We start from the raw sequence: 109,258 nt of genomic DNA, 5'->3' as shown, positions 1-109,258 counted from the left end.
CAGGTGGACGAGGGCCGCGCCCTCGCGCGCCTCACCGACCTCGGCTGGGGCGGGCGCCTCCGCACGGTCTTCGCCTCCGGCGCGGAGGACGCCCCCGTCGACGACGCTCTCGTCGCGGCCTGCGTGCGCGTGCTCGCGGAGTGGGGCTGGGCGGAGCGGCCCCGGGCCGTCGTGCACGTGCCCTCCGCCGGACGGCCGCAGCTCGTCGGGAGCCTCGCCCAGCGCATCGCCGAGGTCGGGCGGCTGCCGTTCCTCGGCGCGCTCGACCTCGTCGACCCCGGTGCCCCCGGCGCGGCCCGCGGCAACAGCGTCTACCGGCTCGGGCGCGTGCACCCCCGGTTCCAGGTGCCCGCGCACCTGGCCGACGACCTCGCGGCCGATCCCCGGCCCGTGCTCCTCGTGGACGACCTGGTCGACACGCGGTGGACGCTCACGGTCGCCGGGCGCCTGCTCCGGAAGGCGGGTGCCACGCGCGTGCTGCCCTTCGCCCTGGCGCAGCAGGGGTAGCCGGGCGGCACGGGCGCCGCGGCCGCGGCCCGGCGTCAGGAGCGGTCGCCGACGCCCTCGGGCGTCACGAAGACCGTGCCGCCGCCGTGCAGCCGTTCGCGCATCACCTCGAGGGCCTGCGGGTTCTCGTCCACCAGCACGAAGCGGCGGCCGAGCTCGCGGGCGGCGGCGCCCGTGGTGCCGGATCCGGCGAAGAAGTCGAGCACCCAGTCGCCCGGCCGGCTCGAGGCCTGCACGATGCGGCGCAGCACGCCGAGCGGCTTCTGGGTCGCGTACCCGGTCTTCTCGCGGCCGGTCGGCGACACGATCGTGTGCCACCAGACGTCCGTGGGCAGCTTGCCGCGCTCGCGCTTCTCCGGGGTCACGAGCCCGGGTGCCATGTAGGGCTCGCGGTCGACCTCCGCCGAGTCGAAGCGGTAGCGGAGCGGGTCCTTCACGTAGACGAGGATCGTGTCGTGCTTCGCGGGCCAGCGGCGCCGCGACTTCGCCCCGTAGTCGTAGGCCCACACGATCTCGTTGAGGAACGAGCGCCGCCCGAACAGGGCGTCGAGCACGACCTTCGCGTAGTGCACCTCCCGGTAGTCGAGGTGCAGGTACAGCGTGCCGGTGGGATCCAGCAGCCGCCAGGCCTCGATGAGCCGGGGCTCGAGGAACTCCCAGTAGTCGGCGAACGAGTCGTCGAAGCCGTAGAGGAGCCCCTTCACGGAGTCGTAGCTGCGGCCCTGGAACCCGACGCGGGCTCCGGGCGGCCGGGCGGGCTCGGGCGTCGCGGTGCTCGCGGGCGCGAGGGCGGGGGCGGTGTCCTCCGCGGCCCCGGCGACGGCCGCGGCGTCGGCGGGGTCCGCGGCGGCCGCGTCGGGATCCGCCTCCGGGCTGCGCGTCACCGTGAGGTTCTGGCGCTCCTGGGTGCGGCCCGTGTTGAAGGGCGGGTCGAGGTAGATGAGCTGGAAGGCGCCGTCGGGGAGGGCGCGGACGGCCTCGAGGTTCTCGCCGTGGATCACGAGGTCGGGGCCGTCGGGGGTCCACGCGGGCTGGGGCACGCCCCCGAGGTTAACGGACCGTCCGGCGGGTGCCGCGCCCGCCCCGGACGGCGCCGCCGCGCGCATGCGGCCCCCCTTTCGGGGCGCTTCGACCGCATCCGCGCCCGGGCGGCGGTCCCCTCCACTAGGAACGACTCATGAGCGATGAGCGCGACCCCGAGCGGGACGCCGGACCCCACCCCCACGATCCGCAGGCCGACGGGATCGCGCCGGACCCCGTGGACGCACCGGCGGGGTCGACGAGCCCCTACGGCCCCGCCGACGCAGGCGCGGCCGGATCCGCACCCGGGGCCGTGGACGCGACGCCGCCCTCCGCGCCGCCTGCGCCACCCGTGTCACCTGCATCCGGTCCGCCGCCGGGCTCGGGGGCCTCGGGCTCGACCGCCGGGGATCCGCCGCCGCCGCGTCCGCCCGCCGGGTACAGCGCGACCGGCCCGTCCGGCGAGGACGCCTCCGGCGCCGCGGGCCACGCCGCGCCCGGTGCCGGATACCCGCCGCCCGGCGCCGCCTACCCGGCCCCGCCCAGCGGCCCGCAGCCGGGCGCATCCGACCCCGCGGGCTCAGCCCCGCCCGTCGGCGCCCCGCCCTACGGCGCCGCCCCGCCCTACGTCACCGGCGCGCCGCCGCGCCCCCGCGGCGGCAAGGGCCTCGCCATCGCGGCGCTCGTCGTCGGCATCGCGGCGTTCCTCGGCGCCTTCATCCCGTTCCTCAACTACGTCGTGTTCGTGCCGGCCGTCGTCGCGGTCGTGCTGGGGATCGTGTCGCTCGTGCGCCGGATGGACGGCAAGCCGCTCGCGGTGGGCGGCATCGTGCTCGGCGGCGTGGGCTTCGTCCTCAGCATCGTCCTGGCGATCGTCTACACGTTCGCGTTCGTGTCGTCGGTGACCGAGGCGGTGGAGTCCTCGGGCGCCGACGGCGGCTACGCGAGCCCCGAGCCGATCCCCGGCGAGGACGAGGACGCCGGCACCGGCGAGGACGCCGCGCTGCCGGGCACCAGCCCCGACGACCCGCTGCCCATCGGCACCCCCGTCACGGGCGAGGGCCTCGACGGACCGGAGTGGCAGGTCATGCTCGGCACCCCGGTCCTCGACGCGACGGCGGCGGTGCTCGCGGCGGATCCGACCAACGAGGCCCCCGCGGAGGGCATGCAGTACGCGGTCGTGCCGGTCACGGCCACCTACCTCGGCGCCACCGTGGGCGACCCGCTGTCGGAGCTGGCGGTGGGCTTCCTCGCCGCCGACGGATCGCAGTACTCGGCCGCCGACAGCTTCGTGCTCGCCCCGGCGCCGGCGTTCACCGACAACGAGGAGCTGCTGGATCCGCTCGGCACGGCGACCGGCAACGTCGTCGTCGAGATCCCCATCGACGGCGCCGCGGACGGCCTGTGGGCGACCGCGCCGGGCACGCTGTCCGACGCCTACTACTTCCGGGTCGGCTAGGGCGCGGGCGCATGGCGCGGACGGATCCGGAGGCGTCGCGACGCGACGTGGAGGCCCGGCTGACCGCGCTCGCGCACCCGCTCGCGGAGGCGGTCGCCGAGCTCCGGTCGGCGGTGGCGGCGGCGCGACCCGACGCCGTGGAGTCGTGGAAGTGGAACGCCCCCAGCTGGGCGCTCGACGACCACTTCGCCACGCTCGCGCTCCGCAGGCCCGACGAGGTGCTGCTGATCCTGCACGCGGGCGGCCGGCCGAGGTCGGACCTGGGCGCCATCCGGGTCGCGGATCCCGCGGGGCTCCTGCGCGCCGCCGCGCCCGACCGGTCGATCGCGGCCTTCCCCAGCGCGGACGCGGTGCGCGCCGCCCGTCCCGCCCTCGAGGCCGTCGTGCGGGAGTGGGCGGCGCAGGTCGCGCCGCCGGCGGGCTGACCGCGGGTCCCTCGCCGCGGGCCCGATCGCCCAGCGGCCGCCGCGGGTCGGCCCCGCCCCGCCGTCCCGCCGTCCTGCCGTGCCGGACCGTAGGCTGCGACCGTGACACCCGACCCGCACGACGCGCCCGCATCCGCCCCCGCCCCCGCCCTCCCGGCGATCCCCGCCGCCGCCGACCTCGACGCCCGCGACCCGCTCGCGCGCTTCCGCGACCTCTTCGTGGCGTCCGACAACGTGGTCGCGTACCTCGACGGCAACTCGCTCGGCCGCCCGACCCGCGCGTCCGTCGACCGGGTCGCCGGCTTCGTCCGCGACCAGTGGGGCGGCCGCCTCATCCGCGGCTGGGACGAGGACTGGCTGGCGATGCCCACGCGCATCGGCGACGACCTCGGCCGCGTGGCGCTCGGCGCGGCGGCCGGCCAGACGTTCATCGGCGACTCGACCACGGTGATCCTCTACAAGCTCGTGCGCGCCGCCGTCCGCGCGCGCCCCGGGCGCGACGAGCTCGTCATCGACACCGACAACTTCCCCACCGACCGCTTCGTGCTCGAGGGCGTCGCGGAGGAGTGCGGCATGACGATCCGCTGGATCGACGTGGCGCCCGACTCCGGGGTCACCCCGGCGCTCGTGGCCGAGGCGGTGGGGGAGCGGACCGCGCTCGTGGTGCTCAGCCAGGTCGCCTACCGCTCCGGGTTCCTCGCGGACGTGCCGGGGATCACGCGCGTCGTGCACGACGCGGGAGCCCTCGTGCTCTGGGACACCTGCCACTCGGTGGGCGTGATCCCGACGGAGCTCGACGCGTGGGGCGTCGACCTCGCCGTGGGCTGCAGCTACAAGTACCTCGACGGCGGCCCCGGCGCCCCCGCCCACGGCTACGTGCGGCGTGAGCTGCAGGCGGAGCTGCGGCAGCCGATCCAGGGCTGGATGGGCGCGCAGGACGTCTTCGCGATGGGACCGGAGTACGTGCCCGCGGACGGGATCCGCCGCTTCCTCAGCGGCACCCCGCCGATCGTCGGCATGCTCGCGATGCAGGACATGATCGCCCTCATCGAGGAGGCGGGCATCGACGCGATCCGCGCCAAGTCGCTCGCGCTCACCCGGTTCGCCCTCGACCTCGTCGACCGCGACCTGGTGCCGCTCGGCGTCCGCGTCGCGAGCCCGCGGGCGGACGACCGCCGCGGCAGCCACGTGAGCGTCGACCACGAGCGCTTCCGCGACATCGTGGGCGCGCTCTGGGAGGAGGGCGTGATCCCCGACTTCCGCGCCCCGTCGGGCCTCCGCCTCGGTCTGAGCCCGCTGACCACCTCGTTCCGCGAGGTGGAGGCGGGCGTCGAGGCGATCCGGCGGCACCTGGCGGCCTGACGCGCCGGCCGGTGCCGGGGCCCGGGCCCCTACGGCAGGATCGCGTCCACGTACCCGCCGTCCACCCGCAGCGCCCCGCCGGTCGTCGCCGACGCCTGCCGCGACGCGAGGTAGACGCACATGTGGGCGATCTCCTCGGGCTCGATGAGCCGCTGGATGAGCGACTGCGGCCGGTGCCGCCGCATGAACTCGCGCTGGGCCTCCTCCCACGGGAGGTCGTCGCCCACGAGCTCCCGCGCGAACTCCTCGACGCCGCCGGTGTGCGTGGGACCGGCCATGACGCAGTTGACCGTGACGCCGGTCCCGGCCGCCGCCTTGGCGAAGCCGCGCGAGACGCCGAGGAGCGCGGTCTTGGAGACGCCGTAGTGGATCATCTCCGCCGGCGTCACGACGGCCGAGTCGCTCGCGATGTACTGCACGCGCCCCCAGCCGCGCGCCATCATGCCCGGCAGGTACGCGCGCGTGAGGCGCACGGCCGCGAGCACGTTGACCTCGAGGTAGCGGCGCCACTCGTCGTCGGTGATGGAGAGCGGGTCGGCGGAGCCGAAGATCCCGAGGTTGTTGACGAGCACGTCGACGTCCGGGAACAGCTCCACGGCGCGGGCGGCCCCGTCCTCGGTCGCGACGTCGGCGGCGAGCGACTCCACGCGCGCGTCCGGGTGCGCGGCGCGCAGGCGGTCGCGGGCGGCGTCGGTGCCCTCCGCGTCGCGGCCGTTGACGACCACGCGGGCACCCGCGTCGGCGAGGCCCTCCGCGATGGCGTACCCGATGCCCTGGGTGCTGCCCGTGACGAAGGCGGTGGATCCGGTGAGGTCGATGCGCATGCGGTGCCTTCCTGGCGGGTGGACGGGTGGACGGACGCGGACGGGAGACCCGGGCGGATCGCGCGCGGCGCCCGCTCAGTCCGCCCAGGCGCGCCGCGTGCTGCGGACGGGCTTCCCCGTGGCCGCGGCCTCGTGCATGAGGAGCGCGAGGTGGTGGTCCTGCGACGCCTCCGCGAGCGAGTTCGTGGAGGGCCCGCCGGCGGCGTGCGCGTGCATGTCGACGAGGCACTGCGCGATCGCGATCTCGTCGTCCGCTAGCCGTCCGGGCGCGAAGGGGTTCCGGTAGACCCACTCGCTGCCGAGCAGCAGGCCGCGGAGGTGGAGCCCCTCGAGGTTCCCGCCCTGGCCCGTCTCGACGCGCGTGATGTCGGCCCAGGTCGGCGTCGTGGCGTCGAGGAGCCAGCTCACGTGCTCGTCGACGATCTCGCCGCGCTCGCCGCGGACGAGGAGCCGGTTGCGGCGGATCCAGGAGAAGTACTGCCGGTCGCCGAAGTCGTGGACGCCGAGGCGGTCGCCGAAGTCGAAGCGCGCCGTGGTCTGCTCGGCCGTCACGATCTCCTCGCGCACGGGGTCGCCGTCGCGGTCGGGCCCGGCGACGATCGGGGACGAGAACCGGGAGGCCGTGATGGTCGCGTCCTCGAAGCCGATGCCGAGCGCCCGCCGCATCACGCGGACGCCGTGGTAGTCGTGGCACTGCGCGACGGTCGCCTGGCTCACCCGGCCGAGGCGCCCGGACGCGGCGATGGCGAGCTGCGCGGCGAGGAGCGGGGAGAGCGGGTACTGCTCGGCCACCTCGATCCGGGCGCCCTGCCGCACGAGCGCGTCGAGCCGCTCGAGGTCCTCCACCGTCTCGCCGGGCGGGGTCTCGGTGAGCACGGCGACCCCGCGGTCGACGAGGTCCGCGATCGCGTCCGGCGCGGCCGAGCGCGGAACCGACACGACGACGAACGACGGCTCCTCGGCGGCGAGCATCTCGGCGACCGTCCGGAAGGTGCGGATGCCCCACTCCGCCTCCAGCGCACGGCCGGTGTCGGCGCTCCGCGTCACGAGCCCCGTGACGGCGAAGCGCGCGGGGAGGGCGCGGGCGATGCGCAGGAAGAAGGCGCTGCGCCAGCCGCTCCCCACGATTCCGAAGCGGATCTGCGGGGCGGGCGGCGCGGGACGGGGCATGGCCGCCAGCGTACGCGCGGCCCCCGGCGTGTCCGCGGGCGACGCCACCCTGGAGTTCTCGCAGACGACTGGGGAATACTCGCGAGGGCCGGGAGGCTGTCCCGGATGCGAACGCTCCCGCGTGAGGCGCCTCACGGCTCCGTCGCAGGAGTAGTGCGGGCCCGGAGAGGGGACACGAGCATGGGGATCCAGACGAGCCTCGACCAGGTCGCGCAGGCCGCGCGCATCCTCGACGTGATGCAGGAGGCCGACGAGCTCACCGTCGCCGCCAGCCGCGACGGCGGCGGACGCGCGGTGCGCCTCCTCGCCCGCGCCGCCGAGGACCCCGCCGACCAGCTCACCGCGGTCGCCGCCATCCACGCGCTCGCGCAGGTCTTCGACGAGACCGCCGACCTCGCGCTCGTGGCGCTCCTCGACCACGACACCCGGTGGATCCGCGAGCACGCGGCCTGGGCGTTCGGCACCCGCCTCCCGCGCTTCGACGCGGTCGCGGGCCTCGTCGCCATGGTCGTCGAGGGCGGCTTCCCGGGCATGCTCGCCCAGCGCACGCTGCAGCAGTGGGCGGGCTCCAGCCCCGAGCACGTGTCCCTCGCACTCGAGAGCGCGCTGCTCGGGATCCGCGGCGACGGCGCCCGGTCCCGCCTCGTGGAGACGGTCGGCCTCGTCGCCGGCCGCATCGCCCAGCGCGTGCTGCTCCGCGTGGTGCAGGACGGCGCGGAGGGCACGCTCACCCGGTGCGCCGCGGTCGCCGCGCTCGGCGACCGGCCGGCGAGCGTCACCGTGCTCGCCATCGTCTCCGACCTCGCCCGCGGCGACGACGACGTGGCCGCGGTCGCCCGCCTCGCGGTGCTCGACATCGCGCGCCAGCACGACGAGCCGGTCGAGGCGCCCGCCCGCCCCGGCCTCACGGTCGTCCAGCTCTTCCTGCACGCCGACATCGACGCGGGCCTCACCCACGTCGGCGCGGGCGACAACGGCGGCATCGCGACGCTGCTGGTCCGCTTGGGCGACGCGCTGGTGGATCCGTCCGGAGCCGACGCCGCGGCCGCGGACGCCGACCCGCTCGACCCCCGTGCTGCGGACCGCGCCGTCGACCGCGTCATCACGCTGTCCCGCGGCACCCCCGACCAGACCCTCGCCTCCCTCGCCCGCGTCAACGCCGGCGCGGGCGGGCACGTCTTCGCGCACGTCCCGATGCTCGGCGGCCCGCGCTCGCTCCCCGAGGCGTGGCCGCACCGCGTCGAGGCCGAGCGGGGCATCCGCCGGGTGCTGCGCGCGGCCGGCCACGTGGACGCCGTGCACCTCCGCATGGCCGACGTCGGCACGCTCGCGGCGTCGACCGTCGCGCGCGAGCTGGGCATCCCCGTCGTCTTCACGGTCGCGCCGGATCCGCACGGCGTGGTCGACGCGCTCGACCGCTCGGGTGCCCTCACCCGCGACGGCTTCGGCGGCGTCGACGAGCGCGAGCACTACTGGTTCCGCGTGCGGCTCGTGCAGCGCCTGGCCGCGGACGCCGCGCACACCGTCCTCTTCCCGCGTCCGGAGCTGAGGCGCGACATGCGCCGCCTCGTCGGCATCGACGTGGACGCCCACCCGGAACGCCACAGCGTCGTCGCCGAGGGCATCGACGTGTCCGCCATCGAGCGCTCCCGCGACGACGCGATGCTCGGCGCCGACGCGGACGGCGCCCCGGCGCGCGCCTTCGTCGAGCTCGACGAGCTGCTCACGGCGCTCCCCGCCGAGCGGCGCGGCCTGCCGCTCGTCATCTCGGTCGGCCGCCTCGCGCGGGTCAAGGGCATGGCCTCGCTCGCGCAGGCGTGGGCGGCGGATCCCGCGCTCCGCTCCCGCGCGAACCTGCTCGTCGTCGGCGGCGACCTCGACGCGCCGAGCCCGGAGGAGCGCGACCAGGTGGCGCGCATCGCCGAGGCCGTCCCCGGCGCCGACCCGGGTGCCGCGGGCGCCGACCCGCGCGGGATCGCCGCCTCGCTCGCGCCGCACGGCCTCCTGCTCGCCGGCCACCGCGGCAACGACACCGTCACGCGCTGGCTCGCGGCGGTCCGCTACGGGCGCCCCGGCCTCGCGGCCGTCGGCGGGGCGTACGCGTGCGCGAGCATCAAGGAGGAGTTCGGCGTCGCGCTCCTGGAGGCGATGTCGATGGGCCTGCCCGTGGTGGCGCCCGCGTCCGGGGGACCGGCGACGTACGTGGAGGACGGCGTGACCGGGCTCCTCGTCGACACGGCGGACCCCGCGGCCCTCGCCCGCGGCGTCGTCCGCGCCCTCGACATCGCAGCCGGTCCCGGCGCGGCCGCGGCCGCCGACCGCGCGCGCGACATGGTCGCCCGCACCTTCACCATCCAGGCCATGGCGGGCACCCTGTCCCGCGTCTACCGCGACGTCGCCGCAGCCGACGACCGAACCCTCTGGGAGCTCAGCGCCTCATGACCCTGCTCGTCATCAGCCCGGACTACGCGTCCCACCTGTTCCCGCTCCTCACGCTCGCGTCGGCCTGGCAGCGGGCGGGTGAGCGCGTGGTCGTGGCGACCGGATCCGCCACCGCCGGCATCGTGGAGGCCTCCGGCTTCGAGCGCATCGACCTGCGCCTCGGCCGCGGCTCCAACCCCGGCACCATCAAGGCGGAGGACCAGCCGACGGGCGAGGACGACGCCCTCCGCGGCTTCTTCGCCGCCACGCGCCGCGGCATGGTGGAGACGCTGCGCTTCCAGGCCGAGGCGCGCAGCGACGACCTGCTGTGGGAGCCCGTGGAGACCGCCCGCGCCGTCCAGCGGATCCTCGACGAGGTGCGCCCCGACCAGGTGATCGTCGACCACCTCGCGTTCAGCGCCCGCCTCGCGCTCCTCGCCTCGGGCACCCGGCACGCGGACGTCGTGCTCGGCCACCCGAGCGCACTGCCCGTGGGCGACGAGGTCTACGGCTTCCCGCCCGCGTGGCCGGCCGCGTTCGAGCCGGAGGAGGAGGACCTCGACGAGCTGCACGCCCTGTGCGTGCGCGTCCGCGACCGCTTCACCGCGCAGTGGAACGACGCCCTCGCGGTCCTCGCCCCGGCCATGCGCCCGAGCCGCGACGCGTTCGCCGAGGCCGGCGACGTGCTCCTCCTGAACTACCCGGAGGAGCTGCACGACCCCGACCGCTCCGAGCTGCTGCCCCCGCACGCCTTCATCGGCTCGGCGGTCCGCCGCGAGGCCCCCGAGGCGGAGGTGCAGGACTGGATCGACGCCGGCGGCGACCCCGTCGTCTACGTGTCGCTCGGCAGCTTCCTCTCGGTGCGCGGCGACGTGCTGGCCCGCGTCGCCGAGGCGCTGCGCGACCTCGACGTGCGCGTGGCGCTCGCGACCGGGTCGACCGACCCGGCGGAGCTCGGCGACCTCCCGTCCGGCTGGCTCGTGCGCCCGTTCCTCCCGCAGGTGACGCTCCTCGGCCACGCCGACCTCGCGGTCACGCACGGCGGCAACAACTCCGTCACCGAGGCGGCGACCGCGGGCGTCCCGATGCTCGTGCTGCCGCTGTCGACCGACCAGTTCGCGGGCGCCGCCGCCCTCGAGGACGCGGGGCTCGGCCTCGCCCTCGCCCCGAACGTCGCCACCGTCACCGAGCTGCGGCAGGCGGCCAAGCGGCTGCTGGCCCCGTCCGGGATGCAGCGCGCCGCGCTCGACGCCGTCGCGTCGTCGCTCACGCGCTCGCCCGGCCCGCAGCGCGCGTACCAGGCGCTGGCAGGGGGGATCCGCCCGGAGCAGGCTGCGCGCTGACGCCCGGGCCGGGATCTCGTAGACTCGGGTGGATCGCGTCGGCCGCCGAGGCCCCGCGGTCGCCCCCAGTCTCGACCAACGGATCCAGGTGCCCTCGTGAACATCGTCGCTTTCATCATCGCGTTCGCCCTCTTCCTGGGCGGCATGGCGCTGTTCGCGTTCGCGTTCTACATCGAGGGCTTCGAGCTGCTGAGCTTCTTCGCCGGCATCCTGCTCGTCTCGGCGTCCATCGCCATCCCGGCGCACATCCTCAAGCGCACCGACGCCTGATCCCGCGCTCCCATCCGCCGGCCGCGCCCCGAAACACCCGCGACACACGCCCCGGTTAGGCTCCGGCCATGGGTGATCTGTTCGAGGGATACGGCACGCTCGCGGCCGCACGTCGGGCGTCGGGCGGCGCGATGCCGTTCGACGAGATGTTCCGGGATCCGCCGGTGGCGGGGGAGCCCGCCGTCGCGCGGGCCGCGTACCGCGAGATCCACGCCGCGCTCTCCCGCATGACCAAGGAGGAGCTGAAGGACCGCACCGACGCGCTCGCCACCAGCTACCTCGCGCAGGGCGTCACCTTCGACTTCGCGGGCGAGGAGCGGCCGTTCCCGCTCGACGCCGTGCCCCGCGTCATCGAGCAGGCCGAGTGGAGCCGGCTCGAGAAGGGCGTCGCGCAGCGCGTCCGGGCGCTCGAGGCGTTCCTCGCCGACGTCTACGGGCCGCAGCGCGCCATCCGGGACGGCGTCATCCCGGCGCGCCTCATCAGCTCGTCGAGCCACTTCCACCGGCAGGCCGCCGGCATCGATCCCGCGAACGGCGTCCGCATCCAGGTCTCCGGCATCGACCTCGTGCGCGACGAGGCCGGCGAGATGCGCGTCCTCGAGGACAACGTGCGCGTCCCCTCGGGCGTCAGCTACGTCATCTCGAACCGCCGCGTCATGGCGCAGACCCTCCCGGAGCTGTTCGTCTCCATGCGGGTCCGGCCGGTCGGCGACTACCCGAACAAGCTCCTGCAGGCCCTCCGCGCGAGCGCGCCGGACGGCGTCGAGGACCCGAACGTCGTCGTCCTCACGCCCGGCGTCTACAACAGCGCGTACTTCGAGCACACGCTGCTCGCGCGCCTCATGGGCGTCGAGCTCGTCGAGGGCCGCGACCTGTTCTGCTCCGGCGGGCGCGTCTGGATGCGCACCACCGGCGGCCCCATGCGCGTCGACGTCATCTACCGCCGCGTCGACGACGAGTTCCTGGATCCGCTGCAGTTCCGCGCCGACTCCATGCTCGGCTCGCCGGGCCTCATGCTGGCCGCGCGCCTCGGCAACGTCACCATCGCCAACGCGGTCGGCAACGGCGTCGCCGACGACAAGCTCGTGTACACGTACCTGCCCGACCTCATCCGCTACTACCTGTCCGAGGACGCGATCATCCCGAACGTCGACACCTGGCGCCTCGAGGAGCCCGACTCGCTCGAGGAGGTGCTCGACCGGCTGCCCGAGCTCGTGGTGAAGCCCGTCGACGGATCCGGCGGCAAGGGCCTCGTCGTCGGGCCGGCGGCGTCCGCGGGGGAGCTCGCGGAGCTCCGCGCGCGGCTGCTGAAGGACCCGCGCGGCTGGATCGCGCAGCCGGTGGTGCAGCTCAGCACCATCCCCACCCTCGTGGAGGACGGCATGCGCCCGCGCCACGCCGACCTCCGCCCCTTCGCGGTCAACGACGGCCGCGACATCTGGGTGCTGCCCGGCGGCCTCACGCGCGTCGCGCTCCCGGAGGGCCAGCTGGTGGTCAACAGCAGCCAGGGCGGCGGGTCGAAGGACACCTGGGTCGTCGGCGACGGCGGCTTCCCCGCGGCGACGCGCGAGCGCAGCGTGCAGACCCTCGTGGCCGACCAGGCCGCGGTCACCACGTCGATCCCGATCATCGTGTCCGGGGAGAAGGCGCCCGACCAGTCGCCGCACGACCGGCCACGGAACCGCGACCAGCACGAGCAGCAGCAGCAGACCGCCGTCGCGCCCACCGCCGATCCCGCCCCCACCCGACCGGCCGCGACCCGCGCCGTCGCGCCCGCCACCACCGCCGAGGGGGACCGCTGATGCCCATGCTGTCGCGCATCGCCGAGTCGCTGTTCTGGATCGGCCGCTACATCGAGCGGTCGGACGGCACGGCCCGCATCCTCGACGTCCACCTCCAGCTCCTCCTCGAGGACCCGTGGATCGACGAGGACACCGCCTGCCGCTCCCTGCTCAGCGTCATGGGCAGCGACGTCCCGTCCGACGACGTGCTCGGCCGGGACGACGTGCTCGCCCTCCTCGCGGTCGACCGCACCCAGCCGGCGTCCATCGCGTACTCGCTCGGCGCCGCGCGCGAGAACGCGCGGCGCGCCCGCGAGATCGTGTCGAGCGAGCTGTGGGAGTGCCTCAACACCACGCGCGCCCGGATGCCGCGGAAGATCGCGAACGACCGCGTGCACGAGTTCTTCGGCTGGGCCCGGGAGCGCTCGGCCCTCGCGGTCGGCCTCGTCGAGTCCGGCACGAGCCGCGACGAGGCCTGGCAGTTCTTCACGCTCGGGCGCTCCATCGAGCGCGCGGACATGACCGCGCGCCTGCTCGCCACGCGTGCGCTCACCGAGGCGAGCGGCCCCTCGTGGACCACGATCCTCCGCTCCTGCGGCGCGTACGAGGCGTACCTGCGCACGTACCGCGGCGTGCCGAGCGCCCGCAACGCCGCCGAGTTCCTGCTGCTCGACCGGCTCTTCCCCCGGTCCATCACGCACTCGATCCGCCGCGCCGAGCAGTGCCTCCACGACATCGAGCCGCGCACCGACCGGCTCGGGGTCTCGGACCAGGCGCAGCGGCTGCTCGGGCAGATCCGCAGCGACCTGGAGTACCGGCCGATCGGGGAGATCCTCGACGACCTGCCGCGCTTCATGGACGCCGTGCAGGAGGCGACGAGCGCCACCTCCGAGGCCGTCCGCCAGCGCTACTTCCCCACCAACGCGGCACCCAGCTGGGTCGGAGAGAACTCGTGAACCGCCTGCGCATCACCCACCGGACCGGCTTCCACTACGAGGGCGAGGTGACCGCGTCGTACAACGAGGCGCGGATGCTGCCCGTCTCGAGCGAGAACCAGTTCGTCCTCTTCTCGAACCTCGACATCCAGCCGAAGCCCGGGCACCACACCTACGTCGACTACTTCGGCACCCGCGTCTCCTCGTTCGAGATCCTGAGCCCCCACCGCTCGCTGGAGCTCACGGCCACGAGCCTCGTCGAGGTGCGCCCGCGGACGCACGAGCCGCACCAGCTCGGCTGGGACGACCTCGCGGTGGAGGTGGAGCGCGCCACCGAGCACGTGGAGCAGGTCGCGCAGACCCTCCGCACGGAGCCGCACGAGGAGGTCCGGGCGCTCGCCGAGGAGATCGCGGGCGGGGCGGGCACGCCCTGCGAGGCGGCGGCCGCCATCGCCCGGGCGATCGGGGAAGGGGTCGAGTACATGGCGGGCGTCACTAGCGTCCAGTCCACCGCCCGCGAGGCGTGGGAGCAGGGCCGCGGCGTCTGCCAGGACATCACCCACATCGTCATCGGGGCGCTGCGGCACGTCGGCATCCCGGCGCGCTACGTCAGCGGCTACCTGCACCCGAGGCCGAACGCGGCCGTCGGCGAGACCGTGACGGGCGAGTCGCACGCGTGGGTCGAGTGGTACTGCGGCGAGTGGCGCGGCTGGGATCCCACGAACCTCATCGACATCGGCGACCGGCACGTGCTCGTCGGCCGGGGCCGCGACTACCGCGACGTGGCGCCGCTGCGCGGCATCTACGCGGGGCCGTTCCGGTCGAAGCTGTTCGTGCGGGTGGAGATCACGCGGGAGTCCTGATCCGCGGTGGGGCGGCCCGGCGCACCTAGTCTGGATCCATGCCCGACGAGGAGCGCTCCACCGGAGGAGCCGACCACCGCACCATCGTGGACGCCGAGGGCGTGACCCTCCACTACTACGTGTGGGAGGCGGAGCGCCCGCGGGCCGTGGTGCACATCGCGCACGGCGTAGGCGAGCACGCGCTCCGCTACGCCCGCCTCGCGCAGGACCTCAACGCCATGGGCTACACGGTCGCCGCGGACGACCACCGCGGGCACGGCGCCACCGGCCTCGGGCACCTCGGCATCGGCGTGCTGGGGCCCCGGCGGCACCTGGCGGCCCTGGACGGGATCCAGCTGGTGAGCGAGCGGCTCCGCCGGGACCTGCCCGACCTGCCGCTCGTGCTCCTCGGCCACAGCTGGGGAGCGCTCCTCGCGCAGCGCATCGTCGCGCGGGCGTCGCACCTCTACGCGGGGCTCGTGCTGAGCGGCGCGTCGCTCGCGATGCCGGGCGTCATCAACACGGGCGACCTCAACAAGCGGTGGCGGCACCCGGCGGCCACGGGCTTCGAGTGGCTCTCCCGGGATCCGGAGGCGCAGCGCGCGTTCGGCGCCGACGACCGCAACTTCGACGTCAACGCGCTGAAGCCGTACCGGATGCGGGACTCCGTGCAGATCATGGGCCGCCCGCCCCGGAGGCTGGCGACCGACCTGCCCGTGCTCATCCAGGGCGGCGAGGAGGACTCGCTCGGCGGCCGCCGCGGCATGCAGCTGCTCGCCCGCGACTACAGCAGGCGCTCCGGCCTCAGCGACGTCCTGCTCATCGTCTACCCGGGTGCGCGGCACGAGATCTACAACGAGACGAACCGCGACGAGGTGGTCGCCGACCTCCGCAGCTGGCTGGACTCGCGCGTGGCGGCGGCGGGGGGCGGCGCGGCCGAGGACGGCGACGGCGAAGGCGACGGCGACGGCGCGGACGATGCCGCGGTCGAGCGCGGCGACGCGGACGGCGGGACGCCGGCGTGACCTCCGCGGATCCGGCCGTCCCGCGTCCCGCCCTGCCCGAGGGGATCGCGCTCCGCCCGGCGGGCGGCGACGACCTGCCGTTCCTCGAGGACATGCTCCTGGCGTCGATGGACTGGCGCGACGACGGCTCCATGACCCGGGAGCGGATGCTGCGCACGCCGGAGCTCGCGCACTACGTGACCGGCTGGCCGCGCGCGGGGGACGTGGGCGTCGTCGCGGTGTCCGACGGGGATCCGGTGGGCGCGGCCTGGGCGCGGCTCTTCGCGGACGACGACCGCGGCTACGGCTTCGTCGCCCCCGACGTCCCCGAGCTCGGCATGGCGCTCCTCCCGTCGGCGCGCGGCCGGGGAGCGGGTCGCGCCCTCCTCGTGGCGCTCGTCGAGGCGGTCCGCGCGTCGGGGGCGCCGGCCCTGAGCCTCAGCGTGGAGGACGGCAACGACCGCGCCCGGGCCCTCTACGCGTCGCTCGGCTTCCTGCCCGTGGGACGCGAGGGCGGATCGGACGTGCTGCTGCTCCGCTGGTGACCCGCGGCGCTCCGGCGGCGCGCGCGGCGCCGACGGAGCGCCGTCGGCCCTCCTCCGGCGTCAGCCGCAGTGGCTGTTCCACACGTCCGGGACCATGGCGTACCAGTCCCGGTTCCCGCAGGGGAGGCCCGCGCTCCACACGCCCACGAGGGTGCCGATCAGGGCGTAGAAGAGGCCGCAGGCGAGCGTGCCCACCCCCGGGATCGCGCAGAAGAACGCGGCGCCGATGCCCCCGGCCGCGCCCATGATGATCCGCATCGCCGCGGGGGTCAGCCGGATGGTCTGCAGGTGCGGGGTGATCGCCTTGCCGACCTTGTGCCAGAAGTGCTTCCAGCCGTCCGACACCGCGACGGAGTCGACCGAGGCGGTCAGCCCGCCTCCCGGCGCGGCGGTCACGTCGAGCTGGGCGGCCGGGGCGCGGAGGCCGTCCGAGCTCCGGAGGGCCCGCACCTCCGCGGTCGCCTCCCGGGTGAGGGCGTCGCGGTCCGGTCGCGTCGCCCCCTCGTGCGGGCCGCTGGCCCACGCCGCCTCCGCGGTGTCGACGAGCTGGCGGACGCTCACCCTGCCGGTGGTGATGTCGTCGACGAGGGTGCCCGCCTGCAGGGAGGCGGCGACGGACTGGACCGAGGTCCGCGTGGCCGCCTGCGCCGGGACCGGCCCGGTGACCACCGCACCGAGGATCGCGAGCGCGGTCGTCACCCCGAGCGCGACGGCGCGACGGCCGTGACCGGCCCCGGGGCGAGGAGGGCGATGGCGCCGTCGAGTCGAGCGGGCCGAGGGCGAGGCGCTGCGAGGCATGTGGTGCTCCATTCGTCGGTGTTGCGGGAGGGGTGGCGGCGCGGAGCGCGGGAGCGCCGGGGCATCCGAGGAGCGGCGGCAGCGCGCGGTGCCGAAGCTAGGCGGCTGTCAGACGATCGTCTGGCAGTTCTCCACAGGCAGGTGCCGCATCGGCCGGCACGACGCCGGTCGCGGGGGTCGGCTGTTACGGTCCGTGCGGCCCATCCGGTACGGAAGAAGGGGACGCTGTGGATCAGCGACGCGTGGAGATGCTCCGTCTCCGGCAGGAGATCGTGACGGCGGCGGGCGCGCTCTTCGCCCGGTTCGGGTACGAGGCCACCACCTTCTCCCGCATCGCACGGGCCATCGACCGGCCCAAGTCCGCCATCGGCTACCACCTCTTCCCGTCGAAGGCCTCGCTGGCCGAGGCCGTCCTCGGGGAGGACGACCTCCGGTGGCAGAAGGCCGACGACGCCCTCGCGCGCGCCGGCATCTCGATGGGCGTCGAGCGCCTGCTCGCGCTGCTCGTGCTCCGGGCCCGCGAGATCGACGCGCACCCCGAGCGCGCGGGGGCCCTGCGCCTGCTGATCGAGCTGCCGTCGCTCGACGTCGATCCCCGCGGCCTGCCGCGCCGCCTCCTCGGCGCCGGCCGCGTCCGCTTCGCGCGCACGTGCATCGAGGCCGGGCTCACGGCGGACCTGCCGGGGCGGCGGGCCGAGATCGCGGCCTTCTCGGACCTGTTCCTGGACTCCACGCGCGGCCTCGTCCTCTGCCACCTGGCGCTGAGGGAGGACGAGCGCGTCGAGCCGCGGCTCTGCACCCTGTGGACGCATCTGCTCGAGGGCGCGGGCGTCCCCCAGGCGGCGGCCGTCGTGCGCCGGGTGTCGGCCTCCCCGAGGATCGCGGTGATCGCGGCGCAGGTGGAGGACGCGATGGCCGAGGAGGAGGCGGGCGTCCGCTGATCCGGGTGCCGCCGCGTCGCGGCACCCGCCGTTCACCTGATGGACGACTTCCCGTCGACGCGCGCTGCTACCGTCCGGGACGCTCCGATGCCCGGAGCGGACGGGAGCGCGACATGGACCGGCGTCAGGCGGCCGTGGCGCGCGCCCGCCGGGAGATCGTCGAGGCGGCCGGCGCCCAGTTCGCCGCGTACGGCTACGAGGCGACGTCGTTCTCGCGGGTGGCCGAGGCCATGGGCCGGCCCAAGTCCGCCGTCGGCTACCACCTGTTCGCGTCGAAGGAGAGCCTCGCGCACGCGGTGGTCGACGAGCAGGAGCGCCGCTGGCTCCGCATCGCCGCCGCGCTCGAGGGGCCGGGCGCCCTCCCGGAGCTCGTCGTCTTCCTGCTGACCGCGGCCCGCGAGGTGGAGGTCCGTCCCGTCGCCGCCGGCGCCGTCCGGCTCCGCCAGGAGATGCCGCGCCTCGGCCTCGGGGTCGCGCCGCGCTTCGACGTGGTGGCGTTCGTGCACCGGCTGCTGCGGACCGAGCTCGTGATGCAGGGCGTCCCCGAGCCCGAGCCGGATCTCGACGCCGCCGTCGACGTGCTGCTGGGCGCCACCCTCGGGGTGCTCTCCCTCCGGTCGACGCGCGCGCCGCGAGTGGATGCCGCCGACCGCCTGCGGATGCTCTGGATCCCGCTCCTCGCGCACCTCGGGCTCGAGGGCGTCGAGGCGGTCGTGCGGGACGCCCGCCCCCTCGACCCGGACTCCGTGGAGGCCGTCGCCGCCGCGGCGACCCCGACCGGGTGGGACCCCGTCCTCGCCTGATCGGCGACGCGCGGGCGACCCGCCTCAGGCCGGCCAGACCGGGCGGAACTGGATGCTGATGCGCGGCCCGACGGCCTTCGTGGTCTTGAGGATCGCGTGCTCGTGCGTGCGCTGCGCGCTGCCGCCCATGACCACGAGGTCGCCGTGCCCGAGCGGGAACCGCCGCACCTCCCCGCCGCCCTTCGGCCGCAGCGACAGCGTGCGCGCCGCCCCGACCGAGACGATGGCGACCATGGTGTCGCGGTCGATGGCGCGCCCGACGCGGTCGCCGTGCCAGGCGACGCTGTCGTCGCCCGTGCGGTAGAAGCACAGCCCGGCCGTCTCCAGCACCTGTCCGGGCGGCCGTCCGTAGTGGTCGTTGAGCGCGTCGCGCGCCTGCTCGAGGACGGGCGCCGGCAGCGCGGCCCGGGGCCCGAACCACGACAGCAGGCGCGGCACCTCCACGGTGCGGCCGTGCATGGTCCGCGTGTCGGCCGTCCACTCGACGTCCTCCACGAGGCGCTCGAACAGCGCGTCGGAGTCGCTGACCCAGCCGGGGCGGATGTCGAGCCAGGCACCCTGCCCGAGGTCGAGCCGCTCGACCTCCGCGCCGAGCGCGCCGAGGCCGGGTGCCGCCCGGAGGTCGTCGAAGAGGGAGGCCTGGAACGCGATGCTCATGGCGCGAGCATAGCCCGGATGTTCGAACGCATGTTCGAACGCGGGAGGGGCGGGGAGGTCCGGGGCGCCGCCCGGGCGCGTCGTGCGCAGGACGGCCGCCGCCGCGTCACCCGACCTCGAGCACCGTCTTCAGCCAGCCCTCCTCGCGCACGTCGAAGTGCTCGTAGGCGTCGATCGCGGTCGTCATCCCCTCGTCCTGCGTGATGAAGCGCGTCGGGTCGAACACGCCGGACGCGACGAGGTCGATGAGCGGCGGCGTGACGCGGCGGTGGTCGCAGTTGCCCATGCGGATGGTGAGGTTCCTGTTCATCGCGGCGCCGATCGGGTACGACGTGAGCTGGGGCGGGTAGACGCCGATGATGCCGATGCGCCCCGACTTCCGCACCATCCGCACGGCCCACTGCGCGGCCTGGCTCGGGGCGTCGCCGGGGACCCAGAGGCCGTCGTGCGGGGAGGCGCCGGGCGCGACCTGCGCGACCTCGGCGGCGAACGCGTCCGCCTCCTGCTCGGCCTCCTCGGCGGCGGGACCCGCGTGCGGGCGCTGCGCGTCGACGCCGACCGCGTCGATCACCGCGTCCACGCCGATCCCGAGGGTCGCCTCCATCACCGCGGCCACCGGGTCCTCGCGCTCGAAGTGGATCACCTCGGCGTTCTGCTCGAGCGCCATCGCGAGGCGCGTCTCCACGTGGTCGACGGCGAAGACGCGCCCGGCGCCCATGCGGAAGGCGGATGCGACGGCGAACTGCCCGACGACGCCCGCGCCGAGGACCGCCACGGTGTCGCCCGGCCGGATGCCCGCGAGCTCGGCGCCGAACCAGGCGGTGGGGAAGATGTCGCTGAGGAGGATCGCCTGGTCGTCGCTGACCGCGTCGGGGAGCGGGATCAGCGTGTGGGCGGCCCACGGGATCCGCGCGTACTCGGCCTGCAGGCCGTCGATGGGGCCCGTCGTCTCGGGCCCGCCGAAGAACGACGTGCCGGCCTGCGGTCCGTTCGGGTTGGCGACGTCGCACTGGGCCGTGCTGCCCGCGCGGCACTGCGCGCACACGCCGCACGACATGGTCGAGCACACCAGCACCCGGTCGCCGGGGGAGAAGCCGCGCACCTGGGCGCCGACCTCGGTGACGGTGCCGATGGCCTCGTGGCCGAGGATGGTGCCCTCGCGCATGCCGGCCATCGTGCCGCGCACGAAGTGGAGGTCGGTGCCGCAGATGGCGCTGCGGGTGATGCGGATGACCGCGTCGGTCGGCTCCTGGATCCGCGGATCCGGCACCTCGTCCAGGCGGATGTCGCCCTCGCCGTGCCACACGACTGCCTTCATGCTGCCTCGCCTCTCCTCGTCCGATGCGGGACGGGCGGGCCGGATGCGCCGCCGTCCGTGCGTCCGACGCTAGGCCGGCCGGTCCGCGGCGTCCGGATCCGGGCGCCCCCTTGACGCGAGGCGGGAGGGGCGGCTACCGGCTCACGCCGTCGCGTGCGCGATCGCGCGGGAGGCGCGGCGCCCGACGGCGATGAGGGCCAGCGCCATGCCGCAGATGAACGCGGCGATGACGACCACCCAGACCGCGACGGTCGCGTATCCGCCCGCGTCGGTGGCGGGATCCAGGAACGGGTACGGGTAGTAGGTGGCCGCCCCCGTGACCTCGTTCCCCGTGACGGGACCCCGTGCCAGCGTGACCGCGACCCACACCAGCGGGAAGACGACGACCCGCCCGACCGCGCCGTACCCGAGCGCGCGGCGGTCCGGCGCCAGGAGCCAGTCGAGCAGCACGAGCGCGGGCACGACGACGTGCAGCACCTCGTTCGACCAGGGCAGCTTCCCGCCGGGAATCGTCGGCAGGCCCCGCAGGAGGAGGTTGTAGACCACGCCCGTGGTCACCATGTAGGTGGTCGCGGCGAGCCGGAGCGTCGTCCAGCCGCGGCCGGGGAGGGGGCCGCGGCGGAGCAGCCGCACGGCGCCGATCCCCATCACGACCGCCGCCAGCAGGTTCGACTCGATGGTGAAGTACATGAGGAAGTCGACCGTCTTCCCCCAGATCCCCGCCACCCCGATGCTGCGCCAGTACGCGGAGCTGACGGCGTACTGGCTGATGACGGCGACGAGCACGGCCGCGGTCGTGAGGAGGCGGACGACCGCCCACGTGATGCGCATGGCCCACGGTCCCACACGCCCGTGTCCGCGGGGATCCGGCGGCGGTGCGACGCGCCGGGCGGGCCGTAGGCTGGTCGGATGCATGGTGAGTACAAGGTCCCCGGCGGCAAGCTCGTCGTGGTCGACCTGGACGTGACCGACGGCCGCATCTCGGGGTTCCGCCTCGCGGGCGACTTCTTCCTCGAGCCCGACGACGCGCTCGAGGCGATCGACCGGGCGGTGAACGGCCTCCCCGAGGACAGCGACGCGAACGCGATCGCCGCCGCCATCCGCCGCGCGCTCCCGCCGCAGGCCGTGCTCCTCGGCTTCTCGCCCGAGGCCGTCGCCGTCGCGATCCGCCGCTCCCTGGCCCGCGCCACGAACTGGGGCGACTACGAGTGGGAGGTCATCCACGACCGCGCCTACCGCCCCGTCGAGCAGATGGCCCTCGACCAGGTGCTCGCCGAGGAGGTCGGCGCCGGGCGTCGGAACCCCACGCTGCGCATCTGGGAGTGGGACCAGCCGGCCGTCGTCATCGGCAGCTTCCAGTCGCTGCGCAACGAGGTCGACGCGGAGCAGGCCGCCGCCCACGGCTTCGACGTCGTCCGCCGGGTGTCCGGCGGCGGTGCCATGTACATGGAGGCGGGCGCCGTCATCACGTACTCCATCTACGCGCCCGTCGACCTCGTGCAGGGCATGACGTTCGCCGACTCGTACGCCTACCTCGACGAGTGGGTCATCACCGCCCTCCGCTCGCTCGGCATCGACGCCTCGTACCAGCCGCTCAACGACATCACGAGCCCCACCGGCAAGATCGGCGGCGCCGCGCAGAAGCGCCTGGGCGCCGGCGCCGTGCTGCACCACGTCACCATGAGCTACGACATGGACGGGGAGAAGATGGTGCAGGTGCTGCGCATCGGCCGCGAGAAGATCAGCGACAAGGGCATCACCAGCGCGGCCAAGCGCGTGGACCCGCTCCGCAGCCAGACCGGCATGAGCCGCGCGGAGATCATCGACCGGATGAAGGCCACCTTCACGGGCCTCTACGGCGGCAAGCCCGGCGAGGTCACGCCGGAGGAGTGGGCGAAGACGCGCCAGCTCGTCGCCGACAAGTTCTCCACGCCGGAGTGGCTGACGCGCGTCCCCTGAGCACCCGCGTCATGCGACGGATGCGCGTCGGGGACGCCCTGTCCGCTGGGCGAAGGGCGCCTGTCCGCTCGGCGTCGGGGCGGGCGGGCTCCGCGGCACGGCGGCTAGTGTCCTGTCCGTCGTCGTTCCCGACCCCGCGGGGGCCGAGCGGCGACGAGCGGCACGACCGAACCTCCTCCGGGTGGCTGCGATCGCGACCGCGGGCGGCTCCGTGACGTACGTCGATCGCGGAGCGGTCTCGCGGGGCGCGCATGCGCCCCGCGCGCGACCCGCCTCCGGGGTGCGTGCGACGCCGGTCGGCGGTCAGCCGCGCTCGAGCAGCTCCCGGTAGTCCGGGTGCTCGTCGATCCACTCGGCCACGAACGGGCACGCCGCCACGACCGTGCGCGATCCCTTCCGCACGTCGTCGAGCGCGGCCCGCACGAGCTCGCCGCCGAGGCCGCCGCGCCGCTTCGCGGGGTCGACCTCGGTGTGGGTGAAGACGATGCGGTCGCCCTGGATCAGGTAGTCCGCGAAGCCCGCGCGCTCGCCGTCGAGCCACAGCGTGTAGCGCGAGCCGTCGGGGTCGTGGGTCACGTCGACGCTCATGCCGCCACACTAGGCGCGCTCCCGCGCGGAGTCGATCCGCCAGGACGCCGGGTTACCCTGGACGAGCCCGCCACCCGGGCGCACCCCTACCCCCGGAGCATCACGTGACCGCCGACATCCGCCGCCGCAGCATCCTCGCCGCCGCGCTCGCGGTCCCCGTGACCGCCGTCCTCGCCGCCTGCACGCGCCAGGACCCCGCCCCCCGTGCGACCCGCGACGCGGGCGACGGCGGCCGGCCCGCCGCGTCCGACGCCGCGCCCGCCGTCACCTCCGTGGAGCCCGCGGAGCTCTCCGTCTCGGGCGGGCAGACCGTCACCCTCGCCGGCGCCGGGCTCTCCGCGGCCACCGCCGTCATGTTCTCCGGCACGCCGGGCACCGACCTGCAGGTGGCCGGCGACGGGTCCGTCACGGTCGTCGCGCCCCGCTCGGCCGACTACGAGGACGGGACCGCCGACATCCAGGTCATGGCGGGCGACGCGGCGCTCACCGCCTCGACGGCCGCGTACACGGCGCAGACGCCGGTCGACGCGCAGCTGCAGTACGCGCTCGCGCACTGGGACTCGTACAACCTCGAGGAGTACGGCGACTTCAACCCGTCCGGCGGCGACTGCGTCAACTTCGTCAGCCAGACGCTCATCCAGCGCGGGTGGGAGATGACGACGGAGTGGCACAACCGCGGCGGCGGGTCCGACTGGACCTACGCGTGGATCCACGTGCCCACGTTCGACCGGTGGCTCGCGGCCAACGCCGCCGCGCTCGGCGTGACGCGCCTCGAGCTCGCCGACCGCGACCGCCTGAAGGTGGGCGACATCGTCATCTTCGACTGGAACCGCAACGACTCCGGCGACCACACGCAGATCGTCTCGGCCATCGAGCCGGGCGACGGCGGGAACGTCGTGAAGATGGTCGGCCACAACCTCGACAACGACTACCGCGACCTCGACGAGACCATCACGGTCGAGCACCCCGGCGCCGAGGTGCACTTCTGGAGCGTCTCCTAGCCCGCGTCCCGCGGCCCGCGGAGGACCCGCGGCAGGCGGTCGACGAGGAGCACGGCCAGCACGCCGAGCGCGTAGGCCGCGAGGTCGAGCGGGTCGAAGCCCGTCCCGAGCAGCAGGCGCGAGACCGGCACGTGCGCGGCCCAGGTCTCCGGCCACCCGGTGATCTGCAGGAGCTCGATCCCCGTGCACCACACGAGCACGGCGGCGCCGTGCACGACCGTGTCGACGCGCGGCATCACGGCGATGAGCGCCAGGTGCAGGGCGGCCGCGTAGTGCACGTCGGGCCAGAGCCCGCGTCCGTCGGAGCGGGTGACGACCATGCCCGCGATGACGACCGCGAGGAGCGCCGCCAGCGCGACGACGCGCCGGCGGGCGTGCCCGTCGGGCAGCCGGACGCCGCGGGCGGCCGCCGTGGCCGCCTCGGCCGGGCGGTGGGCGGTCGGGACCGACGGCTCGTCCCAGACGAACGCGTCCACATCCCCGGAATGGCGCATGCCCCCACCGTAGGGACCTCCGGTGGGAGCGCGCTCAGCCGGGGCCGGGGCTGGCTTCCCCGGGCACGGGATCAGGCGCCGAGCGCGGCGTCCACGATGCGCTTGGCCTCCGCCTGCACCTCGTGCAGGTGGTCGAGCCCCACGAACGACTCGGCGTAGATCTTGTACACGTCCTCGGTGCCGCTCGGGCGGGCCGCGAACCACGCGTTGGCCGTGACGACCTTGACGCCGCCGACCGCGGCCCCGTTGCCGGGCGCGCTGCTGAGCTTCGCCGTGATGGGGTCGCCCGCGAGCTCGGTGGCCGTGATGGCGTCGCCGTCCAGCTTGCCGAGCGTGGCCTTCTGCGCCTTGGTCGCGGCGGCGTCCACGCGCTCGTACACGGGGTCGCCGAAGCGCTCCGTGAGCTCCCGGTAGAGGACGCTCGGGGTCCTGCCGGTGACCGCGAGGATCTCCGCGGCCAGCAGCGCGAGCAGGATGCCGTCCTTGTCCGTGGTCCAGACGGTGCCGTCCTTCCGCAGGAAGCTGGCACCGGCCGACTCCTCGCCGCCGAAGCCGACGGATCCGTCGATGAGGCCGGGCACGAACCACTTGAACCCGACCGGCACCTCCCAGAGGCGGCGGCCGAGCGACTCGGCGACGCGGTCGATGACGCTGGAGGAGACGAGCGTCTTGCCGACGCCCGCGTCCTGCCGCCATTCCGGGCGGTGCGCGTAGAGGTAGTCGATCGCGACGGCGAGGTAGTGGTTGGGGTTCATGAGCCCCGCGTCGGGCGTGACGATGCCGTGGCGGTCCGCGTCCGCGTCGTTGCCGGTGAGGATGTCGAAGTCGTCCTTGCGCGCGAGCACGCTCGCCATGGCGGACGCGGACGACGGGTCCATGCGGATCCTCCCGTCCCAGTCGAGGGTCATGAACGCCCACGCCGGGTCGACCTCCGGGTTCACGACCTCCAGGTCGAGGCCGTAGCGCTCGCCGATGGCCGCCCAGTACTCGACGGACGCGCCGCCGAGCGGGTCGGCGCCGATGCGCACGCCCGCCGCCCGGATGGCGTCCATGTCGATGATCGAGCCGAGGTCGTCGACGTAGTGGCCCAGGAAGTCGTAGCCCTCGACCGCCGCGCGCGCCTCCGCGAGGGGCACGCGGCGCACGTCCGCGAGGCCGCCCGCGATGATCTCGTTGGCGCGCGCCGCGATCCAGCCGGTCGCGTCGGAGTCGGCCGGTCCGCCGTGCGGCGGGTTGTACTTGAAGCCGCCGTCGGCCGGCGGGTTGTGGCTGGGGGTCACGACGATGCCGTCGGCCACGTCGTCGTCGCCGTGCCCCGCGTCGCGGTTCCAGCGGAGGATCGCGTGGGACAGCGCCGGCGTGGGGCACCAGGAGTCGCGGGAGTCGGCGAGCACGCGCACGCCGTTGGCGACGAGCACCTCGAGGGCGGTGTCCTCGGCGGGCTTCGAGAGCCCGTGCGTGTCGCGGCCGATGAACAGCGGCCCGGTGATGCCCTGCTCGGCCCGGTACTCGGCGATGGCCTGCGTGATGGCGAGGATGTGGTCCTCGTTGAACGCCGTGTTGAGCGAGCTGCCGCGGTGGCCGCTCGTCCCGAACGCCACCTTCTGCTCGGGATCCGCCACGTCGGGGTGGAGGTCGTGGTACGCCCGGATCAGCTCGTCGATGTCGATGAGGTCGGACGGGAGGGCGGCGGTGCCTGCGCGGTCATGCATGCCCCCATCCTGGCACCGGGGCCCGCCGAATCCCATCTAGGGTGCAGGCATGCCCGCGACCTCCCGACCCGACGAGACGTACAGCTACCTCGGCCCGTCCGGCACCTTCACGGAGGCCGCCCTCAAGCAGGTGGAGGCCGCCCGCGGCCGCACCTGGCGCGCGGTCAACAACGCCTCCGAGGCGCTCGCCGACGTGGTCGCCGGCACGTCGGTCGCCGCGATGATCGCCATCGAGAACTCGGTCGAGGGCGGTGTCACGGCCACGCAGGACGCGCTCGCCAACATCCCGGGCCTCCGGATCCTCAGCGAGCACCTGGTGCCCGTCTCCTTCGACCTCGTGGTGCGCCCGGGCACGGTCCTCGCCGACGTGCGGACGGTCGCCGCGCACCCGGTCGCCTACGGCCAGTGCCGCCGCTTCCTCGAGCGCGAGCTGCCCACGCACGGGCACCTGCCCGCGTCGTCGAACGTGCAGGCCGCCATGTCGCTCCTGGAGGACGGCACTGCCGACGCCGCCATCGCGCCGCCGCAGATCGTGGAGAGCCAGCCGCTCGAGGCCCTGGCGCGCGCCATCGGCGACAACCCGAACGCCGTGACGCGGTTCGTGCTGGTCGGCCGGGCCACGTCGCTGCCCGCGCGCACGGGCGCCGACAAGACGAGCCTCATCGTCGAGCTGCCCGACGACCGCGCCGGATCCCTGCTCGACCTCCTGGAGCAGTTCGCCACCCGCGGGGTGAACCTCGCGCTCATCCAGTCGCGGCCCATCGGCGACGAGCTCGGCCGCTACCGGTTCGTCATCGACGCCGAGGGCCACGTGCACGACGAGCGCGTCGCCGACGCCCTCCTCGGGATCCGCCGGTTCAGCCCCCGGGTCACGTTCCTCGGCTCCTACCCCCGGGCGGACGGGGCGCCGAGCACCTACCGCGCCGAGTACGAGGACGACGTCTTCCTCGAGGCGCGCGACTGGCTGCGGGCCATCCTCGCGGCGGAGCCCGGCGCCGGCGCCTGACGCGACGCCGGACCGGCCGCGGCCGCCTCAGGCCCGGTCGCGGTCCAGATCCTTCGAGCGCGCGCCCGTCGCGCGGCTGATCAGGTAGAGCACGACGCCGACGGCCAGGAGGATCGCGCCGAACAGCCACACCTGCCCGCTCTGCTGCGTGAGCAGCAGGACGCACGACAGCGTGCCGAGCACGGGGACGGCCGTCCACACGCGGAAGTGCTCGTGCTCGACCCGGTCGCGCCGCAGCACCAGCACGGCCACGTTGGTGCTGATGAAGACGAACAGCAGCAGGAGCACGACGGTCTCGGCGAGGGTCCCGACGTCGCCCACCGAGGTCAGCGCGATCGCGACGACCGTGGTCGCGGCGATGGCGACCCACGGGGTGCGCCGCTTCGGCAGCACCTTCCCGAGGACGCCGGGAAGGAGGCCCTGCTCGGCCATGCCGTAGGTGACGCGGCTCGCCATGATCATGGTGAGGAGCGCGCCGTTCGCCACCGCGACGAGGGCGATCAGGCTGAAGACCCACGGCGGGATGCCGACGCCGGTCGCCTCGACCACCGCGAGCAGCGGCCCGGTGGAGTCCTGCAGGTCCTCGGGCGCGAGGGCGGCCGAGCTCGCGAGCGCGACGAGCACGTAGACGACGCCGGCGGTCGCGAGCGAGCCGAAGAGCGCCTTCGGGTACACGCGGCTGGGGTCGCGCACCTCCTCGGCGACGTTGGCGCTCGTCTCGAACCCGACGAACGAGTAGTAGGCGACGATCGCGGCCGACAGCGTCGCGAGCGCGGCGTTCGAGCCCTCCGGGAACCCGGTCACGCGCGACACGTCGCCGCCCCCGCCGCCGAGCATGACCGCCACGACGACGATCACGATCACCAGGCCGCTCAGCTCGACCACCGTCATGATCACGTTGCCGCGCATGCTCTCGGTGATGCCGCGGGCGTTGAGCGCCGCCACGAGCAGCAGGAAGAGGATCGCCGCGGGGATCTGCGGCACGTCCATCACGGGGGCGAGGAGGCTCGACAGGTACTCGCCGGCGAACGCCAGCGACAGGCCGGCGGCGCTCACGACGCCCGCCGCGAGCATGGAGAACCCGACGAGGAACGACACGATCGGCTGCCGGTACGCGCGCTCCGCGAAGATCGCGGCGCCGCCCGCCCTCGGGTACTTCGTCACGAGCTCGGCGTAGGAGCCCGCGGTGAGCAGCGCCAGGAGCAGGGCCACCACGAGCGGCACCCACAGGGCGCCGCCCACGTCCTCCGCGAGCGTGCCCATGAGCGCGTAGATGCCCGCGCCGAGGACGTCGCCCAGGATGAACAGGAACAGCAGCGGCCCGGTGATCGCCTTCTTGAGCTTCGAGCCGTCGGCGGATGCGCCGCCCCCGTCCGTGTCCGTCGTCGTCGCCATGCCGGTCCTCCCTGCGCGTCGCCGGACCCGCGTCCGGCGGCCGCGCGGTCGCGCGACCCATCGAGCCTGGCCCGATCCGGCGTCCGCGTCCCGGTGCGGCGGTCGCCGCCCGGATGCGCCCGGGCCGCTTGGCTAGAGTGACGGGGTGATCGATCCGCAGATTCTCCGCGACCAGCCCGACCTCGTCATCGCCTCGCAGGAGCTCCGCGGCTCCTCCGTGGAGGTGGTCGACCAGGCGGTCGCCGCCGACTCCGAGCGGCGCCTGGCGATCACGGAGTACGAGGGCCTGCGGGCCGAGCAGAACGCGCACGGGAAGCTCGTCGCGAAGGCGGACAAGGCCGACAAGCCGCGCCTCATCGCCGAGGTGCAGGAGCTGAAGGCGCGCGTCACGGCCGCCCAGGAGCGCGCGCAGCGGGCCGAGGCGGCGTTCGACGAGGCGATGCGGCGCATCCCGAACATCGTCATCGACGGCGTGCCCGCGGGCGGCGAGGACGACTGGGCGCTCGTCCGCGAGGTCGGCGAGAAGCCGTCCTTCGACTTCGCGGCCCGCGACCACCTGGAGATCGGGGAGATCCTCGACGCCATCGACATGGGCCGCGGCGCCAAGGTCTCCGGCGCGCGCTTCCACTACCTCAAGGGGATCGGCGCCCGGCTCGAGATCGCCCTGATGAACTTCGGGCTCGCCCGCGCGCTCGAGGCGGGCCTCGTGCCGCTCATCACGCCCACGCTCGTGAAGCCCGAGATCATGGCCGGGACCGGCTTCCTCGGCGCGCACGCCGACGAGGTCTACCACCTCGACGACGACGACCTCTACCTCACGGGCACCAGCGAGGTGGCGCTCGCCGGGTACCACGCCGACGAGATCCTCGATCTGGCCGCGGGGCCCGTGCGCTACGCCGGCTGGTCGACCTGCTACCGCAAGGAGGCGGGCTCCTACGGCAAGGACACCCGCGGCATCATCCGCGTCCACCAGTTCCAGAAGCTCGAGATGTTCAGCTACGTCGACCCGGCCGACGCCGAGGCGGAGCACGACCGCCTGCTCGCCATGCAGGAGCGCATGATGCAGGACCTCGGGCTCTCCTACCGCGTCATCGACACGGCGGCGGGCGACCTGGGCTCGAGCGCCGCCCGCAAGTACGACGTCGAGGCGTGGATCCCGACCCAGGGCGCATACCGCGAGCTCACCTCCACCTCGAACTGCACCACGTTCCAGGCCCGCCGGCTCGGCACCCGCTTCCGCGGCGAGGACGGCCGCACGAGCCCCGTCGCCACGCTCAACGGCACGCTCGCCACCACGCGCTGGATCGTCGCGATCCTCGAGACCCACCAGCTGGCCGACGGGTCGGTCCGGGTGCCCGAGGCGCTCCGTCCGTACCTCGGCGGCCTCGAGACCCTGGAGCCCGCCACGGCGGAGGCGGCCCGATGACCCCGCGCGTGTCCGACGCCGACCGCCTGCTCATCGCCCTCGACATCGACGGCACGCTGCTCGGGGAGGACGGCTCGCTCGACGGGTCCGTCGTCCGCGAGGTGCGCCGCGTGGAGGAGGCCGGCCACCTCGTCATGCCCTCCACCGGCCGCTCCGTCGCCGACACCCTGCCCATCGTGGAGCGCCTGGGGATCCACCCCCGCTACATGGTGTGCTCGAACGGCGCCATCGTGCTGGAGCGCGACGCGGAGGCGCCCACCGGGTACTCCCGCCGCATCGTCGAGACGTTCGACCCGTCGGACGTGCTGCAGCGCATCCGCCCGCACCTCGCGAGCGGCCGGTACGCCGTCGAGGACGAGGAGGGCGTGTACCTGTACTCCGGCGGCGACTTCCCGGACGGCGCGCTGGAGGCCAACGGCCGCCACGTGGAGTTCGAGGAGCTGCTGCACGTGCCCGCGACCCGCGTCGTGGTCATCTCGCCCGGCCATGACATGGAGGACTTCCAGGTCGTCGTGGAGCGCATGGGCCTGCACCGGGTCAGCTACTCCATCGGCTGGACGGCGTGGCTCGACATCGCGCCCGACGGCGTCAACAAGGCCACCGCCATGGAGCGCGTCCGCGAGCTGCACGGCATCGCCCGCTCGCACGTCGTCGCCATGGGCGACGGGCGCAACGACATCGAGATGCTCGAGTGGGCGGGGGAGCACGGACGGGGCATCGCCATGGGCCAGGCGCCCGCCGAGGTCATCGCCGCGTCCACCGAGGTCACGGGGCCCATCACGGAGAACGGGGCGGCCGCGGTCCTCGCCCGGCTCTGAGCGGCGTCGCGGCCTCGCGGCGTGCTGCGCAGGTCGCCGCCGGATTCCCCGGCGCGGGCCGCGCGCTCCCAGCTCCTCCCTGGGGACGGCCCAGCCGCCTCGGATGGCCCCCGTGCGAGAGTGGCACGTCCCGCGCGGTCACCCGGCCGCACCACCGCGGGCCGAGCCGGCCACCGGTAGGCTCCTGATCGATCGCACGTCGCCCGCCCCGCGGGAGCGCGCGCATCGGGAGGGCTGTCCGAGCGGCCGATGGAGCCAGTCTTGAAAACTGGTGGGCAGAGATGTCTCGTGGGTTCGAATCCCACGCCCTCCGCCCGGAGAGGACCCGCATGAGCGACGGCTCCCTGCGCCCCCGCCGGAGGGCGACGCCCCCGGTCATCGCCCGGCACGGCCGCCTCCGCAGGCCGAGCGGCGCGCGGGTGCTCCTCCGGGGCGTCGCCATGGGGGTCGCGGTCCTCCTCGTCAGCGGCATGTCGGTGGCGGCCGTCGCGCTCTGGGACCTCGACCGGGCGGCGCAGGTCGGCACCGTCGACATCAGCGACGGCACCGAGCGGACCACGGTCGGCATCGGCGCGCTCGACGGCGGCTTCAACGTGCTGCTCGCCGGATCCGACACGCGCCAGGGCCAGGGCGACGGGTACGGGCGGACGGACGGCGCGCTCAACGACGTGAACATGGTGCTGCACGTCTCGGCCGACCACTCGCAGGCCACCGTCGTCAGCCTGCCCCGCGACATGGTCGTCCCCATCCCGTCGTGCGTCCGCGCGGACGGGTCCGGCATGGCGCCCGCGATGTCCGCCCAGCCGCTCAACACGGCCCTCTCGGACGGCGGCCTGCCGTGCGTCGCCAAGACGGTGGCGCAGTTCACGGGCCTCGACATCCCGTACGCCGCGCTCATCGAGTTCGACGGGGTCATCGAGATGTCGAACGCGGTCGGCGGCGTGCCCGTCTGCCTCGCGAGCCCCCTGAAGGACAAGCGCACCGACCTCGACCTGCCGGCGGGCGAGAGCACGCTGCAGGGCAAGGAGGCGCTGCAGTTCCTCCGCACGCGCCACGCGGTCGGCGACGGCAGCGACCTGGCCCGCATCAGCAACCAGCAGGTGTTCCTCTCGTCGCTGGTGCGCACCATGAAGCAGTCGAGCACGCTGTCGGACCCCACGCGCGTCTACGGCCTCGCGAAGGCGGCGGTCGACAACATGCAGCGCTCCACCTCGCTCGACTACCAGACCATGGCGTCGATGGCGCTGGCGCTCAAGGACATCCCGCTCGACCAGGTCCGCTTCCTGCAGTACCCGGGATCGACCGCGGGCACCGGCGTCTACGCCGGCAAGGTGCAGCCGCTGACGGCCGACGGGGACCAGCTGATGCAGCTCCTCCGGACGGATGCCCCCTTCGAGGTCGAGGCCGGCAACACCGGCCTCGGCGCGGTCGAGGAGCAGCCCGCGGCATCGACCCCGGCGCCGTCCACGACCGCGCCCGCCGCGGGCGGGACGTCCGATCCGGCGGCCTCGGCGCCGACGGTGCTGCCGGAGGCCATCACGGGCACCGACGCCGGCACGGTCACGTGCTCCAAGGCGTTCGGCTGACCCTCCGCATCGGTGCGGTGCGGTGCGCGGCGGGCGGGGCGCGGGAGGGGCGACGGGACCCCGCTGCACACCCTATGCAGCGAGGGCCCGTCTATCTCGTTCAGCTTTCGACCCGAATCCTCCGCCGGACGAGAATCTCGTTCTCGCCCACGGTGGGCTCGCGACGTCGTCGCGTGCGTGGGGGTGAGCGGCACCGGTTCGGGGGATCCGGGCCGCGGCCACGTGGGCGAGCGGGACATCTCTGGGCTGACACAGCGACACGCGCGGGGTAAGCCGGTCGGGTCCGGCACACGCGTCGAGACAGACACTACGTGTCCGTCGAATGGGGGACAACCGCGCCGCACCCCCCGTTCGGGCTCGTCGCTCCGGCGCAGGTGATGCCGAGGAGGTCGCCGCGTCCGGTACAGTGGACGGGTACGTCTGGAGACGTCGCATAGTTCGGCCTAGTGCACCACCCTGCTAAGGTGGAGTACCCGTATGGGTACCGTGGGTTCAAATCCCACCGTCTCCGCCATCCTCTCCGGTCTCCCGCCGGGTGTCGCGTCGAGACCCGCCCCGCCGGCTGCGGCTGCGCATCTCCGGCCCGCCTCGGCCCCCGGTCCGGGCTCCCCGTCCGGCTCCGTCCCGGTGCCGACCGGATCGGCCCGCCCGCGGCGCGACCCGCGATCGCGCGACCGCGGGTCGTCCGACGGCGCCCGCGGCGGCCTAGCATCACCACCATGAGCGACACGTTTCCCGCTGCGACGCGGCAGCCGGACCCCGAGCACGGCGCCGGCACCACCCTCGGCCTCATCGCCCGCGAGGCCAACGTCTCGATCGGCACCGTGAGCAAGGTCCTGAACGGGCGCAAGGGCATCTCGCCCGCCACCCGCGCGCGCGTCGAGGAGCTCATGGAGCGGCACGGGTACAGTCGCCGCGGCGCCGAGCGTCCCCACGGCGCGCTGATCGAGATCGTGCTCGAGGTCGTCGACACGGGCTTCTCGGTCGACCTCCTGCGCGGGGTCTCGGCGGTCGCCCGGGAGCACGGGCTCAGCGTCATCGTGACCGAGCAGGGGCGCGACACCGCGCTCGACAGCGACTGGATGGCGGGCGTCATGCAGCGCCGGCCCATGGGCCTCGTGCTCGTGTTCTCCGACCTCGCGCCCGCGCAGAAGCGGCAGCTGCGCAGCCGCGGCATCCCGTTCGTGGTGGTGGATCCCGCCGGGTCGCCCGCCGCGGACGTGCCGGCGGTGGGGTCCACGAACTGGGAGGGCGGCCACGCGGCGGGGGAGCACCTCCTCGGCCTCGGGCACACGCGCATCGGCGCGATCAGCGGGCCGCCGCACCGCCTCTACTCCCGCGCGCGCATGTCGGGCTTCCGCTGCGCCCTGGAGGCCGCGGGGCCGCACGTCACGCTCGACGAGCGCGAGGGCGACTTCGGCCGCTCGGCCGGCTACCGCGCCGGCGGCGCGATGCTCGACGCCTCCGAGCGGCCCACCGCGATCTTCGCCGGCAACGACGAGCAGGCCCTGGGCCTGTACGAGGCGGCGCGGGAGCGCGGGATCCGCATCCCGGCCGACCTCTCGGTGCTCGGCTACGACGACCTCCCGTTCGCCCGCATCGTGTCCCCGGCGCTCAGCACCGTGCGCCAGCCGGTGCGCGAGATGGCCGAGGCCGCCGCGCGCATGGTGCTGCGGATCCGCGAGGGCCGGGACGACGAGCCGACGCGCCTCGACCTCGCGACGGCGCTCGTCGAGCGCGGCAGCACGGCGGCCCCGGCGGACGTGGTGTCGGCGCACGAGTGAAAGGTTTCGGATCGTCCGCGCCCTGCTTGCCCCCGCCGTCCGCCGGTGCGTAGCGTTCGAGGGGCGCACGGCAGCCGACCGGTGGCGCTCGACGAAGGAGTCGCAGTGATGCAGATGCCCCGCACGTCCGTCAGTCCGCCCAGCGGCCAGCCCGAGCGGACGGTCCTCGCGTGACCGCGGCGCGGAAGGCGCTCATCGTCCGCGGCGGCTGGGACGGTCACATGCCCGTGGAGACGACCGGGCTGTTCATCCCGTTCCTCGAGGAGAACGGCTTCGACGTGCGCGTCGAGGAGGGATCGGCCGTCTACGCCGACGCCGACGCGATGGCCGAGACCGACCTCATCGTGCAGGCCAACACCATGACCACCATCGAGCCGGAGGAGATGGCGGGCCTCCGCGCCGCCGTCATCGCCGGCACCGGCATGGCCGGCTGGCACGGCGGCATCGCGGACTCCTACCGGAACACCGCCGACTACCTGCACATGATCGGCGGCCAGTTCGCCCACCACGCGGGCAAGGACCCGGCCGAGCGCACCGGCGAGCAGTCCGACAACTACATCCCGTACACGGTGGAGATGACGGAGCTCGGGCGCACGCACGAGATCACGCAGGGGATCGCCGACTTCGACCTCGTCACCGAGCAGTACTGGGTGCTGAGCGACGAGTACAACGACGTGCTGGCCACCACCACGCAGACCGTCCGGCCGTGGGATCCGTGGCACCGGCCCGTGACGGCGCCCGCCATCTGGACCCGCCAGTGGGGCGAGGGCCGCATCTTCGTCTCCGCCCCCGGCCACCGCATCGAGGTCGTCGAGGACCCGAACGTCCGCACCATCATCGAGAGGGGCCTCCTGTGGGCAGCACGCTGAAGCACGACGACGACGCCATGACCCTCGGGATCGTCGGCGTCGGGAAGATCAGCGAGCAGTACTTCGCGGCGTTCGAGTCCCTGCCGGGCGTCCGGCTCGTCGCGGTCGCCGACCTCGACCTCGACCGCGCCCGCACGGTCGCCGAGGCGCAGGGCGTGGACGCGCTGAGCGTCGACGACCTCATCGCCGACCCGCGCATCGACACGGTGCTGAACCTCACGATCCCCGCGGCGCACGCCGAGGTCGACCTGCGCGTGCTCGAGGCGGGCAAGCACGTGTACGGCGAGAAGCCGCTCGCGCTGAGCCCCGCCGAGGCCGAGCCGATCCTGCGCCTCGCGGAGGAGCGGGGCCTGCGGGTCGGATCCGCGCCGGACACCGTCCTGGGCACCGGGATCCAGACGGCGCGCGCCGTGCTCGACGCGGGCACGATCGGGCGGCCCGTCGCGGCGAACGCCTTCTGGGGCGCGCCCGGCCACGAGCTCTGGCACCCCGCACCGGCGTTCTACTACCAGCCGGGTGCCGGCCCGCTCTTCGACATGGGCCCGTACTACCTGACCGCGCTCGTGACGCTGCTCGGCCCCGTCACGCGGGTGCAGGGCGCGTCGCTCCGGTCCGACCGCGTGCGCTCCGCCGCCTCCGACCCGGAGTCCCGCGAGATCCCGGTGACGGTCGACACGCACGTGAGCGCCGTGCTCACGCACGCCTCGGGCGCTGTGTCCACCGTGACGATGAGCTTCGACGTATGGGCGACGCGCATCCCGAACATCGAGGTGTACGGCACCGCGGGCACCCTCTCGGTACCCGATCCCAACCACTTCTCGGGGACGGTGCAGGTCGCGACCTCCGCGGATCGGGAGTGGGCCGACGTGGAGCCGAGCGCCGGCTTCGTGGACGCCGGCCGCGGATGCGGCCTGGCGGAGATGGCCGACGCGATCCGCCGCGGGGCCCCGCACCGGGCGTCGGGCGAGCTCGCCTTCCACGTGCTGGAGGTCATGGACGCGATCCTCGACCCGTCGGCGACGGGGGAGATCCGGAGCACCGTGGAGCGTCCGGAGGCCGTGCCGCTGGGACAGCCGGGGCGCTCCGGCGACTGACCGGGACGGCGCGCGGACGGGTGGTGGGCAGCCTTCCACAATCCCGTCCGCCCGCCGTCCGCGGCACGCGCCGCGGACTACCCTGACGCCGTGACCCGCCACTTCTCGCAGTTCCTCTTCGCGCCGTACGGCGACGGGGAGGGCCTGCGCGCCGTGGACGCGCGTCCGGCAGACGAGCGGCTGCTCGGCTCCGGAACGCCGCTCGGCTCCGGAACGCCGCTCGGCACCGGGTGGCGCGACGAGGAGGGGGCGGGCAGCGCGGCTGCCGTCGCAGACGGAGCGGACGAGGCCGACGGCGCCGACTGGCCGGCGCTCACCGCCGTCGAATGGCCGCTCACGCACCGCCCCTTCGACGACGACGGGCCGGTGCTCGCGGAGGGGCGCTTCGCCGCCGCCGCCGCCGACGAGGACCCGGACGGGGAGGCGCAGGAGGAGGCCGCGGCGCACGCGGCCCGGGCGGCGCTGCTGGCCGAGGTCTACGGCTGGCCCCACCGCGCGGTCTGAGCGCGACCGGCGCAGCGCCTAGTCGCCCGCCAGCACCGCCCACGCGTGCGCCGGGATTCGTCCCGCGCCATCGAGGCCGCCCGCCTCGACGCGGTCGGCGGATCCGGTGACCTCGACGGCCTCGTCGCCGAGGTTCAACACGAGGCGGAGCGCGTCCGCCGCGCCGGGGGCGACGCCGCCCGCCGCACCGGAGCCCGAGGGGCGCAGCGTGATCGTGAGGGCGGTGTTGGTGAGCCCGGAGGTCGCGATCCCCGCGTCCACCAGCCAGGGGTGCCGGCGGCGGAGGCCGACCAGCTCCTGGTGCAGGCTCCGGATCCGCGCGGCGTCCGGGTCGCCGGGCAGCTCCTCGGGGGTGGCCGGGTAGGCGGGGCGCACGGCGTCGTCGCCGCCCGCGCGGTCCTCCTTCACGCCCGTGAGGCCGCGCTCGTCGCCCGCGTAGATCGACGGGATGCCGGGCAGCAGGAGCAGCAGGGCCACGGCGTGGCCGAGGTGCCGCGGATCCAGCGCGGAGGCGATGCGCGTCACGTCGTGGTTGCCGACGAAGGTCTGCGGCGTGAAGGACGGCAGCAGCTCGGCGTGGCGCGTGAGCGTCCAGTCGAGCTCGAAGAGGTTCCGCTCGGCGATCGAGTTCCGGATCGACTTCCACAGCTCGTAGGCCGTGATGGAGTCGACGCTCGACTCCGCCCGGTAGTCGGCGTAGTCGCCGTGGATCATCTCGCCCACGAACCACGCGTCGGGGTGCCGTTCGCGGACGCGCGGGAGCACGGCCGCCCAGAACGCGGCGGGCACGGCGTACGCCGCGTCGAGCCGCCAGCCGGAGATCCCGCGGTCGAGCCAGTGCGCCATCACGTCGGCGACGTGCGCGCGCACGGCCTCGGAGTCGTGGTCGAGCGTGACGAGCGCCCCGTGGCCCTCGAAGCCGACGGGCTCCCCGGCCTCGTCCCAGCGGAACCAGGACGCCGCCTCGGATCCGGGACCGTCGGCCATCGCCTGCACGAACCGCGGGTGGCTGCGGCCCACGTGGTTGAACACGCCGTCGAGCAGGACGCGCACGCCGCGCGCGGACGCGTCGGCGAGGAGGGCCTCGAGGTCGGCGTCGTCGCCGAGCCGCGGGTCGACCGCGAGGTGGTCGCGGGTGTCGTAGCCGTGCGTCTCCGAGTCGAAGACCGGGCCGAGCAGCAGGCCGTTGGCGCCGAGGTCGACGAGGTACGGCAGCCACGCGCGGATCCGGTCGAGGCGGTGCGCGGGCCCGGCCGCGCCGGCCGCGGGGGAGCCGCCGTCGGGGCCGGCGAGGTCGTCGCGGGTCTGCGGGGCGCCGGTGAAGCCGAGCGGGTAGACGTGCCACCAGACGACGTGGTCGGTCCAGGATGCCAAGGGTCGCTCCTCGCGGTTCGGGTCGATCCAGCCTAATCAGCGGGTCGCGGGGCGCTCGCCGGACGGGCTCCCCGGGACATCGCGCAGCCGCCGGCGGGCGACGCGCGGCGCGGATTCGCGAGGCGGCCCGCGAGCATGTAGTCTGTCTCCCGGCCTGATCGCCGCTCGCGGAGATCATCGCCGTACGACTGCGCCCGTAGCTCAACGGATAGAGCATCTGACTACGGATCAGAAGGTTGGGGGTTCGAATCCCTCCGGGCGCACAGCACCTCCGGGTGCGCATCTCTGGTTGAGACAGAATGGAACGGCCCGCCTCGTGCGGGCCGTTCTCGTCTCCCGAGGCTGTCCTGGTCCTCCGGCCGTCCTCGTCGGACGGCTCCCCGGCGTCCGCCCGGCCCGCCGCTCCCGGCCCGCCGCTCCCGGCCCGCCGCTCCCGGCCCGCCGCTCCCGGCCCGCCGCTCCCGGCCCGCCTCAGCGGACGGCCGCGAGCGGCTCCACGACCCCGTGCTCGTACGCCCAGATCGTCGCGTGCAGGCGGTCCCGCACGCCGAGCTTGTCGAGCGTCCGGCTCACGTGCGTCTTCACCGTCGTCGGCGCGAGGAACAGGCGCCCGGCGATCTCGGCGTTCGAGAGCCCGCGCGCCACGAGCACGAGGATCTCGCGCTCCCGCGCCGTCAGCCGGGCCAGCTCCGTGCCCGCGCCGTCAGCGCCGCGCCCGCGCCCGTTGTCGACCAGCGCGCTCACGGCGCCGGCTCCGGGGTGGGCGCGGGGTCGGGTGCGGGCTCCTCCGCCGGCGCGTCCTCCGGCGCCGTCGTCGCGTCGCCGCTCGGCGCGGGGCCCGGCGTCGCGGTTCCGACCGACCCCAGGGGCAGCGCCTTGGCGAACGGCGGGCGCACGACCCCCGAGCCGGAGGGCACGCTCCCGTCGGCGACGGCGATCATGTCCCGCTCGAGGGGGAACACGTTCCAGGCGCCGTCGGCGGGCGACACGTGCTCGCCCGTCGTCGGGTCGACGACCCGGCCGTCCTCCTCGATGCCGCTGACCGTCGTCACGGGCTCCCCGTCCTGGTCGAACAGCTGCACGCGGTCGAGGAGCTCCCCGTCGGCGTCGTAGGCGAACAGGTTCGCGATCGCCTTGCCGTCGAGGAGGAGCCCCGGCTCCTCGTAGGGCGCGTAGGCGCTCTCGTCGACGTATCCGTCGCTCCCCGAGTCGGTGAGCGCGACGGGGACGAGGACCAGGAGCGAGAGGGCGGTGCCCACGCTGACGACCGTCCGCGAGGTGCGCAGGAACCGGTTCCCCGCCCAGCGGCCCCGGCCCCACTGCACGCTGACCAGCGTGAGGGCGGCGATCAGCAGCCAGCCCAGCGGACCGCCCGGGAGCAGGGTGAAGGGGTGCGACGAGCCGAAGACGACGGCGAGCACGACGAGGGCGCACTGGTAGCCGGCCCAGGCCCGCAGCAGCCACCACACCGTGCGGAAGACGATCAGGAGGTCGAGGACCGCGGAGAGCTCGCGGTTCGCGCGGACGGTGCGCAGCATCTCGCGCCCGGTCTCGTCGATCCGCTGCCGGAGCAGCGACAGGGGCGAGGCGACAGCGGCAGCGGCCGCCGTGCGCTCGGGGAGCCCCGCGGAGGAGCGCAGCTCGTCGGCGTAGCGCGCGGGGTCGCCGAGCTCGAGGGCGCCGTCGTGGTCGGCGGCCTCCTCCTGCAGGTCGGCCTCGAGGCCGCCCGTGAGGTCGTCGACGTCCTCCGGGTCGAGGTCGGCCAGCCGGGCGCGCACGGCGGCGGCGAAGGCCCGGATGCGGGTGTCGAGGGCGGGATCTGCGGTGTTCACGGCTTCTCTCCGATCGTGCGGACGTGGACGGATGCGGGCACGGCGCCGGCGCCGGCAGCCCGCCCCGCGGGTCGGGCGGACGGCGAGGCCGGGTCGCCGAGCAGTCCGCTCATCGCCGTGGCGAAGGCCGCCCAGGTGGCGCGCTGCCCCGCGAGCAGCTCGCGGCCCTCGGGGTTGATCGCGTAGTACTTCCGGTGCGGGCCGCCCTCCGACGGCACCACGTAGCTCGACAGCGCGCCGGCCGCGTAGAGGCGGCGCAGCGTGCCGTACACCGAGGCGTCGCCCACGTCGCCGAGGCCGGCGTCGCGGAGGCGGCGGACGATGTCGTAGCCGTACCCGTCGTCGTGCTGCACGACGGCGAGCACCGCGGTGTCGAGCGCTCCCTTGAGGAGCTGCGTGGTGTCCATCAGCCGTTCTCTCTCATGCGTCGCACGGTATCACGCACTGCGCGGTACTTCGGAGTGCCATGCATGCGGCGTGTCCGAGCAGGCAGGGCCGCTGGGTTCCGCGCCCGGGTCGTCGGGCTCCCGGACAGCGTGCCGCCACGGCCGCCGGTGCTACCGTCGAGCATGCCCCTCGTCCTGGAGGCCCTCGGCCGCGTCCTCGCCCTCGTGGGCGACGTCGTGCTGGGCGGCGCGGGCGTGGCGCCGGCGGTGCTCCTCGCGGCCCTCGTGGGTGCGGCCTCCGCCGCCTCCGTGGCCGCCACGGTCGCGCTCGTGCGCATCGCCGCCGCCCGCGGGCTCCTCGGCCGCGGTGCGCCGCCGAGGCGACCCGACGAGGACGTCGACCTCCCGGTCCTCGTGTCCTCCAGCGACCCGGACGCCGACGGCCACGAGCGCTCCCGGGCCCCGGGGCGCGCGACGCGGGTCGTCGTGCCCGCGCCGCACCCGGCCGCCTGACCGCGGCCCCCACGGGTCCCGCCGCCCTCACGGCACGGGACCGGGCGCGCGCCGGCATGCGACGACCAGACGGACCCCCTCCGCTCTCGTCGCAAGGAACACCGTGGACCCCACATCGATCGCCCCCGTCCGAGCCGTCCTCGACGGCCTGTCCCAGCTCGTCGTCGGCCTCGCCGACCTGATCCACCCGCTCGCCGGCGCCTCGGCGACCGGCGTCGCCGTCGTCCTGCTGACCCTCGGCGTGCGCGCCCTGCTCGTGCCGGTCGGCGTCGCGCAGGTGCGCGCCGAGATCCAGCGCCGCCGCCTGGCGCCCGCGCTCGCCGACCTCCGCCGCCGGCACGCCGGGCATCCCGAGCGGCTGTCGCGCGCGACGCAGGAGCTCTACGCCCGCGAGGGCGCGTCCCCGCTCGCCGGATGCCTGCCGACGCTCGCGCAGGCACCCGTGCTCGCCGCCGTCTACGCCCTGTTCGCGCACGGCCGGATCGGCGGGGAGGCGAACGCCCTGCTCGCGGCGCCGTTCGGCGGCGTGCCCCTCGGGACGAGCGCGCTGGCGTCCGCGGGGCTGGGGCTCGCGCCCGTGCTCGTCTGCGCCGCCGTGCTCGCCGTGCTGGCGGTGGTCGTGGAGGTGCGCCGACGCGCCGACCTCCGCTTCCAGGGCCCGCCCGCGCCCGCCGACCCGGCCGTGCCCGGGATGGCGGGGATGCTCCGCGTGCTGCCGTTCGTCACCGTGGCGTTCGCCGCCGTCGCCCCGCTCGCGGCCGCCCTGTACCTCCTCGCGAGCGCCGCGTGGACGCTGGGGGAGCGCGCCGTGCTCCGCTGCGTGCTCGGGCGGGCGCCCGCCCGGGGCGCGGGGACGTGATCGGCGGGGCCGGTGCGCCGCGCCGGCTCTGGGAGGATCGGGGCACACCGAACCGGGAGCCGCCATGACCTCCACCTCCGCGGGCGCCGTCGCCCTGCCGCCCACCCGCGTCACCTACCCGGCGGGAGCCGTCGCCTCCGAGGGCACGGTCCTCCGCGCCGACGCCCGCGACGACGGGACCCTCGCGGTCGTCCTCGACGCGACCGCCTGCCACCCGGTCGACGCGGCCTGGCCCGACCAGCCCGCGGACCGCGCCGTCCTCCGGGTGCGGGGAGCCGCCATCGAGGTGCTCGACTGCCTCGTGGGGGCGGCCGGGACGGATCCGGCGGAGGGCGGGGCCGCGCTGCACGTGGGCGCGGACGTGCCCGTCAAGAAGGGCGCCGACGGCTGGTCGTTCGTCGCCGTCCACGTCGTCGCGGGCGACGCCGACGTGCGCGCGGGCGACGCGGCCGAGGTCGCCGTGGATCCCGAGCACCGCCAGGCGCTCTCGGCCGGCCACACGGGCTGCCACCTCGCCTCCCTCGCCCTCGACCGCGCGCTGGCCGCCGCGTGGACCAAGGAGGTCCCGCGGGACGCCCTCGGCGCCCCGGGCTTCGACGCGCTCGCCATCGGGACCTCGCGCATCGGCCCGTGGTCGTCGGTCGACGTCTACCGGCTCGGCAAGTCGCTCCGGAAGAAGGGCTTCGTGCCCGCCGCGCTCCTCGAGAGCCTCGACGAGGTGCGCGCCGAGGTCGACGCCACGCTCGCCGGGTGGGTGGCCTCGGGAGCGGCCGCGCGGATCGAGCGCGAGGGCGACCTGCTCACCTCGCGCCGCTCCTGGGTCTGCGAGCTGCCCGACGGCACGGCGCGGATCCCGTGCGGCGGGACGCACCTCGCCGGCCTCCACGAGCTCGCGTCCGTGACGGTCGACCTGGAGGTCGAGGAGGCCGACGGCGCCGTGGTGGTGCGGATGCGCACCACCTGCGTCCCCGCCTGACGCGCCCGGACCGGGGGAGCCCGGTATCCCCGCACCTCGTGCGTCGGGTACCGTGGTCAGGCGCCGTCCGGCCGACCGGCATCCTCGGTCCGGCGACGGCGCGGCGATGGAAAGTGGTATCGAACGTGGCAGCAACCCCCGCGACGAAGTGCTCGGTCTGCGGCAAGGCGAACCCCGTCGGCATGGCCACGGGCAACATCCTCGACCACGGTCGGAACCACGAGCGCTGCCCGGGCTCCGGGAAGCCGCCGGCCGTGTCGACGAAGCCCGCCTCGGCCGCCGCGAAGTCGGGCACCGCCCCGTCGCGGAAGCCCGCGAGCGAGGCCGCGAAGCGCGAGCCGTCCCGCAAGACGACCCCGGCGAAGGCCGCCGGCCCCACCCGCGGCGTCACCGTCCGCCGGGTCGAGGTCGACACCGAGCGCCTGCGCCTGCGCGAGGAGAAGCTCGAGCGCATCCGCGTGCAGCGCGAGGAGGCGGCCCGCCGCCGCCTCGGCGACTACATCGTGCCGCTCGACGCCGACGGCCAGGAGGCCCCCGAGGCCGACATCACGCTGGAGACGATGGACGACGAGGCCCAGGCCACGGTCGAGCCCGGCGCGTCCACCGAGGCCGACGTCGCACCGGCGTCCGAGGGTGCCGATGCCGGCGCCGAGAGCGGCCGCGCCGACTCCTAGCGCGTAGCGTGGCGCTCATGACAGAGCAGTCCACGGAGCAGCCCACCACCCACCTCGGACGCACGGGCGTGGAGGTCTCGCGCCTCTGCCTCGGCACCATGATGTTCGGCGCATGGGGCGAGACCGACCACGAGAAGTCCATCCGCGTGATCCACCGCGCCATCGACGCCGGGATCACCTTCATCGACACGGCCGACATCTACGCCTACGGCGAGTCGGAGGAGATCGTCGGCAGGGCGATCGCGCAGTCCGGCCGCCGGGACGACATCGTCCTCGCCACCAAGTTCTTCAACGGCATGAAGCCGGAGGCGAACCACCGCGGCGGGTCGCGCCGCTGGATCATGCGGGCCGTCGAGGACTCGCTGCGCCGCCTCGGCACCGACTACATCGACCTGTACCAGATGCACCGGCCGGACGAGCACACCGACATCGAGGAGACCCTCGGCGCCCTCACCGACCTGGTCTCCCAGGGCAAGGTGCGCTACATCGGGTCGTCCACGTTCCAGCCCAGCCAGGTGGCCGAGGCCCAGTGGGCCGCCCGCGAGCGGGGCACGGCGCGCTTCGTCACGGAGCAGCCGCCCTACTCGCTCCTCACGCGCGGAATCGAGGCGGACCTCCTTCCCACCACCCAGCGGCACGGCATGGGCACGCTCGTCTGGAGCCCGCTCGCCGGCGGATGGCTCTCCGGCAAGTACCGCAAGGGCCAGGAGATGCCCAAGACGCACCGCAACGACCGCGACCCGTCCCGCTACGACCCGTCCGACCCGAAGCTCGAGGCCGCCGACCAGCTGGGCGCCCTCGCCGACGAGCTCGGCGTGCCGCTCGTGCACCTGGCGCTGGCGTTCGTGCTGCGCCACCCGGCGGTCACCAGCGCGATCATCGGCCCGCGCACCATGGAGCAGCTCGAGTCCCAGCTCGACGCCGCGTCCCTGGAGCTCGACGCCGCGACTCTCGACCGCATCGACGAGATCGTGCCGCCCGGCCAGAACGTGAACCCGGCCGACACGGGGTTCTCCAACTACTGGCTGGATCCCGCCAAGCGCCGCCGCTGAGCTGCCGCCGGGCTGCCGCCGGGCCGCGGCGGAGCGACGGGAGCCGACGAGCCGGTCCGGCGAGCGTCGGCTCCCGGCGCGCGGCGAGGCAGGGCCCCTAGGGTCGTGGCATGAGCCGCCGCACCCGCGAGCCCGTCTACGGGACCGCCGTGATCCTGGGCCGCGCGCTCTTCGGGTCCCTCCGCCTCCGCCTGGTCGCCGACGGACGGGAGCGGATCCCCGAGACCGGGGGCGCCGTCATCGCGATGACGCACTTCGGGTACCTCGAGTTCGCCCTCGTCGAGTGGGCGACGTGGCTGCACGGCCGCCGCCGCATCCGCTTCATGGCGAAGAAGGGCGCGTTCGACCAGCCCGGCGTCGGCTGGGTCCTGCGCCGCATGCGCCACATCAGCGTCGACATGACGGCGGGTGCCGCGGCCTACGCCGATGCCGTCGCGGCGCTCCGCGCCGGGGAGCTCGTGGGCGTGTTCCCCGAGGCGGGAGTGAGCGCGTCGTTCCGCGTGCGCGAGCTGAAGACGGGGGCGGCCCGGCTGGCCGCCGAGGCCGGCGTCCCCATCGTCCCCGTCGCCGTATGGGGCGGGCACCGGCTGCTGACGAAGAACCGCCGCATCCGCGTGCGCGACCGCATCGGCGTCCCCGTGCACCTCCGCGTGGGCGAGCGGATCCCGGTGGCGCCGGACGCGGATCCGCGCGTCGTCACCGACGTCCTGCGCGGGGAGCTCCAGGGGCTGGTCGACCGCCTGCAGGCCGACTACCCGGTCGACGGGCGCGGCGCGTGGTGGCAGCCGCGCCACCTCGGCGGCACGGCGCCGACGCCCGAGGAGGCCGCGGCCGCGGACGCCGAACGCGACGAGCGCCGCCGTCGACGCGCCGAGGAGCGCTGAGGCCGACCGGTCGCGGAGCGCCGCTCGACGCGGCGGATCCGGACGGACCGACGGAGGAATGAGACCGGCCCGGACCTTCGAGGCCCGGGCCGGACTGCGCACGTGAACGTCTGTTACCCGCAGACGAACCGGCTGGTGCGGTACAGCTCACCCGAAGAGCCGTACCGGATGCCTCCACGGTAGCCCGGCATCCTGGCGTTCCTCCGGCTTACGCGGGAATGTACCCCGTATTGGGGGGATCGGCCTCTGTCCGTCGTTTGGGGGACCCAGTACAGTGCTGGGCCCGGCGGAGGACGCGGCTCAGGCCGGCTCGGAGAGCGGCGAGCGCTCGAGGCCCGGCGCGGGCGGCGCCGTGGGATCGGCGTCCACGCGGGCGATCCGGTTCCGCGCGTCGACGTGCACCACGTGCGGCTCGAGGGCGCGGGCCTCCTCGGTCGTCATCTGCCCGTACGCGATGAGGATCACCACGTCCCCCACACCCACGAGGTGCGCGGCGGCGCCGTTGATCCCGAGCACGCCGCTGCCGCGGTCGCCCGCGATCGTGTAGGTGTCGAGCCGGGCCCCGTTGGTGACGTCGACGATGCTCACGCGCTCGCCCACGAGGATGTCGGCGGCGTCGAGCAGGTCGCGGTCGACCGTCACCGAGCCCACATAGTGCAGGTCGGCGTGCGTCACCGTGGCGCGGTGGATCTTCGCGGTCATCATGGTGCGCAGCATGCGTCCTCCTCTGCCGGGCGGCGTCCGTGCGCGCGTCGGCGGAGCACGGTGATCGCGGGGCGATCACGAGGGCAACGCGCGGCGGCGGGCGGATGTTCCGGCGGGCGCCGGATCCGAGGTCGCGCGTGGCCCCCGGCGAGTGTACGAGACCCGCGCGGGCAGCGCGGACGCGGCCGGGCGCGCTGCAGCCGCCGCGCGGGCACTGTGCGGCCGCCGTCCGGGCTATGCGCGCCGCCCGCCGCGGGCCACGCTGGGGGAGGGGACCCGACCCGCACCGATCACCACGGAGGCACCAGTGGCAGGACGAGACACAGCCGGCACCATCGAGGACCGGCCCGACCAGGACGACGCGCGCAAGCCCGATTCCCCGACGGACATCGAGAAGCCGTCGTGGAAGTACGTCCTCCGCAAGACCATGCGCGAGTTCGGCTCCGACCAGTGCACCGACATCGCCGCGTCGCTGACCTACTACGCGGTCCTGTCGCTGTTCCCGGCGCTCATCGCGATCATCTCGCTGCTCGGCGTGTTCGGACAGGGGCAGAGCACCGTGGACGCGGTGACCGAGGTGGTCCAGCCGATCGCACCCCAGGCGGTGGAGCTCCTCGGCCCCGTCATCGAGGGCTTCGTGGACTCGCCGGCAGCCGGCTTCGCGCTCGTCTCGGGCATCGTGCTGGCCGTCTGGTCGGCGTCCGGCTACGTCGGGGCCTTCAGCCGGGCGATGAACCGGGTCTACGAGATCCCGGAGGGCCGCCCGTTCTGGAAGCTCAAGCCCACGCAGCTCGCCGTCACGGTCATCGGCATCGTGCTCCTGCTCGTCTGCGGGCTCATCATCGCGATCTCCGGTCCCGTCACCGACGCCATCGGGGAGGCGCTCGGGCTCGGGCAGACCGTGCAGGTCGTGTGGTCCATCGCCAAGTGGCCGGTGCTCGCGTTCGCGATCGTCCTGCTGATCGCGATCCTCTACTACGCCACCCCGAACGCGAAGCAGCCGAGGTTCCGCTGGATGAGCATGGGCGCGGCCATCGCGCTCGTCGTGCTGGTCGTGGCCTCCCTCGGCTTCGCGTTCTACGTCACGAACTTCTCCAGCTATGCGAAGAACTACGGCGCGCTCGCCGGCGTCGTGGTCTTCCTGCTCTGGCTCTGGATCGCGAACCTCGCGCTGCTGTTCGGCGCCGAGTTCGACGCGGAGCTCGAGCGGGGCCGTCAGCTGCAGGCCGGCATCGCGGCCGAGGAGACGATCCAGCTGCCGCCGCGCGACACCGCCGTGAGCGACAAGAAGGCCGCCCTGGAGCGCGAGGACGTGAAGCGCGGCCGCGGGATCCGCGAGCGCCACGACCGCGACGAGCGGCTCCGTCGCGAGGACCGGGCGGACGACCGCTCCTGATCCGCCGCCGACGCGTCACGCCGGGGCCGGTGCGCGATCCGCGCGCCGGCCCCTCGCGCGTCAGCGGTCCTTGACCTCGTCGTACGCCGCGAGCGCGCGACGGCGGGACTCCTTGAGGTCGACGATGGGCGACGGATAGGCCGCGAGACCGCCGTCGGCCGTGGAGTCCGCGTCGTCCTCGGCGCTCGCCACCAGGTCGCCCTGGGCCTTCCACGGCTCGTGCACCACGTCCCGGGGCGCGTGCGCGAGCTCCGGCACGTACGAGCGGATGTACTCGCCGGCCGGGTCGAACTTCTGCCCCTGCAGCACCGGGTTGAACACGCGGAAGTACGGCGCCGCGTCGGCTCCGGACCCCGCGACCCACTGCCAGCTGGCGGCGTTGTTGGCGGCGTCCGCGTCGACGAGCGTGTCCCAGAACCACTGCTCCCCGAGGCGCCAGTCGATCAGCAGGTTCTTGATGAGGAACGACGCGACGACCATGCGCACGCGGTTGTGCAGGTGGCCGTCCTTCCAGAGCGCGCGCATGCCGGCGTCCACGAGCGGCACGCCCGTCCGCCCGCGCTGCCAGGCGCCCAGCGTCTCGTCGGTCGGCTCCTCCCACGGGAAGCCGTCGAACCGCGGGCTGAAGTTCCGGGTGGCGAGGTCGGGCTGGTGGTACAGCAGGTGGTAGCTGAACTCCCGCCATCCGAGCTCCGACAGGAACTTCGTGGCGTTGACCTCGTCGCCCCCGACCTTCCTGCCGCGCGTGCGCTGGACCCGGTGCCAGACCTGGAACGGGCTCACCTCGCCCCAGCGCAGGTACGCCGACAGCCGCGAGGTGGTCATCGCCGCGGGCTCGTCGCGCTGGGCGGCGTAGTCCTCGAGCTCGTGGTGCACGAAGTCCTCGAGGCGCTGCAGGCCCGCGGCCTCACCCGGGTCGCAGGACTCGCGGAGCCCGCCCGCCCAGTCCGGCCTCGTCGGCAGCAGACCCCAGTCGTCGAGGTCGTCCGTCCGAGGGCGCTTCCGCGGCGCGTCGAGCCCCGTGGGCGCGGGGAGGGGCTTCCGCGGCTCCTCGCGCTCCTGCGCGGTCTTCCAGAACGGCGAGTACACGCGGAACGGCTCGCCCTGCTTGTTGGTCACGGTCCACGGCTCCACCAGGAGCGACCCCTGGAAGCTGCGGACGTCCAGGCCCTGGTCCCTCAGGTCCTTCTTGATGCCGGTGTCGACCGCGATCTCCGCCCCGCCGTAGCGCCGGTTCCAGAGCACGGCGCCGGCCCCGGTCTCCTCGACGAGCTCGGCGAGCACGCGCGCGGCCGGTCCGCGACGCAGCACGAGCGGCGAGCCGAGGTCCCGGAGCGACTCCCCGAGGCGCGACAGGCTCATGTGCAGCCACCAGCGGGCGGCGCCGCCGAGCGGGCGGATCCCGTCGCTCTCCTCGTCGAGCACGTACAGCACCACGACCGGCTCGCCCCGCTCGACCGCCGCGTGCAGCGCCGGGTTGTCGGCCACGCGCAGGTCGTCGCGCAGCCACACGATGCTCGGCCCGTGCGCCGCCGCGGCGCCCTCCCGGTCCGTCGATCCGTGGTCGGGGGCGTCGTCGTCGCTCATGCGTCGAGCCTAGGACGGTGTCCGTCCGGCGGCGGGTGTGCGGTGCTCGCGCGGACGCAGCCGGGCGGCCCGTAACATCGGTCGTGGCAGTGCGCGTCCGTCCGGGTCCGACCGCCGACCGCACCCGACGTCGAGAGGCCCATGGACCACCCGAGCGCCCCCCTGCCCCCGTCCGCGCACCGCGGAGCGGCCGGCCCCGACGCCGTCGCGGCGGTCGTCGTCGCGCGCGACTCCGGCGCCACCATCGCGCGCACCCTCGCGTCGCTCCTCGCCCAGACCCGACCGCCGGAGCGCGTGGTCGTCGTGGTGGCCGGCAGCCACGACGACGCCTTCGCGGTCGCGCGCACGTTCAACGGCGTGCACGAGCATCCCGCCGACGGCGCGGGCCCCGCGGCGACGACCGTCACCGTGATCGACCGCGGCCCCCGCGAGAGCCCCCTCCGATCGGCCTACGACCTCGCCTTCCGCCTGGTGGGCGACCCGGGGCGCGTGCTGCTCGTGTCGCCGGACGCCGAGCTGGAGCCGCGCGTGCTCGAGCTCCTCGCCGATGCCCTCGACCGCGATCCCGACGCCGTCGGCGTCTCCGCCCGGCTCGACCCCCGCCCGAGCGGATCCCGCGGGCCGCTGGCGGCCGCCCTCCGCCTCCTGCACCGCCACTGGGCGGTGGGCGCGGTGGAGACCGGCATCGACCTCGGCCTCACCGGGCCGGTCCCGCTGGCGCCCGCCACGCTGCTCCGCATCCCCGCACCCGAGCCGGCGTCGCCCTCGGCCGCCGCCCCGTCCGATGCGATCCTCACGGCCCTCCTGTCCGGCGAGGACCGGTCCGCGCTCGTGCCCGGGGCGCGGGCGCGCGTCGACACCGCCGTCCGCTGGGGCGCGATGCGCGAGCGCCGCGACCGGTGGAACCGGCACGTCGGCCGGCTCACGCACGCTGGGTCGCCCGCCGCAGCGGCCGACCGGCGCCGCGCCCGTCTCGCCGCGCTGCGCATCGGCGTCGGGCCCGTCCTCCGCTTCGTGTCCTACGCCCTCATCGCGCTCTACCTCGGCGCCGCCGGCATCCGGGGGGAGCTGCATCCGGCCTGGTGGTGGGCCGTCCCCGTGCTGGTGCGGCTGCCGCTGCAGATCCGCACCCTGCGCCGCATCCGCGAGCGCACGCTCGCCGACGTGCTCTTCGGGGCGACGCACCTGCCCCTGGAGGCGGGCGAGGCCGCCTACGGCGTCTCGCGCATCCGCGACGGCCTGCACCGCGTGGTCCCGCGCGGCCGTCGTGGCCCGGCTGCGGCCGACGCCGTGCCGCCGCTCTCCGCCGTCGACGCCACAGCCGTCGCGGTGCTGGCCGTGGTGGTCACGGGCGTGCTCGCGCTGGCCGCGGTCGGCGGCCCCGCGGCCGCGGGCCTCACGGCCGCCGTCGGCTGGGCGGCGTGCGTGGTCACGGCCGCCGACCTGGTCCTGGCGCTGCTGCGCCTCCTGGTGGCCCGCGGCGGGCCGTTCGCGCGGCCGCCGTCGGCCGACCGGGCGGTCTAGGCCTCGGCGACGCTCCCGCGCAGCTTCTCGGTCAGCTCGCGCAGCGTGTCCAGCTCCTCGGGGGTGAGCGCGCCGCCCACGGTCGAGGCGATGGACTCCATGTGCACGCGGGCGACCTTGCGGAACGCGGCGTCGCCGGCCTCGGTGAGGCGCACGATCGTGGCGCGGCCGTCGCTCTCGTCGCCGCACTTGACGACTAGCCCGCGGGCGACGAGCCGGTCGATGAGGCGGCTGACGCTCGGCTGGGTGAGGAGCACGTGCTGGTTGAGGTCGCGCAGGCGGAGGCGGCCCTCGGGCTGCCGGGAGATGTTGAACAGCACGTCGTACTCGTTGAAGGAGAGCTCCCGGCTGGGGAACTCGGCGGTGAGGCGGCGCATGACGCTGACCTGCGCGCGGAACAGCGACTCCCAGGCCCGCACGGCGTCCGCGGTCTCGCCCACCAGGCCTCCTCGTCCGGTGCGCACCGCGATGGCGATCGGGCGCACGCTCTCGTCCCGAAGTCTAGGGCGGCGTCGCGGGGAGGATCCGGCGCCGAGGGGGCCGGACATGACTGAGGGCCGACCCCAGAGGCATGGGGCCGGCCCTCTCCCTTGCACCAGGAGTGTCCTGCAATCACATTCCGTCTCCACCGCCACAGCAAACGGTGGGGACGAGAAGACTGTATAACGATCCCGTAACGCCCCGCTACCCGCAATCGCCCCGATGTGCTGGGAGTACGCCGACAGCTCCGAATAGACGGGCTGTGCGGACCGCGCGGCTCTAGAAGAGGTCGGGCGACTGGGTGCTGGCGTGGTGCACGGACACGTCCGCATGGCGGTCGAAGCGGTAGCCGGCACCGCGCACGGTGCGCACGATCTCCTCGTAGCGGCCGAGCTTGGAGCGGAGGCGGCGGACGTGGACGTCGATGGTGCGCTCGTTCGGGACGTCGTCCTCGTCCGCGGCGGACCACAGCGATCCGATGAGCTCGGAGCGCTCGATGGTGCGTCCCTCGCGGAGCACCAGGTACTGCAGCAGCTCGAACTCCTTGTACGTGAGCGGGGCCGTCTCGCCGTCGAGCACCACGCGCTTGCGGGACAGGTCGACGGTCACGCCGCCGTCCACGTGGTCCTCGTCCTCGGGCTGCTCGCGGTGCTGGGCGACGGCGGCGGGGTCCTGGAGCGCGAGGCGCACCACGTCGATGTCGCGGCCGCCCGCGCCCTCGGGGGCCAGGGCGACCGCCGCGTGGGTCTCGACGCCGGGCGCGAGCTCGGCCGCGAGGCGCTTCAGCGCGGCGACGACGGTGCCGAGGTCGGTGCCCGCGGCGGCCGCCTTCAGCTCGTCGAGGCCGACGTAGATGGCGAAGCCGCGGGCCTCGGTGCCCTCGGGCACGGCGCGGAGCCGTGCGGGCCGCGCAGGCGCGGTGGCCGGCGTCGGGGCGGCAGCCGGCGTCACGGCCGGCGTCGGGAGCGCCGTGGGGTGGCTCCGGCGGACGGCCGGGGCGAGGGGAGCCGCCGGGCGGAGCACCGGAGCGGCGGGAGCGGATCGGAGGGCGGTGCGGGCGGAGTCGATGGTCGCGAGGGACATGGCGGGAGTCCTTGTGATGATGCGGGTGCGGCGCAGCAGGAGTGCGCGGGACCTCAGGGGAGTGCGAGACGCCTCAGGGGGCGGATGCGCCGGTGACGGCGAGGAGGGTCGGCGACGGATGCGTCGCGGGACCGCTCGGGCGAAGGCAGCGGGTCAGGCCGACATTCGACAGGACATCGCGACACGGCCGGGCATCATCATGCCGGCGACTCCCGAGGCCTCGGAGGAGGTCAGGACGTGCGCGTTCAGAGTCATGGGGAGAGCTTGCACGGATGTGCGCGTCCGTGTCAACAGGGAGCGCGGGAATCGTGCGGGACGCGCAGGATCTGTGCGCCGCCGGACAGCGTGCGCGGAGGCGCGGGCCGGGTCAGTGCGCGGCGGTGCCGTAGAGGCGGTCGCCCGCGTCGCCGAGCCCCGGGATGATGTAGCCGACCTCGTCGAGCCGCTCGTCGAGCGCGCCGAGCACGATCGTGACCTCGCGGCCGGCGGTGGCCTCCTCGACGGCCTTCAGGCCCTCGGGCGCCGCGATGAGGCAGATGCACGTGACGTCGACCGCGCCGCGCTCGAAGAGGTACTCGATGGCGGCGATGAGCGACCCGCCCGTGGCGAGCATCGGGTCGACCACGAAGCACTGGCGGTTCGAGAGGTCGGTCGGGAGGCGCTCGGCGTAGATGTCGGGCTGCAGGGTCTCCTCGTTGCGCACCATGCCGAGGAACCCGACCTCCGCGCTCGGCATGAGGCGCATCAGGCCGTCGAGCATGCCGAGACCGGCGCGGAGGATGGGGACGACGAGCGGCTTCGGGTCGCTCAGCGTGAGGCCCTGCGCGGGCGCCACCGGGGTCTGCACGGTGATGGTCTCCACGCGGACGTCGCGCGTCGCCTCGTAGGCCAGCAGCGTGACGAGCTCGTCGGCGAGGCTGCGGAACACGGGGGAGGGGGTGGTGCGGTCCCGCAGCGCCGTCAGCTTGTGCGTGATGAGCGGGTGGTCGGCTACGTGGACTCGCATAGGCTCCATCTAATCAGCAAGGGGGACGGCGATTGGACCTCCACGTGCCGGGCGACTACGACCGCTGGATGGCCGTGGCGCTCGACGAGGCCCGGGCCTGCGAGGCCACCGGGGACGTGCCCGTCGGGGCCGTCGTCGTCGACGCGTCGGGCGTCGTGATCGGCCGCGGCCGCAACCTCCGGGAGGCCCGCCAGGACCCCACCGCGCACGCCGAGGTCGAGGCGCTGCGGGAGGCCGCGGCGACCACCGGCGACCGGCACCTGGTGGGCACCACCCTCGTGGTCACGCTCGAGCCGTGCGTGATGTGCGCCGGCGCGATCCTCGCGGCGCGCGTTCCCCGCGTCGTCTTCGGCGCCTGGGACGAGAAGGCCGGCGCCGGCGGCTCGCTCTACGACGTGCTGCGCGACCGGCGCCTGCCGCACCGCGCGGAGGTGTTCGCGGGCGTCCGGGCCGAGGAGTGCGCGCAGCTGCTCGACGCGTTCTTCGCCGACCGGCGCGCGGACCCCGGCGCCTGAGGAGGGACCCCGGGACGGCGCCCGGCGTCCCGCCCGCCGGATCAGCTCGTGGCGACCCGCACGTCGGGCTCGAGGTAGATGACGCGTGCGACCGGCACGGCCTCGCGCACCCGGCGCTCGATCGCGTCGATGCCCGCCGCGACGTCGCCGAGCGAGCTCGTGGCCGGCATCGCGATCTTCGCCGCGACCAGGAGCTCGTCCGGGCCGAGGTACAGGGTCTTCATGTGGATGATCGACTCGGCCTCGTGGCCGGCCGTGATGGCGGCGCGGATGGCCGCGAGGTCCGGCTTCGAGGCGCCCTCGCCCACGAGCAGGCTGCTCATCTCCACGCCGAGCACCACCGCGACCGCGACGAGGAGGACGCCGATGAGCAGGGTGCCGATCCCGTCGTAGATGCCGTCGCCCGTGACGATGGAGGCGACGACGCCGAGGAGCGCGAACACCAGCCCGGAGAGCGCCGCGGTGTCCTCCAGCAGCAGCACGGGCAGCTCCGGGCTCTTCGCCCGGCGCACGAACTGCACCCACGTCTGCTTCCCGCGCAGCGGGTTCGATTCCTTGATGGCCGTGCGGAGCGAGAAGGACTCGAGGGCGATGGCGATCAGGAGCACCACGATCGGGAGCCACGGCACGTCGAGCGGCTCGGGGTGCTCGATCTTGTGGATGCCCTCGTAGAGCGAGTACACGCCGCCGACGGAGAACAGGATGATCGACACGATGAACGCGTAGACGTAGCGCACGCGCCCGTAGCCGAAGGGATGCTCCTCGTCGGCGAGCCGCTGGGCGCGCTTCCCGCCGATGAGCAGCAGGATCTGGTTGCCCGAGTCCGCGAGCGAGTGCACGCCCTCCGCGAGCATCGACGAGGAGCCGGAGAAGAACGCGGCGATGAACTTCGTGATCGCGATGCCGACGTTGGCGGCCAGGGCGGCGAAGATGGCCTTGCTGCCGTGCGATTCGCTCAAGGCGGGACCTCCTCGACCGGCGGGGACGGCTCGGGCCGCCCGGGCGCGCATGCCCCGGTCGCCTCAGCCTAGCCACGCGGGCGGCCCGTCCGACGGGTCGGCCCGGGAGGCCCGGTCCCTAGGATCGGGGCATGCCCGCCGACGCCGCCCGCCCCGCCGCCCCCGCCGATCCCGCGAGCACGACGGAGCCCGTCCGGCTCCCGACGCTCGCGATGCTCGGCACCGGATCCATGAACGGCGCCATCCTCGGCGGCCTCCTCTCGCCGCGGGTCCGGGTCGACGGCGACGTGCGAGTGACGACCCGCTCCGCGGCCAGCGCGTCGGCCCTCGCCCGCCGCGACGGGGTCTCCGCCGCGAGCGTCGAGGAGGACCCCGACGCGAACCGCCGCGCGGTCCGCGGGGCCCGCGTCGTCATCGTCGGCGTGAAGCCGCACATGGTCCCGGACCTGCTGCGCGAGATCGCCGACGACCTCGATCCGGGCGCCCTCGTGGTGAGCGTCGCGGCCGGCGTGACCATCGCGACGTTCGAGGCGCTGCTGCCGGCCCACGTCGCGGTGGTGCGGTCGATGCCGAACACTCCGTCGCTCGTGGGCCGCGGCGTCGCCGGGCTCGCGGCGGGCACGCGCTCGACTCCCGAGGACCTGGCGCTCGCGCGCGCGGTGTTCGCGACCGTCGGCGACGTGGTCGAGGTGCCCGAGGAGCGGATCGACGCGCTCAGCACGATCTCGGGATCGGGGCCCGCCTACGTCTTCCTCCTCGTCGAGGAGCTGACGCGCACCGCCGAGGCCAAGGGCTTCAGCCCGGAGGAGGCGCGGGTGCTCGTGCAGGGCACGTTCCGCGGAGCGGTCGAGCTGCTCGCCGCGTCCGACGACGACCCCGCCGAGCTGCGGCGCCGGGTCACGAGCCCGAAGGGCACCACCGAGCGGGCCGTCGAGGTGCTGCAGGCGGCCGACCTGTCGGGGCTCTTCGACCGCGCGACGGACGCCGCCCTCGCCCGGGCGCGGGAGCTCGCGGCGGGCTGACGCGCGCGCGGCACGCATGCGGCGCCGCGCCCTGCACGGGGCGCCCGCCCCGCCCGTGCCTAGGAGAGCGAGGCGAACCGCTCGATGTCGGCCGACGTGCCGGACACGATGATGAGGTCGTGGTTCGAGACGACGGTCTCCGCGGTCGCGTAGGTGAAGGGCTTGCCGGGCGTCTTCACGCCGACCACGGTGATGCGGTAGCGGCGGCGCACGGACGACTCGGCGAGCGCGAGCCCGCGGATCGGCTTCGGCGGGTACATCTTGGCGAGCACGAAGTCGTCGTCGAACTCGATGAAGTCGAGCATCCGCCCCGACACGAGGTGCGCCACCCGCTCGCCCGCCTCCGCCTCCGGGTAGATCACGTGGTTCGCGCCGATGCGCTCGAGGATCTTGCCGTGCGACTGGCTGATGGCCTTGGCCCAGATCTGGGGGATCTTGAGGTCCACCAGGTTCGCGGTGATGAGGACGCTCGCCTCGATGGAGGAGCCGACCGCGACCACCGCGATGGAGAAGTCCTTGGCGCCGAGCTGCTGCAGCGCCTCGATGTTGCGCGCGTCGGCCTGCACCGCGTGGGTGACCCGGTCGGACCACTTCTGCACGAGGCCCTCGCTCGCGTCGATCGCCAGCACCTCGCGGTCGAGCCGGGCCAGCTGGCCGGCGGTCGCGGCGCCGAACCGGCCGAGGCCGATCACGAGCACGGGGGCGTTGTGGGGGATGCGTTCGCCCATGGGGGCCTTCCTGGTGCGGCGGTGCGGTGGGTGGGTCAGGTGCGGGGGACGCGGGTCGTCGGGTCAGCCGACGATCGGGCGCTCCTCGGAGCGCTGGAACAGCTGGCGCCTCGTGCTCGCGGCCAGGGCGGCCGCGAGCGTCACGGTGCCGACGCGTCCCAGGAACATGGTGGCCGCGAGCACGTACTTCGCGGGATCGGTGGCCTCGGCCGTGAAGCCCGTGCTGAGGCCCGAGGTGGCGAAGGCGGAGATCGCGTCGAAGAGCACGTAGTCGAGGCGCTCGCCGGAGATCTGCAGGAGCACGATGCTGCTGAGCGCCACCGTCGTGGCGCCCCACAGCACGATGCTCACCGCGAGGCGGAGGACGTCGCTCGGGATGCGGCGCTCGAAGACCTCCATCGACTCGCTGCCGCGGGCCTCGGCGAACGCGGCGAGGAACAGGATCGCCAGGGTCGTGACCTTGATGCCGCCGGCGGTGGACGCGGATCCGCCGCCGATGAACATGAGCATGTCCGTGACCAGCAGGCTCGCGTTGCCGAACTCGGCCATGTCGAGCGTCGAGAACCCGCCCGAGCGCGTCATGACGGAGAGGAACAGCGCCTGGAACCCGTGCTGCACCGGGTCCATCAGCGCGAAGGTCCGCTTGTTGTCCCACTCGAGGATCACGTAGGCGAGCGTGCCGAGGACGATGAGGATCAGCGACGTCCAGAGCGTCAGCTTCACGTGCACCGAGAACCGACGGGGCTTCCGCCACCCGCGGTAGACGGCGTAGATGACGGGGAAGCCGATGCTGCCGAGGAAGACGCCGACCATGAGGAGGCTGAGGAACCAGTAGTCCTGGTGGTACAGCTCGAACCCGGCCTCGCTGAAGACGAACCCCGTGTTCGTGAACGCCATGAGCGAGTAGTAGAAGGCGTCGAGCGCCGCCTGGCCGACCGGGATGCCCTCCAGCAGGATCCGGGGGAAGAGGAGCGCCGCGATGGACAGCTCGATGACGAGGGCGCTGATCGCGACAGTGAGCAGCAGCGTGCCGATCTCGCCGAGCTTCACGGCCTGGCCCTCCGCGACGGGGCCGTGGTGGATGCGCAGGGGGTTGCTGTCGCTCGCGGCCATGAGCCGGGCCTTGAGGCCGAGGCGGCGGGACACGATGAGCCCCATGATCGACGCCAGCGTGAGCACGCCGATGCCGCCGATCTGTACGCCGAGGGCGATGAACGCGTGGCCGAGCGGGGTCCAGTACGTGGCCATGTCGACCGTCGCGAGGCCCGTGACGCAGATGGCGGAGACGGCCGTGAAGAGGGCGTCGGCGAACGGCGCCGCGTCCCCCGACGTCGTCATGCCCGGGAGCATGAGGATCGTGGTGAGCGTGAGCACCAGCGCGGCGAAGATGAGGATCGCGAAGCGCGCGGGCGTGGAGTGCGCGAAGTAGTCGAGGAAGTCGCGGATGCGTCCCAGCAGGGGTCGCCCGTGATCCGGCCTGACGCGCATGGTCCCCTTGTCCGTTCGACGGCCCTGGGGCCCGGTTCGCCATGGTACTGCGAGCGCGGGACGGAATAGCCTTCGGGCATGGCTGACATCTTCGACGTCGTGTCGGATCCCACCCGCCGCGACCTCCTCCGCGTGCTGCTCGACCGTCGCGCGGTGCCCGAGGCGCCCACGGGCGAGATCAGCGTGTCGGAGCTCGTGCAGACGCTCGGGCTCACCCAGCCGACCGTCTCCAAGCACCTTCGCGTGCTCCGCGACATCGGCCTCGTGTCGGTGCGGGAGGAGGGGCAGCACCGCTACTACCGGCTGCAGCCGGCGCCGCTCGAGGTGCTCGACGCCTGGATCGCGCCCTTCGTCGACGACGGCCGCGACGACCGGGCGCTCGACGACGACGCCGCCGATCCCGACACGGGCCTCCTCCGCGGGGGCCTCTCGCGGGACCCCGACGAGGACGGGGACCACGACCCGGCCGGCTATCCGTTCGCCGCGTCCCTCGGACGGATCTGGGCCGACACCCGGTACCAGGCGGCGGCCGCCGTGCACGACGCGACGCGGGTCGCGGGCACCGCGGGTCAGGCGGGTCTCGGCCGTCTGCGGGGCCGGAAGCCGGGGAGCGCGCGGGACGCGTGATGCAGGATGTGACACGATGGACACGCGTCCATCCGGACCCCTAGACTCGCGCACCAGCGCCCGCATCGCGGGTGCTCCACGGCCCGTGAGCCGGTCACGCAGAACGAGGAGTCGATCCGCCCATGTCGCGTGACCTGTCCGACGTCCGATTCCTCACGGTGGCCGAGGTCGCGGAGATGATGCGCGTCTCCAAGATGACCGTCTACCGCCTCGTGCACTCGGGTGACCTGCCCGCCATCCGCTTCGGCCGCTCGTTCCGCGTGCCGGAGTCCGCCGTCCTGGCCGCGATCGACCCGTCGAACGCGCTGCCCGGCCAGCCCGGCGAGGCCTCGCGTCACACCGGCATGTCGGATGTCGGCTAGACTCCTCTGAGGCTATTTTCCGCGGGTCACCAGAGCCCGCGCGTTCCGTCCGGCAACAGATGAGGTGCCCCTATGGGTTCAGTGATCAAGAAGCGTCGCAAGCGCATGGCGAAGAAGAAGCACCGCAAGCTGCTTCGCAAGACGCGCCACCAGCGTCGCAACAAGAAGTAGAGCGGACGCGTCCATGAGGGCGCAGCACGCGAGGAGAGGACGCCGACCCGGAGACGGGGCGGTGTCCTCTTCCTGCGTGCGGCGGCATGCGGGCGTCGGTGCCGGTCGTGGTGCTGCGCCGGTGGCGGAGCGCGGCGGTCACGGGGCGGCGGGGCCTGCGGCCTGCGCGGCCTCGCGGCGCACGCGTCGACGGGCGTCGCGGATGCTCGCGCGCCGCAGCCGGAGGGACGGCCAGCCGGATCCGCGAGCGTGGGCCGCGAGTGCCTGGTCGGGGTTCACGACCACGGGGTGCCCGACGAGCGTGAGCAGCGGGATGTCGTGCCGCGAGTCGGAGTAGGCCCAGCAGTCGTCCGGCGCCGCGCCGGTGCGCGCGAGCAGGGACCGCGCGGCGTCGGCCTTGTGCGCGCCGTGCAGGAACTCGCCGTCGAGGCGGCCCGTGTAGGCGCCGTCACGCACCTCGAGCGCGCTGCCGAGCGCGCCCGTGAACCCGAGGCGCCGCGCGATCACATCGGCGAGGAACGCGGGCGATGCCGTCACGAGCCAGACCTGGTGGCCCTTCGCGAGGTGCTCCTGCGCGAGGCCCAGCGTCTCCGGCCAGACCGTGCGCGCGGTGTGCTGCTCGTAGATGGCGTCGGCGAGGCGGGCCATGTCCGCGACCGTCACGCCCGTGACGACCTCGAGGCCGCGGGCGCGCGCGGAGGCGAGATGCCGGTCGTTCTCCCCGCGCGCCTTGAAGCGCGCGTGCTTCCACCCCGCGCCGACGATGTCGCGCGCCGTGAGGAGTCCCGCCGCCCGGAGCCCGCGCACGAGGTGGAACACGCTCGCGCCGTGGATGAGGGTGTTGTCCACGTCGAAGAGCGCGAGGACCGGGGTGCCCGCCTGCTCGACCATGATCGCCTCAGCGTAGGCGACGCTCCTGCGCCGGCCGTCCGGGCGGCGGCGCGGGGGCGCTCGCCTACGCTGGACGGATGAGCGCCACCGTCCTCACCCTCGTCGGCAAGCCCGGCTGCCACCTCTGCGACGACGCCCGGGAGGTCGTGACGCAGGTGCTCGGCGGGCTCGACGCCGCGCGGGCCGCCGAGGTGACGCTCGAGGAGCGCAGCATCCTCGACGACCGGGCGCTGGCCGACCGGTACGCGGAGGAGATCCCCGTGCTCCTCATCGACGGACGGGTGCACAACTACTGGCGCATCGACGCCGACCGGCTGCACGCCGCGCTCGACGCCCGCTGACCCGACGCGGGCGGCTTCCCGCGGGGACGGCCGCCGCCGGCGCGGATAGGGTCGGGGCATGACCCTGCGCCACGTCGTCTCCTGGAAGCTCGCCGACCGCGATCCCGCCGCCCTCGATCGCGACGCCGCCCGCGTAGCCGAGGCACTCGGCACCCTGCCCGGCCTCGTGCCCGGCATCCGCTCGTTCCAGGTGGGGCGCGACGTGGTCGGATCCGCGCGCAGCCACGACCTCGTGCTCATCGCCGACTTCGACGACCGCGCCGCGCTCGACGCCTACGACGTGCACCCGGAGCACCAGCGCGTCGCGGCCTTCGTGCGGAGCCTCGTGGCCTCCGCGGCGTCGGTCGACTTCGAGGTCTGATCCCGGCGGACGGCCGATCCGCGCCCGCCGCGCGTCCCATCGGACGCGTGCGGCAGGATGGCCGGATGGGGGATTCGGTCGAGGTCGAGCGGGTGTCCGTGGTCGTCGACGGGATCCCGCTGCTGCGGCCCACCGACCTCGTGGCCCGCGACGGCGAGGCGGTCGCCGTGACCGGCCCGAACGGAGCCGGGAAGACCACGCTGCTCCGGGTGATCGCGGGCCTCAGCCGGCCTACGTCGGGATCCGCGCGGGTGCGGGGCCGGGCCGTCGACGAGCGCGACCGGGGGTTCCGCCGGGCGGTGTCCGGCTCGATCGGCCATCCGCCCGTCGCGCGGGACCTCACCCTCCAGGAGCACCTCGCCGTCATCGCGGCGACGTGGGGACGGGACGCGGGCGCTGCCCGCGAGCACGCCGCGGAGCACCTCGAGCGCTGGCGGCTCGCGTCGCTCGCGCGCCGCTTCCCGCACGAGCTGTCCTCGGGCCAGTCGCAGCTCGCGGCGCTCGCGATGGCGACCGTGCGGCCCTACGACGTCCTCCTCCTCGACGAGCCGGAGCAGCGGCTCGACCCCGACCGGCTGCAGCTCGTGATCGGGATCCTCCGCGAGGAGCTCGCCGCCGGCCGCACGATGGTGCTCGCGACGCACAGCGCCGTGCTCCGCACGGCGGTCGCCGGCCGGTCCGTCGCGCTCGTCGGCGACGGCGCGTGACGGCGGGGCGGACGCTCCGCACGATCCGCGCGATCCGGCTCGAGCGCGGGGGCACGTCGCCGATGGACCTCGCCTACGCGGTCTACTCGGGCGTGCTCGCGGTGCTGATCCTCGGGATCCCGGTGCTCCGCGCCATCGTGCTGGAGCTCGCGGAGCCGGCCGCCGCGGCGGCCCTCCGGGAGCACGGCCCGGCGGCGGCCACCGTGGCGTCGGGACTCGCGGCGACCGCGCTCGCGCTCGCCGGCGGCGCCCGGGGTCCTGCGCTGCTCCCGCCCTTCCTCACGGCCGCGCTGGCAGGGAGCGCGCTCCCGCGCGCCGCGGTGCTCCGGCGGCCGTCCGCGCGCGCGGCGCTCGGGTGCGCCGCCCTCGGCGGGATGACGGCCCTCCTCCCCGGGCTCGCCCTGCTCGTCGCCGGCGACGCGGATCCCCGGCCCGTCGCCGCGTGGACGGCGGGCGGTGCCCTCGTCGGCGTGATCGCCGCGGGCTGCTGGCTCGCAGGGCAGCGGCTGCGTCCGGGCGGGCGCGCCGTCCTCGGCGCGGCGTTCCTCGGATCCACCGCGGCGGCGCTGCTCGTGCCGGCACCCGCCGTGCCGTGGGCCGCGTTCGCGGCGCTGTTCCCCGGCGCCGACGCAGGTCCCGAGGCGCCTCTGCCGTCCTCCGCGGCGGCCGGGCTCGCGGCGCTGGCCGTGCTCGCGGTCGTGGTCGTGGCGGCGGCCCCGGCGGTGCTCGACGGCCTCCGCGGCCCCGAGCTGCTGGCACAGGCGCAGCGCTGGCAGGCCACCACCACCCTGGCCACCACGGGGGACCTCGCCATGGCCGCCGGCGGGTTCCGCCCCGTGCCGCGCATCGGGCGCGGGTGGGGTGCGGTCGGCGGCGGGTCCGGGGCGGCGCTCATCGCGGGGCGCGACCTCGTGGGGTCCCTCCGCACGCCCGTCCGCGCGGCGTGGGCGTGCCTCGGGGTCGCGGCCTCGGGTGCCCTCGTGGCCGCGGCGCTCGACGGCGCGGGAGCCGGGTCCTGGGTCCCCGCGGTCGGCGCGGCGCTGGTCGGGTTCCTCGCGCTGGGGGCGTGGTCCGACGGGTTCCGGCACGTCGTCGACGTCGCGTCCGCACCGCCGCTCTACGGCATCCCGACCGGGCGGCTGCTCCTGCTCCACGCGGCGCTGCCCGGCGTCGCCGGGGCCTCGTGCGCGCTCGTCGGGGCGGGGATCGCCGTGGCGGGCGGCGCGGGACCCGTGGCGCTCGTCGTCGCGCCGGTCGCCGCCCTGCTCCTCGTCGTCGTCCGCGCGTCCGACGCGGCGAAGGGGCCGTTGCCGCTCCAGGTCATGGCGCCGGTGCCGACCCCGGTGGGGGACGCGTCGTCGCTGGTCGTCGCCGCGTGGCAGGCGGACGCGCTCCTCGTCGCGGGCGGATCCGTGCTCGCCGTCGTCACGGCCGTCGGCGCGGCCGGGCCCGCGGGTGCGGCCGTCGCGCTGCCGCTGGGAGCCGCCGTCGCGCTCCGCACCCGCCGACGGATCGCGGCGGGGCGGGCCTAGCGGCGCACCAGGACGGGCGACGCGTCAGGACCGGCGGCGCGTCAGGACCGGCCGCGGGCCGTCGCGGTCGGCGTGCCCGTGGCGGTCGGCGTGCCCGCCCGGGGGGCCGTGCCGCGACCCCGCAGCACGGCGGCGGCGAGGAAGGCGGCGGCCAGGACGATCTCGAGGATCCAGTAGGTGGCGCCCGTCGTGCCCTGGAGGAGCAGGAGGCCGTAGGCACCCTCGGCGGCCAGGACGAGGCTCAGCACGGCCGTGCCGACCACGACCCAGCTGCGACCCGCGTGCCGCACGAGCGCGGCCGCGAGCCCGAGCACGGGGCCGGCGACGAGGCCGATCGGGATCCACATGGACGAGAGCGGGTCCGCGAGGAAGTACCCGCGCCAGAGGCTCACGACGCCGTACGCCTCGACCATGCTGACGAAGGAGACGGCGCCGAGCAGCGCGCCGAGCGGTGGGCGGGCACCGGAGGCCCACACCGCGAGGAAGGCGAGCATGCTCCAGCCGCCCGCGGAGTTCGCGAACGGCCGGACGGGGTCGGGCAGGAAGCCCTGGGCGGGGCTCGTGAGGCCACCGACGAGGAGGCTCGTCACGAGGACGATCGCGACGGCGCGGAGCGCGGTGCGCCCCGTCTCGCGGGTCGGAGGGCCGGGCGTCGGCGCCGGGCCTGCGCCGGCGTCCCGGAGCGTGGTGCGGGGATCGGGTCGGGTCATGGCCCCACCCTCCCAGCGGGTGCTCGGCCGGTCGTCGGCCGCGGGGAGGATCCGCGTCCCCACCGGGATGCAGGCGGGTCAGTCGTGCGGCAGCGCCCGCTCCAGGATCCGCACGGCCTCGTCCGCGGGGACGGTCCAGGAGACGGTGGCGGTGATCCGCGCCGCGCCGTCGTCGGAGATGCTCGTGCCGGCGAAGTCGACCTGCACGTCCCGCACCTCCCGGCTGATGACGGTCGCGGACTCGGTGGCGGCGAGGATCGCCTCGTCGTCGTAGGGGAGGTTCGTGAGGGCCATGGGCGTCCTTCGGGAGGGGAGGGGGAGGGCGTCGTGCGGGGGGGGGCGGTGGGTCAGTCGGGGTGGACGGCGGGATGCGGCGCCGTCCCGGCCGCCGGCTCCGGCAGCAGGTGGAGGCCGGATCCGGTGTTGGCGCAGTCCATGAGGACGTCCACCCAGGCGGGGTTGATGGACGGGGAGCGGCTGCCCGAGAAGCGGAAGTGCAGCGGGAGCTCGGGGGCCACCCACACGGTGCTGCGCCCGTCGCCCTCGGACGCCGGGTACTTCCACGAGAACGCGAAGCTCTCCCGGCGGCGGAGCTTCGCCAGCATGACGATCTGCAGGTGCGCGAGGGCGCGGTCGTCGATGGTGGTGCGCGTGGTGCTGTCGAAGATCAGCTGACCCATCGGGGCGGTCCTTCCGTGTCCCGTCCAGAGCCCGTCGGGTCGCGGGATCGTCCGATCCCGCGGCGTCCACGGCTGCTCGGCGACCCGCGGGCGAGGGCGACGAGCTCTGGAGCCGACATTACGGCACCCGGGGAAGACCGGCTTCGCGGGAACGGCGGACGGCCCGACCCCCGCGCGGGGATCGGGCCGTCCGGTGGAGCGGGGCCTACGGGGCGAGCCGGTTCGGACCGCGGAAGAGGTACGTCACCTCGCGCAGGTTCGACTGGTGCAGCAGGAGCATCAGCACGCGGTTGAGGCCCATGCCGAAGCCGCCGTGCGGGGGCACGCCGTAGCGGAAGAAGTCGAGGTACGAGCCGAGCTCCTCGGGGTCGAGGCCCTTCTCGCGGGCCTGCGCCTCGAGCACCTCGACGCGGTGCTCGCGCTGCGCGCCGGTGGTGATCTCGACGCCGTTCCAGATGAGGTCGTAGCTGTTCGTGATCGTCGGGTCCTCGGCGTTCCGCATGTGGTAGAACGGCCGGATCGACGACGGGTAGTCCGTGAGGAACACGAACTCGTGGCCGAGCTCCTCCATCACGTGCGCCGCGATCTGGCGCTCGCCCTCGGGGTCGAGGTCGTCGTCCGCGCGGTCGATCACGTGGCCGCGCTTCGCGACGATGTCCTTCGCCTCGAGCAGCGGGATCCGCGGGAACGGCACGGTGGGCACCGTCACCTCCACGTCGAACAGCTCGCGGATCTCGTCGCCGTGCTTCTCCTTCACCGCGGTGAGCGCGGCGACGATGAGCTGCTCCTGCAGCCGGGCGACGTCCTCGTGGCTCTCGATCCAGCTGATCTCGGCGTCCACCGAGGTGAACTCCGTAGCGTGGCGCGAGGTGAAGGAGGGGTCGGCGCGGAAGGCCGGGCCGACCTCGAACATCTTGCCGAAGCCGGCGGACTGCGCCATCTGCTTGAAGAACTGCGGGCTCTGCGCGAGGTACGCGACGCCGTCGAAGTAGTCGACCTTGAACAGCTCGGCGTTCGACTCGGAGGGCGTGGCCATGAGCTTGGGAGAGAAGACCTCGATGAAGTCGTGCTCCACCCAGTAGGTGCGCAGCGCGTGCACGAGCGTGGTCTGCACGCGGAAGATCAGCGAGTTGCGCGGCGCGCGCAGGTCGATGAAGCGCCAGTCGAGGCGCTTGTCGATGGACGAGTCGGCCGCGATGGGCGTCTCGGGGATGGCCGCGCCGGCGACCTCGATGCCGGCCAGGCCGATCTCCAGGCCGCCGAGCTTCACGCGCTCGTCGTGCTTGAGCGAGCCCGTCGCGGTGAGGAACGTGCCCGCGGCGAGGCCGGAGATGGTGTCGGCGGTCGCGTCCTCGTCGCCCTGGCGCTTGTACGTGAGCTGCACCGCGCCGGACTCGTCGCGGAGGATCACGAACTGGATCTTCTTCTGGTCCCGGACGGTCTCGACCCATCCGGAGACGGCCACGTCCCCGTCGTCGAGGGCGGCCAGGTTCTTGATCAGGGTACGGGAGGTCACGGTCGTCGAGTCTATCCGCGCCGCCGTCCGGCAGGTCGCCCCGCGGGCCGCCTAGCCTGGAGGGGACGGCGCCGCGGCGCGCGGCCGCCGCACCCGGTGCAGGGGAGACGCCATGCAGATCGACCTCAACAGCGACCTCGCCGAGTCCTTCGGCCGCTGGACCCTCGGCGACGACGACGCGATGCTCGACGTGGTCTCGAGCGCCAACGTCGCGTGCGGGTTCCACGCCGGGGATCCGCTCGTCATGCTGCACGCGCTCGAGCGCGCCGCGCGGAACGGGGTGGCGGTCGGCGCGCACGTCGCGTACCGGGACCTCGCGGGCTTCGGCCGGCGCGACCTCGACGTGTCGCCCGCCGAGCTCACGGGCGACGTGCTCTACCAGCTGGCCGCCGTCTGCGGCATGGCGCGCACGGTCGGCGCGCGCGTCTCCTACGTCAAGCCGCACGGCGCCCTCTACAACCGGATCGCGCACGACCCCGTGCAGGCGCAGGCCGTGGTCGACGCCGTGGTCGCGCTGGATCCCGGCCTCCCCGTGCTCGGCCTCCCCGGCTCCGAGATCCTCCGGCTGGCCGGGGCGGCCGGCCTCCCGACGCGGGTCGAGGCCTTCACCGACCGGGCGTACAGGCCGGAGGGAGCGCTCGTGTCCCGGCGGCAGGGGGGATCGGTCATCCACGACCCCGCGGAGGTCGCGGCGCGCTCGGTGCGGATGGCGACCGAGGGCACGGTCGTGGCGATCGACGGGTCCGTGGTGCGGCTCGACCCGGACTCCCTCTGCCTGCACAGCGACACCCCGGGGGCCGTGGTCCTGGCGCGCGCCGTGCGGGACGCGCTCGAGGCCGCGGGCGTCGAGGTGCGCCCGGTGCCGGACGCCGTCGGCGGAGCGGCCGACGCGGCGTCCGCCCCCGATGCGGCCGAGGGTCCCGGAGCCCGCGCGCTCCCCGCCCGCCACCGGCGCGCCCTGTGACCCTCCGGCTCCTCCCGTGCGGCGACGCCGCCGTCATGCTCGACCTCGACTCGCTCGACGAGGTCCTCCGCCTCCAGCCCGTGCTCGACGCCACGCGGCCCGCGGGCGTCGTCGACATCGTGCCGGGCGCGCGCAGCATCCTCGTCACGGTGGATCCCGACGTGCTGCCGGTCGCCGCGGCGCGCTCCTGGGCGCTCGCCGCCCGGCCCGCCGACGCGGCGGGCGCGCGCGGCGGCGATCCGGTGGAGATCGACGTGGTCTACGACGGCGAGGACCTGGCCGACGTCGCCGCCCTCCTCGGCGTCGACGCGTGCGAGGTCGTCGCGCGGCACACCTCCGGCATCTGGACGGTCGCCTTCGGCGGCTTCGCGCCCGGCTTCGGCTACCTCGCGGGCGTGCCGGGGCTCGAGGTCCCGCGCCGGTCGTCGCCCCGGCCGCGCGTCCCCGCGGGGGCCGTGGCGCTCGCGGGCGAGTTCAGCGGCATCTACCCCCGGGTGTCGCCGGGCGGCTGGCAGCTGATCGGCACCACGCGGGCGGTCCTGTGGGATCCGGAGCGGGAGCCGGCGGCGCTCCTCGTGCCCGGATCCGCCGTGCGCTTCCGGGAGGTGGCGGGATGAGCGGCCCGGAGGCCCCGCGCCGCGGACGGCGCGCCACGGAGGCGACGGCTCCCGCCCTCGTCGTCGAGCGCACCGGCCCGCTCATGCTCGTGCAGGACGCGGGCCGTCCCGGCCACGGCGGCATCGGCGTCTCCCCGTCGGGAGCCCTCGACCCGCGGGCCCTCGCCGACGCGAACCTCCTCGTCGGCAACGACGCCGGCGCGGCGGGCCTCGAGATCGTGGTCGGCGGTGCCGCACTGCGTGCGACCGCGGCGGTGTGGGTCGCCGTCACGGGCGCCGTCGGGCCGCTGGTCCGCACGGTCGGCCGCCGCTCGCGGCCCGCTCCGTACGCCGCCGCGGTGCTCCTCGACGCGGGCGACGCGCTCGAGATCGGCCCTGCTGTCGCGGGCATCCGTTGGTACCTGGCGGTGCGCGGGGGGATCGACGCCGCACCCGTCCTCGGATCGCGCGCCACCGACCTGCTGTCCCGGGTCGGCCCGGCGGCGGTCGCGGCGGGCGACGTGCTCCCCGTCGGGCCGCCGCCCGCGCGGCCCGTCCCGCCGATCGACTCGCTCGCCGTGACCGCGCCCGCGGACGGAGAGGTCGTCCTCCGCGTGTCGGCCGGTCCCCGCCTCGACTGGTTCGTCGACGGGTCCTGGGCCGCGCTCCTCGACCGGCCGTGGGAGGTGACCGCCGAGGCCGACCGCGTCGGCGTCCGCCTGGCGGGCGAGCCGCTCGTCCGGCGGATCCCCGGCGAGCTGCCCAGCGAGGGCGTCGTCACCGGAGCGCTCCAGGTGCCGCCCTCGGGGCAGCCGATCCTGTTCCTCGCCGACCACCCGATGACGGGCGGCTACCCGGTGATCGGCGTGGTCGCCCGCGACGACGTCCGCTTGGCCGCGCAGCTGCGCCCCGGCCAGCGCGTCCGTCTCGTCTGAGGCGGACGCGCCGACCGGGGCGCAGGGGGGGGCGGTCAGTACCCGCCGGTGCCGTACATCTGGAGGCCGGCGGTGACGGCCTCCAGGGCCCTCACGATGGAGACGAACGCCACGATGGCGATGAGCCCGATCCAGAGCCAGATCGGGGCGAGCGCGTTGCCGGGGGAGCCCGGGATGCGGCGGCGGACGACGATCGACCGGCCGATCAGGTAGACGCCGCCGGCCACGGGGATGAACGCCCACGCCCAGTGGAACGGCCGCACGATCCCGCGGCGCGTGAGGTCGCGGTGGTCGAAGTAGGCGAGCGCGACGGAGGCCGCCCACATCAGGAACTGCACCAGGCTGCTGAGCGCCGAGGCGACGGCGGCGTCGGGCCGCGGGCCGCGGGCGCCCATCTCGAGCGCCGCGCGGTAGTCGACGTTGAGCGCCAGGAGGATCGAGATCACCGGCAGCGCCGCGAGGACCCACACGGCCCAGGTGAAGGGGGAGGTGCCCGCGGGCGCCTGCGGCGGCGGGGTCGGGGCGGCGTACGCCGGCGGCGCGTAGCCGGCCTGCGAGTACGGCTGCTGGGAGTACGGCTGCTGACCGGACGGCTGGTGGGAGTACGGCTGCTGGGAGTAGGGCTGCTGACCGGACGGCTGGTGGGAGTACGGCTGCTGCGAGTACGGCTGCTGCGCAGCCGGCGGGCTGACGGGCGGCGCGACGGGCGGCACGGAAGCGGCGGCGGGAGCGGCCTGCTCCCTGGAGGTCCCCGCGCTGTCGTGCTGCTCCGGCGTGCGGCCGGCGTCCGGTGAGGACGACGCAGCGCTCGCCGCCGGCGCGTCCGTCAGGTGGTCCGTCCACCGCGTGCCGTCCCACCAGCGCAGGCGGTCGGATCCGGCGGGGTCCGCGTACCAGCCCGCGGGCGTGGAGGGTGTTCCGGTCGAGTCAGTCACGAGTGCTCCTTGCGAGGTGCGGCATGCAGGTGGGGCGTCGGACGCGCGCGGGCACGGACGCTGGAGGTCACACTACCCACGTCGGCCGGGACCCGGGCCGACGCTCGCGGCCCCGTGCCGGAAGCCGCGAGCGGCCGGGCCCGGCCCTCGGTCACGACGCCGCGAGCCGCCGCGCGAGATACGGCGCGGTCCGGCTCCCGGCCGCGCCCGCGACCTCCCGCGGGGTGCCCTGGGCGACGATCCGGCCGCCCTGGTCGCCGCCGGACGGGCCGAGGTCGATCACCCGGTCCGCGTCCGCGACCACGTCCATCTCGTGCTCGACGACGACGACCGTGTTGCCGGCGTCGACGAGGCCCTGCAGCTGGCGCAGCAGCAGCACGACGTCCGCCGGGTGCAGTCCCGTCGTCGGCTCGTCGAGCAGGTAGAGCGTGTGGCCGCGCGGCGCCCGCTGCAGCTCGGTGGCGAGCTTGATCCGCTGGGCCTCGCCGCCCGAGAGCTCCGTCGCGGGCTGGCCGAGCCGCAGGTAGCCGAGGCCCACGTCGCGGAGCGTCGCCAGGGCGCGCTCGGCGAGCGGCACGTCCACGAGGAAGCCGTGGGCCTCGTCGACCGTCATCGCCAGCACGTCGGCGATGGACCGGCCGCGGTACTCGACCTCGAGCGTCCCCGGCTCGTACCTGGCGCCGTGGCAGGTGGGGCACGGCCCGTACGACCCGGGCAGGAAGAGGAGCTCGACCGTCACCGAGCCCTCGCCCTGGCACGTCTCGCAGCGCCCGCCCGCCACGTTGAAGGAGAAGCGGCCGGCGCCGTAGCCCCGGGCGCGCGCCGCGTCGGTGGACGCGTACGTGCGCCGCACCGCGTCGAAGAGGCCCGTGTAGGTGGCGAGCGTCGAGCGCGGGGTGCGGCCGATGGGTCGCTGGTCGACGGAGACGAGCCGGTCGACCGCCTCCGCCCCCTCGACGCGGGCGATCCGCGCGGGTCCCGCCGCGTCGTCGTCGCCCGCGTCGTCCGCCTGCTCGACGACCACGCGGTCGGGCGCGAGCGAGGCCCGCAGGAGGTCGGGGAGGACGCGGCTCACGAGCGTCGACTTGCCGGACCCGGAGACGCCCGTCACGGCGACCATCACGCCGAGCGGGATCTCGACGTCGAGGTCGACGAGGTTGTGGAGCGTCACGCCCGTCGCGCGGATGCTGCCGGTGGGCGTCCTGGGGGTCCGTTCGGCGCGCGGCGGCGCGAGGTCGGGGAACAGGTGGGGGCGGGTGGCGGAGGCCACCACCTCGCGGAGGCCGGCGACCGGTCCGCTGTAGACCACGGATCCGCCCGCCTGGCCGGCTCCCGGGCCGACGTCCACGATCCAGTCGGCGCGCCGCACGACGTCCATGTCGTGCTCCACCACGAAGACCGAGTTGCCGGAGTCGCGCAGCTGCTCGAGCACCTCGAGCAGCGGCTCGGCGTCGGCCGGGTGCAGGCCCGCCGACGGCTCGTCGAGCACGTAGACGACGCCGAACAGGCCCGACCTCAGCTGCGTCGCGAGCCGGAGCCGCTGCATCTCGCCGGGCGACAGCGTGGTGGTGACGCGGCCGAGGCTCAGGTAGCCGAGGCCGAGGTCCACCAGCACGGCGAGGCGCGCGACGAGGTCGGTCGTGATGGTGACGGCCACGTCGCCCATTCCCGCGGTGGGCGCGATGGCGGCGGCGAGGTCCGCGAGGGTCAGCGCGTTGAGCTCCGCGATGCTCCGGCCGGCGAAGGTCACGGCGATCGCCTCGGGCGTGAGCCCGCTGCCGCCGCACCGCTCGCACGTGCCCGAGACCATGTGCGCGAGCGCCGCCTCGCGCAGGCGCGGGCTCGCGGAGTCGGCGAGCGTGTGCAGCACGTAGGAGCGGGCGCTCCAGAAGCGCCCGTTGTAGGGCTTCGCCACGCGGTCGCGCTGCGGCGTGATCTGCACCACCGGCTGCTCCGGGGTGAAGAGGATCCAGTCGCGGGCGTCCCGCGGCAGGTCCCGCCACGGGACGTCGACGTCGTAGCCGAGCGCGATCGTGATGTCACGGAGGTTCTTGCCCTGCCAGGCGCCCGGCCACGCGGCGATCGCGCCGTCGCGGATGCTGAGCGACGGATCCGGCACGAGCGAGTCCTCGGTGACGGTGTGCGCGACGCCGAGCCCGTGGCACACGGGGCACGCGCCCGCTGCCGTGTTGGGGGAGAAGGCGTCGGAGTCGAGGCGGCCCTGGCCGACGGGGTAGGTGCCGGCGCGGGAGAGCAGCATCCGCAGCGAGTTGGAGAGGGTGGTGACCGTGCCCACCGTCGACCGCGTGCTCGGTGCCCCGCGGCGCTGCTGGAGCGCGACGGCGGGCGGCAGCCCGGTGATGCTGTCGACGTGCGGGGTCTGCTCCTGCCGGATGAGGCGGCGGGCGTACGGCGCGACCGACTCGAAGAAGCGGCGCTGCGCCTCCGCGTAGACCGTGCCGAAGGCGAGGGACGACTTGCCCGAGCCGGAGACGCCGGTGAAGGCGACGATGCGGTCCCGGGGGATGTCGACGTCCACGTCGCGGAGCGTGTTCTCCGACGCCCCGCGGACCCGGACGAACCCGTCGGCGCGGTCGTCGGGGGCGGATGCGGGCGGGGTCGTTTCGGGGAGAGGCACCTGCTCGACCCTATGCGGGTCGGCGGACCTCGGCGCACCGGCCGGTCGCGGGGCGCCCGCGGGAGTCCGCGCGCCGACGGCCGTACGTGCGCGATCGGCCGTCCCCGCGGGATCAGCCGAGCGCGCGACGGGCCTCGAGGAGGGTGGGGAAGTCGCCCACGTCGCGACCGAGGCGGTCGGTGACGTGGAAGCCGACGCCCCACCGCTCCTCGGACATGCCGGCGAATTCGTCGCCGCGTCGGGCGACCCAGAGGCCGGCGGCGACGGGGGACCAGCTGATGCCGGGCACGTCGGTCTGGCCGGGTGCGGTCTGCGTGAGAGCCATGGCTCCTCCTTCTCCGCGGCTCGTCGTCGAGCCCGCGCTGTCGTCCGCGTCGGGGGTGCGCGCCGCGGATGGGTGGATCTCGACTGTATGCGCACTAACGACTAGTGGGCATCGTTCCGAGCGGATCCGCAGGAAGGCCGTCCGGCGTGCGCACCGGCATCGGCGGAGCGGCCTCCACGACGGCAGGGCCGCCCGCGACGTGCGTCGCGGGCGGCCCTCTCGTCGTGCGCGGGGATCAGCCCCGGATGTACGTCTCCAGCTCCGGGATGCGGAGCTTGGCGAGGCACTTCTTCTCGATCTGGCGCACGCGCTCGCGCGTCACGCCCAGCTGCTGGCTGACGAACGCGAGCGAGCGCGGCTCGAGCCCGGCCAGGCCGAAGCGCATCCGCACGACCTCGGCGTCGCGCTCGGCGAGCCCGTCGATGAGGCGCGTGACGTGCGCGGCCATGAGCTGCTGCGTCACCACGTCGATGGGCTGCGTGACGTCCGCGTCCTCGATGAGGTCGGCCATCTCGGTGTCGCCGTCGCCGCCGCTGCCGCCCACGAGGACCTGCAGCGACATGGGCTCCTGCGCGCGGTCGAGCAGGTAGCGCACCTTGGTGACGGGCGTGTCGGACTCGCGCGCGATCTCCTCCATGGAGGGGTCGCGGCCGAGCTCCACCGCGAGCTCGCGCTGCACGGCGTTGATCCGGTTGATGTGCTCGACGGTGTGCACGGGGATCCGGATGGTGCGGCTCGTGTCCGCCATGCCGCGGGTGATGGACTGCTTGATCCACCACGACGCGTAGGTCGAGAACTTGAAGCCGGCCTGGTAGTCGAACTTCTCGACCGCCCGGACGAGGCCCATGTTGCCCTCCTGGATCAGGTCCAGGAACGGCAGGCCGCGGCCCGTGTAGCGCTTCGCGATGCTGACGACGAGGCGCAGGTTGGCGTTCACCAGGTGCTGCTTGGCGCGCATCCCGTCCTGGGCGAGCGTCTGGAACTCGCGCCGCTCGGCGGGCGTCAGGCCGTCGCGGGTGTCGAGCACCTCCTGGGCGAGCACGCCCACCTCGATGCGGCGCGCCACGGTCACCTCCTGCTCGGCGGTGAGCAGCGGCACGCGGCCGATCTGGCGGAGGTAGTCCTTGACGGCGTCGGTGCTGGCGCCGGGGGTGACGAGCGAGGGCTCGGGGAGGTCGCTGTCCGCGTACGGATCCACGGGGCCGATGGCCTCGATCCGGTCCAGCGCGGAGTCGGTGGTGGTGTCGGTGGCCGTTGGCCTGGTCGGTGTCATCGTCATGGTGCCCGTTCCTTCCGCGCCGTCCCGGACGGCATCGTCATGCGGGCCCCTGTCCGTGAGACGGGGGTCGCGGCGGGGTCCCGTGTGCCACGGGGCTCTCGCCAGGAGGCCGTTCCCGACCTCGAGCACCTAACTTAGCGTGCGATTCCTTTGGGGCCCAAACGTTCGTATACGCATGTAACATCCGTTCGGCGCCGGTCGCGAGAGACCGGCCCCCACCGGTGCCCACAATCGTATTGGGGACTAATGGTTAGCGCAGGGGGTTGCGCCGGATCCTCGGCGGTTGTACATCCACCCGACACCTACACTTGACGGGTGGTCGCCTCACGAATCCATCTCGTCCGTCACGGCGAGGTGCACAACCCGCACGGGGTCCTCTACGGACGCATCCCGGGATACGGCCTCTCCGAGCTCGGCCACCGCATGGCCGACGCCGCGGCACGTGCCCTCGAGGAGAGCGGCGCGCCCGTCAACCGCGTCATCGCGTCCCCGCTGCAGCGCGCGCAGGAGTCCGCGGCACCCTGGGCCGAGCGCTTCGCCCTCGAGGTCGCCACCGACGAGCGGGTCATCGAGCCCACCAACCGCTTCGAGGGGTCCCGCTTCCCGTCCCCGGCGCGCATCGCGCGCTCGCCGCGCCTGTGGCCCCTGGTCGTCGACCCGGTGAAGCCCAGCTGGGGCGAGTCCTACCGGTCCATCGCGGCCCGCATGGCCGACGCGGTCAAGGCGGCGTACCGCTCCGTGCCGGACGGCGACGTCGTCATCGTCAGCCACCAGCTCCCCATCTGGATGGTGCACCTCTCCCTCGCGGGCGAGCGCCTCTTCCACGATCCGCGCAAGCGCCGTTGCGCGCTCTCCAGCATCACCACGGTCGAGCGCGTGGGCGACCGCTTCGTCGAGACCGGCTACCTCGACGCGGCCGCCGGCCTGACCGACCTCGCGGTCGACACGGGGGCCGTGTGATGCGGGGCGTCCGCCGACCGCGCCGCCTCCTCGCCGCCGCGGCGACCGCCGCCCTCGCCGCCGTGGTCCTCGCCGGCTGCGCGGAGGACCCGCTCGCCGCCCAGTACCGCAGCGGCAACAACGAGCGCTACATCGCGGGCGACGGCACCTTCACCGAGGTCCCCGTCGCGGACCGCGCCGACCCCGTCGACTTCTCCGGCACGCTCTCGGACGGCACCGAGATCTCCTCGGACGACTACCGCGGCTCCGTCACGGTCGTCAACTTCTGGTACGCCGAGTGCCCGCCCTGCCGCCTCGAGGCGAAGGACCTGCAGGCCGCCAGCGAGGAGCACGCCCCGGACGGCGTGAGGTTCCTCGGCGTCAACACGCGCGACCAGGCGCCCAACGTCGACTCGTTCGACCGCACCTACGGCATCACCTACCCGTCCGTCCTCGACGTCGAGGACACGTCGATGCAGCTCGCGTTCGCGGGCACCATCGCGCCGAACGCCGTGCCCGCCACCATCGTGCTCGACCGCGAGGGGCGCGTCGCCTCCCGGGTGCTCGGCCAGATCGACCCGGGAGTCCTGCGCACCCTCGTGACCGACACGGTCGCGGAGGCGGCGGGGTAGGTGGACCAGATCCAGGGCGCCCTCTCGGGCCAGCTCCTCGTCGCGGTGCCGCTCGCGCTGCTCGCGGGACTGGTCTCGTTCGCCTCCCCGTGCGTGCTCCCGCTCGTGCCCGGCTACCTCGGGTACATCGGCGGCATGGCCGAGGCGAAGGGCGGATCCGCGACCCGGCGCCGCCTGCTGATCGGCACGGCGCTGTTCGTGCTGGGCTTCTCGGCCGTCTTCATCGTCACGACGCTCGTCTCCGCGACCGCCGGGTTCTGGCTGATGCGCTGGCAGGACCTCATCACGCGGATCCTCGGCGTCGTCCTCATCGTCATGGGGCTCGTCTTCACGGGGCGCCTCGGCTTCCTGCAGCGCGAGGTCAAGGCCTCGTGGCGGCCGGCGACGGGCCTCGCGGGCGCGCCGCTGCTCGGCGTCGTCTTCGGCATCGGCTGGGCGCCCTGCATCGGCCCGACCCTCGCGGTCGTCATCTCCATGAGCCTCACCTCCGCCGACGCGGGCCGCGGCGTGCTCCTCGGCGTCGCCTACTGCATCGGCCTCGGCGTGCCGTTCCTGCTCGTGGCCCTCGGCCTCGGCTGGATGACGCGCACCGTCGGGTTCCTCCGCCGCCACATCCGCACCGTCAACCTCGTCGGGGGCGCCGTGCTCGTCCTCATCGGCCTGCTCATGGTCTCGGGCCTCTGGTCGGCGTGGATGCTCCAGCTCCAGGGGGTGATCGCCCAGTATGTCCCGGCCATCTGACCACGTCGACTCCCCGCGGCCCGCAGCGCGCGAGGGGGCTCCCATCGCGCAGCCGCGGCTCGGGTTCCTGGGCACGCTCCGCTGGTTCTGGCGGCAGCTCACGAGCATGCGCACCGCGCTGTTCCTGCTGCTGCTCCTCGCCTTCGCGGCGATCCCCGGATCCCTGGTGCCGCAGCGCAGCTCCGACCCGAACGGCGTGACCCAGTTCCGGGTCGACAACCCCGACGTGTACCCGGTGCTCGACGGCCTGCAGGTGTTCGACACCTACAGCTCGGTCTGGTTCTCCTCCATCTACCTGCTGCTGTTCATCAGCCTCATCGGCTGCGTCGTGCCGCGCGCCAAGCACCACTTCGACGCGCTCCGCCAGGCGCCGCCGAGGACGCCCGCGCGCCTCTCGCGCCTCGCCGGGTACACGACGCGCACGACCACCGCGGACCCCGTCGACGCCATCCGGCAGGCCCGCGCGCTCCTCAAGCGCCAGCGCTACCGCACGGTCCTCGTCGACGACGCGTCGGCCGCGGGCGGCGTCCTGTCCGTCTCCGCGGAGCGCGGGTACCTGCGCGAGACCGGCAACCTGGTGTTCCACTCGGCCCTCGTCGGGATCCTCGTGACGGTCGGCGTGGGCGGCGGCTTCGGCTACTCCGGCCAGAAGGTCCTCGTGGAGGGGCAGTCCTTCGTCAACACCCTCTCCACCTTCGACTCGTTCAACCCGGGCCGGTTCTTCGACGACTCGGCGCTCACCCCGTACCGCGTGAAGCTCGACGCGCTGCACGTGGAGTACGAGCAGGAGAACCCGAACGCCATCGGCCAGCCGCTCGACTTCACGGCCGACGTGACCGCCGACGTCCCGGGCGGCTCGCCCCAGGAGCGCGAGGTGAAGGTCAACGAGCCGCTCGCCATCGGCGGCACCGACATGTACCTGCTCGGCAACGGGTACGCGCCCCGCGTGACCGTGCGGGATCCCGAGGGCACGGTCGTCTACAGCGCCGACGTCCCCTTCCTCCCGCAGGACGCGAAGCTCACCTCGCTCGGCGTCGTCAAGGTGCCGGACGGCCTGCGCGAGCAGGTCGGGATGCTCGGCTTCTTCTACCCGACGCAGGGTGCGGAGAAGGCCCCGTTCTTCTCCTCCTACCCGGACCTCGACAACCCGTTGCTGACGCTCAACGTCTACACGGGCGACCTCGGCATCGACGGCGGCGTGCCGACCTCGGTCTACACGCTCGACACGGGCGACCTCACGCAGCTCACCGGCGGGAAGACCGGCGTGGCGTCCATCGAGCTGGCGCCCGGCCAGTCGGTCGACCTGCCCGACGGGCTCGGCAGCGTCAGCCTCGACTCGGTGCCGCGCTTCGTCTCCTTCGACGTCCACCACGACCCGACGCAGGGCTGGGTCCTGCTGTTCGCGATCCTCGTGCTCGGCGGCCTGCTCACCTCCCTCTTCGTGCCGCGCCGGCGCGTGTGGGTGAAGGCGGTGCCGCAGTCCGACGGGTCCACCACCCTCGAGTACGCGGGCCTCGCGCGCGGCGAGGACCCCACGCTGGAGGCCGCGGTGGCGGCCCTGGCCGACCGGCACGTGACCGGCCTCGAGCCGGGCCGGGTGTCAGGAGCGGAAGCTAGGCTCTGATCGTGAACACGGCCATGCTCGACGACGTCTCCCTCATCGCGCTCCTCGTCGCGATGGGGCTCTACGCGGCCGCGTTCATCGCGTTCGCCCTCGACCTGGCGCGGCGCTCGGCGCTCGTCGCCGACGCGGCCACCGCCGCCGCGCGCCAGCCCTCCGCCGTCGGCGCCACCGCCGCCCGCCGCGGCGGCACCGCCACGCTGGAGCGCGGTCCCGCGCCGCGCGGCCGCGACGCCGCGGACGGCACGGCATCCGGGCCGGACGCGCCCGTCGCGCCGGGCCGCTCCGTCAGCCTCAACGTCGCCATGGTGCTCCTGGGCGTCGGCTTCGTCGCGCACGCGGTCGCGACCGTGCTCCGCGGCCTCGCCGCCGCCCGCGTGCCGTGGGCCAACATGTACGAGTTCGCCATGACGGGCACGCTGCTCATCCTCAGCGTCTACCTCATCGTGCTCACGCGCCGCGACCTGCGGTTCCTCGGCACCTTCGTGACGGGCCTCGTCCTCATCCTGCTCGGCGTGGCCGTGGTCCAGTACCGCGTCGAGGTGGCGCCGCTGCCGCCGTCGCTGCAGTCCTACTGGCTCGTCATCCACGTGTTCGTCGCCGCGCTCGGCACGGGCTTCTTCGCCCTCGCGTTCGCGCTGTCCGGCGTGCAGCTGCTGCAGTTCCGGCGCGAGTCGCTCGCGGCCGACGCGCGCGCCGCCAAGATGCGCTTCCTCGCCACGCTGCCGGACTCCGTCACCCTCGAGTCCATGGCCTACCGCCTCAACATCGTGGGCTTCATCTTCTGGACGTTCACGCTCATGGCCGGCGCCATCTGGGCCGAGCGCGCGTGGGGGCGCTACTGGGGCTGGGACACCAAGGAGGTCTGGACCTTCATCATCTGGGTCCTCTACGCCGGCTACATCCACGCCCGCGCCACGCGCGGCTGGCGCGGGTCGCGCTCCGCATGGCTGGCCATCATCGGCTTCTCGGCGGTCATGTTCAACTTCGGCGTCGTGAACGTGTTCTTCAAGGGCCTGCACACCTACAGCGGCCTGTAGGCGCCCGGCACCCGGCGCCCGGCGCGCGGTCCGCGCGTCCGCGCACGGCCGGGTGCCGAGTGCCCGGCGCCCGGGTGCGCCTCAGCCGCGCGCGGCCAGCACAGCGTGGGTGCGGCGGATCCGGTCCGTCCACCACGCCCGGCGCTCGCCGTCCACGGCGTGCGCGTCGAGGAGCCGCGCGTCCGGCGTCACGCGGCGCACGGGGATCCGGCCGTCGACCGGCACGAGCGGGTCCGCCGTCACGTCCTCGACGAAGAGCGAGACCGTGCCGAGGCCGCAGTCGTGGGGGAGCTCCGGGATCGCCGCCGCGAGGTGCGCGGCCATGGAGATGCCCACGCTCGTGTCGAGCGCGCTGGACACGACCACGGGGAGGCCCGCCTCCCGCGTGATGCCGAGCGCCCGATGGATGCCGCCGAGCGGCTGCGCCTTGACGACGAGCAGGTCGGCCGCGCCCGCCCGCGCCACGCGGAGCGGATCCTCGGCCTTGCGCACGCTCTCGTCCGCGGCGACGGGCACGCCGAGGTGGCGGATCCGGCCTCGCAGCTCGGCCATCTCCTCCACCGACGCGCAGGGCTGCTCCACGTACTCGAGGTCGTGCTCCGCCAGGGCGTGGATCGCGTGCTCGGCCTCGTCGACCGTCCACGCCGCGTTCGCGTCGATGCGCACGCGGCCCTCCGGTCCCAGCAGGTGCCGCACCTCGGCGACCCGCGCCACGTCGTCGGCGAGCACCGTGCCGCGCTCGGCGACCTTCACCTTCGCGGTGCGGCAGCCGGGGAACCGCGCCAGCACCTCGGCCACGCGCCCGGCATCCACCGCGGGGATGGTCGCGTTGACGAGCACGTGGTCGCGGAGCGGCGCGGGGGGCGCGGTCCATCCGAAGTCGATCGCGGCCTCGAGCCAGGCGGCGGACTCGACGTCGTCGTACTCGACGAACGGGGAGAACTCCGTCCAGCCGAGCGGGCCCTCCAGGAGCGCGGCCTCGCGCACGTCGAGGCCCCGGAAGCGCGTGCGGAGCGGGAGGGCGACGACGCGGACGGTAGCGAGCAGGTCGTCGATCGGGGGGAGCATGGGACCAGCCTCGCACCCGGCGCCGGTCCTGCACCCGGCAACGGTCCCGCACCCGGCGAATAGGCTGGGCGCATGGTGAAGCAGGTCTCCGACATCCACGATCCCACCCGCTGGCGCGACGTCCCCCTCGCGGAGGGCTTCACCGACATCACGTACCACCACGACCTCGCCGGTCGGGTCGCGCGCATCGCCTTCGACCGCCCCGAGGTGCGCAACGCCTTCCGGCCGCGCACGGTCGACGAGCTGTACCAGGCGCTCGACCACGCGCGCCAGGACCCCCGCATCGGCGTGGTGCTGCTCACGGGCAACGGCCCGAGCCCGAAGGACGGCGGCTGGGCGTTCTGCAGCGGCGGCGACCAGCGCATCCGCGGACGGGACGGCTACAGGTACGCCGAGGGCGAGACCGCCGAGGGCGTCGACCCGGCGCGCGCGGGTCGCCTGCACATCCTCGAGGTGCAGCGCCTCATCCGCTTCATGCCGAAGGTCGTCATCGCCGTGGTCCCCGGCTGGGCGGCCGGCGGCGGGCACTCGCTGCACGTCGTCTGCGACCTCACCCTCGCCTCCGCCGAGCACGCCCGCTTCAAGCAGACCGACGCCGACGTCGGCTCGTTCGACGGCGGCTACGGGTCCGCCTACTTCGCCCGCCAGGTCGGCCAGAAGGCCGCGCGCGAGGTCTTCTTCCTCGCCGAGGAGCACAGCGCCCAGCGCATGCTCGAGATGGGCGCGGTCAACCGGGTCGTGCCGCACGCCGAGCTCGAGTCCACGGCGCTCGAGTGGGCCGAGACGATCCTCGGGAAGTCGCCCACCGCGATCCGCATGCTGAAGTACGCGTTCAACGCGGTCGACGACGGCATGGTCGGCCAGCAGGTGTTCGCCGGCGAGGCCACGCGCCTCGCCTACGGCACCGACGAGGCCGTCGAGGGCCGCGACTCCTTCCTCGAGAAGCGCGCACCGGACTGGTCGCCGTTCCCGTGGCAGTTCTGATCCGGCGGGTCCTGCACCCGTGAGGCGGCTGGAGCGGCTGACCGCGCACGGCGCCGACGTCGTGCCGCTCCTGCGCGCGGCGCTGGCGGGTGACGGCCCCGCCCTCCTCGCGCGGCCGGTCGACGCGCCGAACGCCGGGGATCCGCCGCCGCCCGCGGAGGTCGAGCGCCGCGTCGCGCTCGTCGTGGAGACGTCGGGCACGACGCGGCGGCCCAAGCGCGTCGCGCTGTCCTCCGATGCGCTCCTCGCGAGCGCCGCGGCGTCGCAGACCGCGCTCGGGGCGCCCGGCCAGTGGATCCTCGCGCTCCCCACGCACTACATCGCCGGCCTCCAGGTGCTCGTGCGCTCCATCGCCGCGGGCACCGCACCTGCGGTCCTCGCTCCCGGGCGCTTCGACCCGGGCGCGTTCGCGGACCTCGCCGCGTCCCTCGACGCCCGGGTGGCCCGGTACACGTCGCTCGTGCCGACCCAGCTGCACCGCCTGGTCGAGGCGGCGGAGGGCGGCCCCGGCGGCGAGGCCGGGCGCGTCCGCGACGCGGTGCGGCGCCTCGACGCGATCCTCGTGGGCGGCCAGGCGACCCCGCCGCACCTGGCCGACCGCGCCGCGGCGCTCGGGTGGCGCGTGGTCCGCACCTACGGATCCAGCGAGACCGCCGGCGGATGCGTCTACGACGGCGTCCCGGTCGCGACCGCGGAGGTCGCCGTCGTCGACGGCCAGGTGGAGCTGGCGGGTCCGATGCTCGCGGAGGGGTACCTGGGCGACCCGGGCGCGACCGACGCGGCCTTCGGCGAGCACGACGGCTGGCGCTGGTACCGCACGGGCGACGGCGGCGAGCTGGTGGACGGCGTCCTGCGCATCACGGGCCGGCTCGACGACGTGGTCATCTCGGGCGGCGAGAAGCTCCGGCTCGCGGCCGTCGAGGAGGCCGTGCGGTCGCTCGCCGGCGTCGATCCGCGCCTGGGCGAGGCCGTCGCGGTGCCCGGCGAGTACGCCGGGTGGGGGCAGCGGCCGGTGGTCTTCGTGCCGGGCGCGGTGGATCCGGCGCTGGCGGAGCACGTCCGGGCCGACCTCGCCGCGCGCCTCGGCCGCGTCGCGGGATCCGCGCTCGTCCGCGGGATCGACCCGCTGCCCGCCCTGCCGTCGGGGAAGCCCGACCGCCGCGCGCTGCGGGTGCTGGCGGACGGCGACGCGCGCGCCTGACCCGCCCGTCGGCGCGGGCGCCGTACCCGGACGCCCGCGCGGACATGACGAGGGGCCGGATGCACCGCATCCGGCCCCTCGCCCCTCAGGAGGGACGTCCCTCGAGGAAGTGCTACTTCTTGAAGACGTCCTTCACGTTCTCGCCGGCCTGCTTGGCGCTTGCCCCGGCCTGCTTCGCTTCGCCCTCGGCGACCTTGCTGTCGTCGCCGGTCAGCTTCCCGAAGGCCTCCTCGGCCTTCCCCGCGAGCTTCTCGCCGGTGTTCTGGGCCTTGTCGTCTGCACTCATGCATCGCTCCTTCGTTCGGTGGGTGGGACGTCTCCGACGCTACGCCCGCTCGCGGCCGGCGTCATCGGGCTCCCACCGGACGCACGGGTGGCAGCGGCGCGGATCCCGCCGCACGGCCCCCGGCAGACGGCCCGTGGGAGGATGGAGGCATGGCCACCCGCACCCCCGACGCCCGCGCGAAGGGCCTCCTGTCCTGGCTGATCCTCGCCGTGGCGGTCGTCATGGCCGCGTTCACCGTCGCGATCCTCGTCGCCGCCGTGCAGGTCGACGGCGTCCGCCAGGTCAGCGGCGCGCTCGCGGCCGGCGGCCTGGCGACGCTCGTCGCGGTGGTGGCCTTCGTCGACCAGCGCCGTAAGGTGCGCGCGACCCGCACGGCCGAGCTGACCGCGGCATCCGCCACGGACGGCGCGGACGCCGCGGACGGCACGGCGGGCGATGCGGCGGCCGGGCCGACGGACGCCGTCAGTCGATGAGCCGGAGCGCCACGAGGCGCTCCAGCGCCTCCTGCCCCGCGGGCGGGCACCGGTCGGCGTCCGCGGATCCGACGAGCTCCACCTCGGCCACCTCGCCCGACGCCACCGGCTCCTGCCGGGTCCCCTCCCGCGCCTCCGCGCGGTAGACCGTCATGCTCACGAGGCGCCCGGCGTGCGCGCCGTGCGCGTCGGCGAGCACCGTGAACAGGTCCTCGATGGTGGCGGGGTCGATGTCGAGCCCGACCTCCTCAGCGGCCTCGCGCACGAGCGCCTGCCGGGCGCCCTCGCCGGGCTCGATCTTCCCTCCCGGCAGGTAGAGCACGTCCTGCCCCTCGACGCGCACCATGAGCACCCGCCGGTCGCGCACGAGGGCGAGCGCGGCCACGCGCAGGGGCCGCTGGTCGGGGGAGCGGCGGGCGGCGGGCCGGTGCGCGGGATCGACGGCGTCGCCCTCGTCGAGGTCGTCATCGTCGTCGTCGTCGATGACGGGCACGACGACGCGTCGGGCGGGGTCGGGCGTCGTGGTCACGCGTTCCTCCTACGGTCCGTCGAGGCTCGTGCGAGCCGCCCACTCCACGTCGAGCAGGGCCACGACCACGGTATCGGCCCACGCTCCGCGCACCCACCTGTCGTGGACCAGGAGCGCCTCCCGCCGCATGCCGAGGCGCGCGGCGAGGGCCAGGGCTGCCGCATCGGCCGCATCGATCCGGCAGACGACGCGGTGCACGCCCGCCTCGGCGAACGCGAGCTCGAGGATCCGGCCGGCGGCCTCCGCCGCGAGGCCCGCGCCGCGCGCGTCCGCGTGGAGGACCACGCCGATCTCGGCCTGCCGCGCTCCGGGATCGCGCAGCAGGAGGTGAACCTCGCCGACGACGCGCGCCGGCCGGGCGCCCTGGGCGGGCAGCTCGATCGCGAGCGCCAGCCGGTCGCCGACCGCGGCGAGGCGGGTCCAGCCCCGCCGCTCGGCCAGCATGCGCGCCGGATCCGACGCGGTCCCGGCCAGGTGCGGACGGGCGCCCGGGGAGGCGGCGTAGGCGTCGAGCGCGACGACGTCGTCCGGCGTGAACGGCCGCAGCAGGAGCCGGGACGTGCGGACGGGGCCGCGCACCTCGACCGGGTCGAGCGCGGGGAGGTCGCCGTCCACCTGGGGCTCCGGGTCAGGGAGCGGGCGGCGTCGCCGCCCACTCGTCCGCCAGCACGGCGTAGTAGAGGCTGTCGACCCACTCGCCCTTGACGAGGTGCTCCTCGCGGAAGCACCCCTCGCGGCGCATGCCGAGGCGCTCGGCCATGCGCGCGGAGGAGGTGTTGCGGGCGTCGAGCTGCGCGAGGACGCGGTGGGCGCCCGCCCGCTGGAACGCGAGGTCGAGCACGGCCCGGCTCGCCTCGGTGGCGTAGCCGCGGCCGCCGAAGTCCGGGTTCATGACCCAGCCGACCTCGACCTGACGGGACGCGGCGTTGCGGAGGAGCAGCGACACGTCGCCGATGACGCGGCCGGACCCGGCGCGCGGGTTGAGGCTCGGCTCGTCGGGCAGCTCGACGGCGAGCCCGAGGAAGTCGTGGCTCTGCTCGAGCCGCGTCCGCCGACGCCGCTGGGCGAGGTGCCGACGCGACGCCTCGCGGTCGCGGAGCGGCCAGAACATGTACTCGACGACGTCGGGCCGGCGCTGGATGTCGGCGTAGTCGTCGAGGTCGTCGGCCGTGTAGGGCCGGATCACCAGGCGCTCGGTGCGCACCGGGGCGGTCATCCTGAGCGGCGCGTCGAGGCGCGGGCCGCGGAGGACGCGGGGCCTCACGATGCCGAGCCGGCCTCGGCCGCGCGCGGCAGCGCCACGGCGACGGGGGAGGAGACCGCGGCGGGCATCTCCACGTCGAGGCCGAACAGCGCCTGCACGGCGTCGACGACGCGGGCGCCCTCGCCCTGGCGGGCGAGCTCGCGGGCGCGGACGGAGGGCTGGTGCACCAGCACGCTCACGAGGTGGCGCAGGGCCCTCTCGGTCGCCTCCGAGGAGTCGCCCCGGCGCCGGACGCGCTCCAGCTCGCCCTCGAGCACGTCGAAGATGTGGGTGCGGAGGGCGACCACGGCGGGGGCCACCTCGTCCTCGGCGCTGGCGGCGCGGAACTCGGCCGCCGCGGTGCTGACGATCTCGCGCGCGTCGTCCGTTGCGGTGAGGTCGCGCAGCGGGGCGTGGAGGCTGATGGTCTCGAGGTCGAGGAGCTCGACGCCCTCGACGGTGACGACGTCCGGGTCGACGTTGCGGGGGAGCCCGAGGTCGATGACCAGGCGACGGCGGCCGTCCCCGGAGACGGCGGCGGCGGCCTGCATGTGGTGCGCCGCGAGCACGGCGGTGGGGGCGGTGCTGCAGGTGACGACCACGTCGGAGGCGGCGAGCGCGCGGAGGAGGTCGCGGCCCTCGACCGCGGGGATGCCGTGGGGCCCGGCGAACTTCCGGGCGCGGCCGGAGGGCGAGTAGACGTGGACGTCGTGCACGCCGCGGTCGCGGAGGGCCGCGAGGCTCGCCCCCGCGTAGGCGCCCGTCCCGACGAGCAGCACGCGGGTGGCGGACCAGTCGGCGATGCGGCTCTCGGCGAGGTCGAGCGCGAGGCGGACCATGGAGCGCCCGGCGCTCTGCAGGCCCGTGCGGGTCTTGACCCCGCGGGAGGTGTTGGACGCGGTCTGGAAGAGGCGCTCGAGGCCCGTGCTCGTGGTGCCGCCGGTGCGGGCGCCCTCGAGGGCGCGGCGCACCTGGCCGGCGATCTCGCCCTCGCCCACGACGACGGACTCGAGGCCGGAGGAGACCGCGAACAGGTGCTCGGCCACGGCATCGCCGCACTTGACGTCGACGCTGCCGCGGACGTCGTCGCGCGCGATCCCGCTGGCGCCGCTGACCACGTCGACCGTGGCCTCCACGGCGAGGGCGCGGGCCGCGGTGAGGGGCTCCTCCACGTCGAGGTAGGCCTCGAAGCGGTTGCAGGTGGCGAGGACCACGGCCCCTGCGATGAAGTCGTTGCGCTCCATGAGCGTGCCGGCGACGGAGGGTGCGGCCACGGACAGCTTCTCGAGGACCTCGAAGCTGGCGTTGTGATGACTCGCCGTCAGACATATGAGCACACCCCATGGTAAACCTCCCGGCCGCGTGGTCGCCGCCGGTGAGGGTGCCCTGCCCTGCCTCCCGGCCGAGCGGGCGCGCAGGCGCGGGATGCGATGATCTTCCCCGTGATCACGCCCACCGCCCCCTCCTCGTCGCCCGCGTCCGCCGCCGTCCCGCTCCCCGCGGAGCACCCCCTCAACACCCGCACCGCGTCGTCGCTGCTGGTCGAGGCGTACCGCGGCCACCGCGGGGAGCGCGCGCCCGTGTGGTTCATGCGGCAGGCCGGCCGGTCGCTGCCCGAGTACCGGGAGCTGCGCGTCGGCACCCGCATGCTCGACGCGTGCCTGAACCCGGAGATGGCCAGCGAGATCACGCTGCAGCCGGTGCGCCGCCACCACGTCGACGCGGGCATCTTCTTCAGCGACATCGTCATCCCGCTGAAGCTCGCGGGCGTCGGGGTCGACATCGTCGCGGGACGCGGGCCGGTGCTCGAGCACCCCGTCCGCACCGCGGCCGACGTCGCCGCCCTCCCGTCGCTCGACCCGGCCGCTCTGGAGCCGATCCGCCAGGCGGTGGCCCGCACCGTGGCCGAGCTCGGCGACACCCCGCTCATCGGCTTCGCCGGCGCGCCGTTCACGCTCGCGGCCTACCTCGTGGAGGGCGGGCCGAGCAAGGACCACATCGCCGCCCGCGGCCTCATGCACGCGGATCCCGACGCCTGGGACGCCCTCATGCGCTGGTGCGCCCGGATCACCGGCGTCTTCCTGCACGCGCAGGTCATGGCGGGCGCGTCCGCCGCGCAGCTCTTCGACTCCTGGGCCGGCGGCCTGTCGCTCGCCGACTACACGCAGCGCGTCGCCCCCGCGTCGGCCCTCGCGCTCGACCACGTGCGCACCGTCACCGCGGCGGACGGCGGCACGGTGCCGCTCGTCCACTTCGGCGTGGGCACGGGCGAGCTCCTCGGCGCCATGCACGACGTGGGCGTCGACGCGGTCGGCGTCGACTGGCGCATCCCGCTCGACGAGGCCTCGCGCCGGCTCGGCGGGTCGGTGCCCGTGCAGGGGAACGTCGACCCGGCGCTGCTCGCGGCCCCGTGGCCGATCCTCGAGGCGCACGTCCGCGACGTGCTCGAGCGCGGGAAGGCGGCCCCGGCGCACATCCTGAACCTCGGCCACGGCGTCCCGCCCGAGACCGACCCGACCGTGCTCACGCGCATCGTGGACCTCGTCCGTGAGTAGCGATCCGCGTCAGGAGGCGGGCGAGGTCGACCCGACCGACGTCGTCGTCATCGGCGGCGGGGTGGGCGGGCTCGTCGCGGCCCGCGCCTGCGCGCTGGCCGGCCGCCGGGTGATCCTCGTCGAGGCCTCGCCGGCGCTCGGCGGCACCGTCGGGTCCCACGTCGTCGACGGCCTGCGGCTCGACAGCGGCGCGGAGAGCTTCGCCACCCGCCGCGGCACGGTCGCCGCGTTCCTCGCCGAGCTCGGCCTCGGCGACCGCATCGTGCAGCCGAACCCCGACGGCGCGTGGGTCCAGCTCGCCGAGCGCGCCATCCAGCTGCCGCGCACGGGCCTCCTCGGGATCCCCGCGCATCCGTTCGATCCCACGATCGCGACCGCCATCGGCCGCGCGGGCGTCGTCCGCGCGAAGGCCGACCTGCTCCTCCCCGCCGTGGTCGGCGCCCGGGAGCGCACGCTCGGCGGCCTCGTGCGGGCCCGCATGGGCGACCGCGTCGTCGACCGGCTCGTCGCCCCCATCGTCTCGGGCGTGCACAGCGCCCACCCCGACGAGGTCGACGCGGACGCGGTCGCCCCGGGCCTCCGCCAGGGCCTCGCCGAGCAGGGCTCGCTCGGGCGCGCGGTCGCGTCGATGCGCGCCGCCTCGCCCGCCGGATCCGCCGTCAGCGGCATCGTCGGCGGGGTGCACCTGCTGGTCGACGCGCTCGTCGCCGACCTGGAGCGCCTCGGCGTCGACGTCCGCACGTCGCTCGCCGTCTCGTCCGTGCACCGGCACCGCTCGCACGAGGGCGCGGCCGCGCACGACGACTGGCACGTCGACCTCGCGGACGGCCGCGGCATCGACGCCGCCGGCGTGGTGCTCGCGATCCCGGCCGCGGCGCTCGTCCGGCTCTTCTCCGGGCTCGCGCCGCGCGCCGTCACGGAGGGCTGGCCCGCGCCGTCCTCCGTCGAGCTCGTCACCCTGGTCGTGCGCGCCCCCGGGCTCGATGCGGCGCCGCGCGGCACCGGCGTGCTGGTCGCCGCCGACGCCCCGGGGATCCGCGCCAAGGCCCTCACGCACGCCACCGCCAAGTGGCCGTGGCTGCGGGAGCTCGCGGGCGACCGGCACGTCCTCCGCCTCTCCTACGGGCGCGCGGGCGGCGACGACGACACGGCGGGCGTGCCCGACGATGAGCTGACCGCGATCGCCGTGCGCGACGCGTCCGCGCTCCTCGGCGTCCCGCTCGCGGGACGCGTCACCGGATCCGCCCGCGTGCGCTGGACCAACGCCCTCCCGTTCGCCGCCTCCGGGCACCGCGAGCGCGTGCAGGCCGTCCGCGACGAGGCCGCGGAGCACCCGGGGCTCGAGATCACCGGATCCGCCGTCGCGGGCACCGGACTCGCCTCCGTCGTGGCCGACGCGCAGGCCGCCGCCGCGCGCGTCCTCGCCCGCTGATGCGCTCCCCGCGCCGCCCCTGGCCGGGCAGCGCCCGCGCCGCCCGGCCCGACCACGCGGGTGCGCCGGAGGGATACGCTGAACGGGCGTGTGCTGCACGTGCCCCCTCAACGATCGGAGATCTCCCATGAAAGGCAAGCTTCTCTTCGTCGCCGGAGCCGGTGTCGGTTACGTGCTCGGCGCCCGCGCCGGCCGCAAGCGCTACGAGCAGATCCGCACGAACGCCAAGAAGGTCTGGGACGACCCGAAGGTCCAGCGCCAGGTCGACAACGCGGCCGGCTTCGTGAAGGACCACACCCCCGACGTCGCGCACGCGGTCGTCGGCGGCGCCAAGAAGGTCGTCGGCACCGTCACGGGCGGCAAGAAGGACGCCTCCCACGGCTCCACGCCGTCGAGCGCCTCCACCTCGCACTACCCGACCATGGACCCCGCATCGCCCGAGCCGAACGGCTCCGGCACCACCCGCTGACCCGCCCGCCCATCCCCAGGAGGGAAACCCGCATGACGGATCAGGATCTCAATCCGAAGAGCAAGCGCTCGCTCGTCCGGCTCGTCGCCGACCTGCCGACGCTCATCGTCCAGCTGATCAAGGACGAGATCGAGTCGTTCAAGAACGAGCTCGTCTCCAAGCTCAAGCACGCGGGGATCGGTGCCGGCTTCCTCGTCGTGGCCCTGTTCTTCGCGTTCATCGCGTTCCTGGTGCTCGTCGCCGCCGCGATCCTCGGCCTGTCCGAGGCGTTCTCGCCGTGGCTGTCCGCGCTCATCGTCGCGGGCGTGTTCCTCCTCATCACGGCGGTGCTGGCGCTGCTCGGCATCCGCTGGATCAAGAAGGGCGTCCCGCCGACCCCCGAGGAGACCGTCGACAGCCTCAAGGAGGACGTCGACGCGGTGAAGGGGACGGGCAAGTATGACCACTGATCGCCCCCGCCCCACGGGACCCCGGTCCCGCACCGAGCTGAAGCTCGACATCCAGCACACGCGCGAGGAGATCTCCGCCACGCTCGACGCCCTCGAGGGGAAGCTGAACGTCCGCCGTCGTGCCCGCGAGGGCATCGCCGACCTCCGCCGCCGCATCCGCCGCACGGCCGACGAGGACCCGCTGCTCCTCGTCGCCGTGGGCGTCGGCGCGGTGGTCGTCGTCGGCGGCGTGGTCTGGGCCGTGGCCCGCGCCGCGCGCCGCTGACCCGCCGCACGAGGCGCTCGTCGTGACCGCGGGGGAGCCCCGGCGCCCGCGCCGCCGCACGGCGCCGGAGCCCGGCGACCTCGGGGCGCACCCGCTGCTGCTCCCGGGGGCCGTCGGGCTCGCGGGCTCGCTGCTCCTCCTCGTCGCGTCCTTCGTGGTCGGGCACACGCCCGCCGAGTCGGGCCTCAGCCGGTTGCCCGTCATCGGCGCGCTCCGGGTGTCGGCCCTCGCGACGGGCATCGGATCCGTCGCCGTCGTCGTCGGCGGCGTCATGCTCACCGCCGCCTGGCTGCTCCTGGGGGCGCTGCTCCCGCGCCTCGGCGCGTCGGGCCTCGCGGCCACGCTGCGCCTCGCGGTGCTCTGGTCCGTCCCGCTCCTGCCGAGCGCGCCGCTGTTCAGCCGCGACGTCTACTCCTACATCGCCCAGGGCCGGGTGCTCGCGGCCGGGCTCTCCCCCTACGAGCACGGCCCCGCGGTGCTCGACGACTGGCGGAGCACGGGCGTCGACCCGCTGTGGGCCCACAACCCCGCGCCCTACGGCCCGCTCTTCCTCGCCATCGAGCGCGTCATCGGCGGGATCGACACGGCGCTCGGCGTCGAGGCCGCCGTCCTCGCGGCGCGCGGCGTCGCCGTCCTCGGCGTCGTGCTCATGGTCGCGTGCGGCCTGCGGATCGCGCGCCGGCGCCGCATCGACCCGGTCCGGACGGTGTGGTTCCTCGCCGCGAGCCCGCTCGTGGCCTTCAACTTCGTGATGGCCGCCCACAACGACGCCCTCATGATGGGCCTCCTCGTCGCGGGACTGCTCGCGGCCATCGACTCGCGGCCGGTGCTCGGCGTCCTCCTGGTCACGGGCGCCGTGGCCGTGAAGCCCATCGCGCTGCTCGCGCTGCCGATCATCGCCATCGTCCACGCGGAGATGCGCGCGCGCCGCGTCGACGACCGGGCGCCGGCGGGCGTCGCCGTCGACGGGTCCGTGGGCGCGGTGCCGGGCCTCCGCCCGCCGACTCGCGATCCGCGCGTCTGGGCCGCGTGGGTCGCCTCCGGCGTCGCGACCATGAGCCTCCTCGTGCTCGCGGGGGAGCTCCTCGGCGTCGGCCTGGGCTGGATCTCCGCCCTGTCGAGCCCCGTCTCCGTGGTGTCGTGGTTCATGCCGTTCGGCATCGCGGCGGGGGCGATCGGGCCGCTCGTGGAGGCGCTCGGCGGTCCCGGCGGCGCCGTCGAGGGCGGGATCAAGACCGCGGGCATCCTGCTCGGGTTCGCGGGCGCCGCCTGGTGCATCCTCACGACCCGCACGCTCTCCGGCGAGGCGCGCCTCGCACTGGCCTTCGCGTGCGTCGTCGCGATGTCGCCCGTGGTCTACCCCTGGTACGGCCTGTGGGTGCTCGTCATCCTGGCGGTGGTCGGCATCGCCGACGGCGCGGCCATGTCGCTCGCCGTGTCCGCCACGGTGTTCCTCGTCGGCGTCAACCTGCTGGAGCCCATGGCCGTGGTGCACTCGGTGGCCTCCGGGTGGCCGCGGGTGCTGGTGGTCGCCGTCACGGTCGTGGGCGTCCTCGGGGTGCTCGCGCCGGGGCTGCAGGGACTCGCGGGGACGGATCCGTTCCGGGCCCTGCGCGCGCCGCGCCACCAGTTCTCCGCCGCGCGGCAGCCCCCGGCCTGACGCGGGCGGCCGCGCGGGAATGCGCGCGCCCGCTCGGGACGTTCTCCCGGGACACCACCGACGGGAGCGCGACCATGGACACCGACCTCGACTGGCACGACCTCATCCGCCGCGCGCACAGCGGCTTCGCCGACCGCCTCGGCGCGGTCACCGACTGGGCGGCCCCCACGCCCGACGTCGAGTGGGACGTCCGGGAGCTCGTGTCGCACGTCATCGAGGAGCAGCAGTGGGTGCCGCTCCTCCTCGCCGGCCACACCGCCGAGACCGGGCAGGCCCTCATCCGCGAGCTCGGCGACGACCTGGTGGCCGAGTGGGGCCGCTACTCCCGGGAGGCTCTCGCCGCGTGGCAGGGCGTCGACCCGGAGCGCCCCGTAGTGCTCTCCACCGACCGCGTGCCGGCGCGGGAGTACCTGCGCGAGCAGCTGTCCGACGTCGTCATCCACGGCTGGGACCTCGCCCGGGCGACGGGCGCGGACGAGCGCATCGACGACGAGCTGGTGCGCGCGACGTGGACCGTCTTCGCCCCCCAGAAGGACACCCTGGAGGCAAGCGGGCTGTTCGCGTCGCCCGTGCCGGTCGCGGAGGACGCGCCCCTGCAGGTGCGGCTGCTCGCGCTGACGGGCCGCGACGCCCGGTAGCGCGGGAATGATCTGACGGCCGTCCGGCCGATGCGGGACGGCGTCGCCACGCGACGTACCATGGGGGCATGAGCATCCCGGCTGCCGAGTCGGCGGCATCTCAGGTCCCCCCGATCGACCCCTCCGGTGAGGCGCGTCCCGGTGACGCGTCGACCCCCGAGGCCGGCCCCAGCGGCTACGCCCTCTGGGCCGTCCTCCGCCGCGACCCGCAGCGCCCCGACGACCTCGACGGCCGCGAGGTGCCCGGCGCCGTCGACGAGCTCGACGGCATCGTCGCGATCGTCGAGCGCGAGGGCGTCACCGTCCGCGGGTTCTACGACGTCTCCGGCATGCGCGCCGACGCCGACCTCATGGTCTGGATCCACGGCCCGCAGATGGAGACCCTGCAGTGGGCCTTCCGCGAGATCCGCCGCGCGCGCCTCATCCGCGCGCTCATCCCCTCGTGGAGCGCGGCGGGCGTCCACCGCGACGCCGAGTTCAACCGCAGCCACGTGCCCGGCTTCCTCCGCGGCGAGGAGCCGCGCGACTGGCTGTGCGTCTACCCGTTCGTCCGCTCCTACGAGTGGTACCTGCTCCCGCCCGAGGAGCGCGGGCGCATGCTCGCGCAGCACGGCCGCCAGGGCGCGGCCTTCCGCAGCGTCATCGCGAACACGGTCTCGTCGTTCGGCCTCGGCGACTACGAGTGGATCCTCCCGCTCGAGTCGAACGAGCTCATCGACCTGGTCGACATGATGCGCGACCTGCGCAACACCGACGCGCGCCGTCACGTGCGCGAGGAGGTCCCGTTCTACACGGGCCGCCGCATCACCACCGCCGAGCTCGTGGAGGTCCTCCAGTAATGGCCGCAGTGAACCTGGGCCGCAAGCCCGCCCCCGCCACCGACGCCCCGCGCGAGCCGGGCGCCCTCGTGTCCGCCGCGAGCCCCGCCGCGCAGCACGGCCCCGCGCACGTCGAGGAGCCCGTCGCGTACGACGCGATCCTCCTGGCGTCGTTCGGCGGCCCCGAGGGCCAGGACGACGTCATCCCCTTCCTCCGCAACGTGACCTCCGGCCGCGGCATCCCCGAGGAGCGCCTCGAGGAGGTCGCGCACCACTACCGCGCGTTCGGCGGCATCAGCCCCATCAACGAGCAGAACCGCGAGCTGAAGGCGGCCCTCGAGGCGCGCCTCGCCGAGCGCGGCATCGACCTGCCCGTGCTCTGGGGCAACCGCAACTGGGGCCCGTACCTCAACGACGCCCTGCGCGAGGCCGAGGAGAAGGGCTACCGCCAGCTCATCGCCGTCGCCACGAGCGCGTACAGCTCGTACTCGTCGTGCCGCCAGTACCGCGAGGACTTCGCGGACGCGCTCGAGGACACCGGCCTGCAGGGCGTGATCCGCATCGACAAGGTCCGCCAGTTCTTCGACCACCCGGGCTTCGTCACGCCGTTCATCGAGGGCACGCGCGACGGCATCCGCGACGTGATCGCGCACCTCGAGGCCGAGGGCGCCCCCGTCGACCTCGCGACCGACGTCGAGATCATGTTCAGCACCCACTCCATCCCGTCGTCGGACGCCGCCAAGTCCGGCCCCGCGGAGCGCGGCTTCGACCAGGACGGCGCGTACGCGGCGCAGCACCTCGCCGTCGCCGAGGTCGTCATGCACGAGGTCCGGAAGGAGCTCGGCATCGACCAGGAGGTGCCGTGGCAGCTGGTCTACCAGTCGCGCTCCGGCCCGCCGTCCATGCCGTGGCTCGAGCCCGACGTGAACGACGCCATCGGCGAGCTGCCCGCCAGGGGCCGCCGCGCCGTCGTCATCGTGCCGCTCGGCTTCGTGAGCGACCACATGGAGGTCAAGTGGGACCTCGACAACGAGGCCACCGAGTCCGCGGCCGAGAACGGCCTGTACTCGGTGCGCGTGCCCACGCCGGGCGTGCACGCCGCGTACGTCGACGGCCTCATCGACCTCGTGCTGGAGCGCCGCGACGGCATGGCGGCCGCCGACCGACCCCACATGACGGACCTCGGGCCCTGGTACGACGTCTGCCGCACCGGCTGCTGCGAGAACGTGCGGCTGGGCTTCAAGCCCGCCGTCTCCGGGCTGGCACCGTGACGGACGGTCCCACGACGCCGACCCCGCGGACGACGCTGCGCATCGGGACCCGGGGCAGCGCGCTCGCCCTGGCCCAGACGCGCGCGATCGCCGCGGAGATCACCGGCGCGTCGGGACTCGAGGTCGAGCTCGTCCCGGTCACCACGCACGGCGACACGTCGCGCGAGTCGCTGGCGACCCTCGGCGGCACCGGCGTGTTCGCGAGCGCCCTCCGGGAGTCGCTCCTCCGCGGCGAGTGCGACCTCGTGGTCCACTCGCTGAAGGACCTGCCGACGACCCCGTACGCGGGCCTCACGGTCGCGTCCGTGCCCGCGCGCGAGGACCCGCGCGACGTCGTGTGCGCGCGCGACGGCCTCACCCTGGCGACCCTGCCGCGCGGCGCGCGCGTGGGCACCGGATCCCCGCGGCGCCGCGCCCAGATCCTCGCCGAGCGCCCCGACCTCGAGGTGGTCGACATCCGCGGCAACATCGACACGCGGCTCTCGCGCGTCACCGCGGGGGACCTCGACGCCGTGATCCTCGCGGCCGCGGGCCTCGAGCGCATCGACCGCATCGACGCCGCCACGGAGCACCTCGAGCTCGACCGCTGGCCCACGGCTCCCGGCCAGGGCGCGCTCGCGCTCGAGATCCGGGTGGAGGACGCGGAGACGCACTCCGAGGTGGGCCGCGCGGTCGAGGCCGTCGACGACCCCTTCACGCACGCGGCCGTCCTCGCGGAGCGCGGCGTCCTCGCCGCCCTCGAGGCCGGCTGCGCCGCGCCCATCGGCGCCTTCGCCACGGTCACCAGCGCCCGCCTCGCCCTCACCGCCGTGGTCTACCGGCCGGACGGCACCCAGCGCATGGCCGCGAGCACCGAGCTCGACACCTCGGGGGTGGAGGTCGCCCAGCTGGGCGCCTACGCCTCCACGCTCTCGGGACCCGTGTCCCGCGAGCTCCTCGACGCCGGAGCGGCCGGCCTCGCGCCGCTGGGAGGGACCCGATGACCTCGACGGACCAGAAGCCCCTGAAGGGCTGGCGCGTGCTCGTGCCCCGCGGCGGGCCGTGGGGCGACGGCGTCGCCTACGACCTCCGCGCCCAGGGGGCCACGCCCGTCGTCGCGCCGATGATCAACTTCGCCGCCACGCAGGACGCGCCGGGCCTCGAGCAGGCCCTCGCCGACCTCGCCGCCGGCACCTTCGACTGGCTCACCGTCACGAGCGCCACCACGGTCGACGTCCTCTCCTCGCACCGGGCCTCCGTGCCGGAGGGCACCCGCATCGCCGCGGTCGGCGAGACCACCGCCGCAGCCCTCGTGGCCGCCGGGTACACGGTCGACTTCGTGCCGTCCATCGACTCCTCCGCCACCGCCCTCCTCGAGGAGTGGACCGAGATGGCCGCCGGGTCCCCGCGCCGCCGCGTGCTCACGCTGCGGTCGGAGATCGCGAAGCCGACGCTCACCGACGGGCTCATCGCCCGCGGCCACGACGTGCGCTCGGTCGTCGCCTACCGCACGGTGGGCGTCCCCGTCAGCGACCGGATCCGGGAGGACGTCGCCTCGGGCCGCGTCCGCGCGATCCTCGTTACCTCTGGCAGCGTCGCGGAGCAGGTGCACGAGCAGCTGGGCGACGTGCCCGAGGGCGTGCTCATCGCCTGCATCGGCCCGCGCACCGCGAAGGACGCCCGCCGCTCCGGCGTCCGCGTCGACGTGGTCGCGCCCGAGCGCTCGGCCGCCTCGCTCATCCAGTCCCTCGTCGACATAGCCCGCCAGGAGGAGCCGCGCACCGACAGCGCCGCCATCGCCGGCCTCGCCGACCTCCTCGATCGGAGCACCACCGAATGACGTCCCCGTACTACCGTCCGCGCCGCCTCCGCACGTCGCCCGCCATGCGCCGCCTGACCGCGGAGACGCGCCTGCACGCCGCCGACCTCGTGCTGCCGATGTTCGTGCGCGAGGGCCTGGCCGACGCGCAGCCCATCTCCTCCATGCCGGGCGTCTCCCAGCACTCGCTCGACAGCCTGCGCCGCGCGCTCGTCGAGGCCGCGGAGTCGGGCATCGGCGGCGTGATGCTGTTCGGCGTCCCCGCGGTCCGCGATGCGGAGGGCTCGGGCGCCAGCGACCCCGACGGGATCCTGAACGTCGCCACCCGGGTCGCCGTCGAGGAGGTCGGCGACGCGCTCGTCGTGCAGACCGACCTGTGCCTGGACGAGTTCACCGATCACGGCCACTGCGGCGTCCTCGACGCCCACGGCGTGGTCGACAACGACCGCACGCTCGACCGCTACCGCGCCATGGGCCTCGCGCAGGCCGAGGCCGGATCCCACCTGCTCGGCCTCAGCGGCATGATGGACGGCCAGGTCGGCGCGGTCCGCGAGGCCCTCGACGACGCCGGGCACCACGACGTCGCGATCCTCGCCTACGCGGCCAAGTACGCCAGCGCCTTCTACGGCCCGTTCCGCGAGGCGGTGGACTCGCAGCTCGTCGGCGACCGCCGTACGTACCAGATGGACAACGGCAACCGCCGCGAGGCGCTGCGCGAGGTCGAGCTCGACATCGAGGAGGGCGCCGACGTCGTCATGGTGAAGCCCGCCATGAGCTACCTCGACATCCTCGCCGACGTCGCCGCGTCGAGCAGCGTGCCCGTCTGGGCGTACCAGATCTCCGGCGAGTACGCGATGATCGAGGCCGCCGCGCAGAACGGCTGGATCGACCGCGAGCGCGCCATCGAGGAGAGCGTCCTCGGCATCAAGCGCGCCGGAGCCGACGCGATCCTCACCTACTGGGCCGTCGAGCTCGCCGAGCGCCTCGCGCGGCGCTGAGCCCGCACCCGCCCCGAGAACAGCACCGGCGCCGGATCCCCTCCGCCGCCCGAACCGAGCGCGACGCCACCGCGCACCGAAGGACTCACCGTGACCCACTCCCAGGACCTCTTCGACCGCGCACGCGACGTCATCCCCGGCGGCGTCAACTCGCCCGTCCGCGCGTTCGGATCCGTCGGCGGCACGCCGCGCATGATGGTGCGGGCGTCGGGTCCGTACGTGACCGACGCCGACGGCGTGGAGTACGTCGACCTCGTCAACTCGTGGGGTCCCGCGATCCTCGGCCACGCCCGCCCGGAGGTGGTGCGGGCGGTGCAGGACGCCGCCGCCCTCGGCCTCGGCTTCGGCGCCACCACCCCCGCGGAGACGGAGCTCGCCGAGCTCGTCACCGAGCGCGTGCGGGTCGCGGGCGTGGACGGATCCCCGGACCGCCGCCCCATCGAGAAGCTCCGGCTCGTCTCGACCGGCACCGAGGCCACCATGACCGCCATCCGCCTCGCCCGCGGCTTCACCGGCCGCGACCTGCTGGTGAAGTTCTCCGGGCACTACCACGGCCACTCCGACAGCCTCCTCGCGGAGGCGGGCTCGGGCGTCGCCACCCTCGCGCTGCCGGGCTCCGCGGGCATCCCCGAGGCCATCGCCGCGCAGACGATCGTGGTCCCGTACAACGACCTCGACGCCGTCCGCGCGGTCCTCGCCGAGCACGGCCCCCGCATCGCCGCCGTGATCACCGAGGCCGCCGCCGCGAACATGGGCGTCGTGCCGCCGTTGCCCGGGTTCACCGCCGAGCTCGCGCGCCTCACCCACGACAACGGGTCGCTCCTCATCTCCGACGAGGTGCTCACCGGCTTCCGCGTGCACCCGGCCGGCTACTGGGGCCTCGACAACGCCGGGCTGGCGGCCGACCACCCGGACGCGTGGACGCCCGACCTCGTCACCTACGGCAAGGTCATCGGCGGCGGCCTGCCCGTCGCGGCGCTCGGCGGCCGCGCGGACGTCATGGACCACCTCGCGCCCCTCGGCCCCGTCTACCAGGCCGGCACCCTCTCCGGGAACCCGGTCGCGGTCGCCGCGGGCCTCACGACGCTGCGCCTCGCCGACGCCGACGTGTACCGCGCGCTCGAGATCGCCGCCGACATCCTCATCTACGCGGTCGAGCTCGCCTTCGACCGCGCGGGCCTCGCCTACTCCGTGCAGCGCGCGGGCAGCCTCTTCAGCTTCACGTTCGGCACCCCGCCCGAGCGCGGGATCGTCGACTACGCGACCGTGCAGGCGCAGGAGACCTGGCGCTACCCGGCCTTCTTCCACGCGATGCTCGACCAGGGCGTCAGCCTGCCGCCGTCGGTCTTCGAGGCGTGGTTCGTGTCGGCCGCCATGGACGAGGCGTCGCTCGACCGCGTGATCCGCGCCCTGCCCGCCGCCGCCCGCGCGGCCGCCGACGCGACCCCGCCGGCCTAGCCCGGGCTCCTCGTCGGCCCCGTCGGACCCCTCGGCGCCGTCGGACCCGTCAGAGCGTGATGGCCGCGAAGCGCTCCAGCTCCACCCAGCCGTCGCGGCCGTCCGCGGGCGTCCCCGGGCGGGCGGTCGCCGGGACGCCGAGGCGGTCGGCCTCCGCCAGCTGCGCCACGTCGAAGCCCGTGAGCGCGCCGATCTCCGCCACCGCCACCTGGTAGGTGCGGTACGGCCCGAGCTCCGGGGCGCCCGGGGTCGCCGTGGCACGGTCGAGGTCGCCGAGCTGCGGGGCCTGGTCGAGCAGGTACCCGGTGGCCGCGAGGCCGTCGTCCGCGGCCCAGGCCGCGATCTTCCAGAACATGAGCGGGATCCGGACTCCGCGGTACACGGGGTCGTCCTCCGAGAAGACGGGGCCGGTCAGCACCGTCATGCGCCGGTCGCCGAGGTCGGCGTTCTCCAGCACGTAGTCCTCGAGCCCCAGCCACAGCTCCTTCGACTGGTTGAACTCGGCCGCCTGCGGCGCGGCGTTCGTGTACGCGAAGGTGTCCGCGCTCGCGCGGGCGGCCTCCGCGATGTCGCCCCACACCGGGTCCCGCCGGCGCACCAGGTGCCCGCGGTCGATGTCGTTGCGCGCGTACAGCTCCGGGCCGCACTGCTGGTCCTCCGGCAGGCGCGGATCCAGGTGCCAGTCGTCCGTGCGCTCCACGTCCACGAGGCGCCCGCCGTCGATGTTCACGGCCGTGAGCGCGGCGAGCCGCCGGTCGGTGTCCATGAGCACGGTGAAGTGCCGGTAGTCGAGCCGCACGGGCCGCGCGTCGGCCGGGGCCTCGGGCAGCGGGAGCGGGATGGGCAGGAAGTCGAGGTCGTAGCCGTCCATGCCCGGAGCCTATTCCCGGCCCCGGACGCCCGACCGGGCTGCGGAGCGGACGCCCAGGGGGCGGCGCGGGATGGATGCTTCCCGGCGGTCAGGCGCGACGCAGCGGCGCCGTGGTCCGGCCGCGGGCGAGCTCGGCGAAGACGTCGGTCGTGAGCCGGTAGGCGTGCTCGACCTCGGCGACGACGCGGGCGCGCTCGTCGTCGTCCCAGGGCACCTGGTCGAGGGCCTCGCGGTAGGTGCCGCAGAACCGACGCGGCTCCGCGATCTCGGCGAAGAGGTAGAGGCCCACGCCGTTGGTGTCGAAGCCGAACTGGCGCTGCAGGAGCGTGCGCAGCAGGCGCCCGCCGGACAGGTCGCCGAGGTAGCGCGTGTAGTGGTGCGCGATGAAGCCGCCGACCCACACGGAGGCGACCGTCTCGATCCGCTCGACGTAGGCCGCCGTGCTGGCGAGCGGACGGACCACGTCCCGCCAGTCGGCGCCGACCAGGAAGTCGAGGTCGGCCTCGATGGCCGGGAGGCGCGTGAGGTGCGGGTCGATGAAGCGCGCGGCGACGGGATCCGCCGCCATGCGCTGCGTCGCCGCCTCGATGGCGCGGTAGATGAAGTAGTGCTGGGCGACGAGGGCCACGTAGTCGTCGCGGCAGCCGCGTCCGGTCACCAGCGCCGTCATGAACTCGTCCGCGTCCTGGCTCTCGGCGCGCGGTCGTGCGCGGTCGCGGAGGGCCTCGGTGAGGGAGACGACGGTCATGATGTAGGTGAGCCTAACCTCATCCGCCACCCCGGCGGAAGGGCGTGCCGCGAGCCCCCGGGGGACGGTCGGCGGGGTCTCAGGAGGCGGCGGCGAAGAACACGAGGCCGAGCAGCGGCGGCACGCCCTGGATCAGCGCCGGGAGCAGGTACTTCTTGCCCGTGCTGGCGATGATGATCGAGGCGAGCACCATGCACGCGGTCGTGAACAGCACGAGCGTGAGGCCGGCGGGCACGTTGCCGACGAAGTAGAGGATGAGGCCGAGGCCCGCGCCGAGCGCGAGGAACAGGTTGTAGAAGCCCTGGTTGTAGGCCCAGGGCTTGATGATGCGGGCCTTCTCCTGGTCCTCGACGCCGAAGCGCCCCCACGCGAACGGCTTCTCGAACCAGACGCTCTCGAGCAGGAAGAAGACGACGTGCAGCAGGGCCGCGAGTCCGACGAAGATGGTTCCGGTGGCGGCGACCGCGGTCATGTTCCCTCACTCCGGCGGCAGCGTGCCGCATCGCGCCCAGGCTAGCGCGGGCCGCGCTCCCGCGAGCGCGCGGACGGCGGCGGGCCGGGCGTCAGGAGCGGACGTCGACGACCACGCGTCCGCTCGAGGCGCCCGAGAGGATCCGCTCGCCGGCGGCGACGGCTCCGTCCAGCGGCACCGTCGTCGTGATCGCGTCGAGGAGCGCCGGGTCGAGGTCGGTGGCGAGCCGCGCCCACGCCTCGCGGCGGAGCGCGGCGGGTGCGTCCACCGAGTTGATGCCGGCGAGCGTCACGGCGCGGAGGATGAACGGCAGCACGGTGCCCGGCAGGTCGGGGCCCTGCGCGAGGCCGGCGGCCGTGACCACGCCGCCCCACCGGGTCTGCGCGAGCACGTTCACGAGCGTCGAGCTGCCCACGCTGTCGACCGCGCCCGCCCAGCGGATGCGCTGCAGCGGCTTGCCCGGCTCGCCGAGCTCCGCGCGGTCGATCACGTCCGCCGCGCCGAGCGCCCGCAGCCGGTCGCCGAGCTCGTCGGCGCGGCCGGTGGACGCGACCACGCGGTGGCCGAGGCGCGCGAGGAGGGCGACGGCCACGGATCCGACCCCGCCGCCCGCGCCCGTGACGAGCACGTCGCCCGCGCCGGGCTCGACGCCGCCGCGCTCCAGCGCGAGCACCGAGAGCATCGCGGTGAAGCCGGCCGTGCCGATGGCGGCCGCGCGTCGGGCGTCGAGCCCGTCGGGCACGCGGACGAGGGCGTCGGCCGGGACGCGCACGCGCTCGGCGAGCCCGCCGTCGCGGCTCTCGCCGAGGCCGGCGCCGGTCAGGACGACCAGGTCGCCCGGGGAGAAGGCGTCGGATCCGCTCGCCCGGACCGTGCCGACGGCGTCGATGCCCGCCACGAGCGGGCTGGTGCGCGCGATGCCCGGACGACCGCCCAGCAGCATGCCGTCCTTGTAGTTGATGCTCGAGAACAGCACGTCGAGGAGGACCTCGCCGTCGCCCGGCCCGTCCGCACCGCCCGTCGCCTGCTCGTCGGGGAGGTCGCGCAGGGCGACCTCGATGCCCGTCGTGCCGTCGTCGGCGACGGTCTGCTCGGCCACGAGCGCGCGGTACGTCATGCCGTCACGCTACGCCCGCGGGTGCGGCCCGCGCGAGCGCCGGCGGCGCGCCCCGGATCAGCCGAAGAGGATGGCGGCCTCGTCGTAGCGGTGCTGCGGCACGGTCTTCAGGCGGCCGAGGGCCTCCTCGAAGCCGACGTGCACGATGTCGGTGCCGCGGAGCGCGACCATGCGGCCCCAGTGGCCGTCGCGGACGCTGTCGACCGCGGCGAGGCCGAGGCGCGTCGCGAGCACGCGGTCGTAGGAGGACGGCGTGCCGCCGCGCTGGATGTGGCCGAGGGTGGTGGCGCGGGTCTCGATGCCCGTGCGCTCCTCGATGATCGGCGCGAGCTGCTCGCCGATCCCGCCGAGGCGGGGGCGGCCGAACGCGTCGAGGCCGCGCTCGCCGTGGGCGTCGGCCGCGTGCTCGGGCACGAAGCCCTCGGCGACGACGACGAGCGGGGCGCGCCCGCGGTCGTAGGCCGAGCGGACCCAGGCCACGATCTCGTCCATGCTCGTCTTCTGCTCGGGGATGAGGATCGCGTGGGCGCCCGCGGCCATGCCGGAGTGCAGGGCGATCCACCCGACGTGGCGGCCCATCACCTCGGCCACCATGCAGCGGCTGTGCGAGTCGCCCGTGGTGCGGAGGCGGTCCATGGCGTCGGTCGCGATCTGCACCGCGGTGTCGAAGCCGAAGGTGTAGTCGGTGGCGTCGAGGTCGTTGTCGACCGTCTTGGGGACGCCGACGATCTTGAGCCCCGCGTCCGTGAGGCGCTTCGCGGCGGCCAGCGTGCCCTCGCCGCCGATGGCGAGGATCGCGTCGATGCCGAGGCGGTCGAGGTTCTCCTGGATCCGCTCCACGCCGCCGTCGCCCTCGAACGGGTTCGTGCGGCTGGTGCCGAGGATCGTGCCGCCCTGCTTGCCGATGCCCTGGATGTCGCGTCGGGCGAGCGGCATGACGTCGCCGTCGACGACGCCCCGCCAGCCGTCGCGGAAGCCGACGAACTCCTGCTTGTGGATGGTCGTTCCCTTGAGCACCGCCCCGCGGATCACCGCGTTGAGTCCGGGGCAGTCTCCGCCTGAGGTGAGGATTCCGATGCGCACACGTCCATCATGGGGCACGCGTCCGCGAGACTGGGTGGATGGACACCGCGCCGGATGGGCCCCGGCACCCCGGATCGGCCCCGCCGGTCGCCGCGGACGCCCTCGACGGCCTCGCGCGCAGGGCCCTCGGCCTCGTCCGGGACGGTCGCCGCGCGGTGCTCGGCATCGCGGGCAGCCCGGGCGCCGGGAAGACGACGCTCGCGCGGGCGCTGGTCGCGCGCGTCGACGCGGTCGCCGGCGCGGGCACGGCGGCGAGCGTGCCCATGGACGGCTTCCACCTCGCCAACGCGACGCTCGACCGCCGGGGACTGCGGGACCGCAAGGGCGCGGTCGACACCTTCGACGGATGGGGCGTCCTCGCCCTCGTGCGGCGCCTCCGCGTCGAGGCGGACCACGCGGTGTACGCGCCGTCGTTCGACCGGGCCGTCGACGAGGGCGTCACCGGCGCGATCGCGGTGGAGCCCGGCACGCGCCTCGTCGTCCTCGAGGGCAACTACCTCCTGGTGGACGAGGAGCCCTGGACCCTCGTCGCCGCGGAGCTCGACGAGTCCTGGTACTGCGCGACCCCGGACGCGGAGCGCGAGGCGCGCCTCGTCGAGCGGCACACGGCGGGCGGGCGGACGCCGGCCGCGGCCGAAGCCTGGGCTCGGGAGGTCGACGGCGCGAACGCCCGCCTGATCGAGGGCACCCGGCGCCGCGCCGACCTGGTGGTGGACGGCACGGCCGCCGGTGTCCGCGGCGCCGTGGACCACGACGCCGCGGGCGGCTGACGGCGGATCAGAGCTCGACGGTGCCGTGCTCCCCGACGTCCTTCGGGCGCTCGCCCGTGACGACGGCCTTCGCGTACTTGATGAGCGCGACGGGCTTCGGGGTGTCCTGGTACCAGTACTCGGCGGCGTCGGCGTGCACGCGCACGAGCGCCACGCTCGGATCCTCCTTGCCCCCCTCGAACCACGCCTCGGCGCCCGCGGACCACAGCTCGTCGATGCGCCCGCGATCGCGGGTGACCTCGGCCGTGCCGGCGATCGACAGGAAGCCGTCGCCGGTCTGCAGGGACACGTTGACCTGGTCGTTCGCCCGGATCTCGGTGGTCTTGTCGCTGGGGTCCTTCGTGAAGAACCAGAGGTCCCCGTCGAAGTCGCGCTCCTGGCTGGCGAGCGGGCGGCTCACGAGCTGCCCGTGGGCGTTGACGGTGGTGAGGAGCGCGATGCGCGCCCCCTTGATGAGCTCGGCGACGCGCTCGCGGTCGGCCTGGTCGTCCTGGATGTCGGTCATGGGGCCGACGCTACGCGTGCCGCCTCCCGCGGAGGAGGGTCGGCGGCCGTGCGTACCCTGAGGGGATGGACGGAGGCGGCATGGGGACGACCCCTCCCGACGCGCGGACGGCCTACGTCCCGGCCCGCGAGGTCGACCTCCGGCTCGTGCTGCGGCCCCTGTTCCGGGGAGTGGTGGATCCGACCTGCCGCTGGGACCCGGCACCGCCCGGATCCCGCCGCGTCGGCGTCTGGCGCACCGCGCGCACGCCCCTCGGGCCCGCGTCGCTGCGACTCGACCCGCGTGCGGACGGCGGCGTCGACGCGCGCGCGTGGGGGCCCGGGGCCGAGTGGGCCGTCGAGGGCGTGCCCGAGCTCCTCGGCGAGGGCGACGACTGGTCCGACCTCGACGTCTCGGCGCACCCGCTCCTCCGCGACGCGCACCGGCGCCTCCCGGCGCTGCGGCTGATGCGCACGAACCACGTGTTCGAGGCGATGGCGTCCGCGGTGCTGGAGCAGAAGGTGACGGGACTCGAGGCGCGACGGGCGTGGCGGCAGCTGATCCTCGCGCACGGCGAGCCCGCGCCCGGGCCCGTCCCCGGCGGGATGCGCGTGCTGCCGTCGCCCGAGCGCTGGCGGCTCATCCCGTCGTGGGAGTGGCACCGCGCCGGCGTCGACCCGAAGCGGTCGCGCACCCTCATCGCCGTCGCGACCAGCGCCGCGGGCCTCGAGCGCACCCTGGCGCTCGGCCGGGGGAGCGAGGACATCACGCGTCGGCTGCGCTCCGTCCCGGGCGTCGGCATCTGGACGGCGGCCGAGACGACGCAGCGGTCGCACGGCGATCCGGACTCGGTGAGCGTCGGCGACTACCACGTGCACGACACGGTGGGGTGGGCGCTCGCCGGCCACCCGGTCGACGACGACGGGATGCTCGAGCTCCTCGAGCCGTGGCGCGGTCAGCGCCAGCGCGTGATGCGCCTCATCGAGGCGAGCGGGTTCCGGAAGCCGCGCTTCGGGCCCCGCATGACGGTGCAGGACCACCGCGGGCACTGAGCCTCCGATCCGCGCCGAGCCGCGGAGCGCGCTGCGGAGCGGACGGCGGCGCGCCGGGCGGTCCGTCCGGCGCCCACCGGGTCAGCTGTCGGCGGCGATGCCCTCGGGGAGCTGCGCGCCGGCACCCGCCAGCGCGTCCACCAGGTCCTGGCCCGCGACGGTGGGGACGACGTCGCCCTGGATGCGCAGGGTCGGCGTGCCCGTGACGCCCGCCGCGCTCGCGTCGGACGTGTTCCCCGTGATCCACGAGGAGTACCGCCCCTCGGCCACGCACGTGCGCGTCGACTCCGAGGAGACGTCGAGCGTGGTGAGCCAGGTGACGAAGTCGGCGTGGGTCCACGAGTCGGTCACGGTGGAGTGGTTGTCGAAGAGGGCCGAGTGCACGGCCGGCCACTTGTCGGGCTCCTCCGCGAGGACGCAGGCCGCCGCGCTGCCCGCGACCTGCCCGTACTTCGTGACGATCTGGATGGGGTGGTAGACGACGCGCACCTGACCCGTGGCCGCGAGCCGGTCGAGCAGCGGGCCGCTCTCGGACTCGTACTGGGCGCAGTGGGGGCACGAGTAGTCCTCGAAGACGTCGAGCGTGACGGGCGCGTCGGCCGCGCCGACGCTCACGCCGGTGGCCTCGGAGGCGACCCGCACCTCGTCGCCCGTCGACAGCGGCGCGGTCGCGTCGGCGACGGGGCCCGCGGCGCTCGCCGCCTGCGACTGGCCGAGGAGGTAGACGCCGCCGGCGATGGCCGCGATGACGACGACGAGTCCGCCCGCGACCGAGAATTGGGTGATGAGCCGGCGGCGCTTGCGGCGACGGTCGTCGAACGCCCTCTCGATGCGTGCCTTCTCGCGGATCGCGCGGATCTTCTCGTTCTCATGCCGGGCCATGCGCCCGATCCTAGGGAGCGGCGTGCCGCCGGCCCTGGGAGGCGCCACAGCGCCCGGTGCGGATAGGCTCGACGGGTGCCCGAAGACGCGTCGTACGCCCCCCGCAACCCCACCGGACAGCAGCACGAGCTCATCGCGGAGGTGGACGGCCGCTCCCAGCGCATGGTGATCGCGGAGGTCGGCGCCGCGCTGCGCGTGCTCCAGGTCGACGGCACGGACCTCGTGCAGTCCTACCCCGAGACGGAGCAGCCGCCGTTCTGCAGCGGCATCGTGCTCGCGCCGTGGCCCAACCGGATCCGCGACGGCATCTGGGAGCAGGACGGCGTGACGCACCAGCTCGACATCACCGAGGTCGACCGGGAGAACGCGATCCACGGGCTCCTGGAGCACGCCCCCTACCGCCTGGTGGAGCGCGACGACGTGTCCGTCACGCTGTCGGCGGACGTCCACCCGCAGCGCGGCTACCCCTTCGCCCTCGAGACGACCGTGCGGTACGAGCTCACCGGGCAGGGCGTGCGCGTCACCCACGGGATCCGGAACGTCGGCTCCGAGGACGCCCCTGTCGCCGTCGGCACGCACCCCTTCCTCCGCGTCGGCGACGTGCCCACCGAGGACCTCGAGGTCGTCATCGACGCGCCCACCCACATCGAGGTGGACCCGGTCCGCCTCAACCCCACGGGCGTCCAGGCCCCGGTCGAGGGCACCCGCTACGACCTCCGCGGCGGGGTCCGCGTGCGCGACGCGAAGCTCGACGACGCCTGGGCCGATGCCCGCGTGGTCGACGGGGTGACGCGCCACGGCGTGCAGGCGCCCGACGGCCGCCGCACCGAGATCTGGGCCGACGGGGAGTTCACCTACTGGCAGGTCTTCGTGACGCCGTGGTATCCCGCGGCCGACGGGCACGTCTGGGCGGTCGCGGTGGAGCCGATGACGGCACCCGCCGATGCGTTCAACTCCGGCGACGGCCTCATCACGCTGGAGCCCGGGTCCGAGTGGTCGGGCACCTGGGGCATCGACCTCCACGACTGATCCCGGCCGGGGGCGGCCGCCGGTCCCTCGGAGGCCGCGGTCGACCTGGATGCCGGCTGGGAGCCGTGGTCGCAATCCGAATCGCCCGGCGGCGGCCGGGGCGATCGTCCTAGCGTCGACGGCATGACCGACACCGACGCGACCACCGCTCCCCTCGACAGCATCACCGGCGTGCACCACGTGCGCATCTCCGTCTCCGACCTCGCCCGCTCGCGCGCCTTCTACGAGGGCGTGCTGGGCCTCACCCCCGCCATCGTCAGCGAGGGCGACCCGAGCGACCCGGCCGTCCTCCAGGATCCGTCCGTCTTCTTCGGCGGCGTCATCTACGGCGTCGGCGACCAGCTCCTCGGCCTCCGTCCCGTGCAGGGCGACGGCGGCGCGTTCGACCCCGCCGTCCGCGGCCTCGACCACGTGAGCCTCGCGGTCCCGTCGCGGGACGAGCTCGTGAAGGCGGCCGCGCTCTTCGCCGAGCGGGGCATCGCCCACGGCGAGGTGACCGACATCTCCGGCATGTCGATCCTCTCGGTGCAGGACCCGGACGACATCAACGTCGAGCTCGTCTTCGCGGGCTGATCCGGCGCGGGGCGGCGGCTCGCGCCGCCGACCCCGCACCCCGCCGTCCCCTCGACTGCGTAGCATCGGACGGGTGCGCGGGTCGCTACGCAGGACACGGTCGAGGAGGACGCGATGACGACGACGGATCCCCTGGCGCTCGAGAGCCAGGTCTGCTTCCAGGCGGTCGTGGCCGCCCGCACGGTGGTGGCCGTGTACCGGCCGATCCTCGAGCCGCTCGGGCTCACGCATCCGCAGTACCTCGTCATGCTCGCGCTCTGGGAGCGCGACGCGCGCTCCATCTCGGACCTCGGGTCCACCCTGCAGCTCGAGCCCGCGACGCTCACCCCGCTGCTGAAGCGGCTCCAGGCCGCCGGGTTCGTCGACCGGGCGCGCAGCACCGTCGACGAGCGCGTCGTGGTGGTGTCCCTCACCGCCCGCGGGCAGGAGCTCCGCGAGCGGGCGCTCGACGTACCCGCCCAGGCGGCGGCGCGCACCGGCCTGACCGTCGCCGAGCTGGAGGCGCTGCGCGACGCGCTCGACGACGTGGTCGGCCGGCTCACGGGTGCGCTGGCGGACGACCGCGCCGCCTGACCGGGCCGGCTGACCGGGCCTCCCGGGCCCGTCGTCTACACTGCGGGCGATGCCTGCCCCGTCCCCGATCGCCCCGCGCGTCCAGCGCGTGATCCGAGGGCTCGCCGCATCCACCACCGCCACCTTCGTGGCCGCCCTCTTCCACGAGGCAGGCGGGGGAGCCGCCCCCTCCTGGGGCGTCGTCGCCTTCGGGCTCGCCCTCGCGTCGCTCGCGGCCATCGCGCTCGCGGGCGCGCGCCCCGCGCTGTGGCGGCTCGTCACCGCGGTCGGCATCAGCCAGCTGCTCTTCCACGGGCTCTTCACGGCGGCGGGGGACGGCTCCGGGGCCGTGACGGGGGATGCGCACGCGGGCATGGGCCACGGGGCGGCGCCGATCGGGGTGGCGGGGATCGCCGGGAGCTCCGGCGGCTCCGCGGTGCCCGGTCCTGCGGTGCCGCTCGACGTCGGCATGCTCCTCTCGCACGGCGCCGCCCTCGTCGTCACGGTCCTCGCCCTCCGGCACGGCGAGGCCGCCCTCCGCGCGCTCGTCGCGGCCGCGGGCCTCCGCGTCGTGCGGACCCTCGCGATCCCGTTCCTCCGGCCCGAGGGGCGGCGCCCTGCCGCGCTCACCCGCGTCCGTCGGGCGCCCCGCCCGCTGCGCGACCTCTGCGCCCGGCTCGGGAGCCTGCGCCACCGCGGCCCGCCGCGCGCCCTCCCCGCCGCCTGACCCGACGGCTGGCTCGTCCGCGTGCCCCGACGGCGCGACCCGCACCCGTGGGTCCCGGGCGCCGTCGATGCCGGCCGCGCCCGACGCGCCCGTCGTCGGCGCCGCGACGACGATGCCCGCGCATCGCCCGCTCCCTCTCCCTCACCCCGGACGCCGGCACCGCCGCGTCCGCACCCGGGGCCGCCTCCGCGGCCCGGAACAGGACATCCGCATGAGCTCCACCTCCTCCACCTCCTCCTCCCGCCGCCGTCGCGCGGCCCGCTCGGCCGCCGCGCTCGTCGGCGGCGTCGCGCTCGCCGTCGCCGCGCCGCTCGCGGCCTCCGCGCACGTCCGCGTCTCGCCCGACCAGGCGTCCGCCGGCGGCTACAGCACGCTGACCTTCACGGTCCCGACCGAGTCGGCGACGGCCACCACGACGCGGGTCACCGTGGACCTCCCGCAGGACACCCCGTTCTCGAGCCTGTCCACCGAGCCGGTGCCCGGATGGACGGCCCAGGTCACGACGGAGGCGCTCGACGCGCCCGTGCAGACGGACGACGCGACCATCACCGACGCGCCGATCGAGGTCACGTGGACCGCCGATGACGGCGTGGGCCTCGCGGCCGGCGAGTTCCAGCGCTTCACCGTCTCGGTGGGACCCGTCCCCGAGACCGGCAGCATCGTGCTCCCGGCCCACCAGGGCTACTCCGACGGATCCGTCGTGGACTGGGACGAGACGACCCCGGCGTCCGGCGCGGAGCCGGAGCACCCCGCGCCCGTCCTCTACGTGGACGACGCGCCGCCCGCCGACGCCATGAGCGCCATGACGACGACGCCCGCGCCGGACGCGACCGTCGTCGCGGCCTCGGACCCCAGCGCCACGACCAGCGCGGTCGCGGTGGGCCTCGGCGTGGGCGGGCTCGCCCTCGGGGCCGTCGCCGTCGTGGTGGCCGTGTTCGCGCTCACGCGCGTGCGCCGCGAGAACGGCGACCGCGCGTGACGTCCGGGGACCGGACCTCACGGCGTCCTCGCCCCGCGCCCGCGCCCGCGCCCGCCGCGCCCCGGCACGGCGCGCTC

The 109,258-nt window shown here is 74.9% G+C and carries 116 protein-coding genes, 3 tRNA genes and 1 pseudogene (1 of these 120 cut by a window edge); 75 read left to right on the top strand and 45 right to left on the bottom strand.

The annotated features are described in order from the left end of the window. On the top strand, positions 1-507 hold the end of the coding sequence (locus AC07VC_RS14055) for a RecQ family ATP-dependent DNA helicase (protein ID WP_494675014.1). 1,668 nt of this gene lie to the left of the window's left edge; the window shows 507 of its 2,175 coding nt (coding positions 1,669-2,175); the start codon falls outside the window, past its left edge; it ends in the stop codon at positions 505-507. Between the two features lie 35 nt (positions 508-542). Here the strand turns inward: AC07VC_RS14055 and AC07VC_RS14050 are convergent, their stop codons facing one another. Beyond that, on the bottom strand, positions 543-1,547 hold the full coding sequence (locus AC07VC_RS14050) for a DNA-methyltransferase (protein ID WP_494675015.1): 1,005 nt from the start codon (positions 1,545-1,547) through the stop codon (positions 543-545). Positions 1,548-1,684: 137 nt separating this feature from the next. Here AC07VC_RS14050 and AC07VC_RS14045 point away from each other — a divergent pair, with 137 nt between their 5' ends. The 3 genes from AC07VC_RS14045 to AC07VC_RS14035 all read left to right on the top strand — a co-directional run bounded on the left by AC07VC_RS14045 (position 1,685) and on the right by AC07VC_RS14035 (position 4,773). After that, on the top strand, positions 1,685-2,986 hold the full coding sequence (locus tag AC07VC_RS14045; RefSeq protein ID WP_494675016.1) for a DUF4190 domain-containing protein: 1,302 nt from the start codon (positions 1,685-1,687) through the stop codon (positions 2,984-2,986). 11 nt (positions 2,987-2,997) lie between these two features. Then, complete coding sequence (locus tag AC07VC_RS14040; RefSeq protein ID WP_494675017.1) at positions 2,998-3,411, top strand: DUF1801 domain-containing protein; 414 nt, start codon at positions 2,998-3,000, stop codon at positions 3,409-3,411. Positions 3,412-3,513: 102 nt separating this feature from the next. Beyond that, entirely contained in the window at positions 3,514-4,773 is a 1,260-nt protein-coding gene (locus AC07VC_RS14035) for a kynureninase (protein ID WP_494675018.1), read from the top strand. Between the two features lie 29 nt (positions 4,774-4,802). On the opposite strand, the gene AC07VC_RS14030 is transcribed toward AC07VC_RS14035, so the two are convergent. Both AC07VC_RS14030 and AC07VC_RS14025 read right to left on the bottom strand, forming a co-directional pair. Beyond that, positions 4,803-5,597, bottom strand: a complete 795-nt coding sequence (locus tag AC07VC_RS14030; protein WP_494675019.1) for an SDR family NAD(P)-dependent oxidoreductase — start codon at positions 5,595-5,597, stop codon at positions 4,803-4,805. Between the two features lie 75 nt (positions 5,598-5,672). After that, positions 5,673-6,767 carry a Gfo/Idh/MocA family protein gene (locus AC07VC_RS14025; RefSeq protein WP_317230749.1) on the bottom strand — a complete coding sequence of 365 codons (1,095 nt, stop codon included), beginning with the start codon at positions 6,765-6,767 and terminating at the stop codon, positions 5,673-5,675. Between the two features lie 180 nt (positions 6,768-6,947). On the opposite strand from AC07VC_RS14025, the gene AC07VC_RS14020 reads away from it, so the two are divergent. From AC07VC_RS14020 to AC07VC_RS13985, 8 genes are all read left to right on the top strand, one after another. Next, on the top strand, positions 6,948-9,209 hold the full coding sequence (locus AC07VC_RS14020) for a glycosyltransferase (RefSeq protein WP_494675020.1): 2,262 nt from the start codon (positions 6,948-6,950) through the stop codon (positions 9,207-9,209). Beyond that, positions 9,206-10,531 carry a nucleotide disphospho-sugar-binding domain-containing protein gene (locus tag AC07VC_RS14015; RefSeq protein ID WP_494675021.1) on the top strand — a complete coding sequence of 442 codons (1,326 nt, stop codon included), beginning with the start codon at positions 9,206-9,208 and terminating at the stop codon, positions 10,529-10,531. The genes AC07VC_RS14020 and AC07VC_RS14015 overlap by 4 nt, the downstream gene beginning before the upstream one ends. Before the next feature lie 96 nt (positions 10,532-10,627). Next, complete coding sequence (locus AC07VC_RS14010; RefSeq protein ID WP_012297729.1) at positions 10,628-10,801, top strand: hypothetical protein; 174 nt, start codon at positions 10,628-10,630, stop codon at positions 10,799-10,801. A 68-nt stretch (positions 10,802-10,869) separates the two neighbouring features. Further along, positions 10,870-12,603 carry a circularly permuted type 2 ATP-grasp protein gene (locus AC07VC_RS14005; protein WP_494675022.1) on the top strand — a complete coding sequence of 578 codons (1,734 nt, stop codon included), beginning with the start codon at positions 10,870-10,872 and terminating at the stop codon, positions 12,601-12,603. A 5-nt stretch (positions 12,604-12,608) separates the two neighbouring features. After that, positions 12,609-13,538, top strand: a complete 930-nt coding sequence (locus AC07VC_RS14000; protein ID WP_494676544.1) for an alpha-E domain-containing protein — start codon at positions 12,609-12,611, stop codon at positions 13,536-13,538. Beyond that, positions 13,535-14,380, top strand: coding sequence for a transglutaminase family protein (locus AC07VC_RS13995; RefSeq protein WP_494675023.1), 846 nt, complete (start codon positions 13,535-13,537; stop codon positions 14,378-14,380). Before AC07VC_RS14000 ends, AC07VC_RS13995 begins: the two co-directional genes overlap by 4 nt. Positions 14,381-14,418: 38 nt before the next feature. Further along, on the top strand, positions 14,419-15,384 hold the full coding sequence (locus AC07VC_RS13990) for an alpha/beta fold hydrolase (protein WP_494675024.1): 966 nt from the start codon (positions 14,419-14,421) through the stop codon (positions 15,382-15,384). Beyond that, on the top strand, positions 15,381-15,908 hold the full coding sequence (locus AC07VC_RS13985; protein ID WP_494675025.1) for a GNAT family N-acetyltransferase: 528 nt from the start codon (positions 15,381-15,383) through the stop codon (positions 15,906-15,908). The genes AC07VC_RS13990 and AC07VC_RS13985 overlap by 4 nt, the downstream gene beginning before the upstream one ends. Positions 15,909-15,968: 60 nt before the next feature. On the opposite strand, the gene AC07VC_RS13980 is transcribed toward AC07VC_RS13985, so the two are convergent. Beyond that, on the bottom strand, positions 15,969-16,607 hold the full coding sequence (locus AC07VC_RS13980) for a hypothetical protein (protein ID WP_494675026.1): 639 nt from the start codon (positions 16,605-16,607) through the stop codon (positions 15,969-15,971). Between the two features lie 326 nt (positions 16,608-16,933). On the opposite strand from AC07VC_RS13980, the gene AC07VC_RS13975 reads away from it, so the two are divergent. Both AC07VC_RS13975 and AC07VC_RS13970 read left to right on the top strand, forming a co-directional pair. Then, positions 16,934-17,647, top strand: a complete 714-nt coding sequence (locus AC07VC_RS13975; RefSeq protein WP_317229061.1) for a helix-turn-helix domain-containing protein — start codon at positions 16,934-16,936, stop codon at positions 17,645-17,647. A 113-nt stretch (positions 17,648-17,760) separates the two neighbouring features. Continuing rightward, the gene (locus AC07VC_RS13970) at positions 17,761-18,450 is read left to right on the top strand and encodes a TetR family transcriptional regulator (RefSeq protein WP_494675027.1); all 690 of its coding nucleotides are present in this window, start codon (positions 17,761-17,763) and stop codon (positions 18,448-18,450) included. A 24-nt stretch (positions 18,451-18,474) separates the two neighbouring features. Here AC07VC_RS13970 and AC07VC_RS13965 read toward each other — a convergent pair whose 3' ends face one another. From AC07VC_RS13965 to AC07VC_RS13955, 3 genes are all read right to left on the bottom strand, one after another. Then, a complete protein-coding gene (locus tag AC07VC_RS13965; protein ID WP_317229063.1) occupies positions 18,475-19,107 on the bottom strand; it encodes an alpha-ketoglutarate-dependent dioxygenase AlkB in 633 nt (210 codons plus the stop codon). 106 nt (positions 19,108-19,213) lie between these two features. Beyond that, complete coding sequence (locus AC07VC_RS13960) at positions 19,214-20,425, bottom strand: alcohol dehydrogenase catalytic domain-containing protein (RefSeq protein WP_494675028.1); 1,212 nt, start codon at positions 20,423-20,425, stop codon at positions 19,214-19,216. Between the two features lie 141 nt (positions 20,426-20,566). Then, the gene (locus AC07VC_RS13955; protein WP_494675029.1) at positions 20,567-21,256 is read right to left on the bottom strand and encodes a Pr6Pr family membrane protein; all 690 of its coding nucleotides are present in this window, start codon (positions 21,254-21,256) and stop codon (positions 20,567-20,569) included. A gap of 78 nt (positions 21,257-21,334) precedes the next feature. Here AC07VC_RS13955 and lplAB point away from each other — a divergent pair, with 78 nt between their 5' ends. Further along, positions 21,335-22,384, top strand: a complete 1,050-nt coding sequence (lplAB, locus tag AC07VC_RS13950) for a lipoate-protein ligase LplAB (protein ID WP_104289635.1) — start codon at positions 21,335-21,337, stop codon at positions 22,382-22,384. 303 nt (positions 22,385-22,687) lie between these two features. Here the strand turns inward: lplAB and AC07VC_RS13945 are convergent, their stop codons facing one another. Continuing rightward, entirely contained in the window at positions 22,688-22,972 is a 285-nt protein-coding gene (locus AC07VC_RS13945) for a GNAT family N-acetyltransferase (protein ID WP_317229066.1), read from the bottom strand. A 104-nt stretch (positions 22,973-23,076) separates the two neighbouring features. On the opposite strand from AC07VC_RS13945, the gene AC07VC_RS13940 reads away from it, so the two are divergent. Then, positions 23,077-23,973, top strand: coding sequence for an amidase domain-containing protein (locus AC07VC_RS13940; protein ID WP_494675030.1), 897 nt, complete (start codon positions 23,077-23,079; stop codon positions 23,971-23,973). Here AC07VC_RS13940 and AC07VC_RS13935 read toward each other — a convergent pair. Together AC07VC_RS13935 and pgm are read right to left on the bottom strand one after the other, a co-directional pair. Then, positions 23,970-24,467, bottom strand: coding sequence for a ribosomal maturation YjgA family protein (locus tag AC07VC_RS13935; RefSeq protein ID WP_494675031.1), 498 nt, complete (start codon positions 24,465-24,467; stop codon positions 23,970-23,972). The genes AC07VC_RS13940 and AC07VC_RS13935 overlap by 4 nt on opposite strands. 71 nt (positions 24,468-24,538) lie before the next feature. Beyond that, positions 24,539-26,179, bottom strand: coding sequence for a phosphoglucomutase (alpha-D-glucose-1,6-bisphosphate-dependent) (gene pgm, locus AC07VC_RS13930; RefSeq protein WP_494675032.1), 1,641 nt, complete (start codon positions 26,177-26,179; stop codon positions 24,539-24,541). A gap of 49 nt (positions 26,180-26,228) precedes the next feature. Between pgm and pheA the strand changes: the two genes are divergently transcribed. Continuing rightward, positions 26,229-27,185 (top strand): prephenate dehydratase, encoded by a 957-nt coding sequence (pheA, locus tag AC07VC_RS13925; RefSeq protein WP_494675033.1) that lies wholly within the window; start codon positions 26,229-26,231, stop codon positions 27,183-27,185. A gap of 27 nt (positions 27,186-27,212) precedes the next feature. On the opposite strand, the gene AC07VC_RS13920 is transcribed toward pheA, so the two are convergent. Then, on the bottom strand, positions 27,213-28,580 hold the full coding sequence (locus tag AC07VC_RS13920) for an APC family permease (RefSeq protein ID WP_494675034.1): 1,368 nt from the start codon (positions 28,578-28,580) through the stop codon (positions 27,213-27,215). Between the two features lie 145 nt (positions 28,581-28,725). Here AC07VC_RS13920 and serS point away from each other — a divergent pair, with 145 nt between their 5' ends. The 9 genes from serS (at position 28,726) to AC07VC_RS13875 (ending at position 36,661) form a co-directional block, all read left to right on the top strand. Further along, positions 28,726-30,006, top strand: coding sequence for a serine--tRNA ligase (serS, locus tag AC07VC_RS13915; protein ID WP_317229072.1), 1,281 nt, complete (start codon positions 28,726-28,728; stop codon positions 30,004-30,006). Continuing rightward, the gene (locus AC07VC_RS13910; RefSeq protein WP_317229073.1) at positions 30,003-30,824 is read left to right on the top strand and encodes an HAD family hydrolase; all 822 of its coding nucleotides are present in this window, start codon (positions 30,003-30,005) and stop codon (positions 30,822-30,824) included. The genes serS and AC07VC_RS13910 overlap by 4 nt, the downstream gene beginning before the upstream one ends. A gap of 228 nt (positions 30,825-31,052) precedes the next feature. Further along, a tRNA-Ser gene (locus tag AC07VC_RS13905) sits at positions 31,053-31,137 on the top strand. A 16-nt stretch (positions 31,138-31,153) separates the two neighbouring features. After that, entirely contained in the window at positions 31,154-32,410 is a 1,257-nt protein-coding gene (locus tag AC07VC_RS13900) for an LCP family protein (RefSeq protein ID WP_494675035.1), read from the top strand. A gap of 422 nt (positions 32,411-32,832) precedes the next feature. Continuing rightward, positions 32,833-32,924, top strand: a tRNA-Ser gene (locus AC07VC_RS13895). Between the two features lie 205 nt (positions 32,925-33,129). Then, positions 33,130-34,194: a LacI family DNA-binding transcriptional regulator gene (locus AC07VC_RS13890; protein WP_494675036.1), complete on the top strand. Its 1,065-nt coding sequence runs from the start codon at positions 33,130-33,132 to the stop codon at positions 34,192-34,194. Positions 34,195-34,364: 170 nt separating this feature from the next. Beyond that, the gene (locus AC07VC_RS13885) at positions 34,365-35,063 is read left to right on the top strand and encodes a ThuA domain-containing protein (protein ID WP_094114989.1); all 699 of its coding nucleotides are present in this window, start codon (positions 34,365-34,367) and stop codon (positions 35,061-35,063) included. A gap of 17 nt (positions 35,064-35,080) precedes the next feature. Then, complete coding sequence (locus tag AC07VC_RS13880) at positions 35,081-36,157, top strand: Gfo/Idh/MocA family protein (RefSeq protein WP_317229081.1); 1,077 nt, start codon at positions 35,081-35,083, stop codon at positions 36,155-36,157. Between the two features lie 90 nt (positions 36,158-36,247). Beyond that, a complete protein-coding gene (locus AC07VC_RS13875; protein WP_494675037.1) occupies positions 36,248-36,661 on the top strand; it encodes a hypothetical protein in 414 nt (137 codons plus the stop codon). An 18-nt stretch (positions 36,662-36,679) separates the two neighbouring features. Here the strand turns inward: AC07VC_RS13875 and AC07VC_RS13870 are convergent, their stop codons facing one another. Continuing rightward, positions 36,680-38,035, bottom strand: coding sequence for an alpha-amylase family protein (locus tag AC07VC_RS13870; protein WP_494675038.1), 1,356 nt, complete (start codon positions 38,033-38,035; stop codon positions 36,680-36,682). 190 nt (positions 38,036-38,225) lie between these two features. Here AC07VC_RS13870 and AC07VC_RS13865 point away from each other — a divergent pair. Next, positions 38,226-38,298 (top strand) — tRNA-Arg (locus AC07VC_RS13865). A 208-nt stretch (positions 38,299-38,506) separates the two neighbouring features. Here the strand turns inward: AC07VC_RS13865 and AC07VC_RS13860 are convergent. From AC07VC_RS13860 to AC07VC_RS13850, 3 genes are read right to left on the bottom strand one after another with little or no spacing between them, the layout of a single operon-like run. Continuing rightward, positions 38,507-38,779 carry a response regulator transcription factor gene (locus AC07VC_RS13860; RefSeq protein WP_494675039.1) on the bottom strand — a complete coding sequence of 91 codons (273 nt, stop codon included), beginning with the start codon at positions 38,777-38,779 and terminating at the stop codon, positions 38,507-38,509. Further along, positions 38,776-39,867 (bottom strand): hypothetical protein, encoded by a 1,092-nt coding sequence (locus AC07VC_RS13855; protein ID WP_494675040.1) that lies wholly within the window; start codon positions 39,865-39,867, stop codon positions 38,776-38,778. The genes AC07VC_RS13860 and AC07VC_RS13855 overlap by 4 nt, the downstream gene beginning before the upstream one ends. Beyond that, the gene (locus tag AC07VC_RS13850) at positions 39,864-40,274 is read right to left on the bottom strand and encodes a PadR family transcriptional regulator (RefSeq protein WP_494675041.1); all 411 of its coding nucleotides are present in this window, start codon (positions 40,272-40,274) and stop codon (positions 39,864-39,866) included. Before AC07VC_RS13850 ends, AC07VC_RS13855 begins: the two co-directional genes overlap by 4 nt. Before the next feature lie 162 nt (positions 40,275-40,436). Between AC07VC_RS13850 and AC07VC_RS13845 the strand changes: the two genes are divergently transcribed. The 6 genes from AC07VC_RS13845 (at position 40,437) to AC07VC_RS13820 (ending at position 45,211) form a co-directional block, all read left to right on the top strand. Next, complete coding sequence (locus tag AC07VC_RS13845) at positions 40,437-40,766, top strand: DUF6412 domain-containing protein (protein WP_494675042.1); 330 nt, start codon at positions 40,437-40,439, stop codon at positions 40,764-40,766. A 103-nt stretch (positions 40,767-40,869) separates the two neighbouring features. Next, positions 40,870-41,625, top strand: coding sequence for a YidC/Oxa1 family membrane protein insertase (locus tag AC07VC_RS13840; protein WP_494675043.1), 756 nt, complete (start codon positions 40,870-40,872; stop codon positions 41,623-41,625). Positions 41,626-41,689: 64 nt separating this feature from the next. Next, complete coding sequence (locus tag AC07VC_RS13835) at positions 41,690-42,601, top strand: alanyl-tRNA editing protein (RefSeq protein ID WP_494675044.1); 912 nt, start codon at positions 41,690-41,692, stop codon at positions 42,599-42,601. A gap of 125 nt (positions 42,602-42,726) precedes the next feature. After that, positions 42,727-43,275 (top strand): hydophilic protein, encoded by a 549-nt coding sequence (locus AC07VC_RS13830; protein WP_494675045.1) that lies wholly within the window; start codon positions 42,727-42,729, stop codon positions 43,273-43,275. A gap of 17 nt (positions 43,276-43,292) precedes the next feature. After that, on the top strand, positions 43,293-44,327 hold the full coding sequence (locus tag AC07VC_RS13825; RefSeq protein ID WP_494675046.1) for an aldo/keto reductase: 1,035 nt from the start codon (positions 43,293-43,295) through the stop codon (positions 44,325-44,327). A 110-nt stretch (positions 44,328-44,437) separates the two neighbouring features. Further along, a complete protein-coding gene (locus AC07VC_RS13820; protein WP_494675047.1) occupies positions 44,438-45,211 on the top strand; it encodes a lysophospholipid acyltransferase family protein in 774 nt (257 codons plus the stop codon). Positions 45,212-45,511: 300 nt separating this feature from the next. On the opposite strand, the gene panD is transcribed toward AC07VC_RS13820, so the two are convergent. After that, entirely contained in the window at positions 45,512-45,928 is a 417-nt protein-coding gene (panD, locus tag AC07VC_RS13815) for an aspartate 1-decarboxylase (protein WP_494675048.1), read from the bottom strand. A 295-nt stretch (positions 45,929-46,223) separates the two neighbouring features. Here panD and AC07VC_RS13810 point away from each other — a divergent pair, with 295 nt between their 5' ends. Continuing rightward, positions 46,224-47,312 carry a YihY/virulence factor BrkB family protein gene (locus tag AC07VC_RS13810; protein ID WP_494675049.1) on the top strand — a complete coding sequence of 363 codons (1,089 nt, stop codon included), beginning with the start codon at positions 46,224-46,226 and terminating at the stop codon, positions 47,310-47,312. 60 nt (positions 47,313-47,372) lie between these two features. On the opposite strand, the gene AC07VC_RS13805 is transcribed toward AC07VC_RS13810, so the two are convergent. Next, a complete protein-coding gene (locus AC07VC_RS13805) occupies positions 47,373-48,899 on the bottom strand; it encodes a cryptochrome/photolyase family protein (RefSeq protein WP_494675050.1) in 1,527 nt (508 codons plus the stop codon). A 141-nt stretch (positions 48,900-49,040) separates the two neighbouring features. Between AC07VC_RS13805 and AC07VC_RS13800 the strand changes: the two genes are divergently transcribed. Continuing rightward, positions 49,041-50,423: a glycosyltransferase gene (locus tag AC07VC_RS13800; protein WP_494675051.1), complete on the top strand. Its 1,383-nt coding sequence runs from the start codon at positions 49,041-49,043 to the stop codon at positions 50,421-50,423. Here the strand turns inward: AC07VC_RS13800 and AC07VC_RS13795 are convergent. The 3 genes from AC07VC_RS13795 to upp form a co-directional block, all read right to left on the bottom strand. Further along, positions 50,420-50,863 (bottom strand): MarR family winged helix-turn-helix transcriptional regulator, encoded by a 444-nt coding sequence (locus AC07VC_RS13795; RefSeq protein WP_317231253.1) that lies wholly within the window; start codon positions 50,861-50,863, stop codon positions 50,420-50,422. The genes AC07VC_RS13800 and AC07VC_RS13795 overlap by 4 nt on opposite strands. Before the next feature lie 319 nt (positions 50,864-51,182). Beyond that, positions 51,183-51,986, bottom strand: a complete 804-nt coding sequence (locus AC07VC_RS13790; RefSeq protein ID WP_494675052.1) for a winged helix-turn-helix domain-containing protein — start codon at positions 51,984-51,986, stop codon at positions 51,183-51,185. 367 nt (positions 51,987-52,353) lie between these two features. After that, the gene (gene upp / locus AC07VC_RS13785) at positions 52,354-52,992 is read right to left on the bottom strand and encodes a uracil phosphoribosyltransferase (RefSeq protein ID WP_317230780.1); all 639 of its coding nucleotides are present in this window, start codon (positions 52,990-52,992) and stop codon (positions 52,354-52,356) included. A 32-nt stretch (positions 52,993-53,024) separates the two neighbouring features. Between upp and tadA the strand changes: the two genes are divergently transcribed. Next, the gene (gene tadA / locus AC07VC_RS13780) at positions 53,025-53,507 is read left to right on the top strand and encodes a tRNA adenosine(34) deaminase TadA (protein WP_494675053.1); all 483 of its coding nucleotides are present in this window, start codon (positions 53,025-53,027) and stop codon (positions 53,505-53,507) included. A gap of 41 nt (positions 53,508-53,548) precedes the next feature. Here the strand turns inward: tadA and AC07VC_RS13775 are convergent, their stop codons facing one another. Further along, positions 53,549-54,466 carry a cation diffusion facilitator family transporter gene (locus AC07VC_RS13775; protein ID WP_317230779.1) on the bottom strand — a complete coding sequence of 306 codons (918 nt, stop codon included), beginning with the start codon at positions 54,464-54,466 and terminating at the stop codon, positions 53,549-53,551. Between the two features lie 212 nt (positions 54,467-54,678). On the opposite strand from AC07VC_RS13775, the gene proC reads away from it, so the two are divergent. Then, on the top strand, positions 54,679-55,488 hold the full coding sequence (gene proC / locus AC07VC_RS13770) for a pyrroline-5-carboxylate reductase (protein ID WP_494676545.1): 810 nt from the start codon (positions 54,679-54,681) through the stop codon (positions 55,486-55,488). Between the two features lie 59 nt (positions 55,489-55,547). Here proC and AC07VC_RS13765 read toward each other — a convergent pair whose 3' ends face one another. Both AC07VC_RS13765 and AC07VC_RS13760 read right to left on the bottom strand, forming a co-directional pair. Beyond that, positions 55,548-56,216, bottom strand: coding sequence for a potassium channel family protein (locus tag AC07VC_RS13765; RefSeq protein WP_094115009.1), 669 nt, complete (start codon positions 56,214-56,216; stop codon positions 55,548-55,550). 63 nt (positions 56,217-56,279) lie between these two features. Continuing rightward, on the bottom strand, positions 56,280-57,704 hold the full coding sequence (locus tag AC07VC_RS13760) for a TrkH family potassium uptake protein (protein WP_317230577.1): 1,425 nt from the start codon (positions 57,702-57,704) through the stop codon (positions 56,280-56,282). Positions 57,705-57,782: 78 nt separating this feature from the next. Between AC07VC_RS13760 and AC07VC_RS13755 the strand changes: the two genes are divergently transcribed. The 3 genes from AC07VC_RS13755 to AC07VC_RS13745 all read left to right on the top strand — a co-directional run bounded on the left by AC07VC_RS13755 (position 57,783) and on the right by AC07VC_RS13745 (position 58,864). Next, entirely contained in the window at positions 57,783-58,331 is a 549-nt protein-coding gene (locus tag AC07VC_RS13755) for an ArsR/SmtB family transcription factor (RefSeq protein WP_494675054.1), read from the top strand. Between the two features lie 122 nt (positions 58,332-58,453). After that, positions 58,454-58,693 (top strand): helix-turn-helix domain-containing protein, encoded by a 240-nt coding sequence (locus tag AC07VC_RS13750; protein ID WP_494675055.1) that lies wholly within the window; start codon positions 58,454-58,456, stop codon positions 58,691-58,693. A 72-nt stretch (positions 58,694-58,765) separates the two neighbouring features. Continuing rightward, on the top strand, positions 58,766-58,864 hold the full coding sequence (locus AC07VC_RS13745; protein ID WP_003792170.1) for a 30S ribosomal protein bS22: 99 nt from the start codon (positions 58,766-58,768) through the stop codon (positions 58,862-58,864). 138 nt (positions 58,865-59,002) lie between these two features. Here AC07VC_RS13745 and AC07VC_RS13740 read toward each other — a convergent pair whose 3' ends face one another. After that, the gene (locus tag AC07VC_RS13740; protein ID WP_317230580.1) at positions 59,003-59,755 is read right to left on the bottom strand and encodes an HAD family hydrolase; all 753 of its coding nucleotides are present in this window, start codon (positions 59,753-59,755) and stop codon (positions 59,003-59,005) included. A 77-nt stretch (positions 59,756-59,832) separates the two neighbouring features. On the opposite strand from AC07VC_RS13740, the gene AC07VC_RS13735 reads away from it, so the two are divergent. The 4 genes and pseudogenes from AC07VC_RS13735 to AC07VC_RS13720 all read left to right on the top strand — a co-directional run bounded on the left by AC07VC_RS13735 (position 59,833) and on the right by AC07VC_RS13720 (position 62,696). Beyond that, positions 59,833-60,096, top strand: a complete 264-nt coding sequence (locus tag AC07VC_RS13735; protein WP_494675056.1) for a glutaredoxin family protein — start codon at positions 59,833-59,835, stop codon at positions 60,094-60,096. Between the two features lie 58 nt (positions 60,097-60,154). Next, positions 60,155-60,457, top strand: coding sequence for a Dabb family protein (locus AC07VC_RS13730; RefSeq protein WP_094115015.1), 303 nt, complete (start codon positions 60,155-60,157; stop codon positions 60,455-60,457). A gap of 137 nt (positions 60,458-60,594) precedes the next feature. Continuing rightward, positions 60,595-61,164, top strand: a pseudogene (locus tag AC07VC_RS13725) (ABC transporter ATP-binding protein); the annotation flags it as partial. Then, on the top strand, positions 61,161-62,696 hold the full coding sequence (locus AC07VC_RS13720) for a hypothetical protein (protein ID WP_494675058.1): 1,536 nt from the start codon (positions 61,161-61,163) through the stop codon (positions 62,694-62,696). The pseudogene AC07VC_RS13725 and the gene AC07VC_RS13720, both read left to right, overlap by 4 nt. Positions 62,697-62,737: 41 nt before the next feature. Here AC07VC_RS13720 and AC07VC_RS13715 read toward each other — a convergent pair whose 3' ends face one another. The 4 genes from AC07VC_RS13715 to aspS form a co-directional block, all read right to left on the bottom strand. Further along, positions 62,738-63,406 carry a DUF6518 family protein gene (locus AC07VC_RS13715; protein ID WP_494675059.1) on the bottom strand — a complete coding sequence of 223 codons (669 nt, stop codon included), beginning with the start codon at positions 63,404-63,406 and terminating at the stop codon, positions 62,738-62,740. A gap of 78 nt (positions 63,407-63,484) precedes the next feature. Beyond that, a complete protein-coding gene (locus AC07VC_RS13710) occupies positions 63,485-63,700 on the bottom strand; it encodes a hypothetical protein (RefSeq protein ID WP_494675060.1) in 216 nt (71 codons plus the stop codon). Between the two features lie 53 nt (positions 63,701-63,753). Further along, positions 63,754-64,086: a DUF7882 family protein gene (locus tag AC07VC_RS13705; protein WP_317230975.1), complete on the bottom strand. Its 333-nt coding sequence runs from the start codon at positions 64,084-64,086 to the stop codon at positions 63,754-63,756. Between the two features lie 205 nt (positions 64,087-64,291). Then, positions 64,292-65,602, bottom strand: coding sequence for an aspartate--tRNA(Asn) ligase (gene aspS / locus AC07VC_RS13700; protein WP_494675061.1), 1,311 nt, complete (start codon positions 65,600-65,602; stop codon positions 64,292-64,294). A 112-nt stretch (positions 65,603-65,714) separates the two neighbouring features. On the opposite strand from aspS, the gene AC07VC_RS13695 reads away from it, so the two are divergent. The 3 genes from AC07VC_RS13695 to AC07VC_RS13685 are packed head-to-tail and all read left to right on the top strand — an operon-like array spanning position 65,715 to position 68,097. Further along, positions 65,715-66,566, top strand: coding sequence for a LamB/YcsF family protein (locus tag AC07VC_RS13695; protein WP_494675062.1), 852 nt, complete (start codon positions 65,715-65,717; stop codon positions 66,564-66,566). After that, on the top strand, positions 66,563-67,183 hold the full coding sequence (locus AC07VC_RS13690; RefSeq protein WP_494675063.1) for a 5-oxoprolinase subunit B family protein: 621 nt from the start codon (positions 66,563-66,565) through the stop codon (positions 67,181-67,183). The genes AC07VC_RS13695 and AC07VC_RS13690 overlap by 4 nt, the downstream gene beginning before the upstream one ends. Continuing rightward, positions 67,180-68,097, top strand: a complete 918-nt coding sequence (locus AC07VC_RS13685) for a 5-oxoprolinase subunit C family protein (protein ID WP_494675064.1) — start codon at positions 67,180-67,182, stop codon at positions 68,095-68,097. Before AC07VC_RS13690 ends, AC07VC_RS13685 begins: the two co-directional genes overlap by 4 nt. Positions 68,098-68,132: 35 nt before the next feature. Here the strand turns inward: AC07VC_RS13685 and AC07VC_RS13680 are convergent, their stop codons facing one another. The 4 genes from AC07VC_RS13680 to AC07VC_RS13665 all read right to left on the bottom strand — a co-directional run bounded on the left by AC07VC_RS13680 (position 68,133) and on the right by AC07VC_RS13665 (position 73,274). Continuing rightward, on the bottom strand, positions 68,133-69,032 hold the full coding sequence (locus AC07VC_RS13680) for a DUF2510 domain-containing protein (protein WP_494675065.1): 900 nt from the start codon (positions 69,030-69,032) through the stop codon (positions 68,133-68,135). A gap of 151 nt (positions 69,033-69,183) precedes the next feature. Continuing rightward, on the bottom strand, positions 69,184-71,670 hold the full coding sequence (locus AC07VC_RS13675) for an excinuclease ABC subunit UvrA (RefSeq protein ID WP_494675066.1): 2,487 nt from the start codon (positions 71,668-71,670) through the stop codon (positions 69,184-69,186). Between the two features lie 112 nt (positions 71,671-71,782). Next, positions 71,783-71,995 (bottom strand): hypothetical protein, encoded by a 213-nt coding sequence (locus AC07VC_RS13670; RefSeq protein WP_094115022.1) that lies wholly within the window; start codon positions 71,993-71,995, stop codon positions 71,783-71,785. Positions 71,996-72,230: 235 nt separating this feature from the next. Continuing rightward, positions 72,231-73,274 carry a sigma-70 family RNA polymerase sigma factor gene (locus AC07VC_RS13665; RefSeq protein ID WP_317230149.1) on the bottom strand — a complete coding sequence of 348 codons (1,044 nt, stop codon included), beginning with the start codon at positions 73,272-73,274 and terminating at the stop codon, positions 72,231-72,233. 315 nt (positions 73,275-73,589) lie between these two features. On the opposite strand from AC07VC_RS13665, the gene AC07VC_RS13660 reads away from it, so the two are divergent. Genes AC07VC_RS13660 through ccsB form a run of 5 tightly spaced genes read left to right on the top strand, consistent with a single transcriptional unit; the run spans position 73,590 to position 78,247 of the window. Continuing rightward, complete coding sequence (locus tag AC07VC_RS13660; protein ID WP_494675067.1) at positions 73,590-74,234, top strand: histidine phosphatase family protein; 645 nt, start codon at positions 73,590-73,592, stop codon at positions 74,232-74,234. After that, positions 74,234-74,845 (top strand): TlpA family protein disulfide reductase, encoded by a 612-nt coding sequence (locus AC07VC_RS13655; RefSeq protein WP_317230153.1) that lies wholly within the window; start codon positions 74,234-74,236, stop codon positions 74,843-74,845. Before AC07VC_RS13660 ends, AC07VC_RS13655 begins: the two co-directional genes overlap by 1 nt. Then, on the top strand, positions 74,846-75,586 hold the full coding sequence (locus tag AC07VC_RS13650) for a cytochrome c biogenesis CcdA family protein (protein WP_494675068.1): 741 nt from the start codon (positions 74,846-74,848) through the stop codon (positions 75,584-75,586). Then, positions 75,570-77,210 carry a cytochrome c biogenesis protein ResB gene (resB, locus tag AC07VC_RS13645; RefSeq protein WP_317230152.1) on the top strand — a complete coding sequence of 547 codons (1,641 nt, stop codon included), beginning with the start codon at positions 75,570-75,572 and terminating at the stop codon, positions 77,208-77,210. Before AC07VC_RS13650 ends, resB begins: the two co-directional genes overlap by 17 nt. 2 nt (positions 77,211-77,212) lie before the next feature. Next, on the top strand, positions 77,213-78,247 hold the full coding sequence (gene ccsB / locus AC07VC_RS13640; RefSeq protein WP_494675069.1) for a c-type cytochrome biogenesis protein CcsB: 1,035 nt from the start codon (positions 77,213-77,215) through the stop codon (positions 78,245-78,247). 81 nt (positions 78,248-78,328) lie between these two features. Here ccsB and AC07VC_RS13635 read toward each other — a convergent pair whose 3' ends face one another. Next, complete coding sequence (locus AC07VC_RS13635; protein WP_494675070.1) at positions 78,329-79,315, bottom strand: o-succinylbenzoate synthase; 987 nt, start codon at positions 79,313-79,315, stop codon at positions 78,329-78,331. 72 nt (positions 79,316-79,387) lie between these two features. Here AC07VC_RS13635 and AC07VC_RS13630 point away from each other — a divergent pair, with 72 nt between their 5' ends. Further along, entirely contained in the window at positions 79,388-80,299 is a 912-nt protein-coding gene (locus AC07VC_RS13630) for a 1,4-dihydroxy-2-naphthoyl-CoA synthase (protein ID WP_494675071.1), read from the top strand. 19 nt (positions 80,300-80,318) lie between these two features. Further along, positions 80,319-81,500 carry an AMP-binding protein gene (locus AC07VC_RS13625; protein WP_494675072.1) on the top strand — a complete coding sequence of 394 codons (1,182 nt, stop codon included), beginning with the start codon at positions 80,319-80,321 and terminating at the stop codon, positions 81,498-81,500. Between the two features lie 112 nt (positions 81,501-81,612). Here the strand turns inward: AC07VC_RS13625 and AC07VC_RS13620 are convergent, their stop codons facing one another. Continuing rightward, positions 81,613-81,786: a CsbD family protein gene (locus tag AC07VC_RS13620; RefSeq protein WP_015489305.1), complete on the bottom strand. Its 174-nt coding sequence runs from the start codon at positions 81,784-81,786 to the stop codon at positions 81,613-81,615. A 149-nt stretch (positions 81,787-81,935) separates the two neighbouring features. On the opposite strand from AC07VC_RS13620, the gene AC07VC_RS13615 reads away from it, so the two are divergent. Next, positions 81,936-82,259 (top strand): hypothetical protein, encoded by a 324-nt coding sequence (locus tag AC07VC_RS13615; RefSeq protein ID WP_494675073.1) that lies wholly within the window; start codon positions 81,936-81,938, stop codon positions 82,257-82,259. Here the strand turns inward: AC07VC_RS13615 and AC07VC_RS13610 are convergent. From AC07VC_RS13610 to AC07VC_RS13595, 4 genes are read right to left on the bottom strand one after another with little or no spacing between them, the layout of a single operon-like run. Further along, the gene (locus tag AC07VC_RS13610) at positions 82,249-82,788 is read right to left on the bottom strand and encodes an NUDIX hydrolase (RefSeq protein WP_317231229.1); all 540 of its coding nucleotides are present in this window, start codon (positions 82,786-82,788) and stop codon (positions 82,249-82,251) included. The genes AC07VC_RS13615 and AC07VC_RS13610 overlap by 11 nt on opposite strands. 9 nt (positions 82,789-82,797) lie before the next feature. Further along, on the bottom strand, positions 82,798-83,403 hold the full coding sequence (locus AC07VC_RS13605; protein WP_494675074.1) for a GNAT family N-acetyltransferase: 606 nt from the start codon (positions 83,401-83,403) through the stop codon (positions 82,798-82,800). 13 nt (positions 83,404-83,416) lie between these two features. Continuing rightward, complete coding sequence (locus tag AC07VC_RS13600) at positions 83,417-84,004, bottom strand: GNAT family N-acetyltransferase (protein ID WP_494724469.1); 588 nt, start codon at positions 84,002-84,004, stop codon at positions 83,417-83,419. Between the two features lie 44 nt (positions 84,005-84,048). Beyond that, positions 84,049-85,368 (bottom strand): glutamyl-tRNA reductase, encoded by a 1,320-nt coding sequence (locus AC07VC_RS13595; protein ID WP_317230877.1) that lies wholly within the window; start codon positions 85,366-85,368, stop codon positions 84,049-84,051. A gap of 93 nt (positions 85,369-85,461) precedes the next feature. Here AC07VC_RS13595 and hemE point away from each other — a divergent pair, with 93 nt between their 5' ends. The 13 genes from hemE to hemL all read left to right on the top strand — a co-directional run bounded on the left by hemE (position 85,462) and on the right by hemL (position 97,842). Next, a complete protein-coding gene (gene hemE, locus AC07VC_RS13590; protein WP_494675076.1) occupies positions 85,462-86,586 on the top strand; it encodes a uroporphyrinogen decarboxylase in 1,125 nt (374 codons plus the stop codon). Further along, entirely contained in the window at positions 86,579-88,018 is a 1,440-nt protein-coding gene (gene hemG / locus AC07VC_RS13585; protein ID WP_494675077.1) for a protoporphyrinogen oxidase, read from the top strand. Before hemE ends, hemG begins: the two co-directional genes overlap by 8 nt. Before the next feature lie 127 nt (positions 88,019-88,145). Beyond that, a complete protein-coding gene (locus AC07VC_RS13580) occupies positions 88,146-88,487 on the top strand; it encodes a YtxH domain-containing protein (protein WP_317229877.1) in 342 nt (113 codons plus the stop codon). Between the two features lie 32 nt (positions 88,488-88,519). After that, complete coding sequence (locus AC07VC_RS13575; protein WP_094115037.1) at positions 88,520-88,936, top strand: phage holin family protein; 417 nt, start codon at positions 88,520-88,522, stop codon at positions 88,934-88,936. Continuing rightward, the gene (locus tag AC07VC_RS13570; RefSeq protein ID WP_317229878.1) at positions 88,926-89,201 is read left to right on the top strand and encodes a DUF3618 domain-containing protein; all 276 of its coding nucleotides are present in this window, start codon (positions 88,926-88,928) and stop codon (positions 89,199-89,201) included. Before AC07VC_RS13575 ends, AC07VC_RS13570 begins: the two co-directional genes overlap by 11 nt. Positions 89,202-89,223: 22 nt before the next feature. Beyond that, positions 89,224-90,861: a polyprenol phosphomannose-dependent alpha 1,6 mannosyltransferase MptB gene (gene mptB / locus AC07VC_RS13565; protein WP_494675078.1), complete on the top strand. Its 1,638-nt coding sequence runs from the start codon at positions 89,224-89,226 to the stop codon at positions 90,859-90,861. Between the two features lie 74 nt (positions 90,862-90,935). Further along, a complete protein-coding gene (locus AC07VC_RS13560; protein WP_317229880.1) occupies positions 90,936-91,499 on the top strand; it encodes a TIGR03086 family metal-binding protein in 564 nt (187 codons plus the stop codon). A 68-nt stretch (positions 91,500-91,567) separates the two neighbouring features. Then, complete coding sequence (gene hemQ / locus AC07VC_RS13555; protein WP_494675079.1) at positions 91,568-92,338, top strand: hydrogen peroxide-dependent heme synthase; 771 nt, start codon at positions 91,568-91,570, stop codon at positions 92,336-92,338. Next, entirely contained in the window at positions 92,338-93,588 is a 1,251-nt protein-coding gene (locus AC07VC_RS13550) for a ferrochelatase (RefSeq protein ID WP_317229882.1), read from the top strand. The genes hemQ and AC07VC_RS13550 overlap by 1 nt, the downstream gene beginning before the upstream one ends. Beyond that, entirely contained in the window at positions 93,585-94,571 is a 987-nt protein-coding gene (gene hemC / locus AC07VC_RS13545; RefSeq protein WP_494675080.1) for a hydroxymethylbilane synthase, read from the top strand. The genes AC07VC_RS13550 and hemC overlap by 4 nt, the downstream gene beginning before the upstream one ends. Beyond that, on the top strand, positions 94,568-95,407 hold the full coding sequence (locus AC07VC_RS13540) for a uroporphyrinogen-III synthase (protein WP_494675081.1): 840 nt from the start codon (positions 94,568-94,570) through the stop codon (positions 95,405-95,407). Before hemC ends, AC07VC_RS13540 begins: the two co-directional genes overlap by 4 nt. After that, a complete protein-coding gene (gene hemB, locus AC07VC_RS13535) occupies positions 95,404-96,384 on the top strand; it encodes a porphobilinogen synthase (RefSeq protein WP_494675082.1) in 981 nt (326 codons plus the stop codon). The genes AC07VC_RS13540 and hemB overlap by 4 nt, the downstream gene beginning before the upstream one ends. Positions 96,385-96,474: 90 nt before the next feature. Then, positions 96,475-97,842 (top strand): glutamate-1-semialdehyde 2,1-aminomutase, encoded by a 1,368-nt coding sequence (gene hemL, locus AC07VC_RS13530; RefSeq protein WP_494675083.1) that lies wholly within the window; start codon positions 96,475-96,477, stop codon positions 97,840-97,842. A gap of 49 nt (positions 97,843-97,891) precedes the next feature. On the opposite strand, the gene AC07VC_RS13525 is transcribed toward hemL, so the two are convergent. The 5 genes from AC07VC_RS13525 to AC07VC_RS13505 all read right to left on the bottom strand — a co-directional run bounded on the left by AC07VC_RS13525 (position 97,892) and on the right by AC07VC_RS13505 (position 102,133). After that, positions 97,892-98,713, bottom strand: a complete 822-nt coding sequence (locus AC07VC_RS13525) for a DNA/RNA non-specific endonuclease (RefSeq protein WP_494675084.1) — start codon at positions 98,711-98,713, stop codon at positions 97,892-97,894. Between the two features lie 88 nt (positions 98,714-98,801). Then, positions 98,802-99,461, bottom strand: coding sequence for a biliverdin-producing heme oxygenase (locus AC07VC_RS13520; protein ID WP_494675085.1), 660 nt, complete (start codon positions 99,459-99,461; stop codon positions 98,802-98,804). A 79-nt stretch (positions 99,462-99,540) separates the two neighbouring features. Beyond that, entirely contained in the window at positions 99,541-99,933 is a 393-nt protein-coding gene (locus tag AC07VC_RS13515) for a DUF1304 domain-containing protein (protein ID WP_317229889.1), read from the bottom strand. 91 nt (positions 99,934-100,024) lie between these two features. Next, positions 100,025-101,050: an MDR family oxidoreductase gene (locus AC07VC_RS13510; RefSeq protein WP_494675086.1), complete on the bottom strand. Its 1,026-nt coding sequence runs from the start codon at positions 101,048-101,050 to the stop codon at positions 100,025-100,027. 57 nt (positions 101,051-101,107) lie between these two features. Continuing rightward, positions 101,108-102,133, bottom strand: a complete 1,026-nt coding sequence (locus AC07VC_RS13505; protein WP_094115051.1) for a 6-phosphofructokinase — start codon at positions 102,131-102,133, stop codon at positions 101,108-101,110. 38 nt (positions 102,134-102,171) lie between these two features. Here AC07VC_RS13505 and AC07VC_RS13500 point away from each other — a divergent pair, with 38 nt between their 5' ends. Next, positions 102,172-102,903, top strand: a complete 732-nt coding sequence (locus tag AC07VC_RS13500; RefSeq protein ID WP_494675087.1) for a nucleoside/nucleotide kinase family protein — start codon at positions 102,172-102,174, stop codon at positions 102,901-102,903. A gap of 7 nt (positions 102,904-102,910) precedes the next feature. On the opposite strand, the gene AC07VC_RS13495 is transcribed toward AC07VC_RS13500, so the two are convergent. Continuing rightward, entirely contained in the window at positions 102,911-103,408 is a 498-nt protein-coding gene (locus tag AC07VC_RS13495) for a pyridoxamine 5'-phosphate oxidase family protein (protein WP_317230499.1), read from the bottom strand. Between the two features lie 65 nt (positions 103,409-103,473). On the opposite strand from AC07VC_RS13495, the gene AC07VC_RS13490 reads away from it, so the two are divergent. Beyond that, entirely contained in the window at positions 103,474-104,439 is a 966-nt protein-coding gene (locus tag AC07VC_RS13490) for a DNA-3-methyladenine glycosylase family protein (protein WP_494724468.1), read from the top strand. A gap of 81 nt (positions 104,440-104,520) precedes the next feature. Here the strand turns inward: AC07VC_RS13490 and AC07VC_RS13485 are convergent, their stop codons facing one another. Beyond that, positions 104,521-105,321 (bottom strand): DsbA family protein, encoded by an 801-nt coding sequence (locus tag AC07VC_RS13485; RefSeq protein WP_494675089.1) that lies wholly within the window; start codon positions 105,319-105,321, stop codon positions 104,521-104,523. 75 nt (positions 105,322-105,396) lie between these two features. On the opposite strand from AC07VC_RS13485, the gene AC07VC_RS13480 reads away from it, so the two are divergent. The 5 genes from AC07VC_RS13480 (at position 105,397) to AC07VC_RS13460 (ending at position 109,181) form a co-directional block, all read left to right on the top strand. Beyond that, complete coding sequence (locus tag AC07VC_RS13480; protein ID WP_317230496.1) at positions 105,397-106,350, top strand: aldose 1-epimerase family protein; 954 nt, start codon at positions 105,397-105,399, stop codon at positions 106,348-106,350. A 123-nt stretch (positions 106,351-106,473) separates the two neighbouring features. Beyond that, a complete protein-coding gene (locus AC07VC_RS13475; RefSeq protein ID WP_494675090.1) occupies positions 106,474-106,923 on the top strand; it encodes a VOC family protein in 450 nt (149 codons plus the stop codon). A gap of 114 nt (positions 106,924-107,037) precedes the next feature. Continuing rightward, positions 107,038-107,496 carry a MarR family winged helix-turn-helix transcriptional regulator gene (locus AC07VC_RS13470; protein WP_494675091.1) on the top strand — a complete coding sequence of 153 codons (459 nt, stop codon included), beginning with the start codon at positions 107,038-107,040 and terminating at the stop codon, positions 107,494-107,496. 49 nt (positions 107,497-107,545) lie between these two features. Then, entirely contained in the window at positions 107,546-108,202 is a 657-nt protein-coding gene (locus AC07VC_RS13465) for a hypothetical protein (protein WP_494675092.1), read from the top strand. Positions 108,203-108,413: 211 nt separating this feature from the next. Next, positions 108,414-109,181: a YcnI family copper-binding membrane protein gene (locus AC07VC_RS13460; protein WP_494675093.1), complete on the top strand. Its 768-nt coding sequence runs from the start codon at positions 108,414-108,416 to the stop codon at positions 109,179-109,181. The last annotated feature ends 77 nt before the right edge of the window (positions 109,182-109,258 follow it).

This window comes from Clavibacter sp. GW821-FHT01D01 (genome assembly GCF_059422605.1).
This window is presented reverse-complemented; position numbering and strand designations above follow the sequence as displayed.

Excerpts from the sequence above, each read along its gene's own strand:
- AC07VC_RS13630 (WP_494675071.1), top strand. The coding sequence starts at position 79,388 with ATGGTGAAGCAGGTCTCCGACATCCACGATCCCACCCGCTGGCGCGAC.
- AC07VC_RS13635 (WP_494675070.1), bottom strand. The coding sequence starts at position 79,315 with ATGCTCCCCCCGATCGACGACCTGCTCGCTACCGTCCGCGTCGTCGCC.
- AC07VC_RS13970 (WP_494675027.1), top strand. The coding sequence starts at position 17,761 with ATGGACCGGCGTCAGGCGGCCGTGGCGCGCGCCCGCCGGGAGATCGTC.
- AC07VC_RS13845 (WP_494675042.1), top strand. The coding sequence starts at position 40,437 with ATGCCCCTCGTCCTGGAGGCCCTCGGCCGCGTCCTCGCCCTCGTGGGC.
- AC07VC_RS13835 (WP_494675044.1), top strand. The coding sequence starts at position 41,690 with ATGACCTCCACCTCCGCGGGCGCCGTCGCCCTGCCGCCCACCCGCGTC.
- AC07VC_RS13695 (WP_494675062.1), top strand. The coding sequence starts at position 65,715 with ATGCAGATCGACCTCAACAGCGACCTCGCCGAGTCCTTCGGCCGCTGG.
- AC07VC_RS13570 (WP_317229878.1), top strand. The coding sequence starts at position 88,926 with ATGACCACTGATCGCCCCCGCCCCACGGGACCCCGGTCCCGCACCGAG.
- AC07VC_RS13740 (WP_317230580.1), bottom strand. The coding sequence starts at position 59,755 with ATGGTCGAGCAGGCGGGCACCCCGGTCCTCGCGCTCTTCGACGTGGAC.
- AC07VC_RS13900 (WP_494675035.1), top strand. The coding sequence starts at position 31,154 with ATGAGCGACGGCTCCCTGCGCCCCCGCCGGAGGGCGACGCCCCCGGTC.
- AC07VC_RS13760 (WP_317230577.1), bottom strand. The coding sequence starts at position 57,704 with ATGCGCGTCAGGCCGGATCACGGGCGACCCCTGCTGGGACGCATCCGC.
- pgm (WP_494675032.1), bottom strand. The coding sequence starts at position 26,179 with ATGCATGACCGCGCAGGCACCGCCGCCCTCCCGTCCGACCTCATCGAC.
- AC07VC_RS13715 (WP_494675059.1), bottom strand. The coding sequence starts at position 63,406 with ATGACCCGACCCGATCCCCGCACCACGCTCCGGGACGCCGGCGCAGGC.
- AC07VC_RS13705 (WP_317230975.1), bottom strand. The coding sequence starts at position 64,086 with ATGGGTCAGCTGATCTTCGACAGCACCACGCGCACCACCATCGACGAC.
- hemQ (WP_494675079.1), top strand. The coding sequence starts at position 91,568 with ATGAGCATCCCGGCTGCCGAGTCGGCGGCATCTCAGGTCCCCCCGATC.
- AC07VC_RS14045 (WP_494675016.1), top strand. The coding sequence starts at position 1,685 with ATGAGCGATGAGCGCGACCCCGAGCGGGACGCCGGACCCCACCCCCAC.
- AC07VC_RS13560 (WP_317229880.1), top strand. The coding sequence starts at position 90,936 with ATGGACACCGACCTCGACTGGCACGACCTCATCCGCCGCGCGCACAGC.
- hemE (WP_494675076.1), top strand. The coding sequence starts at position 85,462 with ATGATCTTCCCCGTGATCACGCCCACCGCCCCCTCCTCGTCGCCCGCG.
- AC07VC_RS13510 (WP_494675086.1), bottom strand. The coding sequence starts at position 101,050 with ATGACGTACCGCGCGCTCGTGGCCGAGCAGACCGTCGCCGACGACGGC.
- AC07VC_RS13710 (WP_494675060.1), bottom strand. The coding sequence starts at position 63,700 with ATGGCCCTCACGAACCTCCCCTACGACGACGAGGCGATCCTCGCCGCC.
- AC07VC_RS13470 (WP_494675091.1), top strand. The coding sequence starts at position 107,038 with ATGACGACGACGGATCCCCTGGCGCTCGAGAGCCAGGTCTGCTTCCAG.
- AC07VC_RS13920 (WP_494675034.1), bottom strand. The coding sequence starts at position 28,580 with ATGGCGACGACGACGGACACGGACGGGGGCGGCGCATCCGCCGACGGC.
- AC07VC_RS13745 (WP_003792170.1), top strand. The coding sequence starts at position 58,766 with ATGGGTTCAGTGATCAAGAAGCGTCGCAAGCGCATGGCGAAGAAGAAG.
- AC07VC_RS13750 (WP_494675055.1), top strand. The coding sequence starts at position 58,454 with ATGTCGCGTGACCTGTCCGACGTCCGATTCCTCACGGTGGCCGAGGTC.
- AC07VC_RS13910 (WP_317229073.1), top strand. The coding sequence starts at position 30,003 with ATGACCCCGCGCGTGTCCGACGCCGACCGCCTGCTCATCGCCCTCGAC.
- AC07VC_RS13960 (WP_494675028.1), bottom strand. The coding sequence starts at position 20,425 with ATGAAGGCAGTCGTGTGGCACGGCGAGGGCGACATCCGCCTGGACGAG.
- AC07VC_RS13825 (WP_494675046.1), top strand. The coding sequence starts at position 43,293 with ATGACAGAGCAGTCCACGGAGCAGCCCACCACCCACCTCGGACGCACG.
- AC07VC_RS13805 (WP_494675050.1), bottom strand. The coding sequence starts at position 48,899 with ATGAGCGACGACGACGCCCCCGACCACGGATCGACGGACCGGGAGGGC.
- AC07VC_RS13520 (WP_494675085.1), bottom strand. The coding sequence starts at position 99,461 with ATGACCGTCGTCTCCCTCACCGAGGCCCTCCGCGACCGCGCACGACCG.
- AC07VC_RS13990 (WP_494675024.1), top strand. The coding sequence starts at position 14,419 with ATGCCCGACGAGGAGCGCTCCACCGGAGGAGCCGACCACCGCACCATC.
- AC07VC_RS14015 (WP_494675021.1), top strand. The coding sequence starts at position 9,206 with ATGACCCTGCTCGTCATCAGCCCGGACTACGCGTCCCACCTGTTCCCG.
- AC07VC_RS13790 (WP_494675052.1), bottom strand. The coding sequence starts at position 51,986 with ATGTCCCTCGCGACCATCGACTCCGCCCGCACCGCCCTCCGATCCGCT.
- AC07VC_RS13620 (WP_015489305.1), bottom strand. The coding sequence starts at position 81,786 with ATGAGTGCAGACGACAAGGCCCAGAACACCGGCGAGAAGCTCGCGGGG.
- AC07VC_RS14000 (WP_494676544.1), top strand. The coding sequence starts at position 12,609 with ATGCTGTCGCGCATCGCCGAGTCGCTGTTCTGGATCGGCCGCTACATC.
- upp (WP_317230780.1), bottom strand. The coding sequence starts at position 52,992 with ATGCGAGTCCACGTAGCCGACCACCCGCTCATCACGCACAAGCTGACG.
- AC07VC_RS13955 (WP_494675029.1), bottom strand. The coding sequence starts at position 21,256 with ATGCGCATCACGTGGGCGGTCGTCCGCCTCCTCACGACCGCGGCCGTG.
- AC07VC_RS13655 (WP_317230153.1), top strand. The coding sequence starts at position 74,234 with ATGCGGGGCGTCCGCCGACCGCGCCGCCTCCTCGCCGCCGCGGCGACC.
- AC07VC_RS13485 (WP_494675089.1), bottom strand. The coding sequence starts at position 105,321 with ATGGCCCGGCATGAGAACGAGAAGATCCGCGCGATCCGCGAGAAGGCA.
- AC07VC_RS13580 (WP_317229877.1), top strand. The coding sequence starts at position 88,146 with ATGAAAGGCAAGCTTCTCTTCGTCGCCGGAGCCGGTGTCGGTTACGTG.
- AC07VC_RS13670 (WP_094115022.1), bottom strand. The coding sequence starts at position 71,995 with ATGGCTCTCACGCAGACCGCACCCGGCCAGACCGACGTGCCCGGCATC.
- AC07VC_RS13490 (WP_494724468.1), top strand. The coding sequence starts at position 103,474 with ATGGACGGAGGCGGCATGGGGACGACCCCTCCCGACGCGCGGACGGCC.
- lplAB (WP_104289635.1), top strand. The coding sequence starts at position 21,335 with ATGCATGGTGAGTACAAGGTCCCCGGCGGCAAGCTCGTCGTGGTCGAC.
- AC07VC_RS14040 (WP_494675017.1), top strand. The coding sequence starts at position 2,998 with ATGGCGCGGACGGATCCGGAGGCGTCGCGACGCGACGTGGAGGCCCGG.
- AC07VC_RS13665 (WP_317230149.1), bottom strand. The coding sequence starts at position 73,274 with ATGACGATGACACCGACCAGGCCAACGGCCACCGACACCACCACCGAC.
- AC07VC_RS13880 (WP_317229081.1), top strand. The coding sequence starts at position 35,081 with ATGACCCTCGGGATCGTCGGCGTCGGGAAGATCAGCGAGCAGTACTTC.
- pheA (WP_494675033.1), top strand. The coding sequence starts at position 26,229 with ATGCCCGCGACCTCCCGACCCGACGAGACGTACAGCTACCTCGGCCCG.
- AC07VC_RS14030 (WP_494675019.1), bottom strand. The coding sequence starts at position 5,597 with ATGCGCATCGACCTCACCGGATCCACCGCCTTCGTCACGGGCAGCACC.
- AC07VC_RS13550 (WP_317229882.1), top strand. The coding sequence starts at position 92,338 with ATGGCCGCAGTGAACCTGGGCCGCAAGCCCGCCCCCGCCACCGACGCC.
- AC07VC_RS13515 (WP_317229889.1), bottom strand. The coding sequence starts at position 99,933 with ATGACCGCGGTCGCCGCCACCGGAACCATCTTCGTCGGACTCGCGGCC.
- resB (WP_317230152.1), top strand. The coding sequence starts at position 75,570 with ATGTCCCGGCCATCTGACCACGTCGACTCCCCGCGGCCCGCAGCGCGC.
- AC07VC_RS13685 (WP_494675064.1), top strand. The coding sequence starts at position 67,180 with ATGAGCGGCCCGGAGGCCCCGCGCCGCGGACGGCGCGCCACGGAGGCG.
- AC07VC_RS13495 (WP_317230499.1), bottom strand. The coding sequence starts at position 103,408 with ATGACCGACATCCAGGACGACCAGGCCGACCGCGAGCGCGTCGCCGAG.
- AC07VC_RS13850 (WP_494675041.1), bottom strand. The coding sequence starts at position 40,274 with ATGGACACCACGCAGCTCCTCAAGGGAGCGCTCGACACCGCGGTGCTC.
- AC07VC_RS13475 (WP_494675090.1), top strand. The coding sequence starts at position 106,474 with ATGACCGACACCGACGCGACCACCGCTCCCCTCGACAGCATCACCGGC.
- AC07VC_RS14025 (WP_317230749.1), bottom strand. The coding sequence starts at position 6,767 with ATGCCCCGTCCCGCGCCGCCCGCCCCGCAGATCCGCTTCGGAATCGTG.
- AC07VC_RS13890 (WP_494675036.1), top strand. The coding sequence starts at position 33,130 with ATGAGCGACACGTTTCCCGCTGCGACGCGGCAGCCGGACCCCGAGCAC.
- AC07VC_RS13800 (WP_494675051.1), top strand. The coding sequence starts at position 49,041 with ATGGACCACCCGAGCGCCCCCCTGCCCCCGTCCGCGCACCGCGGAGCG.
- AC07VC_RS13755 (WP_494675054.1), top strand. The coding sequence starts at position 57,783 with ATGGCTGACATCTTCGACGTCGTGTCGGATCCCACCCGCCGCGACCTC.
- panD (WP_494675048.1), bottom strand. The coding sequence starts at position 45,928 with ATGCTGCGCACCATGATGACCGCGAAGATCCACCGCGCCACGGTGACG.
- AC07VC_RS13935 (WP_494675031.1), bottom strand. The coding sequence starts at position 24,467 with ATGCGCCATTCCGGGGATGTGGACGCGTTCGTCTGGGACGAGCCGTCG.
- AC07VC_RS14020 (WP_494675020.1), top strand. The coding sequence starts at position 6,948 with ATGGGGATCCAGACGAGCCTCGACCAGGTCGCGCAGGCCGCGCGCATC.
- AC07VC_RS13615 (WP_494675073.1), top strand. The coding sequence starts at position 81,936 with ATGGCCACCCGCACCCCCGACGCCCGCGCGAAGGGCCTCCTGTCCTGG.
- AC07VC_RS13540 (WP_494675081.1), top strand. The coding sequence starts at position 94,568 with ATGACCTCGACGGACCAGAAGCCCCTGAAGGGCTGGCGCGTGCTCGTG.
- AC07VC_RS13945 (WP_317229066.1), bottom strand. The coding sequence starts at position 22,972 with ATGAGCGTCGACGTGACCCACGACCCCGACGGCTCGCGCTACACGCTG.
- AC07VC_RS13575 (WP_094115037.1), top strand. The coding sequence starts at position 88,520 with ATGACGGATCAGGATCTCAATCCGAAGAGCAAGCGCTCGCTCGTCCGG.
- proC (WP_494676545.1), top strand. The coding sequence starts at position 54,679 with ATGCTCGGCACCGGATCCATGAACGGCGCCATCCTCGGCGGCCTCCTC.
- AC07VC_RS13500 (WP_494675087.1), top strand. The coding sequence starts at position 102,172 with ATGGACACCGCGCCGGATGGGCCCCGGCACCCCGGATCGGCCCCGCCG.
- AC07VC_RS13730 (WP_094115015.1), top strand. The coding sequence starts at position 60,155 with ATGACCCTGCGCCACGTCGTCTCCTGGAAGCTCGCCGACCGCGATCCC.
- AC07VC_RS13765 (WP_094115009.1), bottom strand. The coding sequence starts at position 56,216 with ATGGGCGAACGCATCCCCCACAACGCCCCCGTGCTCGTGATCGGCCTC.
- AC07VC_RS13965 (WP_317229063.1), bottom strand. The coding sequence starts at position 19,107 with ATGAGCATCGCGTTCCAGGCCTCCCTCTTCGACGACCTCCGGGCGGCA.
- AC07VC_RS13600 (WP_494724469.1), bottom strand. The coding sequence starts at position 84,004 with ATGACCGCCCCGGTGCGCACCGAGCGCCTGGTGATCCGGCCCTACACG.
- AC07VC_RS13735 (WP_494675056.1), top strand. The coding sequence starts at position 59,833 with ATGAGCGCCACCGTCCTCACCCTCGTCGGCAAGCCCGGCTGCCACCTC.
- AC07VC_RS13820 (WP_494675047.1), top strand. The coding sequence starts at position 44,438 with ATGAGCCGCCGCACCCGCGAGCCCGTCTACGGGACCGCCGTGATCCTG.
- AC07VC_RS13525 (WP_494675084.1), bottom strand. The coding sequence starts at position 98,713 with ATGGACGGCTACGACCTCGACTTCCTGCCCATCCCGCTCCCGCTGCCC.
- AC07VC_RS13465 (WP_494675092.1), top strand. The coding sequence starts at position 107,546 with ATGCCTGCCCCGTCCCCGATCGCCCCGCGCGTCCAGCGCGTGATCCGA.
- hemB (WP_494675082.1), top strand. The coding sequence starts at position 95,404 with ATGACGTCCCCGTACTACCGTCCGCGCCGCCTCCGCACGTCGCCCGCC.
- AC07VC_RS13460 (WP_494675093.1), top strand. The coding sequence starts at position 108,414 with ATGAGCTCCACCTCCTCCACCTCCTCCTCCCGCCGCCGTCGCGCGGCC.
- AC07VC_RS14005 (WP_494675022.1), top strand. The coding sequence starts at position 10,870 with ATGGGTGATCTGTTCGAGGGATACGGCACGCTCGCGGCCGCACGTCGG.